This window comes from Sphingobacterium tabacisoli (genome assembly GCF_017908035.1).
Classification (GTDB): Bacteria; Bacteroidota; Bacteroidia; order Sphingobacteriales; family Sphingobacteriaceae; genus Sphingobacterium; species Sphingobacterium tabacisoli.
The window spans coordinates 288,357-403,699 of sequence record NZ_JAEQMU010000006.1; the positions used below are offsets into that span (position 1 = coordinate 288,357).

Consider the following 115,343-nt stretch of genomic DNA (forward strand, 5'->3'; position numbering starts at 1 on the left):
CGTGAGCAATGCTACCGTACGCATACGAAATGTGTCCACGGGATTCACCACCAGCACCCTCACCAACGAACGCGGGATGTACGACCTGAAGCAACTTCCGCTGGGCGGTCCATACACTGTAACCGTACAGTCTCTGGAAAAGGGCGAAGGATCGGCTGCAGGTGTACAGCTCAACCAGGGTGATGTCGCCTTGGTCAATATCGCTCTTATATCAAGCTCCCGACTCTTGGATGCGGTAGAAGTACGGGCCAATGCCTTACAGAATACTAAAGATTATCTGGGAGCCGCCACCGCGTTTTCCTCCAAAGATATACGTTCATTACCCGTCAACGGGCGTAATTTCACTTCGCTCACGGATCTATCCCCTTTGGCTCGAGGCGGAAGTATCTCCGGACAGCTAGGCTCTTCGACTAATTTTACCATTGATGGCATGAATGCCAAGAACCCTACATCTGCCGGAGCGACCACTAGCCGTAGCGGCGCTCCGTATTCTATCTCTATGGAAGCGGTACGCGAATTTAAGGTCGTGACCAACCAGTACGATGTCACCTTTGGCCGCAGTGGTGGCGGTACCATATCCGCAGCCACCAAAGCAGGTACCAATACTGTCACGGGGTCGGTTTTCGGGTTCGGGCGTGCGGACTGGCTCACCAGCAATTACGATATCCGTGGCAATAAACGCATTGGCGACTATTCTACCTACCAGTTCGGTTTCTCGCTGGGTGGCCCTATCATCAAGGACAAGCTGCACTATTTTGTCGTGTGGGACAGGCAACAGGACAACCGCTCCCTACTGATTGCCGATGTACGCTCTACCTCCAACGAAGAGCTCTATAAAATCAGTGCCACTACACTAGACCGCTACATGGGTATTGCCCGCAATAAATACGGCGTATCCGATCAGCCGCAGACCGGTGCTATTGCCAAAAAGAGAACTTCGGATGCAGTATTCCTACGCCTGGATTACCAGCTCAATGAGAAGAACCTATTGACCATCCGCAACAACCTCACATACGATTACAACCCTATGGGACTGGGAGACAATACCAATATCAATATTCTGGAATCCTGGGGGAATGACAAAAACTTTGACAACAGCCTATTGGCGACATTGCGTACCTCTATCTCTCCACGCATCACCAACGAGCTCAAGGCGCAATACCTCTACGTATATCAGAACAGCACACAGAGTGACCTCATCGGCAAAAATTATATTCCCCGTGCTATTGTAGAAAACGTATCATCGGATATAAACGGCAAGTCACTCGCCACCAACATACAGCTGGGCGGACACCGCTTTGCACAAGAAAGCTTCCGCAATCACGTATTTCAGGTATCCAACAACCTTTACTACGATACTGATTTTGCCAAATACACCTTCGGAGCAGATCTTATGGCCACACGCTCCAGCTCAATCTATGGATCGGAGGTCAATGGCCGCTTTCACTACACCACTACCGCCAAGACGGCTACCGCAGCTGAAATCCCGGCCTTGGACAACTTTGAAAACCTAAGACCTTACCGTTACTACCGTGAGGTACCCCTCAAGGATGATATCTCCGTAAAAGGTACCATCGCCAACATTGGTCTTTATGGTCAGATGAAAAAGAATCTGATGGCCGGTCTGGAGATGACAGCAGGTGTACGCCTAGACTACGCATCCTATCCCAAAGCCACCTTCAATCAGCTGGTATACGACGAGCTGGGCATACGTACCGACAATAAGATCAGTTCCTTTATCGTACAGCCTCGATTGCAGTTCTCCTGGGATATCAATGAAAATCAGACGGACTTTCTTCGCCTAGGTGCAGGTATCTTTGCTTCAGACCTCAATAACTATGTCATCATCAACAACCTGACATTCGATGGTTCAAATCTAGCTACCGTCGACGTACGTGGCAACGATGTACCTACGCCCGATTTCATCAACTACCGTAAGGACAAGAACAGCATCCCGTCTCTCGCACAGCATCAGCTGCCGACCATCAACTACACCGGCGACGATGTCAAAGTACCTACCGTTTACAAAGCCAATATCAACTACAGTAAGTTCATCACCGACAGGCTTAAAGTCGGTATCACTGGCTATATGACACTGGGCCGCAACAACTACACCTATATCGAACGCAACATGGTCGACCAACCGTACTTTCGTCTTGCCAACGAAGCCAACCGCGGGGTATTCGTGCCTGCTGACCGCATCGATAGCAAGACCGGACAACCTGACTGGAAAGATGGCCGCAAATCGGATAAACTAGGCCGCGTACTGGAGCTTACCAGCATAGGCAAGATCAACCAATACGCAGTTGTACTCGATGCGACTTACAACTATTTCAAGGACGGTACCATCACCGCTAGCTACACCTGGAACGACACTAAGGATAATACCTCTTTCAATGGTAATGTCGCCAATACGGCGACCCTCGTACAGCCTGTGGTCGATGATCCGCGCGACCTCAGCATGATCACCTATTCGGACAATCAGTTTCGTCACAAAGTGGTAGCCTACGGTACACTACCCACATTCTATGGTGTAGCTGTCGGTGTACGCTACACAGGCCTTGGAGGCACACGCTATACCATCCGCTCGGGCGCCAATACTAATGGTGATTTTGTAACTCCTGACAATGATTTGGCATATATCTTTGACTGGACCAATACAGCACTGCCGGAAGGCATTATCAAAGGATTTAACGGAATTCTAGACAATCCTGAGGCCAGCCAAAGTCTAAAAGATGTACTGACAAAATATAGAGGCCGCATTGCAGAGCGCAACGCCGGAGAGAACAGCTTCTTCGGGACTGTCGATATCCGTATCGCCCGCAACTTCAAATTTTACAAGACACATGGTATAGAGGTTTCTGCGGAGATCTTCAATTTTGGCAATCTGTTGAACAAAGAATGGGGAGTAAACCACTCTTTGGGCAACCAGACCCTATATAAAGTCAACTCCTTTGATGCTGCCAAACAAGAGTTTGTCTATAGCGTCAATTCAGTCGGAGCCAAAGGTTACACCGGCAGTCCTTACCAGATACAGCTGGGACTACGATACGCTTTTTAAATAAGGAGCAGTCCGCTTCAAACAAAAATCCCACTCCCTGATTATATAATCGGCGAGTGGGATTTTATCATCACAGCCCATCATTTTTTCATGCCACCAGAAAATTTTCTGAACAATACTATTCTACAAAAAAAACGCTAGATTAGTATATCGATAACCGACTTGTGCTATGTATCAGCACAGAGACCTATAACCACTATATATACAACAAAGAATAGTACCACCATTATGGAACCGACACCTCAAAAAAGCAAACGCCTTACATCGTTAGACGCACTCCGGGGATTTGACATGTTTTTTATCATGGGCCTAGCGGGAATAATAGTCGCCTTTACCGAGTTATTTCCCAACTCAACGGTCATGCAGTGGCTAGGTAGCCAGATGCACCACGTTGAGTGGCACGGTCTGACCCACCACGACACCATATTTCCGCTCTTCCTATTCATAGCGGGGATATCATTTCCCTTTTCCCTGGATGCCCAACGGCGTGTCGGCAGGAGCGACAGCGAAATCTATAAAAAAATCATCAAACGGGGCATCACCCTAGTGCTCTTGGGCATCGTGTACAATGGATTCTTCCGACTCGACTTCGAAAACCTGCGCTACGCCAGCGTATTGGGCCGCATAGGGCTAGCTTGGATGTTTTCCGCATTATTATTCGTGCGTTTTGGCACCAAGACCAACGCCCTCATCGCTCTATTTCTTCTGGTCGGATACTGGTTAGCCCTGTGGCTCATCCCCAATTCTTCCGATCCCTACTCCTTTGAGGACAATCTAGTCGGCACCGTAGACCGCTTACTGCTCCCGGGCAAACTCATTTATGGCTCCTTTGATCCGGAGGGACTATTGAGTACCATCCCCGCCATAGCCATGGCCATGTTTGGTATGTTTACCGGGCAGTGGATCCAGCTACCATCAGAAAAATACACCGATACAAAAAAAATAAACTACATGCTCGTTGCTGCCGTTTTATTGATCCTGATCGGTTATATCTGGAGCCTCCAGTTTCCCATCAACAAAAAACTATGGACCAGCTCCTTTGTCTGTGTGGTATCGGGCATATCCCTAATCCTATTCTCCCTGTTCTACTACATCATGGATGTCAAAGGATATAACAAGTATGCTCTGTTTTTTAGTGTCGTAGGGCTCAATTCCATCAGCATTTATCTAGCGCAGGAAATCGTCGGATTTTCCAAGATATCCAATTACTTTTTAGGAGGGATCGTCACACATCTGCCAGAAGCATATGGCAACCTACTCAGCAGCATCGGTTACTTTACGGTGTGCTGGCTATTTTTATATTTCTTGTATAAAAAGAAAATATTCCTCAAGGTCTAGTATCCTGACACAAAAGGCCCAGTTTCACTTCTGGGCCTTTTACTGTTATCCCCTCTCCGTTATCGCCTCGAGATTATGTAATTTGTCCTATGGAGACGGATTGTTATTGATATTTCACGAATTTAAAATTAAAGCTCATATATAGTTTTGTCTATTTTACATTTGGGCAATAGGTATGTTACCTCTATCAAAACGTTTTAAATGGATGAGAAGAGCTACAAAATTCGATTTTGTATTTCGATGCAATTACATTGCGTGCAAAGACGAATTTATGTAGGTTTGAGTGTTATCGCGCAAGGCGTGGCAAGCCTTTCATAAACGAAAAAAAACATAAAATGGAATTCGAACAAAAGACCAAAAAATCAAAAAGAAAGATAATAATCATTGTATTGGTTATTCTGGGACTACTTGTCTTTGCAGGAAATTATGCCTACAAAAGATATAAAGAAATTAATGATGAGACAACGGTACAAGTAACCATCAAATCTCCAATACAACTATATACGTATGATATAAATGTTAGAGAAAATAATGGCTTTACAAAGTATAAGCTAATCCCTGCCAACACAATAGTAGATATTGACCTGGAAAAATGGCATAATCTCGAAGGTGTAGGATATTTTTATAAAATCAAAAACTGGGAGGGCAGGGATGATATATTTGCAGAAGAAAAAATCCACCAATACATTCCGTCAAGTGCATTATCATACTATAGTTTTGATAACCTGAACTATTACGAAGTCTTTCCATCAGATGACTATAATGATATCCCTTCCCGGTTTCAATCCTGTATTGTCGATCTATTCTCCAAAAACCAATTTCACAGTAATAAAACCTGGAGATTTACCAGTATTCCTGACAGAGTAAAAGATGTTATCGCTTTCGGTGATTTTGTAGGCAGTAAGACTCCGGGTGTGGCTATTGTGCTAGAGGATTATTCCGCAGAAAACAGCCAGGTTTATATTCTTCATAAAAATGCTTCCAATGGTTGTGATATCGTCTATTCCGGGAATTGGGGTACAGCACCCACAATCAAAAGCTTCAAAAAAGGACAACTAATCTATATCAATGAATATTATGGAAATCTGGATAAAACGCAGGCTCCCAATGATGGTATTTTCATAAAAAACGCAACCGAGTACAAAGCCATTTTCTATAGTCCTAAAGAAAAACGCTTTGTACTATATGACCAATACACTCCGGAACAGGTACAAGAAATAGAAAAGAATATAAGAGAGAATCCCTATAATGAGCAGTCTGAAGAAGACACATCCGACGAAGAAACGAATTCTGAAACAAGAGAAACTACAAAAACAACAACGGAAAATGAGGTTAATTAACAATTTTTTGGTCAGCTGTTGACCGCCTAATAAAATCAAATCGGGACAACAATAGTAATCCCCCCTATAGGAATATATAAAGAAGACTAATCAAGTCTGAGATCATAAACAGCTATAAAACAGCAACAGTATCGTTATATTTCCTCAATAAAAACATCCAAATGGACAAAGAGAACTACAAAATTCGCTTTCATATTTCGACGCAATTGCATTGTGTAAAAGCGAATTTATGTAGGTTTATATAACAAATCATTTTCAACAATGAACAAGAATCTATTTTCAGGGATATCCAGTATGATTTTGGCAGCAATGATGCTGACATTTACGGCATGTAATAGCTCTAATGTAGACCGAGCGGAACGTCTCGACTGGGAGGGAAAAACCGAAGAAGCGATCAAGCTCTATCAAGAAGCTATCGACGAGGGAAACATTGAAGCAATCAGCAAGCTCGCGCTACTATACGCCAACACCCATAAGCCTGAAAAGGCTAAAGAATACTATAAAATGGCTGTCGATAAAGGGGATAAAGAGGCGGCAGGAATCCTTGCCAATTTTAGTCTAAGGGACGAGAATTACGAAGAGGTGATTACCTACCTGAAACCTATTGTAGATGCCGGAGATACGACGCAAGTCTATACCCTGGGAAGTGCCTACGTAAAATTGGGACAATACGACCAGGCAGTACAAGTACTGCTAAAAAATAAGAACAGTGTATACGTCAAAACGATATTGGGTACGGCTTACTACGAACTAGGTGATATGGAAAATGCGGAAAAATATTGGAAATCGGGTGTGTACGATCACAGATCTGGAGGAATCAACTCGTACAACAAACTCCTGGAACTGTACAAAGAGCAGGGACGAACCGCCGATTACGAGGCATTGGAGGGAGCATATTAATAAGAAATCACCATACAGCCTAATAGTAAGAAAACAATATTAGTGCTATCAGAAAAAAGAAGGCGCTGCCAATTAGAGCAGCGCCTTAATAAATTATAAGGACTAAATCGGAAGAGAACGAACCGAAATCCCCATAAAGTCCTATCGTATAAGCACGTTAGCCTTCGTATTGAATCGACCAGTCAAACGGTGTTGTGCAGGGGTCGCATTCAAATTTCAATACCTTACCTAAACATTTTGCCTTTTTGCCTTTCTTCACAAATACATAGGCAAGGTCCAAATATTGTTCAACTTCCTGACCACTTTCATCCCGACCTTTTAATATAACAGAGTAATATTTTCCTTCGTCATCTTTTTTGTAAAACACTTCGTTTACTGTGACCTTTTGAGGGAGATCATCATCGCAGCAGCTACACCATAAAATGACAATAGGTTCTTTTTTGAGATAGGCGACAGCAGCCTCTGCCTGTTGCTGTGTCAATGCCTGAAGCTGATCCGCACGGGACACAAAAGCGGTGCACAGTAACGCAAAAAGTAAAATAAAATTCTTCATATCAAAATATTTAAAAAAATAGGGTGAGCAAATATTATGCCCTTTGAGAACAAAAGCGGATGCTATGAGCATCCGCTTTTGTTAATAACCATAAAGCTCCCAAAAATTGAGCGCTTTCTATCCTGAAAATCGCTAACTAGTCGATAGCAACGACTTTACCTGATTCATCTATCTTGAAACTAAAAGGGTAATAATTCTGACTTACCATCCGACCAGTTTGCGTCTTTCCTTCTCCTTTCTTGGTTGTATTTATCGTAAAACGCTGTTTTATCTTTCCATTATCCTCCACAGTGAATCCATACTCTGCCAGCGCATAATTTTCGTACTCCTCTGGGATCAGCTCTACTGCTTCGCCGATTTTATAGGGTATCGGATCTACATCAAACTCCTTAACTGCGACCGTTTTTGTCTTGGCAAGGTGCTTCATTTTCTGCTTCGAACCAAAAGTTTCAGCGGGTTCTTTCATTCCATCAGTAGCACTGAACACATCTTCCATCTGCTTATCTCCATCCCAATATACCGCAGTGATAGTACCAAGCTCGCCATAAAGCTCATCCTTTGCTTTGATGACCAGTTCCTGAACCTGTTTATCCGCATCAAAATGTTTATCGATTAGCTGTTTTACAGCTTTACCACCACCTTCGTTTTGTGGATAAACACCTCCATCCCCACAAGAAGTCATTAAGAACACACCTGCTAAAGCTGCCAAAATTGTAGTTTTCATCTTTTTCATTTTCTGATTAATTATGCTCATTTAGTTTGTTACCATATTCTTTGAACTATCCAAAGCTACAGATATTAATCACAGTTATGCGGAAAACGACATGATGATTTACAATTCGCAGGCATCGCGTATAAAAGCGTTCGGATTTTAAATCAGAGCGCCCTATTGTACTGGATGGTGCTCAGTCTTTATCAAAGTCCCTCCTTCGTCATAAAACTTCCATTCGCCCCACTGTCTACCGTTTCTATAGCTCCCTGACTGACTCACCTGTCCATTCTCATAATATTCTTGCAGATCAACGCCCGTATTTCCGTCCTCGTCTTTGCTGTATAACAAAACCTGAGTCAACATCCCTGAGTTGTCATAATGCTTCCATTCGCCCGAAGGGTCACCATCCTTGTAGCGACCAGTTTTACTTAATTGACCATTCTCGTGATAAAACTTCGCCGAACTTATTTCCCCAGCCTTATCATAAATCAGGCTTTGACGTAAATCGCCCTTATCGCCAAACATTTTCCATTCGCCTATTTTCTTACCTCCCTCATAATAAGCACTATCAGATAATTGTCCATTCCAATGGTAATTTTTCCACTCACCGGTCTGCTTGCCACTCTCGTAGCGACCAACTTTTTCAAGTTGCCCGTTATCAAAATAATACTTCCATTCGCCATCTTCGACATAGCCAGCACGATTACCAATCCTTTTTAATTGGCCTTTATCATTATATTCTCTAAATTCCCCCTTTGGCTCTCCTTCCTCATAGCTCCACACTTCCCATAACTTGCCATTGAGGTGATAAGTGTTCCATTCGCCAGTGGCTTTGTCATTCTTATAAGTGCCTTCTTCACCAAGTTTTCCGTTTGATTGATAACTTTTAGAGACTCCGGTTCTATTTCCGTTTTCATAGTACACGGTCTCCCGTAGTTGCTCATTCTCATGATACGTCTTCCATTCGCCGGTCCTATTTCCTTCACCATCAAATTGTCCTACTGATTCTAATTTTCCGTTTTCAAAGTAAGACTTCCACTGTCCACTTTCCAGACCTTTAGCATCAAACTGCCCACTCACCTTTAGCTTACCACTAGGATAAAAGATTTCGTGCTTCTTTTGTCCGAAAACAAATACGTGTATCAAAAGTATAGACGTCAGTATGACCAGCTTTTTCATCGAATTTTGTACTATTTATAACACCTTATATTCACTTCTTATTGTTCCTACCCTGTTAACAAAAGGACTAAAAACTGGGATCGGTGATGGGATAATACTTGATCAAGACATCTTTTCTAATATTATCCTTGCCTAGCTTTTGGCGAACGACAGACGTGTTCACTACTGTGATGTATTTCACCGGATCACCATTGGATTCGAAAACAATGACTTCAGCGAAATTAGTCGAATCGATACTTTCCATCGGTTGCTTTAATAGGCTCAAATCACCTGAATCCAATGCCTCAATCAACTCATCCTTGCTTTCGATGTAAGGAATCTTCGCAAACGGTTTACGTCTGACCATCCAGGCATCGTTCTGTTCTGAAAAAGGCTCGGATGCCTTGCCAAACATCACAGCTAATACAACACTGATCAAAATCACAGCGAACTCACCAAACCACAATGCCCATAGGACAGCACCGCTTACCGTTGAACTACCCTCTACGCGGAATGTCCCCACTTCATTCAAAGCGACAATCTCTTCTACCAAGGCCTGAGGATGGGTAAACAAAAAGAATATATTGTCAAAGAGTGACGTAAACCCTTCCTGATCACGATTTAGAGAAAAGCCATTGGTATTGTACATAAACTCATCAAAAAATATCCATTGCATATAATACGCAAGCAACCCGTAGAATACTCCAATAACAGCTGCGACTTTGATATTCCTGATTTTTCCCAAACCAATGCCCAGGTCAATAAAAAAGCCTAGCCCTAAACCGAACATAACGGCTGATATCGCTGCAAACCAGATATTGGGAATCCAATGGTTGACGAGGACATATAGAAGAGGCAAAAGGATGCAGCCTAATATTCCAAAAAGAACGGTTTTCAATACTCCTGTAAAGGAGAAAGCCCCTGAGGGAATGTATTTTTTAGTCATGAAAGTTAATATTTGCGGGCAAAAGTAAATAAAATCGAAAATTGATAACAAACTTGATGCCGATTATCCGGGCTAAAAGATCATCTGATAAGATAAGCCTACTTTTTGTGACTGATAGTAAGGCATTAGCATGCTTTGTCTATTCCCCTTCTTTTTATGAAAAAGTGTACTGACTTTAGGATAAATCCAATACGCCAGCTCCGTCGAAAGGATTCCTACGCCCGCCCCGGCAACGATATCTGTCATCCAATGTTTATTATTCACCACCCTGTATACACCAGTAAAGACAGCAAATGGGTAACCCGCTAGGCTTAATAAGGTATTACTATGCCGGTATTCTCTATACATAAAATGGGCATTGGAGAATGCTGTCGCAGCATGGCCTGAAGGAAAAGATTTACGGTTCGATCCGTCAGGACGTTCTTCTCCGATCCAACTTTTGGCAGGGGTCACGATGGCGGCGGCAATCAGCTGCGAAGAGGCATAAATGATAGTCCGAGCACCTAAATCATGCCGACCTTTTACACCAAAAAGATTCAACCCATAAACCATTACGCCCGGAACATACTGTGTGTAGTCATCCAAAACGGTTCGACTTAGATTATGCTCGGCCACCTCTTGTCTAATCCCTAGATCCCACTTTTTCATGGCGGGGACGGCAAAGCTAACCGCACCTGCGGCGATCAGTCCGGATGGAAGAATGAGCTTCTTGGGACTTAGTTTATAAATATCAGCGTCAACGGTACTGGAATCCCTTAAAGATTCACGGCTAAGGCTGTCAAGCCCAAAGGAGAAATTATAATTCCCGATTATATAAACGAAAAAAAGTACTCTCAATATCATAGCTATAGTTTATTTAATATTAAATAGGAAGGCCAGAAGCCTATGTTGTGGCGTACGCTATTCCCTCACTGCTGTGAAACAAACTATAGGCAAATGCCTCGTCTGAATAACGGACAGGGAATAGAAAATGGGATGTAGACATCGAAAAGTCTACGAAAAACTAAGCTGTAATAGGTTTTGGGGGTTGCCAGACACTAGCACTACCCTGCGAAATAAAGTCAAAATCCGAGGGTGCCTGATGTTTGATTAAGAAAAAATGGATAGGGGCTGCCAAATCAAGGGAATGGAAATGAAAGGCAGTCATCGTAATCCCACAGCAAGAACATAGGCAAAAGGGTGAGCACGTGTCGTCCTGATCTTGACTATGACTATGGGAGCTTTCGGTTTTAATCTGTTGGGAATTATCACAGCTATTGGTCAAATCAGAACAGGGAACCATCAAAAGTCCCATCATAAAAACCAACAGTATCGCGGATAAAAGCCTCATTATGAAAACAAATATAAAAAAAACCGATCACAATTAGTGACCGGTTTTTTTTATAATAGGATTCTTTTTTTAATCTATTCTGATCGACCTTCCTATCGGGACAGCTGATTTAAAAGGCTTTTTGCCACGTTTAGATCCTCATTCCATGTAGCGGATGGCATATGGCTGCGAAATTTCGCAATCATACTATTTAATTGTGCTAGTGATTTTTCATCTTTTTTATCCGTCAGTTGCTTCTTCACGATTTGTACTTTCTCATAGTCCTGGATCCCCTCTCGCATACGCTCAAAACGAACAGAGCTACGTGCATCTGGATATACCACAAAAGTATCTCCAGCAGGCCATGTCCTGAAACGGGAGTCTAATAACGGATTTTCTACCCATGAATTGTACGCCCACCGCAATACACCATCATATCCAGTAGCCAATGTGTACCAACCTAAATAAGTCGACTCGGCAGGCGCAGAAAAGGTAAACTGATTCGGAAAACTATTGTTACAGTAAATATAAAATGTAGTATTCAGCCCCTTTGCCTTACGTGTAGCAATATCTATAGAGTCCAATGGGTGCTGTACAGCACTGGATATATCCTGACTGGTTGGATAGCGCTTAAAGGTCTGTTTATTATCGGCATAAGCAACCCCCAATCCAGGAGCCACACCTTCGATCAGCGAAAATGCAGCTGCCATCTCCTCACTATTACGTTCGTCCAGTGCAATATTGGTGATACCCAACCAACCTTTCTCTTTTAAATGTTTAGAGAAATCTTTTAAAAAGGGTTCCCAAATAGCTATAAAAGTATCAGTCCCAGGTTGAGCGACTACATTAACAACCTCTGCCGTAGCAGCATCCTTATAGTGGATTTCATTGTTCCATGGTACGATCGAATAGCAGTTGATGGATTTTTTGATCCCTAAATCCATCATAAAAGAGACCCATTTATCAAAAACTGAATAATCATAGGTCCAACTTCCGTCCTTTTCCTTGGTCCAAAGAATCATATCAGCGTAAGGATCCTGAGTCTGTACATTCCAAGGATCCTTATTTAAGGTCGCAGTAATGACCTTTTGTCCTGCACTGGCTAACAGCTCCATCTGAGGACGCAAGGCATTAAAATGCTCCTCGCTCCATAAAGGGACCTTATTCCAACGCGCCACCGCTGAAGGATGTTGCCACTGGTCTAAGTGAAAGGTCCAGGATGAAGCGGGCGGCAATTCTTGATTAATCACATCAATATCCAGTGATAATTCCTGTGCTCCTAGAGACTGCCCCTCCACAATGATCTTACCTGTATATTTACCCGGTTTTGCATCTCGAGGAATATGCAGTGTAATCCATACTGGACGAACAGTCTTTCCAGGTAAATTCATTTGATTAATATTGTCCAAGATATCGGGAGATAAACTAGCCGGATAATCCTCTGGCTTTCGCTCTCCACAACCTTTTCCAAACTCATCAGTCATCACATAACGTACAAAACGGGCCTGTGCGTTTTGCTTAGTTATGGTCCCTCCATCTCCCACAAAATCACTTAGCGTCACCATTATATCGTCATGTTTGGCATTGGACCATAATAATACCTGCGCCGATAGTATTTCTCCTCTCCAACCCGTCAATGTTTCCTTATTCTGGATCTTTATATCGGGCTGGGAAGATTTGGCAAATCGCTGATCAATTGTCACAAAGGAAACCTTAAGCCTATCATCACCATTATCCCAGCTCTGTACATGCTGTGCGGCCTGTGGATCAGCAAGCTCTTCAAATGTGCTCTTTATTGGTGCTTCTTTTTGCTTTGAAGACGGTCCACAAGCCCATACTGAAAAACAGATTACTCCTATACCCCATATTAAATTTCGTCTTTTCATATGTATATAATTTGTCTTTTATCTGTCATATGGAATATCCAAACTATATTCATTCGTGTTTGTGCAGTTGCTGCTACATGGATATTTCATATCTAAAAAATTATTAAACGTAACCAGTCTTAAAGCTTAATCTTGAGCAGCTCAGGACGCATCAACACTAACGATAGTGGAAGTTGCAATGTCCGTCCCTGTTGCTGAAATGCGATTGGCTTCCATGCCCCAGAGGCATCCATGAGTGCTACAGCTTTTACTTTTATACCTTGGGCTACATCCAGCTCTAACTCTTCCGTAGGATCCGAACTTAAATTGATCAGCGTCACAATAAGTTCACCGGTCTGCTTATCTTTATTACAGACACAGAACACATTGGGTTTGTTTTTTACAAAGACAGGCAACGATGTTCCGGCCGCCCATTCTATATTCTGCCGTATAATTTCCTTCTTCTTGTAGTTCAATGTCGTCGAAGAGTAATTGCCCCGCAAGTCGAATGCACTGATTACTATCCGTCCGCCGAGACTATTAACAAATCGTACCATACTTGGAATAAGTGGCTTTTCGTGCTCATCCAAAAAATCGGTGACTACTTCTACATCTCCTTTAGGTTCGAGACGAGAGAAACTTCCTCCTTCTGTACCTGCCGGTGCAAAGATCCAATTGTACTGCAGATCCCCTACGATATTATGATATTGCTCGGGATGACGAAGTCCTTCATAACAGGACTGTACATTTTCTTTGAAGGGCACGATATCAACCCCTAAATACTGTCCATATCCCATCTTCTGCAAACTTTCTGCTGCTACCGCATCAAGGAGCAAGCCTCCGCTAAGGAGCTGCTTTATACGTACATCGTCCATGGATTCAACTCCTCTTCCTGCCAGCAATTTGGCCGAGCCTCCTTTGGTTGTATACGGAATACCAAAACGTCCTAAAGAGATAATCCACGAATTGAGGCCCAGTTCTGGTCGGCTTCCTTTATAAGGGACTACAACATGGGAATCAGGCAGGTGAATCATTTCGCAGCCTATAACTTCTGCATTCTTAACCGCTTCCTTGATCGCAATAATCCGAGGTATCTCGCGTATGTACATCGCTGCGTAGCCCTTGTCTTCCAAAGGATTGTCCAGGTATTGGGTAACATAAAAAAGGCTTTGGTCAAAACCATAGGAAAAAGCAGTCACCATAAGACTTTTTATCTTGGCCGCAGACATAAAGAAGCGGGTATGTGGATAAGTGTCTGACTCATGAAAACATTCATATTCCTTTGGAATGTGCTGTATGCTGTGCAATGCATGAAAAATATCCCCTGGCAGCCCATGTGGAGAATCCGAAGAATAACTGCTGCCATACAATCTCACCGTAGGCGTCGTATTCCCGGCAAATGCAGCGGTCAACTCGTTGGTAAAGTCTCCGTCAAAATCAGCACTCCCTGATTGACATAAGGAGATGATAGTCTCGGGAGCAATCTGGTCTACTTTCTGCCGTATTTTTTTTGCCAAATAGATAAGTGAATCTTTACTGAGCCTCGCCCATGCCCGACGTAATCGGATGCTTTCGGCATTGCTCTCTTCAAAAATCTTCATCAGTTCCTCACGCGTATATTGACGCCCCTCACGCTTCGCAAACTCTTGCAGATGTAAAGGACAGAAACAGCCAAACTTAACGGCTGGAGGTTGGTGACTCAATTCATAATCATCCTCAAACTGCAACATGTAAGGTCTAGCAACACGCACCACCGTCGCTACATTGTCACTAAACTCTTCGCTGAATATGGGATCATACGGACACGGGCTCGTGTCACTTATAGCTCCACTTAAATCTGTTATATATTGGAAACGCCTGTCAAATCCTGAACGTAAAGATGGAGCACACCACCAGCCGATCTTAATATCGTGTTTGGCCAGATCTGCCTGTGCCATTTTTATATGTTGACCTATTTCTTCATAGACTTCTTTCTTAGGAAATCCCTTAAAACGTACCTCTTCCAAAGGTCCAACAAACAGAAAACGTCCTATTCCATATTGCTCTTTCATCTGGATCAACTGCCTATACATCTCCTCTTTGCGATTTGGATAGAACTTAAATGGCGCCGTTGTTTTCAACGAATTCGCAACATCTAAATGAAGTTCTCCTAGCTTACCTAAACCGTCTATCTCAGGCCGTAAAGATGTCTTTACACTCGCTATTTCACTGATAAAAAGTGACCCTAAAGCGGTATTTTTTATAAAATCTCTTCTTTGCATAATATTCTTTTCAACGGGTTTAGTAATTAGGTGTTGGCGTTAGCTTTTTGTTTCTATCCAAAGCATCCTGAGGAATAGGGAGAAAATAATTCTTAGTTTTATCAAACACACGCTTTCCATTAGGTGCTTCAAACACCTTATATACAGTCGTTCCAGCAATGTCCTCTATTAATATACCATGAGAATTTTGATTCAGTACAATTTCAGCCTGTTTTAACCTAATTATATCCAACCATCTTTTCTCTTCAAAAGCCAATTCTACCCGTCGCTCTTGCTGAATAAGCTTCCTCATATCGCTTTGGTTAAGCCCAGCAGGGAAATTAGGTAAGTCACTGCGATCACGCAACAATTTGATAACATCATACACCTCAGGTACAGCCCCTTTAGCTTCATTAAGCGCCTCGGCATAACTTAATAAGACCTCCGCATAGCGGAATATGGTATAACTGGCGCTACTCAAGCGGTTAGGGCCTAAAACATCATACTGTGGGTTCATTCCTTTTCTTAGGTAATATCCAGTATTGGTCGCCTCGTTGACATTACTAACATCTGTTGCATTTTTACTACCGACACCTTGCTTCATGACCATGATATCGCCCTTCCACTCTGCCCCATCATATACGATCGACTGATAAAACCTCTTTTCTCGGTTGGCGTAAGGTTTTTGAGGATCATAACCCGAATTAGGATCTGTAATAGGCAATCCGTTTTTCATAAAATAAGCATCGACCATCTCTTGTGTTGGATTGACTCCGCCATAGGATTTGGCGGCAGACCTGACAAAAGTGGGGCCCTGTAACCCTTCCCTACTCGATCCTAAAACAGTTCCTCCCAGATGCCTCCTTTGGAAGATCGATTCCTTGTTGTTATTATTCGCTTCAAAGAATTGCTCATTATAATCAGCGAATAGGCTATATACCTTTAAATCTATCACTCGCTTATTCGTCTCCGCAGCCGCCTCCCACCGTTTCAGATCATTACTGGTATTGTACAAAGGGCTGGCCCAAAATAACTGTGCCCAACCTTTTAAGGTCAAAGCCGCCCCTTGTGTAGCCCGTCCTAAATCAGCACTCTTCGGAAGATCCTGTGCTGCGGCTTCACATTCCTCTGTTATAAACTTAAAAACCTCTTCGGCTGTATTATTAGCCTGAAAAATCGCTTCGCCTTGTGTATTTTGATTCAACACCTTGGTCACGATAGGCACGGAACCGTGGCTAGTCCATAGTATATTGTAGAAATAAGCGCGAAGAAAACGCGCTTCAGCCAATCGAACTTTCTTCCAATTCTCATCCAAAGAACCTTCACTTACACGTTCTATAAAAAGATTAGCCTTTCGAATAGCAGCGTATAATCCCCAACGGTGTTCTGTACCCTCCACATTCTCCGCATTATAAGCTGAGATAGCATATATAGTATGTGATCTCTGCCCATTCACCCCATTAATGGAATTGTCTGACCAATTCTCTCCTGGATCGAAGGTTCCGAATGGCGAGGTAATACTGCTGTATACATTGTTCAAGAACAGGTCCGCATTATCTTTATTAACCCAAAGGGTGGCATCGGAAACCTGGTCGGCAGGTGTAACTTCTAAAAAAGAACTACAAGAAGGAAGGCTAAATAACAATACGCTTCCTGTTAATATTTTGATTAAGTTTTTACTTTTCATGTTAGGCAATATTTAGTTTAATCCCAATTTAAGACCGATTGAATAAACCTTCTGTTGTGGATAGTTGTTGCCTCGATCATAGGCCATCTCTGGATCTACATTCTTCGAATTGGTCCAGGTAAAAAGATTTTGTCCTGAAAAATACACTTGTGCAGAAGACAATTTTATCCGCTCGAGGAACTTAGTTGGGACATCATAACCCACTGTAAAATTCTTCATTCGGATATAGCTCACATCCTGCATCCAATGTGAGGAAACCTGTGTATTATTGGCAGTCGGTGCAGAGGTCAATCGAGGATGTCTCGCATCTAAGTTTTCTGGTGTCCAATAATCAAAATTATCTCTATTGGCAGTCATCCCATTCCAAAATGGCCAAGCCGCTTCACGGAAAAAATAATAATTGGCTTTAGAAGCCCCTTGTAGCAGAACCTGAAGACTTATTCCTTTGTAAGAAACGCTCGGAGCAATACCATACATGATACGAGGAGTACTCGGATCACCTATCCCCACTTCATCATTAAAGTCTATTTTCCCGTCTCCATTTACATCTCTGTAGCGGATATCGCCAGACTGTACCTTACCCCAAGGCTGCACAGCAATCCCTGATTTTAAATTGCCATTGGCATCAAAGTCTTCGGGAAGGAAATACCCTAACGACTCATACCCAAATTGCATTCCCAACGGTTTACCTGTCCGTCTCCTATTGGGGTTATTAAAGGTACTTTCGGTCTCAAAGATTTCGAGTACTTTGTTTTTAGCATAGGTTAGATTTCCGGTAAGCCCGATTCTCCAGTCTTCGTTTATAGGAATATTAAAAGTTCCTGTAAACTCAATTCCTTTATTCTCCATAACTCCTGAGTTCACCTGGCTAAGGCCAATACCATATTCAGATGGTACCAAAGCCGAAGGAGCAACCAGCATATTGGAACGCTTCTCATAGAAATAATCGATGTCCATATCAAATAGGCCACGGAATAAAGAAAACTCTAAACCAATGTCTGTTTTATTGGCGCGTTCCCAGGTGATATAAGGATTTGGTTCGGCACGCTCTGAAACAATCTGTACTGCATTATTTCCCATCACATAGCCCGGTCCACTGACCGAATAGGTTCCCAAGTACTGAAACGGATTACCGGCCAATGCACCTACCTGACCATATGAACCTCGTACTTTCAGATTGGTCAACCAATCTTTGGTAGACTCCATGAAGGATTCCTCTGAGATGCGCCATCCTGCAGAAAATGCGGGAAAGAAGCCCCAACGCTTATCCGGAGCAAAATAATAGTGTCCGTCGTAGCGTCCGCTGGCTTCGACCATATATTTACCCTGATAATCATAGGATGCTCTATACACTAGACCAACCTGTCTAGCCTCGCTGGAAGTACCTGAGTTTTTAAAGTCACTATTACTGGAGCTACCCATTGATATTTCATCCATCAAAAGATTGTAATTACGACGGTAGGCCCCTAAGTTGGAAGCACGATTATCTTTTGCCTCAAATACCCCCAAAAGACTGATACGGTGTGCGCCAAAAGCACGATCGTACTTTAGATTGGCCTGATAGGTAAATTGTGCCAATTGCTCAACGGACTGATCTAAGAAGGGTTTCGCTTCACCGAATATACCGTCTTTGATTACATAAGGTGTCTTGGTCACATCAATGGATGCCATATGTAGTGGTGTATTCCACACCTTATTGTTGACAATTGTTGGATCATACGCCACGAGTCCATTGAACTCTAGTCCTGGTACAGATGGTATAGTCTGCCGTATAGCTATCTGTGAAAAAAGTGTTGTTGTATTTTTCTTACGGTATCCTGATCCGAAAATCGCTGCAGAAGCGTAAGTACCATACATACCATTACTAAAGAAGTTTGGACCAGTACCGGCATGGCTATATTTGACTAACTCAAAAATACGCAAGGTACCCCAGTCAGATAAATCTGACGGCGGAGCTATTGTCGAAATCACATTACCATTTACATTAACACTCAATTGGGTGGTTGGTGTAAGTTTGGCATCAACATTCAAGGCTAGGTTATACCGCTTGGAATTTGCGGTCTCCCACATCCCTTTTTGATATTGGTAACCTAACGCGCTGAAAAAACGGACGTTTTCGTTACCACCTGAAAAATCTAAACTATGATTTTGTAAAAAAGCATTGTTACTAACTAATCCATCCCACGGTGTCCCTGTAGGGTAACGATCGGGATCTGAGCCATCTTTAAACTTTTGCAAGGCCTCGTCCGAATAAGGCTTTTTCCCACCTTCATTCTCCGCAGCCAGATTTTTTAACAAGGCATACTCATAGCCATTGACCAAATCTGGAATGATTGTAGGATTTTGGAACCCCAGATAACCATTATAATTCGTCGAAACCTTACTTTCTTTACCTCGTTTTGTCGTCACGATGATTACTCCATTGGCTCCCGCAACGCCATAAGGAGCTACTGCTGCTGCATCCTTAAGGACAGTAAAACTTTCGATTACATTGGGGTCTAATTTTTGAAAATTACGAGGAACACCATCTACAATCAATAAAGGTTCACTTGCACCCGTAGTAGAGATCCCGCGGATGTATATGTTGGAACCATCCGAACCTGGTTCTCCAGAAGTTTGTTTGGTAATGACCCCAGCTACACGACCTCCTAGATTATTGCTCAAATTGGTCGTAGGCAAGCTCGTAACCTCCTCTCCTTTCATAGTCGAAACAGCGGCTGTCATTGACGTTTTTTTCTGCGTACCATAACCGACCACGACCACTTCATCCATATCGCTAACAGCCACCTCCATACGAATGGTACTGCCCTGATAACTTGCTAAAGACAGATCAATAGGTTGATACCCCACCATACGGACAGTAAGCGTCCCGTTGGTGCTGCTTGTTTGTAGAGTAAACTGCCCTTCTGCATTCGTAGAGGTACTTTGATTTGTATTCTTAATTGTTATGGTCACACCTGGAAGTGGCTCGCCTTTTTCATTGACCACCGCCCCTTTAATGGTATGCTGAACTATCACAACTTCTGTTCTCTTTGCTTTATTTCCTTCGGAAGCAGGCAAAGCCGTAATCATAACCGTCTTATCCTCAATGACAAAACCAAGATTCTTACCCTTCAACACTTCTTTCATAAACTGATCTAAGGAGAGGTTATGAGCATGTACTGAAATAGGGCTATGTTGCTTTATATCGCTTTTTTTGTACATCACGACATAACTGCTCTCTTTCTCCAACCGCTTGAAGACCTCTTCAAGCCGAATTGAACTGGCTTTCATATTGACCATTTGCGGAAAAACCTCAGCATTGACCTGTATACAAAATATAACAAGAAATGCTAAAGTGATTTTTGTAACCATAATAAATCGAAATATAGTAGCGTATACAATTTCTCTGCTTTGCCTAAGCGCACGGCTAGGCAAATCCGATTTTTTTTTCATAACTTGGATTGAATTAGATTATATTTTAAATAATTGTTACCGACAATTTTAGGATAGGCTAATATCATTTGGAAAGGTGGTGGTGGTACACCTCCTTTCTTATTTTATTAACCTAATCTCCCCTAAGGAGACGATGCTCGTACAGTTTCTTTCTTCATGTTTTAGTTTTTTATGATTAATACTCGATTATTGTTTAGTTCGCAGTGCAGCCCAAAGTTTGTTTTTAGATAATTGACAAAAGTAGACAATCGCACACCTCGGCTCATACGTCCTCCTAATTCGACATCAGACACTCCCTTGTCACACTTTATATCAATATCATACCAACGGGCAATCTTTGCTAGATTCGCCTCAAAACTGTCTCCTTCAAAATCAAAAACCCCATTCTTCCATGCCAAGGCTCCCGACACATCCACCTGTTTTACATTAGTCTCCTGGGTTTTATGAAAAAAGGAGAGCTGCTGGTTGGGGGTCAGTTTCTCGGTTCCTGAAGAACTTGTAAACGCAATAACTCCCTCCGCTAGTGTGGCGACAGTCGCTACCGCATCTGAATAGTTTGACACATTAAATCTCGTCCCTAATACCGTGATTTTTTCCTTTCCAAGATGGACACTAAACGGCTTTGCATTAAGGTGTGCCACTTCAAAGTACCCTTCTCCTTTTAAGAAAACTTCACGACTTGACTTTCCCTCAAAAGGATAATAACTGAGCTCTGAGTCTGAGTTGAGCCACACCCGTGTACCATCTGAAAGAATCAAATGATATTGCCCCCCACGAGGAATCTGAATCGTTATCTTTTGTTCCTTGGATAACGTCCCTCCTTGAAGCAGAGAACCATCATCATACGCTAATCCGTTGCTCCCGATGGTTAATGCATTCTTATCGGAATCTAGGTTGAGCGTTTCATCTCCGATTTTTATGAATGCCTTATTGGATCCAGGCAGGATATGCTCTAGATCTGAGGTCAAAGTCTGCTGTTGGGGATTCATCTGCTGTAACAGGTAGTAACCTACTCCAAAAAAAAGGAGCAAAGCTGCAGCAATGGAACTCCAGGCAAAGGGATGCAACTTTATAAACGGTCTCTCATTTTTTATCTGTCGGCCATTTTCCTCTTCCCAAGCATCTACTTTCTTGTTTAGCTTGTCCTGGACATATTGCATCCTATGCGCTTGAAATTCTATTTCATATTTTAGTCTTGTTGATCGATTCTCTAGAAAATAACTTTGGAGCGTGTCGTCATCCAAATCAGCCACTAAATCGAGTAGACGATAAAAATCAGCCTCCGTTATGGTATTATTGGAAAAGGCCTGAACTAAGCTATGTATTTCGGATCTGCTATCCACGATAAAGGTGTCTTAAGTCTATTTTTGATTACAATTAATGACCTTATATACGAACGGAATCAAAAAACACACTAGTCAATTTTACATAGAATCAAATATTTTTAATAAACAACACGTTATCAATACCTTAATTTTATCATCTGAATAAAATCGATCAACATACTGTTTCACCTCTCTGACCGCTACAACAAGCTGATTGCTCACCGTAGACACAGAAATCCCCATGAGATCGGCGACTTCTTTATAACTCTTATCGTATAGTTTGCACTGTACAAATATTTCTTTCTGTCGAGGAGGTAGGGTTTCAATAGCTTGATCCAATATCTGTTGCTGTTCTAGATATTCGAAATTCTCTTGCATTGTTCTGGATTGCAGATTGAGATGATACCACATATCTTGTTTCATCTTGGTATCCCGAACTATTTTTCGAAATAGATCTATCGCTAGATTATCCGCGATCTTAAGCAAAAATGTAGTAAATCCCCGCTCTGGAACAATCTCTTCATGTAATACCCATAGCTTCATAAAGACGTCTTGCAGGAGTTCTTCTGCAAGTTCAGGATTTTTAAGAAACTGAAGGGATCTACTGTATATAAAAGCGGAATACCGCCTATATATGTCGTTGAAAGCCGCGCGATCTCCTTCCTTTAACTTTTGTAATACAGTCAATTCTTCTAAATCTGGCATGCGAGCTAATTGTGGTATATAATTTACGTGATTAAGTTAGGGTACTTTTTTTAATTATTAAAATTTATAAGAGTACACCAACAATTAATTGATAAAAGAACTTATACCAACTGACGGAAAGAGATCCTTTTTACTAAACCATATTTTTAAGATAGCTGAGCAGGTCGGTTTCTGCATCTAGATCAAATTTTTGTTTGAGACGATAGCGTGCCATACGCACACTTTTGGGTTCTACATGCAACAGTTGCGCAATTTGCTTGGTCTCCATCCCCAAATATAGATAGGCACAATATTTTTGATCCATGGCGGTCAACTTTTGTTTAGCATGTTCGCTTATAGTTTTAAAAAAATTGGGATGCAATTCTTGGATATGAAACTTGACCTTTTCAAAGTCGTTGTCCATTACAGATTCTTCTCTGAATAGCTGCCTAATAGTTGTAGGCTGTTCATTGATAAATTTTTCTTTAAGTTGATGCAGTACATTGCTCTTATGCTGTAACTGCAATTGACTGGCCATAATTTCGTCTTGTAGCTTCTGTTGCTGTAGAGCCAAAAGCTCCTGCTCGGCTTTCAAACGAGCCTTTTCTTCTTTTTCATACCGAATCAGTAGCGCCGCCTCATTGTTTTCCGCGGCCAACTGCTTTTCTCTCGCCAAAGAATACCTCAGATTAAAATGGTACGAACGAAACATAAAAAAAGCGCCCAAAAGACCAATCCCTATAAGCCCAATCAAAAGCATTTTATGCCTCTGGTGACTTTTGGCCTGATCAGTCAGGTTCTGTATCTCTTGCTCTTTTTTTTTGAAATCGAACTGTGCTTCCAATCTTTTGGCATTCGATGCCGACTCTTCATTGAAAAGAAGATTAGAGTAGTGTACAATCTCTTGTTGGTAATGTAGAGCCTGCTGATAATCGCCTTTATTAACATTTACCTTCACCAGAGAATTCAACACGTTGATCAGGGTATAATAATATGGCTTTTTCTTCTGGATCATCATTGTATACGCCAATAACAGATTCCGCTCTGCTGCCGGCAGATTATTTTCATATATATCGAGTTCGCTTAATATACCATACCCACTAGCCAGTACACTTTCATTCCCTTCCATACCCTTTGATGCCTGTAAAGCCTCAGCCACTTCGCCGCGTATCTGTTCCCTAATCCCATCACTCTTGATATCATAGTATTTGAGATAATAACTCGCTTTATTGACGCGGAGTAGCGAATAGGTATTCTGTAAAACCTGCCCCGGATATTTCCTGTGCAATGCAATAGCTTCATCCAATACATTCATTATGGTATCTAAGATCTGCTGCTCCTTACGTTCTTCATACCGATAGGTATACGCTACCGCTCGAGCGCTGTAAGCATTTGCCAGGAGATTCTTATTGCCCGAAAGTTTGGCATAGACTATCGCCTTATCCGCATAAGCCATAGCCTTATCCGCTTCGTTCCAGTCGACATACACCCCGTATAACAGATAATAGATACGCGTGACAAGGGCCGCTTCTTGTTCCGGATGTTCAATCTTTGCTAAGGCCTGATGCAATAGTTTTACAGATATATCGGTATTGAATATTGTATTCTGCAACATCGCCTCTGCATACAATGCGTAGGCGAAGGGCAAAGAGTCCGTCTGTGTCTCCGCCACGAAATAGGCTTTGTCGACATAAGCTCTAGCCATCTCAAAGTCCTCCATATTAGTGTAGATATTTGACAATATCCAATAGGCTTTGATGACCTCTACGTTATTTGACGAAATCTTGAGGGCGGTTTCTAAACTTTGCTTTGCTTTGGTAGTCGCTTCAGTATATTGCTCACTGGAGCGATACCAATCAGCCATCTGCTGTTGTACCAACACCTGTTCCTTTATATCCGTGGTCTGTCTTAAAACCTTACGTAAGCTATCGATGTAAGTGTTCTGTGCCTGTACAACAACAGAAAACAAAATCGCCACAAGCAAAGAAATACTTTTTCTCATATTGCAAATATAAGGAACCTCATAGACGCTCCGTATCTTTTAGCCTTTTTATACTCGCTCACACGAACAGCACACACCGCTGTAATACAAACAGATGCACTTTTACGTAGACGCTTTGTAGTCGCTCCCATCCAGACCAATAGTCCTTTGGTAGCAACCCCATGCTTTGCCTTTTAAAGAAGAAAATTCATTTTTGGACTTTATTACTAAACAACAAAAATCATGGACAACAAAACTTTATCAATCGTATCGTACATTACTTTAATCGGATGGTTAATCGCTTACTTCTCTGGCAAAGAAAAAGCAAATGACTTACTTAAGTATCATCTAAAACAAGCGTTCGGTCTATTCCTTGTCAGCATTATCGTCAATGTCATCCTTAGCGTAGTTTTAACATTCATTCCTGCACTTTCAGCCTTGAGTTATATCGGAATCCTGTTTTTCGTGCTGATGATTCTCGGCATCATCAATGCTGCAAATGAAGTAAAAAAACCACTGCCTATAATCGGTAAAGCATTCGAAAATCAATTTTCATTTATCGGATAATAAAAAATCTTAAGGGAACTGGATTTTCAGCACAGATGATTTACATTATGAAGAAACATTATTTATTTTATCTCTTTCTTGCTTTTGCATTCCTTCTAACTTCCTGTGGATTGGGCGAGAAAAGCTACCCCGAGCAGGTCTTTGACAAGGTGGCAGTAGCGGCCAATAAGGTCCCTAATGGTTTCAAAGTTCATTTTAGAGAAATACGAGGACAGCTAAAAGCGGGTAGTCTTGTTATAGTAACACCGGAAAATGAAGTCAAAAAGGTCAATGCCACAGAGTATGTTACCAATCACTACGTCACTATGTTTGAGAAAGACATGCAGGCAATAAGAGAAATGAAAACCGATGACGAGACAAAGCCCATTTTTGCGGCTACTCTGGATCTCTTCCAATACATAGATAATATCTACAAGACTGACATGCTACGGATTGCCAAAATGATAGATGATGGACAACCGGATGAAAACATCGATGCCGCCATCGAAGAACTCGAGGCCAGTAAAAGTAAACTGATCGACGAACGTTTCAATAAAGTCTATGATCTGATTATGCCCTATGCAGACAAGCATGGTGTAGATTATAAGATAATGGATACACCTAATTTCTCAAAATAGGTATACTACAGCGGTATGAAAAATTTTATAAAAGAGGAAAACCTATACACGCTAAAAAGACAATATGGTCTGATCCTCCCTTTATTGGGAACTTTCTTCGGGTTAGCACTTGTTGGCTTTTTAAAGATCCCTGCATCATCTTTTAAATGGTGGATGCTAGGAATTGGTATCTTGTTGGCTATCGCCTATGCAAGAAGGTCATTAGTCATCGATATGGACAAAAGAGAAGTCCGTGTGGTAATGGGGTTGTTTCACCCGGTCCGAACCATTCCCCTGAAGAATCTTCAGGGATTCACCGTACATCGTTTAAAATACATGGGATTCATCACTATTAACGTCTCTTTAATTGCTGATTATTACAACGAAGATGGTAAACCGAAGGAACTAGGGCTGGCCGAGAGCTTTTTTAAGAAACCAATCCAAAGTATACTGAATGATATCCATGAAGTCATATATGATGAGGATAAAGGATCAACTGAGGTTTGAAAATAGTCCCGAAGGCATCACATTGCAGCCCAACCGTAAATTAGTATACTGTGGGCTGTAATTGCTATTGTTTTAACAGGGAGTCTCCTCTTAATTTTCAACACACAGATCGGCATTGGTGGCAGAATCATATGTATCTCCATTATGGCGGTCTTTGCAATACAGGGATTGAACGATCTTTTATTCAGAATCCATGTACGCTACTTTTTTGATCTCAAAACCCGATCCATATACCGACAGAGTTTTTTGGGGGGCAAAAGGCGATTAATGCCACTAGACGAAGCCGTTATTTTTCGAAGTACAGTATGTGGGACCTGGCACTATCGGTTAGGAGAGAAGCGCAAGCAGTTTTTGAAAAATTACAGAATTAGTCCAGACTTTGGAACCGGTAAAGAACAGGAAAAATACCTCACTGCGTATGAAGAAGAAATATTATCCCCTATAGTTGCATTATTAGAAAATAGTCTCTAACACAATCTTCACAAGTAACCCTGATTGTATATATCTTACAAGACTAATATTTAAATAAAATTCGCAATCACTTTCCGATATTCACGTTTAATCGGTTCATTTTTGTTACAAACGAGTCCTGTTTTCCAACCAATGATAAGTTTGTTCGTTTTTATATGGACGATCACCCCATAATATTGCCTATCTCCTTCCAATCCGTGATTTTAGCTGTTTTTCATTTGTGGCATCTGATTACAAACAACTGAATAACCAGCTTAATACCCTCAAAATCAAACCTACCCCTAAATTATTTTTTGTATATTAGTTTGTTATGGAATTAGCAAACATTACAAAACAAAGGCTTTTGGATGCTCAGAACAAAGGATACACGGCTATCATAACGACGTACAACTCCAATCCACTGGACCCTATCTGGACCTTTGAAAAAGTAAAAAGAGAAAGATTAAAACAATTTTCAGAAGAACTTACAGACACCTTTCAGCTGTGCTACTCTATTTCTGAAGCAATAAAAACTATAGATGAATATGCCTTCATTGGGAAAGTAAAATTATTAGATTAAAAAAAGTGGGCTTTGCCCACTTTTTTTAATCAGACACTATACGGAATAACATAAAAACAACATAAAGATAATACCTGTTTTTCTTTGTGTCATCCGCATTGCTATATCTTTGCGTCAGATTTAAAACCAAACCATGTCAAATTTTTTAGCATCAAATTTAACATTGAAAAGATTGGTCTTTATTGCCTTAGTGATTGTGAGTGTAAGTATAACGATAGATCTTTTAAGCGCATGGGGTGACCAAAAACTTTTTAAAGACGTTCGAATCAATAGTACCCCAACTTTAAAAGCTTCTGGATATACAGACTCTATCCCTTCCAAATCTGAAAAAGCAACACACCTAAATAACGTTGATACAGTGGCCGTTTCACAGAACTATAAGTAGTCTTATCACTAAAAACACCATCCCATATCCCACTAGAGCAATCCTATAGGCCCGAGCGACAACGGCCCTTTGATAGTTTCAGAATCTTGAGGTCATTTTTCAATGCCTGGATCTATAAAAAAACAGGAGTCAGAAATATATTCCGACCCCTATCTTTGTTTTAAACTAGAATATGAACAAATAAATTACACCTAGTAATCCTGTCCTAAGCGTATGACTACGCGTTTGGACCTCTCCAACGATCAATAAGATCCTCAGCCATTGCAATTGTCGCATTAGCAGCTGTCTTGATTAGCCTTCCGATCACGCCGCCACCTTGGATTTCTAACATTTCTTTTTCCGACAAATCTTTCATATGTATTTGATTAGTCACGATCCTATGGAACATCCAGCATGGACATTCCGTAATCGTGTGTTTTGTATTATTAATAAAAAATAGGAATGGGGTGCCAGAGGCACCTCCGATTCACTTTAGTTAAAATGCCATTTGAAGCTTTCTTCCCAAAATCTTGTCAAATGGGTTAGGAATACAACCTCCTGGGCTGTTGATTCCATAGTCACCACCCTGTCCATCATTTGGATTCCAGACACCACCGTCCAGTTGGATTGTTTCTTCTAAATCTAACACTGTTAAGTTTTTGTTTTCTAAATTTTTCATAACGTTTATTTTTATTGTTTGTTTCTATTTTATATATCAAATATCCTTTAGTACAATGCATAAAAAAAGCATTCAGCATTTTTTACTCTTTTTATTAAGCCTTTAAAAATGCCACCCCATTCCCTCCTACAAATCCTAGCGCAGGCATCCCAAGAGGCATAGAAGAAAAGCTCCCAGCATCATATAATCTCGTATCGACATCAGATAGCGGTTGCATACTAACCTGAATAAAAATCCGATAATCAAACTCATAAAAATAAGTCTGCAGGGCGCGATCGTATTGGATCGGAGCACCTGTTTCTCTCAGGTATTCTATAATCCGGGCCAAGCGGGACACCGAAAGGTCTAATCTTCTGGCCAGGGATTCTGGCTTACCGGTTCTTTTTTGCGATATCAACTTATCTAAAAGATTAAGTCTATCAATTTGCTTAAATAGTTGCATAGGAATATTTTGTTTTTATAAGGTTTCTTCAATAAAAAATTTAATCATTTTTGACACGAAAAGGCAATTGTACTTGGCTTGTAGCATTTCACTCTCGGCTTTCAACATATTGCTTCTAGAGCTGTTCAAGTCATATATCGAGCTTTTACCGGCATCGTAACTCTTACTCGTAAATGCCAGCGCTATCCGTGCACTTTCGAGCATATCCTGGGCGGCTTCGTGCTGATCCTGATATCCCCAATAGTCGAAATAGAACTTTTCAATATCTTGCTTTATCGCCAGATACTGTTGTTTGGTCTGAATATCATTCTGCTGCAGATACAGTTTGTTCTTTGCTACCGCATTTTTCACGCGTCCTTTACTAAAGATGGGAATAGACAGACTGATGGCTACCTGCTGTGAGAAATTATCCCGCATCTGTGGAAAGAACCCTCTGTCTCCTGCCGTCACCAGACTATTAAAGTATAAACTTCCAAACAAGGCGCTTCCTCTAACTACAGGGTACAGGTCAGACTTGATAATATTATGCTCGACCTCGGCGGCAGACCGCAACAAGCTCAGTTTCTTCAGCTCTGGATGATTGGACGCCGCTTGCTCTATAGCCTCAGGCAAGGTGTAGGTCAAATGAGCATGAAGCGCTTCCTGTTTTTCTTCGACAATATCGAAGTTGCTATAATCCTCTAGTTGCATCAATTGTACCATAGCCAGTTTAGCACGATCTACATCCAGCTTGGCTTGCTTTAGCTTTTGCCGCTCTCTCGCGAGGTTAGCCTGGGCCTCATATTGTACCGTCAATGCCGTACTTCCAGCCTCGGTAGTCTTAACAGCTTTTTCATACTGTAGGTTTGCATAAAACACCGCGCTATCTATCGACCGGGCAATCTCTTTACTCAGTTGGATTGCCAGATAATATTCGATTGCTTTGATGGCAATATTCCGTTTGAATAGAGCCATTTCTTCTTCACCCACACTAACCAAAAGCGTAGATTTCTTAATCTCATTCGCCAGTTTACCATGATTGTATATCGTAACATTCGCATCTATCCCCACTTCACTATTGAGATTATCATTCCTACGTGTATTTCCAAACACATCTTGCCCCTGCCCAAACTTCGAGTACAGGTTTGTAAAACCTTTGACTTCCAATAGCCTTTCATTCTTCGCGATCCGCAGCTCCAGATGCTTCACGTCATTATTGACTTTACTATTTTGAATCTCAAGGTTATTCTCCTGTGCAAAAACAATACACTGCTGGAGATTCCATTTTTCTTGCGCCTGTACTTTTAGGCTAAAAAAATGACCCAATACAATAACTACCCATGCTATTATCCGTCCCATCTTAAACCTCCAGTGCTAAAGTCTGTTTATCCCACATACCACGATAGATTCCGTCAATCGTGATCAATGTCTCGTGATTTCCCTGTTCGACGACCTGTCCCGCTTTCAGCACTAAAATATTGTCGGCATGCGCGATAGTGCTCAATCTATGAGCGATCACCACCATCGTCTTACCAGCATCTTTAAAATCCTGTAGCGTTTTTTGGATGATCTGTTCGGATTCGGTATCCAATGCCGAAGTCGCCTCGTCCAGAATAAGTATCTCCGGATCTTTGTACAGGGCGCGTGCAATAGCAATACGCTGCTTTTGTCCTCCTGAAAGCATGGCGCCATTCTCTCCAAGATAGGTCTGGAAGCCGTTGGGCAATTTCTCGATAAAAGGTAAAATCCCAAGACGTTCCGTTATCTCCAATATCCGCTGCACATTGGGAAAATCCTCTCCCAACGCAATATTATCAATCACATTACCTGAGAAGAGATCAATCTGCTGTGGGACAACAGAAACAACCTGGCGGAGTGAATGATTGGAGATATAGCTAAGATCATATTGCCCAATCGTAATTTTACCTTGCTTCAAAGGATAAAGATTCTGCATCAATCCAGCTATAGTTGTTTTTCCAGATCCGCTCTCTCCCACTATCGCTGTAGTCTCCCCTTTTCTAAACACACAATTGAATCCTTTGAATACATCCACCCGCGAACCATAACTAAAAGCAACATCGCTAAAAGTGACATGCCCAACATGAGCTGGGGTAAGATCCAACTTGTCTGTCGACTCTTCGCGCTCCAAGTCCATAATTTCGAACAGACGGTCCGAAGCAATCATGGCATTCTGGATAGTCTTATTCATCCCGATCAACTGGGTAACAGGCCCTGTAAAATACCCCACCAACGCATAAAAAGAGAGGAGTTCCCCGGGAGTAATAATACGTTCAACTACGTATTTAGAACCCACCCAAAGTAAGATAATCGTGAATATACGGGAGAGAAACTCTGCAGAATTTGTCGAGAAAAGACTGTTCATAACCGACTTATAAACCGTTCTTAACAAGGTACTGAAACGGTTATCCGTTTTATTGTTGGCAAAGGTTTCCACTCCAAACTGTTTGATCGTACGGACGGAATTTAGAGATTCTACCAAATGGGACTCCAATTCGGCACCATCCTCCATCAGCTTTCGCTCCACTTTTTTATTCAATCTATTCGTCAGCCAATAAACAGCACAGTATAAAGGAATAACCAACGCCAGTATCAAGGCTAATTTCCAATAATAACTGAACATCAGCGCAAATGAGAAAATCACGATAAATACATTGACCACAATCTGTATGGACACGTCATTAATAAATGCTCTGATTTTGACCGCATCATTCACCCTTGAGATAATCTCGCCCACTTTCATGGTATCAAAAAAGCGCTGAGGCAGTGTCAAAATATGCTTATAATAGCCCAAGATCAGGTATTTGTCTATCCGCTGTCCTGTCTCCAATACCATAACACTCTTCATAGCTCCGATAAAAATCTGAAACAATAAAATCAGCACCATAGCGATAGACAACAGGTTCAATAGTCTTGTATTTCCATCAATGAGCACATAATCTGTTATCTTTTCAATATACAGCGACGTCGATAGTCCCAACACCGTATATACCACAGCACCGATCAACGCCTGGATAGCAACCGTCTTATGAGGCTTTACCAAATTCCAGAACCTTCCGTAGACACTGACCTTTTCATTGCGCTGCTCGAAGTACTCGTTTGGCTCTAAAAGAATCAATACACCCGTCCAAATCTTTTGAAAATCCGCCATACTATACTTTTCGATCTTGCCATATGCAGGATCCATAACCTCTACCTGATTCTTATCTATTTTATAAATGACAACAAAGTGATGCAATTGCTCCATAACTACCACATGGGCAATAGCAGGCAAAGGAATCTGGACTAAGGCATCCATATTTCCTTTGACTCCCTTGGCATTGAATCCCATATCATTCAACCCTTGTGTCATCCCCAGAATATTGGTACCTCGGGTATCTGTGTGACATAACTGCCTAATCTTGGCTATAGGGAGATTGAGCCCATAATATGCCGCAACCGAGGAGAGGCAGGCTGCGCCACAATCCTTGATATCCTGCTGTTTTACTAAAGTTCCTTTTTTCATATGTATATAATTGCTTCATGACCCCTATGTCGATGGATCGCATTGACTTTTAATCGTTTTTAACCGTTTCGGATTACCCGGTACTATTTATTTTTTGACATGACAATCCCCTTAGAGCAACTCCTTGTTCTTTACGATTAGCATATTTCAGTAGCTTACTTTTAAATCAGATTTGGATTAAACCAGTCATCAACCCGATCAAACAGCAGTTGCCATAGCGTTCGATCCAATAAATAAAACCGAGCCGTATAGGTACTTCCTTTTTGGATCTCTCCTTTATACCCGTTCTTTAACTCAAGATGATTTTTTTCCATAGAGCACCGGACTTTAAAAAAGCTCTGCCCTCCCTCCGTTGCCATGATATTTTGATCAATATCCTCAACCTTACCGTCGATCATTCCCCATTGGTTATAATTGTAGGTATCAATCTGAAAACGGACCTTTTGCCCTTTCTTTATTAATCCGATATCACTGGGAGACACCATACATTCGGCAACAAGGTCATTATCCACAGAAATTTCAACAATGGGCTGCCCTTGTATTAAGAAATTACCCTCATTGACCCCCGATAGGTTGACCAAACGGCCTGCTATCGGAGCACGGATAACATAGTTCTCGCCTTCAATTTCTATTTGCGAAATATCATTGGTTACTGTGGTCAGTTGACGCTGTATATCTCTTTTTTGCGCCTGCCACTGTGCCATTTGTTGCTCTTCTAAAGCTTTGACCTTACTTTTGATATTCTTGAAACTAAAGTAGGTTTTATCGTATTCGGCCTGTGGGATGACCCCCTGTTCAAACAGCACTTTTGCTCGAGCTAGTTCTTTTTGAGCCAATTCCAACTGTGCCCTCAGTTCTTCTGTTTTTTCCTGTAGCGTGCTTACTTCCTTCTGATACTGTCCTGTCAACAGATTGGAGAAATCACCTCTTACCAATTTGGACAAATCATGCAACTGCGCATTGTAATCACTACTCAACCCCACCTGAAGGTGTTTCTTAGACTCAAGGTGCTGGGATGTCACGACTAGCAGTGTATCCCCCGCCGCAACCAATTGGTTATTGAACTTGAGATTAGATTTGACAATCCTTCCACTAACGACCGAGGCTAACTTAGTATTCTCCGATACTGGACGGACAATTCCTCTTGAAGAAGTTGAAATAGGAATTTTAACAAGGGGCATAATTGCTATCACGCAGACAAGCATAACAAGTATGGAAATATAGATTGTGTTTCTTTTCATTTTTTATGTTCTTTAAGTCAGGCTTTATACCCCTTCCCGTGTTTCATCTTTTAGTTCAAGACAGGTATACATTTATCTTATACCTCCTTTGATGCCCTAAAAGTAAAAGCAGTTTTGAGCAAATAAATAATTCGTTTATGATTCGCTCCAGTGGCTTTACAATCCGTATTCTGACTGATTTAAGAACAAGTGTTACAGCAAGAAAAAGCGAAATAGCAACGTATAGCTGTAATAAGCAACGAGATACCGTCAAAAATAAATTACAAAAAAACAACATTTAAACACTTGTTTAATTTAAACAAGTGTTTAAATTTGCTTCGCTTTTTTTAAAAATAACAGCACCGCTCTTATTCTATTTGATAATTCAAGTGTATATAAATGAGTTTTAACGAAAAACAAACAGATATTCTTCTTGCAGCAGAAAAGCTTTTTTCTACCCAAGGATTCGACAGCACCTCTGTTCGTGATATTGCGACAGAGGCGAACGTCAATGTCGCCATGATCAACTACTATTTTGGTTCCAAAGACGGTCTTTTGGACAGCTTTTTTGAATGGCGGATTCCTGATTTTATGATTGATACCGAAGAACTTTCATTCATGGAATGTTCTTTAGAAAAAATCGATAAAATGATTGAAAAATACATTAAAGCGATGAATTCTCATCGGGAAATCTACCGTTTCATTGCTATCGAAAGTTCTTTAAAAAGGCGTATGCTGCTATCAGAACCTTTTAGTAAACTGAAGATTCATAATCTGAGCACAATCTCAACTATCATCAATGAAGGTATTGCCAAAGGGGTATTCAGTGCGAACAACAACCCCACCCTGATACACTCGATGATGATGGGAACATTTATGAACTTCCAGATGAATCAGGTTTTCCTACAGGAACAGCTCGGTATTGAAAGCGACGATGACTATGGCATCTATATCGAAACAACATTAACTCATTTTATACAAACAACAATTAAAGCTTTATTGACATATGAAATATCCATGTAGCACAGACTGCACAAAAACGAATGAACACAGTTTGGATATTCCATATGATAACTGGAAATCAAATTATATACATATGAAAACTAAGTTGGTCAATCTAGGATTTTTACTCTTACTCAGTCCTTTAGGATTATCTGCTCAGCACCAACAACATTTGACTTTGGATGAAGTAATCCACATGGCCGCTACGCAAAGTAGCGAAGCAAAATTCTCTGACACGAAGATACTGGGACGGCAGCTTGAAGTTGAACAGGCAAAATCAAAACAACTTCCAGATGCTCAGGTAAATGGACAGTACATGTTCATGACTACCCCAAATTTAGATTTAAAACTGGCACTGGGCACTGGAGGAAAGCCCGCAGATATTGCGGCGAATCAGCTCTGGATAGGCCAAGCCTCAGTCCGTATGCCTATCTATACCGGAGGGCAGATAAAAGGTGGAATCGATATCGCCAAAGATGCACAGCAGGCAGAAGAATGGAATGCGGTTGTAACCAAAGAGAAACTTGCTTCGCGCGCTATAAACATCTACTTGAACCTCTATAAGGCCCAACAGACGAATCTCCTGGTAACAGAAAACATCAAACAGTCAGAACAGCGTGTTTCTGACTTCAAAGCGATGCTGGATAATGGCCTGATTGCACGAAATGATCTGTTAAAGGCGGAGTTGCAGCTATCGAACTATCAAGTATCCCTTCAAGAGGCGCAAAAGAATATCAAGATATTAAATTATCAACTTGCCAACCTTTTAAAAATCGACGAAGAGGCCGCATTGGATCAGATTGATCTAACAGAAATCAAAGGTGTCACTCCCCTACAACAGGCTTCCTATACCGAGGCCACAGTCAATAGATCGGATATTAAATCTCTCGAATCCCAACATCGTATAGCCGAAGATCAATTAAAGGTAGCGAAGTCTTCCAATCTGCCTAAAATATTTGCTTCAGCAGGGTATAATGCATTTGGATTGCACAATATTGTCACCGTAACCAATGCCGCATCCCTGGGCATGGGTATCTCCTACGACATTGGATCGCTGTATAAAAGCAAACGAGAAATCAATGTCGCCAAAAACCGAATCAAGGAGATGGATGACCACCTCGAGGTTTTAAAGGATAGAGTCAAAATAGAGGTACAACAGGCAAATGAAAATTACACATTGGCACAGAAGCAAAATCTAGTCTATCGACAAGCCGTAGAACAGGCTTCTGAAAACTATAGAATCACCAAAGACAAATATGAGAATGGTATTGCGGATACGGACGACCTGTTGACTGCTGATGTGCAACAGCTACAAAGCAAAATCAATCTAGCCATTAGCCAAGCCAATACAATTGAAAAATACTATGACCTTATGTTATCAAACGGGGCACTAAACATTAAATAGCAATGCAACAAGACATGGAAAATACAACGGAAAACACAGCCGAAAAAAAAGGAACCAATAAAAAATTCATAATTATCCTATCCGCATTAATCATTTTTGGAGGTGGCTATGGTGGTTACAAATATGTACAAAGCCTATCTCACGAGACAACAGACGATGCACAGGTTGAAAAAAACATGAGCCCCATTATACCGCGTGTTGGTGGCTATATCGCTTCTGTATATGTCAAAGACAATGATTTTGTAAAAAAGGGAGACACCTTGTTTACTATTGAAAGTCAGGATTACCAGATCCGGGTAGAAGAGGCCGAAGCGGCAGTCGCTGCGGCAGAAAGTAGCTTTGATGTCTCCAAAGCGGATGTATCGGCCTCCTCTGCAAATGTCGCAATTTCTGATGCAACGATTCAATCCAACGCAGGGAGCATTGAAGCCGCAGTAATCCGTGCAAACCAGGCGAACAACGACTATATCCGCTACCAAAACCTGTACAACAATCAGTCTATCACAAAGCAACAATATGAGCAAGCGCTAACAGGCAAATTGGAAGCGGATAAGCAAGTTGAAATATTGCAGCAACAAAGAAATGCGAGTGCCTCTCAACGACACGCTATCGTAAGCAAGACTACTGTAGCCTCCAAACAAACCTCCGTCGCGGAGGCAAATGTAAAACGAGCCAAGGCCCAGTTGGATGCGGCCAAGTTGAACCTTTCTTATACGGCCGTATTAGCTTCTGTCGATGGACAGGTCTCGAATATTAAAGTGCAACCAGGTCAGATGATTAACCCCGGCCAATCTTTATTCTATATCGTTGACAATAAAGAGACATGGGTCGTCGCAAACTTTAAAGAGACCCAGCTTCAAAAAATGAAGCCGGGACAAAAGGTTGGAATTAAAGTAAGCGCTTATCCTAATGTTGAATTTGAAGGAGAAGTAAACTCTTTTTCTCCAGCGACCGGGTCAAGATTTTCCTTACTTCCTCCGGACAATGCTACGGGCAACTTTGTCAAAACTGTACAACGCCTGCCTGTTAAAATAAAACTGACGACTGAAAATACAGCGGAGCACATCGCCTTACTACGCCCTGGTATGAACGCAGATGTAGACGTATTTGTTCGATAATTATGGAAAATTCAAATCAACAAGATAGCCTCGTTGAATATGGGTTCCGAAGAGTCATTATCACAATTACGGCTGTGCTCTGTGCACTCCTCGAAATTGTTGATACTACAATAGTCAATGTTGCCCTCAATGAAATGAAGGGTTCATTAGGAGCAACACTGACCGATGTCGCTTGGGTCATTACAGCTTATGCCATCGCCAACGTCATCGTGATCCCTATGACAAGCTGGCTTTCGCAACAGTTTGGCCGGCGGAATTACTTTGCCGCATCGATTATTATCTTTACGATAGCCTCATTCTTATGTGGTAATGCAAACAACATATGGGAACTGGTAGCCTTCCGATTTATACAGGGAATGGGAGGTGGTGCCTTATTGGTAACAGCACAGACAATCATCACGGAGAGCTATCCCAAAGAAAAGCGAAGTATGGCACAGGCCATATATGGGATGGGAGTAATTATAGGTCCCACACTAGGACCTCCCTTAGGTGGATATATCATCGATAACTTTTCGTGGCCTTATATTTTTTATATCAATGTACCTCTAGGAATTATTGCCACTTTACTGACATTCTCTTTTGTCCGCAGTCCAAAATACAGCCAAAAACAGTCTGCAAAAGAGGTCGATTGGTTTGGAATGCTATTTCTTATTCTTTTTATCGGCTCTTTACAATTCGTTCTGGAACATGGACAACAAGATGATTGGTTTGATGACCCGCTGATACTAGGTTTATCCATTCTATCTGTATTTGGGCTTCTATTCTTTATCTGGCGCGAATTGGTCTACGAAAAACCCATTGTGAACCTTCGGGTGCTAAAAGACAAAAATCTGCAGGTCGGTGTCGTGATGAGCTTTATTCTGGGCTTCGGACTATTTGGCTCTACTTTTATCATTCCCATATATACCCAGTCCATACTGGGCTGGACAGCTACAGACGCAGGTCTATTATTGCTCCCTAGCTCTATCATGACAGGAATGATGATGCCTTTCATAGGCAAGATGATTCAGAATGGTGTCCCTCAAAAATACATGGTGGCAGTCGGTCTCAGCATTTTCTTTGGCTTCTGTCTCTGGATGTATAGCCTGATGACCAATGATACCGGAGCAGAACATATGTTTTGGCCATTAATCTTTCGAGGCATGGGCTTAGGTTTATTATTTGTACCGGTCATGACCCTTTCCTTGTCCACTCTACATGGTAAATCTATCGGAGAAGGAGCGGCATTTACGGGGATGATGCGACAACTGGGAGGCTCGTTCGGTATTGCTTTAATCACAACATTCATCGCTAGGGATTCCCAAAAACACCGGGTCGACCTGATATCCAATCTTGACCCTAGCAAGTTTGAAGTACAGCAGCGCCTACAACAAATGCAAGCGACTTTCCAGGCCAAAGGTTTCTCGCCGAATGAAGCCCTAGCCAAGGCGCATCAGCTATTAGATATGAGTGTTACCAAACAAGCAACAGTACTATCCTATATGGACGTCTTTTTATATCTGGGTTTAGCATTTTTAATATGTGTTCCCTTTGTACTGATGATAAAACAGGGAAATAACAAAGTCGACATGTCTAATGTCCATTAGAGGCATCTTTCGCACGGGATACCCCTACTAATACTAGAGGCGCGAAATAGCGCTTCTAGTATTTTAAAAAAGTCACTCCGGATTGGTAAGGATTTTGCATTAGATATTTTATAACAACAAATCGTTACTTTATGTCTGTATTAAATAATCTTATCCTAGCAACATTATCCTTACTTGTCATCACTAGTTGTAACCTCAAACCCACAGAAACAGTTACACAAAAAGAAGAAATCACAGACCGGTCAGTTAATGTAGAAGGGAATTATGTCGATACTACATATGAGAAAAGAGCCGAAGGTTTTGACTGGGTAGGGATATCCGTACAGCAACTATCCGATACCGTCATCAATATCAAAGTCCGTTCAAGAGCAGATCTAAAAGGACCTACCTGCACCCTGGATGCGCAGGCATCAAAAACACGGACCAATGTATACCGCACGATGCTCGAGGGGAAGCCTGTTCTTCTATCATTTGATGATGAGAGTGTCCATATAAAATCAGAACTCGTTAATGACTCTACCATACTCAACTTTTATTGCTCTGGAGGTGCATCTTTGGGAGGACGTTACAAAAAAATCAAGGAAGACCTAGATAGCACACAGGTAGACCGAACCTCATTCATCAAGAATCTCAAATTCAATGGTATTTCTTTTTCAATCCGTAGTAAGCACGATGGAGATAAAGAGCAGTTAACAATTACTCCCACAGGATTGTCCATAGACAACGACATACACAGTCATGATATCACCGGACAGACAGTACTAGACGCGCAGATTGGAGATATGAACAAAGACGGCTATCCGGAGGTACTGGTATATACACAATCTCATGGTAGTGGAAGCTATGGAAGCATCATTGGCTACTCTGTAAATAAAGGGAAGTCATTAAGTCAGATTTATTTCCCTCCCACTGCAGCAAATCCCAAGATCAACAAAGGGTATCTTGGGCATGATAGTTTTAGTTTAGTCGACGGCTATTTGATACAAAAATTTCCTGTGTACCAAGAGGGTGACACCAATGCAAACCCCACGGGCAAACACCGAGCAATAAAATACGAGTTAACAGATGGAGAAAGCACCCGGATATTAGTTGTCACTTCCGCAGAAGAACTATAGAATTTTAGTCGACAATCTTAACCGTAGCTTCAGACTTTAGGGCTTTTTCGGGATCATCGCCGATCAATTCCGCAATCGTCTCTTCAATCATGTTGCCCATACTGTTCAAGGCTAAATCATTGGGCTCTTGGCCAAATGGTTCCTCTATCTCATCTGCTATGGCTTCGAACGCCACGAAGGTATAAGCAATGAAAACCACAAGAAAGGGAGTAAACCAACTCAGGCTGTCTACTAAACCAAAAGGTAGCAATAAACAGTAAATATAAACGGTACGATGGAGCAACACCTGATAACTATACGGAATAGGTGTAGACAGAATACGCTCGCAACCTCCCAAAATATCAGAAAGCCGATCTAAATTCTCGTCAAACCGTGCCTGCTGAATCGAGTCTATGTTTCCCTGCTCTTTTGAGCGTTGCCCCCATTCTCCCAGTAGCCTTAGAATGACAGCAGGCTTATACTTTGATCTGGATATGATAGCACAATCGGACTCCGATAGTCGAGACCGCAAATCGGCAAGAGCATCCGTGGAGCGCAATTGATGTTTAAGAGCCACAATAAAGGCTCCTATAAGATTTATAAAATAACGTGTAGACTCTTTATCCAATCCTTTCCCTAAGGTCAGCGCTTGCCGTGTCAGAGAACGGGATACATTCAATAATGCTCCCCATAATTTCCGGCCTTCCCAAAAGCGTTCATAGCTCACATTATTTCTAAATCCCAGAAAAAGGGCCAACACAAACCCAAATAATGTAAAAGGCACTGGATTCAAAGGTACCTTATAAGAAAACAAGGTGCCGTGGAAATAAACAATCCCTATTGATAAAACAAAAAGTAGAGAAAGCCGCGGTAATAACCGAGGCAAAACTGATCCTTGCCAGATAAACAGCATCCTAAACCAATTTTCTTTCTTTCGTATGATCATTATAATGTAACGCGTTAATCCGCTACAAAAATACGTAGATATTTTAGCTTTAATAAACCGTAGCGATAGCTATATGAAATTTAGTCCCATATACCCCTATAGGCATGATGTCTATCAGGCGAGATACTTTTCTTCTTCGTTGTCCAGAATAGCGGGACGTTCGAAAACAATGAACTTCTGGTAGATAGCGTGCTTACTCAATTCAGGAGACAATAGATACCCTCCGATGTGCAGCTCGAGGCCATTAAGCCGAATCTCTGCCAATCGCGTGGCATCTACTACGATAAAAAGTTCACGGGTTCTTGCTTCGGTGGAAGCGCCAGTAAAAAACAATCGATTAAACTGTCTTAATCGGACTTCTTTCCGTCGAAGAAATCCAATCTCCTCTACACATATACCCTTATATTGAGGGGAGAGAAACAATAGTTCCAATCGTAGCTTCACCATGGCACTCCCGCTATCAGAATCCTCATTATCCGTAGCATAACATACGGAAAGACGTAAGTCCACAGCGTCCTGAAAGAGAAAAATCCTCCCCGTCCTATTGCTTTGTACATAGGCCAAAAAACCCAAAAGGATTATTATCAAGGTTAATAACACTTCATAAATCATAGATAGCTTTGGGTTTGCCTGGGAGCAAGCCCTACACGAATTTAAGAAACTTTCGACTGTAAAAGAAATTTCCTATAAAAAAAATTTATGTTTAATAGTTGCCAGCAGTAACTTTACCGGGAACAGACATCCGCAGATTGTTATTTTTTATGCCCAAAACGCTTGATATCAACCTCTTTACTCTTCACCGATAACCGAAAAGGTTGTAGTTTTAACTCTTTCCCTACAGCAACCGTTATCGTATATGCAGACTGATTCAGGTATACATTTTCAGGAAAACGATTGACATCCGGATATATAGTATACTCTCCCTCAGGAAGATGAAACTCAAACTGTCCATGTACATCCGTCTTCATCGTAAATTCCTTTCCCTCCTCGCTTCTCGCGATAATATGGTATACATCCAATCGGGTATTGGTGGCTAGACTAAGCGCAGGATCATAATCCAAAAATAACTGCCCTTTCACGACTCCGACCTTATGTAATGCGACCTCCAAACGGATGGTCTTCCTATCAATCTCCACAACACGGGAACTTCCCTGATATTGGCTCTTCAGTGGAAAAAACAACATATAACTACCATAGGACATTTTCTTAAAAGTCGATTCGCCTTTTTTGTCAGTGACAAAGAGAATGTTGCGTACCGTAAATTCATAGTCTACCGCCTTCTCATCACCCGCATCAAAAACAGAATTACCGTTATTGTCATAGTAACAGAATACCTGCATATCTCCCGTTTTAATTGCAGGTCGATCCAAATCTTGTCCTTTAAACTGCTGTCTTACACCTATCTGCAGGTTCGTATAATCATATTTATAGTTCGTTACCCCCACATTATATATATACTGGAATACAGCCTGTAACTGTGTCAATTTAGCAATACGGTACTGCCCCTGAATATTACTGTTAAAAGAATGTCCCCAACCCTGATTAACCTGCCCGCTGACACTTCCAGTCCAATTTATCCGCCGTTGTAATAAATCTCCCTGATAACGTGCCCCCAACAAATAACGCTTACCGATTTCCTGCCCCATCAGTTGGCTGCTCATCATATCATAAATCTGGAATGCTCCACTCTGATAATTTCCAAAAATCCCCAATCGGTCATAATTATACGAGAAATCTGTACGCACCACAAAGCGTGTGGCCGACACCCCTTTGAGCGATGTTCCTCCACCCTCGACCGTCAAAAAGAGACTATGCTTCAAATCCTTAGAACGGAGATTTGCACTAGCCAACAGTAGCGCATAACGGGCCGAAAGCTTAACAATATCCTGCTGTAACATATAATCAGCATATTCGTTGCTATAGCTTGGCACGATACTAAGCTGGCCTCGGGAAGATAGCGGTAACGAAAACTGCATATCCCATTTAGATGTACCGCTTTTGAAAGACTGGAAATAAGGATTGAGATGTAGCGGACTATAATCGATATAGGAATATCCAAGCCCTACACCTAGCTGTTTTAACCGACGGTTGACCCGCTGTACCAACTGTACTGTCCCACGCCGATTGCCGGGAAAATACCCGCTGCTGTAATAATTATCACTGCTCAGGTCCCAGCCACGCGCACGTTTATTCATTTTCACCCCCGCGGCAAAGGAGGACATACTCTGCTCCTTATAGTACACACCATGATATTGCTGCACGCCAGCCCCCAAAAAACCTTCTAGCCGGACCGATTCGGGATCCGTAGACCGAAGAATGTCAAACCGGTTAGTCCACAAGATGGCACTGACGCTATCCATTCGATTGTTATCGTATACGACCTGTCCTTCATATCGCTTTCCATCTGTACGTTCTTCTGCTAATTGTAGTCGAGCGAACGCAGTAAATCCGGGATTATCGTTTCCATAGCCTCCCAACAGATTAGGTGTCCGCTGTACAACCCCAAATGACACACGCTGATCTAGCGCAGTATCTCGGTAGGCATAGGTAGCGCCACGTCCATAGAAGGGTGCTTCTAAGCTCTCTTGTATATTTCCCACAGCAACACTATGTCCCCTTTTTTCATATTCCAAAAAGGTATTATTGACATTCCACCGTGCATCCCCGCCCCAACGATTTATAGCGGCTCCATAACGGATACGTCCTCCCATAAGTCGATATGCTCCCTCGGAGAATAGATTATAAGACTGTTGCTCATCTAGGATATTGGATACCCGGAACTCGACATAATTGGGCGTATATCCTGAAAAAGAACGGTCAGGGGCAAACATTTGCTGGAAATTACGGCTGGAAGTAATATTGGCATAAAGCACGCTAAGATTACCAAACACATCATTATTATCATAGATACCTGCTACCCGTACCGTATACTGAGATAGCGTCATCATATAGCGCTCTACCGGGAAGGTGTGTCTCAACAGGGTATCTTTTCCTGAGCGAATCGATACATCAAGCTGCTGAAAGACTACCTTTCCGACACGATCTGGGGAGGATAAGAGAATCTTTACTGCTTCATCCGTCGTCCCTGTATTGATCACGCGCAAAAGCATTTCAATAGAATCACCAACATTACGCAGATACTGAACGCTAGAATTATCCTGAAGTTGGACGGAGCGCTTATCGGCAACCTCTAGCTGTACTTTTTTTACTGCAACCTGTGTTCCCACCTGTTCGTGAAGTAATACGTTAAAGCTTTTACCCTTCAGTGCTCCTAGCGCTTGCGCACGCAGTTTGAGTGACAGAAAACGCTTCTTCCCCGGAGCAATACGCACAGCTATACGAGCTGTGCTCAGACTCACCAAATCAGGAGGCAGTTCTAAGGTTACGTAGCCTTCAAATGCAGTGGTGCTATTATTCTGCAATTCCACTTCAAGACTATTAACCCCCGTCTGTAACGACATACTTGTTGCAATCCCCCATTGTATGGGTGTATTTCCTTGAGCAAAGCCAGACAACGAAGTCAAGCAAATGAGCAGAAGCATCATTAGCCATTTCGGGAAACACCTATAAGCAAGCCTAAATCGGAGAAACATCTTCACTATTTGGGCATTAAGAGATAGAGCAGAGACACCGTATAATTACCCGGCCGGGCAGTGAGTGACTGTGAGCGTGTCAGATTGGCCTCATACTGTATATTAAAAGTACGAGTCACATTTTTATCCTTCGACTGCCCAGAATAAGCCACTTGCTCCGTAGTAGACAATTGTATCTTAGGATTAGAGGTCGTATTTCCCGCACCTGCATTCGGTATTACCTGCAATGACAGTAAAGACAGAGGAAGTCCCTCTCCTGATGACCTTCGTATTTCTGGATCCAAGGACTTAACACGTAATTCGTAATCGGTATTCGAGTTGACACGGATAGCGCTCTCTATCATCAGCTTAACACCATCAATGTAATGTTGTCGCGTAAAAAACTGCAGGGATGCATCTATCGCCCCTGCGTCGACCTGTAGACTATAATCGGGGACAACCTCGACGGCCCCTCCGTCTGTAAGCGTTGGAGGAATATGCAACTTATAATTAAGAACTTGCGTCCCTATAACTTTACCGTTCACCTCATACAGCGTAAACTTCAGGGGAATATCGTATTCAATATGGGTATTCGCGCTTACTCCACTCACAAAATCTTCAAGATATTTACCCTGTGCTATTTTGACCATCCCGAATAATAATGCAGAAGAATAAAAATTCTTCTCCGCCCGTAATGCTTGGTTTGACTTTTCGATTAAATAAATCTCACCACTATTTGCCAAGAAAATATCATTGCGGCTAGCTCCGATTTCGTTAAGATTCAAGACAGATTTATTATCATCCTCTGTCCAGCGCAAACTAATCTTGTCTGCCGGAAAGGGTTTACCACTTTTATTTGGCCCTCCGGAGCTGGGCTGTATCGGTCGCAGCAATTGTACAGACAAGGACCAATTGGGGTAATTGATATTGCTCTGGCTACCCATCTGAAACTGAAATGTATTAAACCTAGCATGGGTACTTTGTCCAAGATAGGAGGTAAGCTCGATATAATTATTAGACCAAACACCAAAAGTTATCTGTGCTGTACCGGACAAAGAAGCGGTAAGCAACACAAACAACAGGATATAAAATCTAAGTCTTTGGAACATAATCAAACTCAATCTCTGCTATCTTAACATCATTATCCTCTCCATAAAACAACATTGTTGTGGCCAGATAGTTTCCTGCTGTTAACTCTTTGGGAAGTAGTATATATTGCTTCCTTTGGTCTCCAGGCAAACTATAAAACTGAATATCATCAACCTTATAACGATTTCCGGTATCTTGATTTAAAAACTCTGTACGCAATTGCCCTTCCATCCATGTGTTGCCTTTTGTGTCAAAACTCAGCTCGAGGTACTTCCCAACACTATCGACCGAGTGGTATTCCAAGTTGCTGATTTCCAAATCTGCACGGGACCGTCCATTGAACCGCTGATAGACTTTTATACCCGACCGTACAGCTAAACGAATATTCGCTCCTTCACGCTCTTCACTAACACGGGGGTTAAGCTGCGTGACAAATAACATGGTCGTATGTACCGGCAAGGCATCAGTATAGCTTTTATTTGTAGGAACACTCATCTGCAACTGTAAGCGCTTGGTTTCTCCTGGCTTTAAAGAGAAGAACGGTTCTGACACCGTCAACCAATCCGCACAGCTTGTTTTTAAGCTGCCTTTTGGGCTGAGAACATTATCACCAATCGGAGAATAGGCCCAATCTTCAAATGACACCGCGAGATCTAATGGATAATCTTTACTCGGATTTGTAACGTCTACATACTGCGTCTGATTCTGACCGGCATCCGCCACGAAATATATACGGGGAGGCCCCACAGTAAGGCCTGTCTGTGCATAGCCAAGAGGAAATGTAAACAGACTCAACAAGAGAATAAACAGGTAGTGTCGCATAGAATGTAGATTTTGTATGGAAAATTAAGAAAAATTTTTCATAGCACTATAAAAAAAGGCAAGCGTTCTACACTTGCCTTTTCATCGACTATATGAGTTGTCCCAACTTAGTTGACAGCAATCGTGTATACCACATCGATTGAATATTTAACTTGTGTTTTTTGATTTCCAAAAAGAGCACTTACCGCTGCACCATCTAATTTTTTACCAAAGTACTTAACATCTAAGAACTCGTCCAATACAGAGGACTCTCCTGTACTCGTAGTTCCCATAGGACCGAAATCCATATTTCCTGAAGCTTGTTTACCTGCTGTCAATCCATTTAGAGTTCCTGTCTTACCAATTGCTACCTCCAATAGTTGAGAAGCATCTACAGTCTCTGCACCACCTCCTTGGATTTTCTTAAATGCTCCTGTGCTTCCTCCGTTAAAACCTAAAGCTGCACTAACTCTATAGCCAGACCCCACTGAAGAAACTTTTAATTGCTTATTAACTAATTGGCTTACACCATTTTTATAGTCATTAACCGTGTTATATGTCAATGTCACCTCATCACCATATCCTGCTCCAGGGCTAGTGGATCCCGGTGTACCAATTTCAATAGATTGAAACGGGTTAAGTACCACATTGACTTTTACTTTAGCTGATTTTGAAGCCTCTTGTGCATTTGCTCCTACTACTGTTGCGAAGACTACTGCTAACGCTAAAACTACTTTTTTCATATTTCTTTTAGATAAACTTTTCTTTTACTTTTTATGTTCTACATCATTGAGAACAGGACAAAAGTAGTCACGGAAAAAGGCCATAAAATATGATTTTAGGCGCAAAAGGTATGAAAAAATGCAGTAGTTGTTTTTTGTAGTTTTCGGTCTACAAGATGTAGTATTAACGCTACAGAAAATGGTTGAAAAGACCTATCTCGTCTCAATACTGTAGAGCACATCGTTTGTAAAAACGACCGTTTTATTTTTTTCGGCATAGCGAATCAGTTCTTCTCCGCCAGGCCCCTGGTAAGTCACGTCATAGATGGCGTCAAATGCAGGTCTGTCCGAGGAGATAATACGGCCCCCTGCAGCACTCAATTCACTCGTCGTCAATACGACTTGTTGATCCACAATAACAGGCCTCGCCTTTATTTTTATTTGTGGCATCAGCAGTCTATCAGTCGGCTGTCCGCCAAGCTTAACAAACTCTTCATTGGCAAGCTTGACCTTGACCTCATAAGCTCCCGTACTGAAGACCGTCAAATGTGAATTCTTGACGACCTCTACCCCTCTTCTATAGTCCTCCAAATCATTATAGGTCAATGTGACCGCATTCTGATCCGGATGTATAGTGAGATTCTGTACATGGTTAAGGACAATATTAAGACGTACATTGGTCTGTGCATTAACAGTCCAAGAGGCCATTATCAGAAGTAATAATGTGGTCAATAACGCTTTCATAGTATAGCTGTTTCTGTAAAAATAACGCTAAAATCAGATCAAAAAAAATTTTTAAACCATTATTTTACAGACTGTGACGCATATCATAAAATTAAATACGCTTCACTACTTTTTCCAGTTATTGCGGTACATTTTAGGGCTCTCGCCTGCTTCCTTAGAAAAAAAAGCACTGAAATTATTCTCGTCAGTATATCCCAACTGCCAGGCAATCTGTTTAATGCTAAGTTTCGAATTGGCAAGTAAGCGCTTTGCCACTCGAACCAACCCTTCAACAATCAGCTCTTTTGGAGTTTCTCCTGTTACCTCTTTGGTATATACCAACAACTTTCTAGGACTGACCTTAAGACGGTCAGCATAATAGGATACATGTTTTTCCTGAGAAACATGCTCCATAATAAGTTGCTGAAAACGATTCACCACTAAAGCGGATTCGCTCTCCTCCATAAATCTTGCACGATCCCGGTCTCCCAGATACACTTCTCCCAGCAACAAAATCTGTTTGATAATATTAAAGGCTAAAACATGCTGTATAGATTCGGGACTTTGCTTTCTCGCCATTTCCAAATGGGTACGTACGAACTCATAATAAAAGAGATACTCTTCGGGCACCGTTAATAAACGGTAGGTCGAACTATTTCCGGATGCACTGAAAAAGTTGTGCAGAAAAGTACAGTCCCAGTCACTGCGGCTAAAGAAAGACTCGGTAAAATAAATAAGCACAAATTCCCTAGTCTCTTCAGGATTACTTTTCAACGTTGTACCGAAAGGAACGAATATTAAGCTATTGGCTGGAAAATCCAAAAGGACCTGATTGAAATAAAGACTGCAACCTGCATCTTTGATAAACAATAACGTATAATGCTCTTTTTTTAACGCAAGATCATTAGCACTGGGGCTCAAATCTGCCCCAACAACATATCGTATGCCGTATTCCATTCAAAAATGCTTTTATAGGTAGTGTAAAGCAATTAATTACTTGGAATAAATGTAAAAAAGATATTTAAGCTTAACGAAAAAGAATTGCAAAATGACAAAAATAATACGAAAGAAAAGAGGTGTTCCACCCTAACACAAGATATAGGATTAGCTTAAAGACGAGCATCTACAATAGTACGATCAAGTACAGATTTGCAATCAAAAACCACTGCTTTGTCCGCAAGAAGCGACCGAATATCCAATTGCAAAAATTCAGTATGCGCAACTGCTAGAATAACCGCATCATAAGTCCCTTCAGGTTGCGTCTGAAGATCGATCAGATATTCGCGCCTTACTTCTTCTGGGTCAGCCCAGGGGTCGCACAGTACCGGTATAGCTCCGTACTCCTTTAGCTCCTCGTAGATGTCCAGCACTTTAGTATTACGTACATCAGGACAGTTCTCTTTAAACGTAAGTCCCAGAATCAATACCTTAGCGTCCTTTACCGCTATATGCTTTTGGGACATCAGCTTGACCACCTTCGAAGCCACAAACTCGGCCATGCGGTTATTGACCCGACGTCCCGAAAGAATAACCTCAGGATGGTATCCCAATTGCGAGGATTTGTGTGCCAAATAATAAGGATCAACGGAGATACAATGTCCTCCCACCAGACCTGGCTTATATTTAAGAAAATTGAACTTTGTGGCTGCGGCATCCAATACATCATGCGTATCAATTCCGATCCTGTCAAAAATCAGAGCAAGCTCGTTCACAAAGGAAATATTAACATCCCGCTGTGCATTCTCTATAGCTTTGGCAGCTTCTGCAACCTTGATCGATGGAGCCTTATAGGTACCTGCTTCAATAATTGTAGCGTAGAGTGCATCAATTTTTTCTGCACTTTCTGGAGTAGACCCTGAAGTCACTTTTACAATCTGTTCTAAGGTATTGACCTTATCTCCGGGATTAATTCGTTCTGGCGAGTAGCCTACAAAAAAATCGATATTAAAACGAAGGTTGGATGTTTGTGCGAGAATAGGCACACACTCTTCCTCTGTACATCCCGGATACACAGTAGACTCGTAGATAACGATATCGCCTGGTCTCAGTACCTGACCAATCTCAAACGACGCCTGCTGTAAAAAACTAAGATCTGGCGCGTTAAACTCATCTATAGGTGTGGGTACCGTTACAATATAAATTTGCGCATGAGCGATATCGCTCAGCTCGCTAGTAGCGCGATATCCCCGGCGCTGAGGTTGCTCGACAGCTAATGCCAACATCTGCTGTAACCGTCCCTCTTCAACCTCTAACGTCCGATCCCTCCCTTGATTGAGCGCCTCCACCCTACTGACAGAAATATCGTATCCCAATACGGAATAGTGGGCCGCAAAAGCCAACGCAAGCGGAAGTCCGACATATCCCTGGCCTATAACGGCTATTGTATCTGAATACGGCATCTAAACTATAACAATGGTGAGGCTCCGTGTTCCAACTCTTCGTACAAATGTTTGACATCCTGAGACGCCTGCTTTTTGACCACAAGAAGAGCATCTTCGGTATGAACCAGTATGGTATCCTGTACCCCCACAAACGAAACATACTTATCCGTCCCTATTACCATATTACCTGCAGGATCCACGGCATGACCTTTACCTTTCAGATAGTCGTACAGGGAATCATAAGATCCCATATCCGACCATATAAACTGCGAAGGGATAACCTTAATCCGCTCACTACGCTCCATCACGGCATAGTCTATACTTTTGGAAGGAATCTTAGCAGAAAGCTCCTCCGATAAGACCCCATGATGCGAGGCTTCAAACGCTTCTTTAGAGGCACGGAATACCTTTGGTTCGAAACGGAACAGTTCCTCCAGGTAAATGGAAGCCTTAAAGCAAAATATCCCTGAGTTCCACAGGAAATTCCCCCTTTTTAAAAACTCTTTTGCGGTTTCCAAATTAGGTTTCTCCCTAAAAGATAGCACGTAATTATCTTCGTACTCGATGTACCCATAACCAGTCTCTGGTCGATTTGGCTGTATACCAAATGTCACGAGATAGTCCTGTTCCGCCATTTCTATCCCTTGCTTCAACACGGACTCGTACTGTGTTTGATTTTCGATAAGGTGGTCAGACGGGGTTACAATCAATATATCGTCTGGATCGCAGGCAAAGGCTGCAAAAGCAATTGCCGCCGCCGTGTTACGAGGCGTTGCCTCTACGATAGTCTGACTTTTATGCTCCGCCAAGTACGGTTTGGCAAGGTCTACATTCTGTATACTACCAACCATTATTGTCCGATCTACAACACCTTGATTCCGGAAGACAGTCAGCTCAAACAAAGACTGCCCCTCAAATAGCGGAATATACTGTTTGGGCCGAGACTTACGAGACAGTGGCCATAATCGAGAACCGACTCCTCCTGATAATATAACGTTAATAATACTTGCCATAATAATTAATACATGCTAAACCCGCAACCTACTTTAGTAGTGCGGCAGGGATATAATCTTGTTTTAGATAAAGTAAAGCAGACGCCCGAGCATCGGAAAGTGCATCATGGTGTTCCAAAGGAATCCCCATCAATTCACAACAAATACTAAGTTTTGTTTTTATAAAACCTTTTTCACGGTATATATTGCTGGTACAGGCCCAAGTTTCCGGTAACTGAAGCACTTTATAATCTAGATCATAAAACTTCATCGTCCGCTGCAGGACTGCCCGATCGAAGGATTCGTTATGTGCTACCATAAATTGACCTGTCAATAGCGGTGCCAATACGGGGTACAATTCTTGAAATGTAGGAGCTCCTGCTGTATCTTTCGGTTTTATACCGTGCACACGTGTCGTTTGCCACATATACTTGTTCTGCGGAGGCCTGACGAGACTGTAAAACTCATTGCTAATCTGCCCATCAATCACATTGACAACACCTACAGCACACACACTTGTATAGTCGGATGTCGCTAACTCAAAATCTATCGCTGTAAATGTATCCATCTGTGACAAAAGTATGAAGTAATATGTTAAAATGAAACACCGGCCTATCCAAAAAAAAACCGACATTTCTACATTCAATATAAACCTAAACAGCGTTTAGCCTAACTACGAACCAACGAACACAGTGATAAAATTAGCCAAACAACTGAATATAAAACTAATACCCGTATTTTCCCTTCCATTTCTCCCGCAAGGAAAGCCGCAACTTATCTTCTGCGGCGTTACTTCCCGGCTCATACAGCTTACTCCCCTGTAGCTGCTCAGGCATAAATTCCTGCACTACAAAATTTCCGGGATAAGCGTGAGAATACTTATACTCGGTGCCATAATCCAGTTCTTTCATTAATTTAGTAGGCGCATTACGCAAATGTAATGGAACTGACAAATCACCCGTCTGCCGCACTAAAGCCTGTGCCTTATTGATTGCTTCATACGAAGCATTACTTTTAGCAGACGAAGCCAAATAAGTAACGGTCTGCCCCAATATGATACGCGACTCCGGCCAGCCAATTACATTCACTGCCTGAAAGCAGCTATTTGCCAGCAAGAGCGCATTGGGATTTGCATTTCCAATATCTTCTGAAGCCAAGATCAACAGCCGTCTCGCTATAAACGAAGGGTCTTCCCCTCCTTCTATCATACGTGCCAACCAATATATGGCGGCATTCGGATCGGAACCACGGATCGACTTGATGAATGCAGATATAATATCGTAATGCTGCTCGCCCGTTTTATCATAACGGGCCATATTCTGCTGCACCTGTTTAAGGACAAAATCATTGGTGATAGGTGTATTATAAGGCACAGCTGCATCTACGACCAATTCAAACACATTCAGCAACTTTCGGGCATCTCCACCCGACAAGCGTAATAAAGCATCGTATTCTTTGATAACAATCGTATCATTTTTTAGAAATTCATCTTCCTTGATTGCTTTCTGAAGCAACCCGATCAAATCCTCTGCCTCTAAATTTTCCAACACATAAACCTGACACCGACTCAATAGGGCAGAAATCACCTCAAACGAGGGGTTTTCTGTAGTAGCGCCAATCAACGTTACCAATCCACGCTCCACAGCCCCTAACAGGGAGTCCTGCTGGCTTTTCGAAAAGCGATGGATCTCATCAATAAATAAAATCGGTTGCTCTTGATTAAAATTCATCAACTGATCCGCCTTATCGATCACCTCACGAACTTCCTTTACGCCAGATTTGATCGCACTGAGGCTAAAGAAAGGTCGGTCCAACTCTTTTGCAATCAGATTAGCAAGACTGGTCTTTCCCACTCCAGGAGGCCCCCAGAGAATCATGGAGGGAATATTTTTACGCTGCAAGGCATGGTAAAGCACTGCATCTTCACCAATAATATGCTGCTGACCGACATAATCTTGTAATTTTCGGGGCCTAAGCCGTTCTGCTAGAGGTACTCGTGTTGCCATAATCACTCCATTTAATCCACAAAGGTACGGATTTTGTAGAAAGGCATAATCATTGCCCTGCTTTTAGGGGTTAACTGTTTTACAATTCGAAGAATTTAATTAGGTTTGAATAATGACAAAAACATATAACGCTATAAAACTGACTTTTCTGTCCATCTCCGTATTGGGGACTTTCATAGCGGCTCCAGTCTTGGCCCAACAAAAAACTCCAGATCCTTCTGGCTATATACTCAAATACGATACCGAATTTGAAGGGATTGGGCCAAAAGTATATCTCCTACCACCGCCTCGCAGTCGAGCAGAACAGCTACAGGACAGCTACATGGAGATTGTGGGATTTCAGGATTCTATTCAGCGCGCACTACAATACCTAAGATTGATTGAAGCATGGAAAAATACTTCCAATAATGCAAACGTCTTACAGCTCCTCACACCTGCTCCAAAAACCACTGCAGAATGGAACAGTCTAGTCGCCGACTACACCGATCAGAAAAACTACGCGATGACCACTGGAATTCTGAACGAATACGCCAAGATGAGGATACTCCATAAAGAAACCAGCCAGGCGGTAGGCATTCTGGAATCTGCTCTACAGCAGGCGATACTACAACAACATACACAAGACGTCGGAGTGATACAATCAAACCTATCTTCCCTACTGGTATACAACAAAAACTATATTGAAGCGGGAACATATGAAGAAGCCTACTACAATCAAGCCGTAACGAACAAGAGCATCGTAGATCAAGCGGGCTCGCTCGTCAAAATCGCTTTGATACAAGCTTACGACAAAGACTATAAGTCGGCCGAGAACACAATCATCCGGAAGGCTGTACCTCTTTTCAACAAGGCAAAATCATATGAAGGCAAAACCATCGCCTGGCTTATCCTGGCAGAGATTTATCAAATGCAGAACAAGCATACTGAAGCCCAATGGTTCTTAATCCAGGCCAGAGATTTAGCGATGGACAAAGACTTTAAAAACGACCTAGCGGAAATAGAGTATATGCTGGCCTCGTCAAAATACATCCAGAATAACCTGAGCATCTCTAAGAAAGAACTCAATACCGCTTTTGAACTTGCAAAAAAAGAAGACAACCGATACTTACAGTTAGCAATCGTAGAAAAATTAGGCCGAATCAACCTGCAGGAAAACAAAATTGACGAAGCGGAAAAGCAACTGACAACCTATTGGACAATCAGGAAAGAGTTGTTTTAGAAAAATTACACTCTTTTTGCGCTGTTTCTGAATTTATTACAGCAAAGGCATGTCTGCTTGTCTATTTTTTTAACTAATTTTAGCCTTCGCAAAACATTTAGCAATTTTTGCGTTATTTTTTGGACAATGAATATTAATAAAACAGTCTATATGTTTAGAAACTTAATAATTGGATTAGCATTGATTTCGGTCGTCGCCTGTGGCTCAAAACCACGCGTACAGCTCGAAGAGGGAGGAATCAAGATCAAACCGACCTTACAGCATGAGGTAATCGCAAAAGAGGTAGTCGGTATATTAGAAAACTTCAGTTATAAAAAAGTTGCGCCGAGTGATTCACTCTCTAACATCGTTTTTAACAACCTGATAAAAATGGTTGACCAGGGGAAAAACTACCTGCTCCAATCAGATATCGACGATATCAATAAATACAAGAGCAACATCAGCCAAGATATGAAAAACGGAGACCTTTCGGCACCTTTTTATATCTTCAACATTTACTCGCAACGCTATCTCGACGCTATGGAGTATGCACTTACACAGGTCGATGTTGCTCACGATTTCAATAAAGATGAGAACTACACCAACAATCGCGAAAAGCTGAATTGGTTTAAATCTGAAAATGAGCTTAAAGACCAATGGCGCAAAAGGGTGAAGCTCGATTTGCTGAACCTTAAAATGACAACTGCAGAAGGCAAAAACGAAGATGACAAACACAAAGAGACTCTTCGCAAACGCTATAACAATTTGATTTCGCAAGCTAAGAAAACAAATGCCAATGATGCATTTCAGCTGATCATGACTTCTTTTACGGACGCTATTGATCCCCATACAACGTATTACAACCCTTCATTTGCGCAAGCATTCAACGAAGGCATGTCCAATACTCTAGAGGGAATAGGTGCTCGTTTACAAATGGAGAACGAAATGGTCACGATCAAAGAGATCATCGCAGGAGGACCAGCCTTCAAAGAGAAAACCCTAAAGATGGACGACCGTATCATTGCAGTCGCACAAGGAAATGACGGTGAATTTGAAGACATCGTGGGCTGGAGACTGGATGCCGCAGTAGCCAAGATAAAAGGATCAAAAGGCACAATTGTCCGTTTAAAAATCCTACCTGCAGGACAAGACATCTCCGCTCAACCCACTATTGTGAAATTGACCAGAGAAAAAATTGTACTTGAAGAGGAATCGGCAAAAAAAGTGATTAAAACTGTAAAAGGAGATGATGGTAAAGATTATCGTATCGGTGTCATCAATCTACCAAAATTCTATATTGATTTTGAAGGCTATCGCAAAGGTGATCCGAACTACAAAAGTACCACACGTGATGTACGATTGATTTTAGACTCACTAAGCAAAGAAAATGTAGACGCAGTAGTCCTAGACTTACGCAACAACGGTGGTGGATCTCTACAGGAAGCGATTGAACTCACTGGGCTATTTATCGACAAAGGCCCTGTAGTACAGGTCCGTAGCACAAACAACCGTGTGGAGGTAGAGCAAGATAAAGACGCGGGAGCAATATGGACAGGTCCTTTTGGTGTTATCATCAATGGGTTCTCGGCCTCAGCCTCTGAAATTTTTGCAGGAGCAATCCAAGACTATGGACGCGGGGTAATATTAGGATCAAAATCGTATGGAAAAGGAACGGTACAGTCTGCAGTACAGATGTCACGCTTTATCAGTCCAACAAACAAACTGTTATTGAAAGCCGCTGGTGCAGACAAAGATGCTGATACGCCTACAGGAGCGCCTGAATTTGGACAGATCAATGTCACGATCGGTAAATTCTACCGTGTCACAGGAAGCAGTACGCAACATAAAGGAGTTGATGCCGACATTACCTTCCCTACACAGTATGTCTCTGAAAAATTCGGTGAAAGTTCTGAGCCTGCAGCTCTACCTTGGGATCAGATCAAAGGAACTGCTTTCAATAAAATTGCAGATCTTAAGACCACCACAAAACAGCTTCAGGATATCCACATGAAACGTATGGATAAATCTCCAGAATACAAGTTCTTACTGGAGGATATCGAAGAATTCAAGAAGTCTGACTCTATCGCTCAAATCAGCTTAAATCAGGATAAACTGAAAAAAGAACGCGATATCAATAAGGCTAAAAATCGAGCACGCATCAACAAGCTACTCGAATTGAACAACATGCCTCTTTGGAAAGAAGGACAACCGCAACCAAAAGTAGAGTTTGACTTCATCTTGGATGAGAGTATGAAAGTAATGAAAGACTACGTACAACTCGTAAAAAAATAAAGAATTGTTATAAACAGATTCGCTAAAAAGGCGGCATTTCAAAAAATGCCGCCTTTTTTTATTGACTATTTTATCGCGTGTTAACATGGTAAAATTGAACTTTACAGAAAAAAATACGCAAAAACTTGTAAAAACTACAATTCAATATTTTATTTCCTAAAGAATAATTAATATTTTTGATATGGAAATAAAACTCTAAAAGTAAAAGACGACTACATTTCCAACCTATTTGAAAAACGAATTTTAGATAATTAACTGCTTCATTTACTTTTTTGGAGAGCACTATGAAAAGAATGCTCACATATAATAGTTACATTATTATACTTGTCCTGCTTTTTTGCCTGACTCAAGTGGGGTATGGGCAGCGGGCACGGCTATATGCGGATGGGTATGGGGTTGCAACGGGTGGCATTCTAGGAAATTCTTCAGTACAGAATCCTCATCGAGCTATCGGGGCTAATGCTACTGATGAACCGGTCATATTAAGTGCAAGCGGACTTGGAGGTAGCGCGAAATTACAACTTAAATTTTTACATTTTGGAAAAAACCTTCCTACCGGAATAGCCGTCAAAATTAAAGCAGGAAACAATACAAACAACTTCAACGCTACATTTAGGAGAAACGCTACATCTTCCTTTGATGTAGATGGCAGCAACGAAAGCTCAACACTCCCTTCTATCGCAGGAAATACTATAACAATAACACCAAACGACCTATTTAATGCCGTTGCTTTAAGTATTAATACAGGCACATCGAATAGAGAAGTCTATCATGCCTACATAGAACCATATACACTACCCCTTAGCCTAAAGAACACCTCTTTTATCAGTTGCGGATCAATAGGCATCAACGAGATCCTAGATTACTCGACCCCAGATTTACTACGATATCAAATAATAAATACAGCAACAAACCAACCGATATCAAGTGGACATTTTATAACAGCATCGGGAACTTATACAATCAAGATGACCGATCCAAATACTAATGATCCAGCAAAAGTATCCCCAACATTTTCGGTCATTATCAATTCCATTCCAGAAATCGCACTGAGCCAAACCTATATCAGAATCCCTATTAACACTAGCCATGCTTTCCCCACGGCGACTTGCTCAAGCTGTGGCACTGCTTCTTGGACGGATGCTTTATTGAACCCACTGACTCAGATACCAGCCCGAAATAGTCCGGCAACATCAGTTTATACCGTAAGCATGAACAACGGACACTGTACTGCTCAAAAGCAAATCGTTGTTGACGTATATGACCCTCAGAATGAATGCGGACAAAAGGAGAGAAGATATGCAACAATAGACGGAGGTACTTCGAGTGTAACAAACAAAGGAGGTGCTTACGATGGTGATCCTAAAACCTATTCTACATTAACCTCTGTCTCTATTTTGGGACTTATTGGCGGAGCAGACCAAACCATTCGATGGAACCAAGCCATACCCGCTGGGACAACCGTTTATGTCAAAATGGGAGTAGGCAAAGGACTACTTGGCCTGGCCAGTACTGTATCTCTTCAACCGAAAAATGGAAATACGAATGTAGGTAGTAGTATGACAATCTCAAGTGGCCTTATTGATCTCCTTGTGGGAGATAATGAAATTATCTACTCGTTTACACCAGCGTCAACAATAAACGGAGTTACGCTATCGATGTCTGGACTACTATCCCTTGGCTTGACAATGAAATTATACGATGCTTGGTACGAGGCGCCAACAACAACTTGTCCATCTAACGATGTTATCGACGTTCTTTCTGGTTCCGCAGAAATCCTTAAAGGTGTTCTTAATGCTGCATCTGTGACGGTTAATGTACAAAACCCATATAATGCTATCGATAATGATGAAACGACCTATGCTGTGATGAACTCAGGAGTTGGTGTATTAGCCTACGCCAAGTTAGACGTACTTTTCAGCTCTATAAGTCAGCCAGGAGACTCTGTATTTATCAAAGTCCAGAGCGGCGTGGAAGTATTAAATCTTATCGGGGGCTTCGTCATACAGCGCTACTTGGGCTCGACACCTGTAGGTGCACCATTAGACTTTGGGGGCACGGTATTAACTCTTTTGAAGGGCTCAAACGGTGAAAATATAATCTTCACAGTAACTACGGAACCTTATGATCGCATTTCGATAAGATATGGGGGAACCGCTAATGTATTAGGACAGCTACTTATATACAACATAAAACGGAAACCATATTTATACACCTATCCAGACGCAAATTCTAAAATTACTATTTGTGAGGGAGAACAGTTGAATATCGGATTAAATCGCGCCTGTCTTACTTATGAATGGTATGAGCAAATATCCGGAGGCATTCCTATACATACCAGTAGCTATAGGCCAGGAATAGAAAATAACACACCATTTACTGCAACTAGTACAGGTAAAAGAACCTACTACATAGAACACAAACGAAATGGATGTCATTTTGGTCCATCGGAGAGAATACCGCTCACTGTCAATGTTATTCCAAATCCAGGCAAACCACACGTAACCATAACAAATGTAATAAACTAAAAATATTATCAAACTTCAAAAACAACCCCTATGAAAAAAACAATGAAAATAATTAAAACAGGGCTCGTAGCTGTGTTTTTATCTACAACAGGTATCGCCTTTGGGCAAACAACTCCCGGAACAATCGATAAAGGTCCATTAAAAGTTGGCCCTATATCTCCGCACGATGCTACCGAAAGGGGAACATTATTAGGGTTGAGTGCTACTGCTTCAAGCCCAAATTTCACAAATCAAACAAAAAAACAGTATGAAGAAGCGAATACTGTGCTTTTCTATAACCCAAATAATCCCGGTTCAGGATTAACTCTCGTCGCCAGCAGAAAGGAAGATTTTACTGGAATCACACCCTCTCCAGCGAGGTCAGAACAGGACTTCACCCATTATCGTTGGACCTATATGGGACAGGATAATAATGCGGCAACAGACGGAACTGCTTTTAACGCTGGTCTTGATGCTACAGATGGCTGGCTGAAAGAATACACAGCCGCCAACGACAATAAGCTCTCCGTTACAGGATTAACACAAGGCTATCATTATTTCAAAGTGCAGGGATATATTGTTCCAACCGGAACCACTCTAAATGAAACCTGTATCCAATACTCAGAAACATTTGTAGTGTTCGTTCTTCCGCAATTAACAGTTGATGCCAAGCGTGCAGATGCGGGGACAGGTCCCCTGCAATATTGTGAAATAAATGCGGCTAGCCAAACCAGTGTTGTACTAAAAGCGGATGTTAATTACACCAATTATGCTGGAACACCTGCACTAGGAAACTTCGAATTAAAATATAATTGGTATGCTGTCAAAGCAGGGACTGATGGTACTTTTCCCACAGAACCTACACTAGAAAATATAGGTAGCCTAACTCCCGTTACAACAAATCTAGTGACAAGCAACAGCAACAGCTTGACGCCCTCTATCGCAGAAGTTGGAAAGTATAAATTCTTTGTAGAAGTAGAATATACCGTAAAAGATCGTACATATGACGGGGCTGAGACAGCTGCGGCCCGTAAACGTACATACGCACTTTATCGCGGATGGGTCGGAGGTACTAATCAAGCAACAGCTAGCGAAATATTTGTCACCCCTGCTCCTGGTAAACCACATATCACTATTGAAGGAGTAACAGACTAATAACTCTATAATACGCAATATATGCATCGTCTGTCCTTAACCCTAAGCATTTTGGTACTGCTATTATTAGCGGCACCAAGATGCCTTATGGCCCAACAAGGACAGACCTTGCGTATTATCAAAGGTAAAAAGGTAACTCTGCGTGCAGATGCCACACATGCGGTCTCCTTCATCTGGTTCAAAAATGGTGAACCTATAAATGGTTCGCACGACCAGCGTATCATCGTAACTGATGCCGCTATATATACCGTTATTGCCCTTGGTGAAGACTGCAATTCTGATGTCTCTGATCCGGTTGAAATTATCTTCGACCCTACAGAGGAAGAAAAGCTAGTTGACATCGAGATCCGCAACCTTCCTGACAAGACAACTATATGGAAAGACCAACCCTTCAATCAACAGCTACTAGTACTTAACAATAGCGACAACACCGCCAATGAACTGATTGTTGAATTCGAAATACCCAAGCAGCTTGTCTATGTGGATGCCATCTCCGGACCTGGTACATCCATTTCTTTTGACAACCAAAGCGGTCGATTAATTTGGAAAATCGATGAGTTGAAAGCTCACGCAGCCCTTAGTCAATGGATACAACTAAAAGGCGTACAGACAGGCGAAGCTGTGACTATAACTAAGGTAAGCGCCAAGCAAAAGGAAAGCAACCTCGACAACAACCGATCACAAGCAACCATAAAAATAGTCAATTTCTTTATCCCCAATGTTTTCACGCCGAATGGTGATGGCAAAAATGACACCTTCGAGATTATAGGTCTTGAATTATTCAAAACAGCTGAATTACGCGTTTTCAACCGATCTGGGTTTGAAGTGTATCATGCTGAAAATTACCATAATAACTGGAACGGGCAGGGATTGAATGATGGAACCTATTTCTATTACCTCAAATTCGAAGATGAAACTGGTCAGACTCACGTTAATAAGGGATACGTAACTATACTTCGCAGTCAATACTACTAACCTTTAAAGATCATACTGATCTCACATAATCAGTACAGCCTCTTAATTAAGCAAATACCGCCGTAAAAAATCTTTATCTTACTATCCACTTAACAGCATCTGTCCAATCGGATACACCGTGCTTATTACGGGCACGAACTTTAAAATAGATCTGTTGTCCGGCTGTAAAACCTTTTATATAATTTTTAAATGACCGGGTCGTATACTGGATTTCTCCCCAAACCAAAGTCTTACTAAGATTATCCGTCGATTCGCAGATACAAAATTCATATTGCATATCACGTCCGACTGGACCAAAAGACAGACAAACCTCTCCACTGACTCTTCCGTCCTTTAATGATGGTAAACCTGGTGTGTCTGGGCTACTTCCTTTCTTCCGTCCTGTAAACACCGGAAAGCCGGAAAGGTACAACTGTGTTAGATTACCATCACAGACCTTATTGACATAATGTGCCAGCTGCTGTAAGGTATCTGCCAATGCCCTTTTACTAGCTCTTTTTAACTCACGCTGATATACACCTCCGCCCAAGGAATGATATAGTTTATCTTCGTAATCCGCTATTGCCACTTTCAACTCCGCTAAAGAGGGAGTGGGATCTGGAAATAGCGCGACATCACCTACTCCCCGTAAGATACCGCTTGCTAACACCAATAAGTGACTATCATTTGTTCTGTAGAAGCTTGTCTTTGCGCGTTGATATTTCATGTTTTTATTAGAAGCATTCAGGTAATACACAGTGGTAAATACTTCTAGCGGAAAGGTAAAAGGCTCCGCATCGGAAGCTTATTAAAATTAGCTAAAAGTATCTATTAAAGCAAGAGAAGCAGATCAAGAAAAGCCAGAACCATATCCATATCGTCTGATAGTGTTTACTTACGGCACAGGAGCAGGCACTTATAGCTAAAAGGGAAAACCAAGCATGCTATAGTTACGTAAACCTATTATAATGTTACGTTGCTCCCGCGAGAGCGATCAACAAAAGAAAGAAATGATTAAAGAACTGCATCAGAAGCATATGCCTTCTTACAGCAAGCATTTACGACAAGTAGAAATATACCTAGTTATAGCTCCCCAGCACATGCTTAAAGCGGAAAAGTGCATACTTTTCTGTTCTTAGGGTATACGAACACACCAATAGTATAGAGAAACCCAGCAATAGTATAAAGCAACACAGGAAAAGTACAACGAAGCAAAAGAAGAGAACCAGAGTCTGGAGAACTGGCATATTACAATAGGTTTAAAGCAGAATCTCTCCTTATACTAGCTTATACAATTGCCCTGCAAGATGATGTTATCCGACAACATGTAGTCCCATCCAGTTGAAAAGTAGAACCATTACACGCAGTCGTTCATCCCATTACGCTAAAATATGATGATAGTAGACAATATTCAATCCTATCCAACCGAAAAGGGGGAGCTTTCTCCCGACAATAAACCACATACGACATAAGCTTACGTAACATTACAGCAAGATTACGACGTAAAAAGCGCACCAGATACCTGTAGAGGTACTTTAATTTACAAAATCCGATAAAAAGTCTAGGTTATTAGAAAAAGAGGTCTCAGGATTTACTTCCTGAGACCTCTTTTTTCTATAACAGATTTATCACTACTTCTTATATGCTTTTATAATCTCGCTCATACTATCAAAAGAAGTCTCTCCTCCTCCTGTACTGCGGTAGACTATGTTTCCTTGAGGGTCAACTAGGATCTTGGTCGGGAACCCCGTAACATTCAGTCGCGTAACAAAATCCTGATCTCCCGTTGCACTTAAGATCTGAGTCCAATTCAATTCATGCTGCTCTATTGCTTTACGCCAGCCAGCCTCCTTGTCCGAAGCTATACCCAGCACCTCAAGTTGCTCTGGAAAAGCATCTCTCATCTTTTTTAATGCTGGCACATCTGCCATACAAGGACCACACCACGAACCCCAAAAATCAATAAGGTAAAACTTACCCTTCCACGCTTCCGAATCAAATCGTTTTCCATCGTAGGTATTCGAAGATTTTATTGTAAAAATAGATTTGCCCACCGCAAATTTATTACCCTCGATTCTTTGTACTAACGTATGATAAAATGCAGTCTCCTGATAAGGTTTCTTGATGGTCGGCAGAAGCGAATCCACCATTTCTACAGAAATGACTTTACGTAATAACATATCGTTCATATAATACAGCCCCGCAATCGAAGAAGCATTATTCTTCAAAAAATCCGTCATGCCCAACACAGCTTCCTGATCAACGGCTTCTTGCTCCTTCTTCAGTTGCTCCAACACAGCGACATCATCCTGTTCTTTTGCCAGGCGCATCGTCATATTTACAGATTTGTTAATCAGAGGGTGATAAACCTTGTTCAACCTGCTGATCGCCTCGTTTTCCTTATCTCCGCTTGGATAGACCTCTGCAAAATCTGAAAGGTGTCCTTTTAAATGAATCTTACTCCCGGGTGTAGCAACCAACCAAACCGATTGACTTTTTACAGGGTAATAGCCACGATCAGCTCTTTTATACAAACGCTCAGTAGGAAAAGTCATCCGGATCACTAACGGCACCGAAGTCGTGTCCTCATAAAATACCTGCCCTTTTTTTACTCCTCCCGTTTTGCTTACCGTATTAGATGTCCCATTCCAGATAGTGAGACTATAGGTAGTATCTGCAAAATCTTTAATAGACGATGTGATTGTATATTTCTTAGCTTGAGCGAATCCTTCTTGAACAAGGATTAAACACCCTAACAGAAGTCCTATTATTTTTAATTTACCTACCATTTGACGATTAGATTACGATTTTCAATTTCTCGGTTGCCGGAGGAAAGCAAATCTGCGAGTCACAGCACTGATAAGACAGTTCAATCTCGATTGCTCCACTTCCGCTTCCTTCTATTTCCTGTATAAACACTATTTCATTCTCATAGATGGTTGTTCCCTTGTTATTAAAATACTTAAAAGAGGGGAGCCGTAGCTCTCCCTTCTTTGTATAACTACCCGATACCTTCACATCTACTTCTGTCTGTACATAAGGATCCTGATCCGACACGAATGCATAAATATGGTATCCAGGGTGAATTTTCACCTTAACAACGACTTCCTTTTTACTGGGAGAGAGCTCGACAACACCTACGGCGGCATTTACAGCCCTATCATGATCGGTATCTCCAACCACCACTTTGTCGTAAGAAACGTCTTTCTTCTCTTCCTTTGCTTTATAATTATTAGCTGGCTCTGTTTTATCCTGTGTATCTACCATAAAGTAAAAACCGCCAGTCTGCGTAAAGAAGATTTTTGTCTTATTCTTCTCATACCAATTACGCCAGTCTTTTGAAGAATCAAACCGCAACAGCGTATAGCGCTCAAGAATACGTTTAGCTTTGTCAACGGCCATCCCTTTCTCCAGCATTGTTATACATTGCGCCAACAGCCGTGGATCGGTATTAGGAATACCAAGACTCTTGACATCTTCATCAACAGTAATCTTGTAAGAGGCATCTTCAGAATAAAAGAAGTCCAAATTTTCGTCATAGTACTTCGCATAGGCCTCGGAATCTGTACCGAACCGTCCGAAAAGATCCGTCTGATGTTTTTTCAGAAAATCCTCAAAACTCATTTTGGGTTGCACAGTGTAGCTTAGATAGCGTTTATCCTCCGCCGTTACCTCTTGACCGCTGGCCTGTTTCGCTTCTGCTTTAGCTTTTTCTGCCAACATTCTCTGATCAAAGTCTTCGTTCATCTTAACAGATCCTTCATAAGCTTCTCGGCTAGCATAATATTTCTTTTCCTTGATATACTCTTTGGTGGCCCGTCTGTCCAGGTATTTCCGTGCGATAACGTGCTTGCCTTTGAACGTAGCAATATAGGCCACGGCATTCGCTAATACCACCTGCGCTTCTTGGGTTAGATATTCAGGAGATGCGGCAAACCCCCAGTGAAAGAAATTACCATGTCGTCCGATTGCTACTGCATCCAAGGTCTTAGCACATACGCCACTAGAAATAGATTCGGCCTCTGGCGAATCCTCAAATCCCCAAGGACGTGCTACCATACCAATACGAAATCCCTTATCTGTCACATATCCTTTGGTTTGGACACGCCACATGTTCAGCTCTTTTGGTGTAGTTTTACCTAAAAAGTACTCATAATGAAACGCGTCCTCTGGCGTAGGCAACTTCTCTTCGGTTATTTTAACCTTAAAAGGTCCTTTAAAAATAGCGTGCTCTTTACGATAATGATGTGCATGCGCATCCAGACAAAGACAATACCAGTCCATTTTAAGCCCTATCGAACGCCCCATTTTTTCGCCCATCTCGCCAATGAACAGCATTGGGCTATCAAAATCCTCGGTCAGATAAGCTGCGGGAATATACTTTGTGACATTACCAGCGTCGTCCTTTATGACTTGACGGCTAGCAATAGGCTGGGGCGTACCATCCATCACTGTGACATCGTACTGCCGGGACAACTCCTGCGTATAATCTCCAGCATCAATGATATGCACATCTGTAAAATAGCGTTTCAACATCGTCTCGAAACTAGCTTTACGTCTTTGAACATCTTTATCCCGGTCAGCATCATTTGCAAATGCATCCTTCTCCCAATTGGCTGATCCGCCAACATATAATACGCGAAGGGAAAGGGGCGCTCCCCCTTTCTGCGCGAACGACAGCAGACTACATTGTAGTATGACAATAAGAACTATCCACTTTCTAATATTCATGAGAAATGATCTTTTAATACTTATTCTGTTCAATCTGCCCCTGACTTGCATCTAGCTCTACACCGTTGATAGGTGCCGCATAACGCTTTTTGTCCAACGTGTAAGTCACCGGCTTGTTTACATCCACCCCTGTAGCTGACACTTCAAAAAAGTCACGTTTGACGACAACATCATCACCAGGATAATCATTTACACTAAAACGGCGAATATCATTCCAACGCATGGCAAATGGAAGCTCACGACGCCTCTCCGCCAGCACTTTTTTGATAGCATCATCCTTATCCGATGCCGTCAAAGCGACATAAGTAGACATACGCTTTTGGCGCAATGTATTGATTGCAGCCATAGCCTCGTTCACTTCGCCCTTACGCGCGTGCACCTCCGCCTTGTTCAGCAGCACTTCAGCAACCGACGGTCCCGACGGGATATAACGTCCATCGCTAAATACGGTATAGCGATAGGTGGCAGGTGTTACGACAGAGAAACGCCGTCCTCCGTTTTCAATCATAAAATGCTTATATCGTAGGTCATTCGCCTTATCGTAAAGCGCAATCAGCTCTGTACTAGGCAAAAACCATTGGTTTCCTGTATATTGATACCGCGTATAATAGAATTCTTTCCAATACAGGAACTGAGACGCTACCCAATCATTCAATTCTGTAAAATTTAAAACCGCACTAGGGTTCGTGTAAGAGACGGACTTTCCTACTGCAATAGTCTTATAGTCAACCAATCCCGCCCGTGTCGATTGCAGTGCAAGGTTGGACTGAATTAAGCTGTTTTCGTTATCACCAATCATCAGGTAGTAACGGCTCATAAATGCGGCTATGGCTTTTTGACTGACACGCCACAAGCGGCGAGGATCCACATCATCTTCGGCTACCGCCTTTGCCGCTTCAATATCAGCAAGAATAAAATCATAGGTTTCTTTTAGTGTCGTCCGCTTCAAAGACTCTTCATAATCGACGGTCTTTTTCAAAGGTAGCCCAGGCTCGTCCATATTTTCAGACGAGTAGGGAGCACAGTAGGTATTGACCAAAATCCAATTGGACATCGCCCGGATGAAGTGTGCATCAGCTTTAACCCTCCTTCTTACCACTTCACTTCCTGACACCTTATCTATATTCTTCAAGATAACATTAGCGGTGAATATTTTCTTAAACTCACCGGACCACAAACCGTCCGTAGCTACGTTTTCAACCCCGGTTGTCTGGAACGTGTAATACTGCAGATTATCCACTGTAAAAGCGGTTGGATTTTTTTTATATAACTCTGCAGAAATTTCGGTATCGTCGGTCGAGTAGGTGGCTGTTATACTTGCTTCATAAGCAAAGGCCGTCGCATTGTCTACCAATGCTTCCAACTGCTCTACGGTCTTAATATCTTGCTGTTTTTGAGGCTCTTCAGACAAATAATCCTTACAACCCACAAACAGAAATACCCCGCTCATCAAACTTATTTTTAGTATCGTATTCATATCTCTACGCATTAAAATTGAAAATTAACACCCACTGTGTAGGTCTGTACAGGTCTGTAGCTTCCTGGCAACCAATCCGGGTTATATCCTCGTGAATTTGCCTGCCAGATTAATCCTAAGTCTCGGGTCTGAAGAAATACTTTGACCTGATCCATTTTGATATTCTCGGTCCATTTGTTGGCCAAAGTATACTCAACCGTCAATTCTTTAGCCTCTAGATAGGAAGAACTTTCCACACGACTGCTCAGTGCGTTGGCATAACGATCCCACAGATACAATTTTGTCTCATTTGGCGCCGCAAACCCTGGAACATCTGGATCGCCGGCCAGTACCTCAGAGACATATTGATTGACAAAAGTTTTCTGGTTTCCTCCCACAGTGGAAGCGTAATTGAATACCGGATTACGGTATACGCCACCAAACTTACCAACTAGCACCAACATCACATTAAAATCACCGATACTCACATTATTGATCCAGCCTAGTGTATGTGGCGCAACGGAGGTCCCCATGTAGGATAGAAAGGGCATTCCCAATCCTCTATTATACAAACTAACATCATTGAACGATTGCTCAGAACCATTCGGTCCAGCAACACGTGGCACCCCATTCTTCATTCCAAGATATTCAAAGGCATATACCGATCCAACAGGAACATTCTCTACAAAAGAAGGATCGGTAGGATTCTCTTCAATCATTTGGTAAACATATAACGAAGGATTATACAGCTTATCAACATTGTTCTTATTATAAGCATAGTTGAAGCTCGTGTTGTAGCGCACTAACCTCGACACCTGTAGGTCCGTTCCTAACACCACTTCGATTCCTTTATTACTGATCTCAGCATTATTAAACTTTTGGGAAGATGTACCTGTTGCCGTCGGCAAAGCTATTTTTCCTATAATTCCCGTTCCTTTTTTACGATAGAAATCGACAGACCCAAATAACCTGCTTTTGAAAAATGAAAAATCAACCCCAAAGTTCGTCGTCGTAGTCTCCTCCCAGCGCAAACTAGGATTACCATTATCCCGAATAGTTGCAGTAATAGTTCCTGTACTCGGATTCAAACTTCCACCGACATTTAATAAAGTAGCGGTAGAAGTGGAATTTTCCATATTACCGTTTTTACCGTAGGTGAGCCTTGCTTCTAAGCGGTCAATATTGGACTTCCCTGTTAAGAAATCTTCCTTCATCAGATTCCATTTACCACCTACGGACCATAATGGCGACCAGCGCAACTTGGGGTCATCCGTTATAAAATTGGAACCATCACTTCGAATACTTCCAGATAATGTATACCGCCCCTTATAGGTATAAGCCGCGTTACCATAAAAAGAAGCGAACTTATTACGGCGCCATTTAAATACTGTATTTGCACCAGGTACCGTAGCTGTATTATTTTCAAAGTTTTTAAACTGGTCTACCGAACTGCCATAACCATAAGGAGGTGTCGTAGCCTGAAGTTTATCTCCATAGTAACCATATACTGTAGGATACACTTTGCCCAAAGTCGTATACTGCGAAATCTCCATACCCGCAATAGCCGTAATATGGTGATCAGCACCGATCACACGATCAAAATTTAGCTGGTTGCGGAATACGTAATTTTCAATATCCTCTGCTCCATTCTCTTCTAGACCATCTTCAACACTACTAAGTCCCTTTTTGAGAATACCTCCCTTAGGGATATAGGATTTACCAACGGTCTTTGTCGCATCGTTGTATTCTGTCATTCTATTTACCAAACCACGCACATAAAATGTACTCTCATCATAGATACGCTCTCGGTCTGTTTTAATACGTTCATATTGAAATTTAGTATCAAAGGTCAACCCTTCAATAATCCGTGCATTAAGCCCCGTCTGTATACGGGCATTCAGTCCCTGCTCGGTAAAACTTCGACCACGAACTTCCTGCAACAGGTTGTATGACCAGTCAGCATAGGGGAATTTTTCCGAAGGAATAAGTCCAAGTTGTTCTCGATTATATACCTTCAAGTTCGTACCATAAGTCCCATCAGGATTGAGCAAAAGCTCGTAGGGCGACAACTCTTGTATTTCCTTAATATTCGTCCCCCCGTATTCCTGTTTTTTATATTGTAGATTAGCCCCTAGATTAAAAGTCAGAAAGGACGCAATCTTAAAGTCATTGTTAAAATTTAAGTTAAATCGATCGTAGCTGTTGTTCTTAAAGCTGCCTTTATTATTTTCATATAATACCGAAGCGTAAGTACGCGACCGATCGCTTCCCGACTGCACATTCGCATTGAACTGATTGAGAAGTCCTCTCTGTAAAAGATGCTCCTTGATCTGCCCGCGATTATCGACTTTGCTTAACCGATCTAGTTCGGCGTTCATGACTTCTGTTGTTATCTGTCCGTTTTGGTTAGCATATAACAACTCCTGTGCTAACGTTAGCGATTTAGAAACATCTCCGAAGGATCCTGCATAGGGGCTCAATACCCAATTGTTTTCAAACGCTTTTCGCTCATAAGCAATATGATCTGCCGAATTAGCCTGTGTCATGACCTGATTCAGGTCAAGCATATTAGATATTCTCGAAAAAGCACTCCCTTGCACCTTCAACCGGCTACCCAATTTCCCCTTTTTTGTCATAATAACAATCACTCCATTGGCAGCCCTCGCCCCCCAAATTGAGGCAGCGGCAGCATCTTTCAATACAGTGACCGATTCTACATCGTTGGGATTGATATCTGAAAAATTACTACTTGCCACAGGAAACCCGTCAATCACGACTAAAGGTTTACTATCAGCATGCAGTGTACTATTACCACGGATCAAGAAATCAACGCTCCCATCTGCGTTTTCTTTGGCTTGCATCCCTGCCACCGCTCCTTGTAGCGCGCTAGAAAGATTTGAAGTGGGTCTTTTGGACAAGACCTCCTGTCCCACCTGGCTGAAAGAGCCGGTAGCCCGCTCTTTGGACATCGTCTGATAACCTGTATTTACCGTTACCACCACGTCTTCTAGATCTGAAACAATAGGGCTCAGTTTTATAATCCCCATATTCTCCTTAGCTTTTAGCTCTAAAGGTTGGTATCCGAGGTAGGAAATCACCAGGGTAGCTGAACGAGATGGTGAGACAAGTGTAAACTCTCCTAAACTATTCGTGCTGGTACTCGTTTGCGTGTCTGCAATACGAACCGATGCCCCAGCAAGGCCTTCCCCTTTTTCATTTACAATGCGCCCTATAAAGCGCACCTGTTGAATAAGTGGTATCAACATCGGGGAGCTCTTCTTTTTTAATGCTATGATATTTCTATCAATACTATATTCTATCGGTATGGTTGCAAAAACAGCATCCAATGCTTGATTAATACTTGCATCCTTTACATTTACAGAGATTGCAGGAATGCTTTTGATAAATTTGGCGTCACCAATAAAATCGTATCCGCTCTGTACACGGATTTTTCGAATGATGGTTTCCAACGAAACGTTACGCTCATTTAAATTTATTTTTTGCGCAAAGCCCTCTGCTTGGACGTTGCATAAACTTATCGTAAGGAATAAAACGATTAATTTCATGACAGCTAATATTTTATTAGGCAAATAGGGTAGCTGTTTACTCTGATTTTCAAAGTAAAAATTCATACATTTGAGTTAATTTGGGTTATACTAAAAAGTCAGTTAACGTAGTCTTTATTAGGGCCTAAAATACCGGATGTGTTCGCTGCACATCCGGTTCTTTTTTCCCTAGAATCATTAGGGTGGTCTTTTCATCTTTTTATAGTTTTTATATCAATCACTAAAATCGCTTATCCAAAAACGGTTATCTTCTTTCCATCTATCTTAAATCGAATATTTCCAACTTTCTCTAGCGCACTAAGAACTGCAGAAATATTACGGGAACGGGATACCATACCAAGAAATGTTTTACCAGTGGGTTTTGAGGCGTAAATAACTTCTACATCATACCAGCGCTCCACTTGTTTCATTATACTCTCCAGATCGGCATCGTCAAACAAGAAATACCCCTTCTGCCATGCCAATACCGACTCCTTATCCGCTTTATTAACAGTAATACCTTTCTCTCCGGCCTGGATGATACTCTGCTGTCCGGGTCTCAATACCACATGTTCCTTCGAATACTCGGAAGAAACCTTTACGGCCCCCTCCAAGAGAGCTGTCCGTACCGACCGTTCCTCTCCATATGCCGTGACATTGAAATGTGTCCCCAACACCTCTAAGATCTGCCCTTTGCTCTTTACCTTAAAGGGTTTCGATTTATCCGATGCCACTTCAAAATAAGCTTCTCCCACAAGCTCTACCTCACGCTCATGTCCCAAAAACCGTTGCGGGAACCGAAGTGACGAAGCGGCGTTGAGCCACACCTTCGTCCCATCTCCCAGCACAATCTGGTATTCACCTCCATTGGGTGTAACCAATGTATTATAGCGCAAAACAGCACTCGATTCATCCGCCACAGGTTCTCCAATGACAGATCCGTCGGCATAGGTGATAGCACTGCCCTTCACCGCAACCAAATCCGCTCCCTCTTCCAACTCAACCACCGTACCATCGTCTACGGTCAAGGTTGCCTTCTTGCTTCCGGGACTAATATCCATTGCCATCACCTCTACGGTACTTTCTTCAGTCACTGGTAATCTATTCCAATACACAACCGAAAATAGAAATATAGAAGTGATCAATACAGCGGCAGCCCACCAGACCTTAACGAGTCGTCTTGAGACTACGGGAGTGCTAGTCTTCTCCCGTAATATACTTTGCAACAGCATATGCTGCGTTTCTTCGAGATTCTCGGTGCTGATCGCATTGCTCTGTTTAGACAATTCCATTAAATGCCAACTCTCCACCCAAGCCGTTTCTTCCGGAGAGCATTCTCCCCGTCTATATCGAGCTATAATATCTTCTGCGTGATGGTTTTTTGACATAGCAAGTTCAGCTGTTTTATATTATGTAGGTTATGAAAAGAAAAAGTAGTAGAAGAAAAGTAAAAAAAATATAACTGCGTAGAAATAGGCAGAGAATCCGTTAGAAAAAGAACATATTAAACTTCGAGCGTATAATTTTCAACGCATTACTGATCTGCTTTCTCACGGTATTATGAGAGATATCAAGTTGATTAGCAATCTCTTCATACGATTGATTCGCCTCCCGGCTGAGCACAAACACCTCCCGCATCTTAGGAGGGAGATTATTGATTTCCTGTTCTATCTGTTTTCTCAACTCATTCTCCAGAATCTGATTATCCGTTACACACTCCCCTTCTTCCATAAATTGCTGCAAAGAGGCGGCATATCCGTTCCGGATTTTTTTCTTGTCTATATAATCGAAAAGCTTATAACGCACCGAGGTATAGATGTAGGCAGAAAATGACGTGTTTATTCGGAGATTTCGCTTACTCCAGATTGAAGTAAAAACTTCCTGTAGAATATCTTTCACCTCGTCTGTGTCGGGCACAATTTTACAGCCATAGATGTATAACAATGGCATATACCGTTGATAAATAACATTAAAAGCAGCCTCATCTCCTTCAGAGACAAGCCGCAACAATTCATCATCTGATAACCGTAAATATCCCTGCATAGACTAGGTTATTGGCAAAGCACAATCACTCCTTCCTGAATCAAAACAAAGCTTCACCAAAAATTGTTTTTCTTCATTGTGCCTTACTTTATAGTAATAATCTTCCAAATACAATAAATGGAACAACAAATATAAACAACCCACAAAAGACTACCAAAAAAGTAGTCTTTATTTTAAAAGGAGCTTATCGCCAACTCTTATACTGGTTGATCAGCCCATTAGTCGAACTATCGTGACTGCTGATTGTCTCTTCTGATTTGAGCTCAGGCAAGATAGTACTGGCAAGTTGTTTACCCAATTCTACCCCCCACTGATCAAAACTATAGATATTCCAAATAATACCCTGCACAAAAATCTTGTGCTCATAGAGCGCAATGAGGGTCCCTAACGAACGTGGGGTAATTTTTTTCAACAGAAAGGAATTGGTTGGTCTATTTCCTTCGAAAACTTTATAGTTTTTCAGCGCATCTATATCCGATTTGCTTTTCCCGGATTTTTCAAGCTCCGCGACGACCTCAGCCTCTGACTTGCCATTCATTAATGCCTCTGTCTGTGCAAAAAAGTTAGACAATAACAACTGATGATGATTACCGATCGGATTATGTGATGTTGCCGGAGCGATAAAATCACAAGGTATCAGCTTCGTACCCTGATGAATCAATTGATAAAAAGCGTGCTGTCCATTTGTCCCTGGCTCTCCCCAGATAATAGGTCCCGTTTGATATTCAACACGGTCTCCATTACGGTCGACATATTTACCATTGCTCTCCATATCGCCTTGCTGAAAATAAGCCGCAAAACGGTGTAGGTATTGATCATAGGGAAGTATTGCGTGACTCTCGGCATCAAAGAAATTATTGTACCATACCCCCAGCAGCCCTAATACGACAGGAATATTCTGTTCAAACTCTGTATTTTTAAAGTGCTCGTCGGCAATATATGCGCCTTCCAAAAGCTGTTCAAAATTATCGTAACCTATGCCCAACGCAATCGACAGCCCGATTGCAGACCACAACGAGTAACGTCCTCCAACCCAATCCCAAAACTCGAACATATTGGCGGTATCGATACCAAAAGCGGTCACCCCTTCTCCATTGGTACTCAAAGCGGCAAAATGTTTTGCCACATCAGCCTGTAATGCTCCCGACTGCAAGAACCAGTCTTTAGCTGATGTTGCATTTGCCATCGTCTCCTGCGTGGTGAAGGTCTTGGAGGCAATAAGAAACAATGTTGTTTCCGGGTCTAAGTCCTTTAAGGTTTCGGCGATATGTGTTCCATCAACATTAGACACAAAATGTAAATTAAGCCTTGTTTTATAAGCCTTCAGTGCTTCAGTGACCATAACCGGACCTAAATCCGAGCCTCCGATACCAATATTGACCACATCTGTAATCTCACGTCCGGTATAGCCTTTCCATTCGCCAGAAAGAATCCGATTGGTAAAATCTTTCATATGTGCCAAAACCGCCTTCACCTTCGGCATTACATCTTCACCACCGACCAAAACAGGCGCTCCGGATTGACTCCGTAATGCGGTATGCAGTACTTCACGGCCTTCGGTCACATTTATCTTCTCTCCCCCAAACATGGCTTTTATAGCATCGTCCAACTTGCATTCCCTAGCCAATTGCATTAACAGCGCTATCGTCTGCTCATCGATCCTATTCTTTGAATAGTCTAAAAGAATGTCCTCTAAACGAACAGAAAACTTCTCAAATCGCGAAGGGTCTGAAGCAAAAAGGTCTTTTAGCGTATGAGCATTAATAGAGATATAATGATCCGCTAGGTATTTGTATGCTTGTGTCTGGGTAAAGTTGATATGTGGCAACATAAGTCTGTTTTTTTTGTTACTTCCAAACTTAGATAAAATGGCTCAAATTCTCGAATACAGAATCGTTTTTTTTAATCAGCGACACCGTATTAATCCTCAACCATTAACAATTAATCCTTACCTTTGAAACCATGACCAGAGAACAAATTCAGGACTTGAGGGATAGAGTAACTTCCCTGAGGAGGCATCTTTGACATCGATGCAAAAAAAGCAGAGATAGCAAACGATACCGAAATCACATTACAGCCCACATTTTGGGATAGACCGAAAGACGCAGAGAAAGTACTTCACGGCATTAAAAACCTAAAAGTATGGACTGACCATTTTGATCAGGTTGCGGCTTCTGTAGAAGACCTAGGCATTATGTTTGAGTTTTTTCAGGCAGGTGATGCCAGCGAACAGGATGTCGAAGAACAATATCAGATCGCACAGACCAATGTCGAAGAGCTTGAGTTCAAAAATATGCTCAGCGCTGAGGAAGACCAACTGGATGCAATCCTACAAATAACCGCCGGGGCGGGAGGAACAGAATCCTGTGACTGGGCTGCCATGCTCATGCGAATGTATATCATGTGGGGTGAGAAACACGGCTACAAAGTGTCCGAACAAGATTATCAAGAAGGTGAAGTCGCGGGAATAAAAACCGTCACCTTACAGTTTTCAGGTAATTTTGGTTATGGCTACCTAAAAGGGGAAAATGGTGTACACCGTCTGGTCCGTATCTCACCTTTCGACTCCAATGCAAAACGCCACACTTCTTTTGCTTCTGTATATGTGTATCCTCTTGTAGACGATAACATTGAAATCGACATAAAAGATGCCGAGATAGAATGGGATACGTTCCGAGCCGGTGGTGCTGGAGGGCAAAACGTGAATAAAGTAGAAACAGCAGTGCGCTTACATCACAAACCAACGGGTATTATTATCAAAAACCAGGAGTCTAGATCGCAGCTGCAGAATAAAGAAAACGCATTCCGTTTGTTAAAGTCTCAGCTCTATGAAATCGAAATGCGCAAGCGTCAAGAGGCAACCGCTGCGATAGAAGGATCTAAGAAAAAGATAGAATGGGGCTCGCAAATCCGTAACTACGTCCTGCACCCCTATAAACTAATTAAAGATTTACGAACAAATATGGAAACTTCCAATACACAGGCAGTGTTGGACGGAGACCTAGATGAATTCCTAAAAGCTTACTTAATGGAATTTGGAGGATAGGGAAGAATGCTAAAAAGCATTCTTCCACATCATACTCTCGACAGGACGAATCGTCTTGTTATTATATTTTGCATTGCCTTTACTGTTGTAGAATGTCTCAATATCCCCCTCTACGACAAAATAGATCAGCTGTCCAATAGGCATGCCCGCATACACTCTCACTGGCTGAGCAACAGAAATCTCCAACGTCCAGGTATTACAAAACCCGACATCCCCTTTGCCCGCTGTGGCATGTATATCAATACCTAAACGTCCAGTGCTGGATTTTCCCTCCAAAAAAGGAACATGTCCATGAGTTTCTGTATACTCCAGGGTAACTCCGAGATATAAAGTTCCTGGTTCCAGGACATATCCTTCCTCCGGGATTTCGAAATGAACAATTTCGTTGTGTTTCTTCGCATCCAGCAACGCATCTTTATACGTAGCTAAATACTTGCCTAAGTGTACGTCGTAAGAGTTTGTCCCTAAACATTTACGATCAAACGGTTCGATAACAATCGATCCGTTTTCGATTTCCTCTAATATTCTTGTATCCGATAATATCATATAGAATTGTCAAACCGCTGGTGCTACCAGCCGGACGTCAAAAATACGGTATTGCCTGACATCTAGCAAGTTTTTTGCAAAGTTAGCCCAATCCCTGAGCAAATATGGTATACAGCAGATTTGTATTCAGGCTCAGCACCTTAACAGGTATATCTTTTTTTCCGTTTTTGGATTTTACTTTTTACTTTTGACTCATGGCCTTAGTATACCTCCGAGAATTAGACAGCACCACAAAATTTGCAATCTGGAAGATTGAAGAATCCGCAGAAGAGCTATTGAGCAAATTGCAGCTAGATGAAGCGGAGCAAGACCGTCTACGGAACCTCAGCAAAGGTAAACGAACATTACACTGGCTAGCAACGCGTGTGTTATTACGCTACCTCCTACAGACAGAAGAATATATACATTGTCCTTCGGATAGCAACGGCAAGCCCTATCTTCCAGACTACCCCTACAAAATTTCGCTCACACACTCGTTTGACTATGCTGGAGTTATGTTGAGCACAAAGGGAGAATGTGGTATGGATCTCGAAATTGTCAAAGACAAAGTACGCCGGATCAAAGAAAAGTTTTTGAAACCAGAGGAACTCGCCTTCATTAATCCTGAACACGAAATCCTACAATTATATGCGTGCTGGTGCGCCAAAGAAGCGGTTTACAAATTGCAGGGCAATAAAGGGGTGTCTTTTCTGCATGACATGACGATACGCCAGTTCAATTATAAGCCCCAAGGCGTGATGACTCTCGACCTACAGAAAGACGGAAAAGATCTATCCTTTCAGGTATACTATGAGCAATTTCAGGACTACATGCTAGGCTATGCCGTAGGGTAGGTTTATTCTAGCCTGCCTTCTAACAGCTTTTTTTGAAGTGATAGCCGCTTATTCGCCTTATAGATCTTTACGGCAATCAGAAAGTACGCAAGCAACAAAGGTCCGTACACTAAACCCATGATTCCGAATAAAGGGATACCGATAATAACTCCGACTATAGTAATGATCGGATGAATATCTCCGACTTTCTTAGCAATAATCAGGCGCAGTACATTATCGATATTGATAACCAGGCCAAAGCCCCAGATCAACATTCCTACCCCTTGCCATGTTGCTCCCTGAGATAAGAGAATTGCGGCAGCGGGAACAAAGATCAGCGGGGGCCCCAACAGGGGAATAAAGGATAAGATAGCACAGATAACACCCCAAAACAATCCGTCCTTAACTCCAAAAATATAAAAACCAATAGCCAGACAAATCCCCTGTACAATAGCAATAAACGTCTGTCCGATAATATTCGAATAGGTAATATTCTTCAATTCTTCGCCAAACACAGTCGCATTCTCATCATCGAATGGCAGGTAGTGTATCAGACTACTCTCAAATCCTTTGTAATTTACAAACAGAAAATAGAGCAAGAAATACATGACCGAAATCTCCAAGAATGCATTTGCCGCACCTCCAATAATAACGGTCAGCATACCTCCAAAATAAGCGGCACTAGCCTGAATTTGTTCTTTGAGAAAATCAGGCTTACCAAATTTATCTCCCGCAAATGTATTGATGGCATTGATGATATCATTGATCCATGCCGGATTTCGCTGTAATTCTAATGCCTTATTGACTAGCATAGTCCCGATTCCGACGAAGGGCAACACAATGATAAAGATGGAAATAATGATAACTACTACAGAAGACAGCGCTTTGGGCCACTTCCATCGTTCAATCAAAAAGATATTGAGATTACGGAACAGTGTATACATCACCATTGTCCCCAGTATCGCTCCAAAAATACCTTTCATCGCATACAGAATAATCGCACCCAATACGAGTATGATTATTAAAATAATAATATTCCTTTCCTTCTGCGAAAAAACGTCTTTACCAATCATAAATCATCATTTAAACCTCTAATAAATGGGGGCACGTTAAAAATTAGGCTTCCTTTTTTCTAAAAATGCTTCAATCCCTTCCTTTGCCTCATCTGTATCGAAAGAAGCTCCAAAAAGTGATATCTCCTGCTGAAAACCAGCTTTCGAGTCTACGAAGCCGGCGTTTACAGCGTTTATTACTTTGGATATCGCTTGGGGTGACCGCAAATAAATGCGTTCTAACAGTTCTGTACATTTACGCAGAAGCCCTGCCCCATCGACCACATGATTGACTAAGCCGTAGTTTAACGCTTCGTCTGCACCAATCATATCACCTGTCATGATCATTTCAAAAGCCTTGCCTTTGCCCACAAGCTGTGGTAGGCGTTGCGTCCCTCCATACCCGGGGATTAACCCCAAAGAGACCTCTGGGAGACCTAGCTTGGCTGTCGAACTTGCAACCCGTATATGGGCCGATAGCGCCAATTCAAGCCCTCCTCCCAGCGCAAAACCATTTATCGCAGCGATGATTGGCTTCGAATAGTTCTCTATTTTATCCATCACATCGCGTTGTCCCTTAGCGGCCAGTTGAGCGGCCGCCTCACCGTTCATCCCTACAAATTCCTGAATATCCGCCCCCGCAATAAAGGCCTTGTTCCCGGTTCCTGTAATGATGATCCCACGTACGGAAGAGTCCTTTGCCAAGACATCTAATGCATTACTTAATTCTGAAAGAGTCGTTGCATTTAATGCATTCAACTTGGACTCTCTGTTTATTTTTAAAATTGCTGTACTTCCTTCCCGATCTACTAAAATTGTACGATATGCTTCCATAATATTAAAAATCAAAGTTTAAGGATAGTTTAAATCGTTCGTTACTTATATTGGGGTGATCCCGATAGTTAAATCGATAATAATATTGCACCCGAAATATACTTAAAATATTGTCTAGTCCTACATATCCTTCCCAATAAGGGTGTTTTTGTAGCGCATGCGTAATAGTATATCCCTCTTTATGTTTGTCAAAATACACCACTTTATCGCTGAACATAGGGTCATTATTAGCGCTTAGCCTACCATAAAACATACGTGCTCCGAATATCTCCCGAAAACGCAGTTTTTTAATCAACGGAAGTTTATTTAAAATAAAACCGTTCAGCTCATGATCATAGGAGAGCTTCACAAACTTATCCGCCACGAATTCCATCGAATTGGTCATATCGTAAGAGATCGTATGCCTATCTTTTGTTTCCTGTATATTCGGCATCTCCAATAATGGATAAGGTAATGTACCCCATATACGGCCAGCAGTAACCTTCATATCACCAAAACCAAGCTGATTCATAAAAAAACGCTTAGACACCGAAAAACGCAGAGCATCATAATTATATTGGGCATCCAATATCCCGCTTATCCCTTTATTATATTGCAAGCTAAACACAGGATAGCTTTCTATAATCGTACGCCGCTGTAAATTACGGTAGTAGAACTTTTCAAAAGGCGCCCAGCGCAATGTGACCTCTACGTCATTGGTATTGATACTGGACAATGACTGTGTACTGTCTGCTGTTAACGCAAACCGAAGATCTCCTATCGCATTACGACGCTGATGGGTGATGCTACTGGATACACTGAGATGATTGCCAAACTCGTACACATGCCTTAACCGATAGGCTTCCGTATCTAACCATTTGGTGGGCTTGTTGGAAATAAAACTTCGAAAGAAGCTATCCCCTTTTAGATACCCAATGGCTTTTCCTGGTTCGAATATATCCCGCTGTACGGAGGCCTCCATGTAATGGGCGGGAAATGTAGCAACAGATTTTCCATTCAATGCGACAGCTGTTTTCATATAGTACTTAAACCGCTCATCCCTAAAACCATAAGCAAGATACCCTTCCACATATACTTTCTCGGACAAGGCAGAGGTAGTCCTCCCTCCGAACCGGAGGCGCTGTCCTTCCATTTCATTCATGTGATACAGGTACTCCAGTGGTCCAAACTCAAGCTTGCCCACAGGAAAATAACCCTGAGCCACAAGGTAGCCCACCGCTAATAATGATTTAAAAGACTTTAACTCGTTAAGGCTATCTACATTGGTATATATTCGCTGTTCATAGGCACTTAACGGTACAGGCCGCACATTGTCAAGTTGCTCTTCGGCAGAGAGACGGACCTCTACAGGTGCTCCCGAAAAAACGTCATCGGCAATTGCATGATGTGTATCATATCGATACTGCACACTGCGGCGTTCGCCGAAAAGTGCATCCACTTTACCACGGCCGAAAACGACAAAAATATGGGAACTATCCTGCAGCATGACTCCTTCCGAATTCTTAAAATAAGAAAGAGACATTTTAAAGTCATTTACCCAGGAGATATTTGTTCTTTTGTCGACCTTCAATTCGGCGCTTTTTACCGCATAACGCCCATCTAAGGACACGAGTAGCTGACCATGAAACAGTAGGTCACTGCTATTACGAGGCTCGAACCGCAACCGCACAAAGATGTCCTTGCCGGTCCTTAAACTGTCTACTAGAAAATACTTGTAATAAAGCTTGGCATTATCCGCTATAGGGCTCAAGAACAATTTATTGAGAAAGAACACACTCTCGTCATATATATCCACTGGTTGAAAAAGATAGTTTAGATAAGAGCTAATATTAGGATTATTTACATACCGGGGATCAAACTCTGTTTTGCTTTGATTACGGATGATTCTCTTGTTCCGCGCCGGTTGTTGCCTAATATAGTTGTCTGAGATATCCTCCTGCAGATAGAGGGTCAACAACTCATGCTCCGGCAAAGAAGTGGTGTCCACGTCCTTAAAGAAAAAACTCATATCCCCTAGCCTCGACTTAAATCCTGGCTTAGGGTCGACCATTCCGAATTTAATCTTATCGTACTGTTGAAAATACAGGCTATCCTTTTGGGCAAGTCGATTTTTACGCTTATTCTGTATGACAAGGTCAATAAGCTCCGTCGCAGGGTTATTATTTTTATAGCGCCCCTTTTTGACGATATCGACGGCCTCTATCACTTGGTCTTGCTTCTCTAAGTATACAAGCAGTGTACTATCTTTTGCAGTCACGATGTAACTCTTACTTTCATATCCCACAGCAGAGAATACAAGCTCCTTGACCGTAGAGTCCAGCTTAATGTAAAAGCTTCCGTTTGTACTCGTCGAGGTACCTTCGGTATGCTGTACACACTGTATACTTGCTCCGGCAATCGCACGTTTATTACCTGCGTCACGCACCTCTCCCCGTAATGAGGTCTGTGCCAGAGTCGGTACAATCGACAGCAGCATTACAATATAAAGCGCAACATGTCTGCTAATTAGCATTACCGCTCTTCTCATAAACATCTATGGTCCTTTATAAAGATACAACTTGTGTCCAAAGTTCAAAGCACATAGCACGAAAAAATAGGTCCTACGCAATACCGATTCGCTAGAAAAACAAAAAGCCCTTAAAAAAGGGCTTTTATGATAAATTTATAAAACAACTATAACAGTCCAATAATACAATCGGGATAAAGACCGATCAACAGGGTAAGTGCTACTGTTGTAGCCAACACAACCTTGAAGCTTAACGGGAGCACGATAGCACCTCCTTCATCTTCCGCTGTTTTGAAGTACATATGCACCACTACACGAAGATAATAGAAAACACCGATTGCGGCGTTTACCACCGCCAAAAGAAGTAAAACAATATGGTAATCTTGCATTACCGTATTGAACATCATAAACTTACCGATAAATCCTGCGGTCAGGGGAATCCCGGCCAAAGACAGCATAGCAACGGTAATCACAAAAGCCAGAAATGGATTCGTTTTTCCCAGCCCATTAAATGCAACAAACTGATCTGAACCTTTAGCCCGCTTTACAAGAATAAGCCCCGCAAAGGCTGCAACAGAGGATAAAGAGTATGCTATGGCATAAGTGAAAATACTGGACGTAGACGTCGCTCCCAATGCAACAATTGCGAAAAGCATATAACCTGCATGTGAAATACTAGAGTAAGCTAACATACGCTTAAAACTAGCCTGCATCATCGCCGTGATATTACCAATAAACAAGGTAATAATAATAACAATCAACAGAACGGGGGGCCAAAAATCATGCAACGGCACAAATACATAGCCAAACAAACGTAAGAATCCTGCAAAGGAAGCTACCTTGACTACTGTACTCATATAGCTCGTAATCAATATTGGCGCTCCCTCGTAAACGTCAGGTGTCCAAAAATGGAATGGAGCTGCACCAACTTTAAAACAAAGTCCGATCAGTAACAATAAAACTCCCCCATAAAAATAAGGAGAAATCTGTTGAGGATTGGCTATTAGATACTCCCGTACCCCTGTAATATCAAAAGTACCTGTAGCACCGTAAAGCAAAGTGATGCCAAATAATAAAAATCCTGTGGAAAATGCGCCCATCAAGAAGTATTTCAACGCAGCTTCGTTGGATCCAAAATCAGTTTTTCGAATTCCAACCAAAATATACAATGCCACCGACATCACTTCAATACCGATAAAAAGCATCGCAAAATTATGATAAGCACTCACCATCAATGCTCCCGTCAAAGAGAAGAGGATCAGACAGTAGTACTCGGCAACATTGTTACTAATGGAACTGAAGTAGGCCTTGGAGAGCAACAATATCAAACCTGTCGTGACGATACACAATATCGAAAATGCAAGCGCAAAATTGTCAAAGACAACCATTCCACTATATATAGGTTTTGCATCTCCACCCCATAAAGCAAGCTCACATCCTAATGCGACCAGCAAACCGATAAGTGTAACAGGCAATAAAGCTGATTTAGCTTTGAACAACCCCAAATACAATACTAAAATCCCTAATAACGAAAGCGTAATAATCGCAGCCATAATCTATTAACTTATACTTGCTTTAAAATTTAACTTGCTCTAACAGTTGTGTCACAGACGCCTCTGATAAATGTAATAACCCATTCGGGAACACCCCTAAATACAATACAACCACAGCCACAATAAACAGCACCACAATTTCATGCCCTTTGATATCGGTAACAGCATTATTCGACTTAGAGCCGGTCCCCAGCATTGTACGCTGAAATAGTCGAAGCATGTACACCGCTCCAAAAATCAACGTCAACCCACCAAACACGGCATAGAGTAACCCTACACCATAAACACCTTTAAGGAGCAAGAACTCTCCAATAAAACCGTTCGTCAATGGTAATCCCACGGCCCCCATAATAATGATCAAGAAGAATATAGCCAGCTTAGGCATACGTTCAGCCAGACCACCGAGCTCTTTCAGTGTGCGGGTACCCGTCCGTTGCGCTATAATATCCAACACAAAAAACAAACCTATCACACTGATACCATGATTGACCATCTGCATCAATGCGCCCTGCAAACCTTCTTGATTCCAAGCAAAAATACCGGCACCAATCAATCCCACGTGCGCAATTGAAGAGTAAGCAATAAGACGTTTTGTATCCTGCTGTTTAAAAGCAATAAGAGAAGCGTAAACAACGCCTATAATACATAATATCAACGCCATCTGCCCATAAGCGGCAACCCCCAGTGGGGCAATCGGAATCAACCAACGAACCAGACCAAATGTTCCCATCTTGAGCATAATCCCTGCAAGCAACATTGTACCTGCTGTCGGCGCATTGGTATAGGTATCTGGTTGCCATGTATGAAAAGGAAAAATAGGAATCTTAACTGCAAAAGCAATAAAGAAAGCCCAAAAAATCCAACGTTGTGTGCTATCGTGCAGATCGAGTGCAGCAAAAGAACTCCATTCGAAATCTTTTGTTGCTGTCTGTTGGTACAGATAAAGGATTGCAACAAGCATCAACAGCGACCCGAAAAAAGTGTAGATAAAGAATTTTAGATTCACTCGGATTCGATCCCCCTCACCCCAAAGTGCGCAGATAAAATAAATTGGAATCAATGCAACTTCCCATCCGACATAGAAAGAAAATGCGTCTAGCGCAACAAAGACCAAAAGTAAACCCGCCTGCATAAAAGACACCAAGGCATAAAAGTTTCCTTTAAGCGTTTTACCAAAGGTCGAGAGGATAATCAATGGTATCAATCCATTGGTCAGGAGAACCAAGGGGAGACTAATACCATCCAAACCAATATGGAATTTTATCCCTAACCGTGGTATCCAATCATACGATTGTTCAAATTGAATACTGGCATCAGGAACGAATTGACATAAAAAAGGAACAGTCAATACCAATTGGAGCACAGACAATCCCAAAGCAGCCCACTTGGCAGAAGACGAAGACTTCACAAATGCTAAAACAAGAGCACTTACAAGAGGGAGTAACAGCAGTATAAATAGGTTATTCATGGATTACTTCGATTACAAATAGCTATACATTTAAAAAACCGTACAAAAGGATAGCGATAACCCCAATGACCATCATAAAGATATAAAAACCAACATGTCCTGTCTGCAGCTGACGAATGCCTCGACCGGAAGACATAAAAAAGCTTCCGATACCGTTTACAAAACCGTCTATTCCTGCTCTATCAACAATATGGTATAAAAACTTCGAAAATGCATTCAAGGGGCGAACAATCACCGCATCATATAGTTCATCTACATAAAGCTTATGATAGGATAATTTGTACAAAAGCCCTTGTTCTTGTCCGTCTGGACCAGGGATCCTTTTCTTCTTAACATAAGTTGAATAAGCTATAACAGCCATTATCAAAGCTGCAATAGCAGATGCCCCCATCAAGATATACTCGGTATTATGGTCAATATGGATGGCTTCCACTCGACTGTTACTGTAAGCAAATATCGGACTCAGGAAGTTAGCAAGCCAATGACTGCCTCCTAACGCCTCTGGCACATTCAACAATCCTCCGCCAGCAGCAAGCACCGCTAATACAAGCAAAGGAAGCAACATCGTAGCAGGAGACTCATGCAAATGACTCTTTTGATCCTCCGTTCCTCTAAATTCTCCGAAAAATGTCAGATACAACAGCCTGAACATATAGAAAGCGGTAAATAAAGCTCCTATAAAACCAAGCCCCCATAGTAAAGGGTTAGCTAGGAAAGCATGCGCCAAGATCTCATCCTTTGAGAAAAACCCCGACAATGGCGGTATTCCCGAAATAGCAATAGTACCGATCAGCATAGTCAAATAAGTTATAGGAAGCCCCTTTTTAAGCCCCCCCATCTGACGCATGTCCTGCTCATCACTCATCGCATGGATGACAGATCCTGCTCCCAAGAAAAGCAATGCCTTAAAGAAAGCATGCGTCAGTACATGGAAAAAAGCACCTGTAAACGCACCAACGCCCAATCCCAAAAACATATACCCCAATTGAGAAACCGTCGAATAAGCCAACACTTTCTTAATATCATTCTGCGTAATTGCAATAAAGGCGGCAACCAATGCGGTACACACACCTATCGCGGCAATAATCTGCATTGTGACGGGAGATAGCGTAAACAAAATATTGGATCTTACGATCATATAGATACCTGCCGTAACCATCGTTGCCGCGTGAATCAATGCAGAAACCGGAGTAGGTCCCGCCATCGCATCAGGTAACCATGTAAATAAAGGAATCTGTGCCGATTTTCCGGTTGCTGCAACAAACAATAATAAAGTAATCAGCAGTAAGGTGGCATCACCGACCGGGAAACTGGATGCTTGCTGGAATACGGCATCAAATTCTAAAGAGCCAAATGTAGCGATGATAGCAAAAACAGCAATCAAAAATCCCAAATCGCCGATTCTATTCATTACAAACGCCTTCTTAGCTGCGCTTGCATAACTTGAATTTTTATACCAGAAACCGATCAGTAAATAAGAGCATAGGCCGACTCCTTCCCATCCGATAAACATAATCAAATAGTTAGAGCCTAAAACCAACAGCAACATAAAGAATATAAATAGATTCAGGTATGCAAAGAATTTACCGAACCCCGCATCATGGCTCATATATCCAATGGAGTACAGGTGGATCAAGAAACCTATACCTGTAATAATAAGCAACATTAATGCGCTCAAAGGATCTACCAAGAAAGAGAAACTAATATCCAAATTACCCAATCGAATCCAATCGAATAAGTGATAAGCAAAAGCCGAATCTTGTCCTGCACTGCGAGCGGCCAGCACTTCACCAAATACAAGGCAACTCAATATAAAAGACCCCAGCACTACGCCACTACCAAGAGTTCCGACAGCACTTTTAGGGAGAAAATTTCGCCCTATTCCATTGATTACAAATCCAATCAGGGGTAGTAAAGGTATTAACCAAATTAGTTCGATCATATAGCTAGTTCTACTTAATTTTTACCAACGCAACTTACTTAACGACTCAATATCTACTGATTTTGTATTCCTATAGACCATAATAACAATAGCCAGTCCCACAGCCACCTCTGCGGCTGCTAATGCCATGATAAAGAACACAAACACCTGTCCACTGGCATCTCCCCGATACGCTGAGAATGCAGCCAACAACAGGTTAACGGAATTGAGCATAAGCTCTATCGACATCATAATGATAATCACATTACGACGGATCAACACACCAATGACACCGATTGAAAAAATGATACTACAGAAAATCAGGTAGTGATTTAACGGTATCCCTTGTATATTTTGAATAATATTGTCCATTACGCTTCTTTTGTTTCTTTTTTAGCCAATAATATTGCACCAACCATCGCAGTCAATAACAAGATTGAGGATAGCTCAAAAGGCAAAAGGAATTCATCAAATAAAACTTTACCTAGATTTTTCACTAGTCCGACATCGCTATTGCCCGTCACAAACTCGTTATTGCTCTCTATAACCTTAAAAGCTCCTAAAAATGTAACCAGCATACACATTCCAGCTACAGCGCCCATAATCTTCACCAGATTGGACCTCATTGGCTCGATATCCTTATTGAGATTGAGCAACATCAGGACAAATAAAAATAAGACCATGATTGCTCCCATATAGACGATGAAATTGACAACGGCCAAAAATTGGGCATTTAGCAAGATATAGTGCACCGTAAAGGTGAAAAAGGTAATAACCAAATAAAGCACACTATGCACAGGGTTCTTTGTGAAGATGGTCATCAGCGCAAAGAAAATAGACAAAAAGGCAACAAAATAGAATATAGTCATCTGCTTAAGCGTTTTCTCTGTTTAGTTTTGTAATATCAAATTTAGGTTCCACCAATTTATCCTTGCCATAAATAAAATCGCGACGCAGATATTCTGCAGTAACATGCGGCCCATCAAGATAGATCGCCTCCTTAGGGCAGGCTTCCTCGCAAAGTCCACAAAAAATACAACGGAGCATATTGATTTCATAAACAGCAGCGTACTTCTCTTCCCGATATAGGTTCTCCTCTCCTTTTTGACGCTCTGCGGCAGTCATCGTAATAGCTTCAGCAGGACAAGATAAAGCGCAAAGTCCACATGCTGTACAGCGCTCCCGCCCTTGCTCATCACGTTTCAAAGAATGCTGCCCTCTAAAGTTTTTTGAGTAAGGCCGTATTTCCTCCGGATATTTAATCGTTGGTATTTTTTTGAAAAAGTGTCTTAGGGTGATAGACAACCCCTTAGCAATAGCCGGTAGATACATGCGCTCCCATATATTCATTGGCTTCTGCTCAATAACTTTCTTTCTATTACTTAATGATTGCATAACTGTTATTTAAAAGTTATAATGGTTACAAAAGTGATGGAGGTGATGTTCTTTCCTTCCTAACCTCTATCACTAGGATCACCAACTTCACTATTTTAAAAATAAGTATCCTTTACTAGTGTGATTACTCCTGTCAGCACGATATTAGCAATGGCTAAAGGAATTAATATCTTCCAGCCAAGATTCATCAACTGATCATAGCGGAACCGTGGCAAAGTCCAACGTATCCACATAAAGAAAAAGATGAAACCGAATATCTTTAAAAAGAAAACTACTACGCCAATAATGGTTATCCAATTTTGCGATAGCCCAAGCTCATACATAAACGGGAAATTATAACCGCCAAAGTAGAGTGCTGCCATCAACGCCGAAGAAACAAACATATTAATGTACTCCGAGAACATATAGAGCCCGAGTTTCATCGAAGAATATTCGGTATGGTAGCCTCCGACCAGTTCGGTCTCACACTCCGGTAAATCAAACGGTACCCGGTTACACTCTGCAAAAGCACAGGTGATAAAAATCAAAAAGCCGAGCGGCTGTCCCCATATGTTCCAATTGACAAACCCCGATTGTTGTGCTACAATATCTTCTAGCTGTAAGGTACCCGTCACCATCAATAACGCGATAAGCGACAACCCCATTCCGATTTCATAACTAATACTCTGAGAAGCTGCACGGATAGCACCCATCAACGAAAACTTGTTGTTGGAAGCCCAGCCACCAAGCATAATTCCGTATACCCCTAAAGCAATAACACCGAACATATAGAGTACACCTATGTTAATTCCTGAAGCCACCTGCAACGAGATCTGCTTGCCATTAATAGTAAGCTCCTGCCCCCAGGGGATGACAGCCGAACTGATACAGGCAGTGATAATAGCTATAACCGGCCCCAAAATAAAAAGAGGCTTGTGTGCTCCCGAAGGAATAATCTCCTCTTTAAAAAAGAACTTTCCACCATCGCACAGAGGCTGTAAAAGTCCGAAAATACCAGCTCTATCTGGTCCATGCCTATCTTGCATAAAACCAGCAATCTTACGCTCTGCAAGGGTAGAATACATTGCGATTACCAAGGTAATGGTAAACACAATAACTACTAAAATCAATTTTTCTAAAATAAAAGCTGTTTCCATCGCTGATTTACTTTAATCGTTCTGTTCTGGCCAACTGCTCCTCATTAGCCAATTGCAATTTTTTATCTTCATGAATCACCGAAGGAGGATTAAAATTCAAGTAGTGATTTGCTCCAATAACAGATTCATGATCTACCGGAGTAGGCTCCTCGAGTGTCCAATCGGAAGTATGCTTCGTCTCAAACCGACAAGTGTTACAGATAAATTCTTCTACCTCTCCATACTCATCTTTTCTGCCTGTAACCCGTAATACTTCGTCTCCTTTGTACCAAAGCGTGACTTTTCCAGCACAAGTAGGGCAATCCCTATGTGCATCCACGGGCTTGGTAAACCACACACGGTTCTTAAAACGGAAAGTCTTATCCGTCAAAGCCCCCACCGGACATACATCAATTACATTTCCTACAAAATCATGATTCAATGCTTTATGTATGAATGTGGATATCTCGGAATGATCCCCTCTATTCAAGACCCCATGCTCGCGCTCGTCAGTAAGCTGATTGGCAACAAAAACACAACGATAACACAGAATACAACGATTCATATGCAGCTGAATTTTATCTCCGATATCAATACGTTCGAATGTACGGCGTTCAAATTCATACCGCGTCCCTTCATCGCCGTGCTCATAGCCCAGATCCTGCAATTTGCACTCACCGGCTTGATCACATACTGGACAGTCCAAAGGGTGGTTGATCAAAAGCATCTCCACAACTCCTTTTCGAGCTTCAACAACATCAGGAGACGTAATATTCTGTACCTCCATACCATCCATAACAGTCGTGCGGCAAGATGCCACAAGCTTAGGCATTGGTCTAGGGTCTTTCTCGGACCCCTTAGATACTTTGACCAAACAGGTACGGCATTTACCCCCGGTTCCCTCTAACTTAGAATAGTAGCACATCGCTGGCGGGACAATATCTCCACCTATCTGACGTGCTGCATTTAGAATAGTAGTTCCTGGTTTTACCTCTACAGGTATACCATCGATCGTTACTTTAAATTTTACAACTTCTTCAGCCATCGTTTCTGCTTTCTACTAGATTATTACCCTCGTTTACTGTGCTACCGGTTTTATAGGATCGGCATAATGTGCTAACCCATAATTCTTCGATTGCGACTCCTCTGGATGAAGTACATGCCACTCAAACTCGTCTCTAAAGTGCCGAATCGCTGCCGCTACAGGCCACGCCGCAGCGTCGCCTAACGGACAAATTGTATTACCTTCTATTTTTCGCTGAATATCCCATAGTAAATCGATATCCGCGATACTGCCTTGACCGTGTTCTATTTTATATAATACCTTCTCCATCCAGCCCGTTCCTTCACGACAAGGGGAACACTGTCCACAGCTTTCGTGATGATAGAAGCGTGTAAAATTCCAGGTGTTACGGACAATACATTGATCCTCATCAAAAACGATAAATCCACCAGACCCCATCATAGTACCTGTCTGGAAACCACCGTCTGCCAGAGATTCATAGGTCATCAAACGAGCATCCCCATTGATGGTCTTACAAATTAGATTGGCGGGCAGAATCGGCACAGACGAACCACCTGCAACCAAAGCCTTTAGCCGCTTTCCATTAGCTATACCACCACAGTATTCGTCAGAATAGATAAATTCTTCTACAGGTACTCCCAACTCAATCTCATATACTCCTGGGTTCTTCACATTTCCTCCAGCAGAAATCAGCTTCGTTCCTGTGCTACGCTCTATACCGATTTTAGCATACTCTTCGCCTCCATCATTGATAATAGGCACAACAGATGCAATAGATTCAACATTATTTACAACTGTAGGACAGCCATATAATCCTGCAACTGCAGGGAATGGTGGCTTAATACGCGGATTACCACGCTTGCCTTCCAGCGATTCCAAGAGCGCGGTCTCTTCTCCACAGATGTATGCACCACCGCCCGGTTGTACATAGATCTCTAAGTCATAGCCTGTACCCAGTATATTCTTGCCTAGAAGTCCCGCTGCTTTTGTTTCAGCAATAGCACGCTCTAATATTCGGATCTGTGGCATCATCTCGCCACGGACATAGATATAGGACGTATTTGCTCCTAATGCATAACTCGACACGATCATTCCTTCAATTAATGCATGAGGGATATGAGTCATCAAATAACGATCTTTAAAAGTCCCTGGTTCAGACTCATCGCCATTACATACCAAATAACGGGGAACCCCCTCTGGCTTTGCCAAAAAGCTCCACTTCATCCCCGTAGGGAATCCCGCTCCTCCTCTTCCTCGTAGTCCAGATTTCTTCACCTCCTCGACAACGTCATCAGGAGACATGCTCTTTAATGCCTTCTCTACAGCACGATATCCTCCTTTTTGACGATAAACATCAAAAGTCTGAATACCTGGCTCATTGATATGCTCTAATAATAATTTACGTCCCATATGTTTTAAGCTTGCTGTTTCGCTTTATCCCGCAAAGTGTCAATCAATTCATCCACACTTTTTTCAGTCAAATTCTCATAAAAAGTATACTCCGGGCCAATCTGTAATACAGGTCCATAACCACAAGCGGCGATACATTCTACACCCCGCCAAGAGAATAAACCGTCGGCCGTAATCTCTCCTTCCTTTACACCTAAGCGGTTTTCAATATGCTGCATGATTTTTTCCGCACCGACCAAGCAACACGGCCCGGTACGGCACACTTCCAACATGTACTTCCCTTGAGGCTTTAAAAAATACATGGTATAAAATGTAGCCACCTCATATACTTCAATAGCTTGTATATGAAGATATGCCGCCACTTTATCCATACTATCTGTACTTAACCACCCATACTCCGCTTGCACGAGGTGAAGGATAGGTAATAACGCTGACTTTTGCTGGTTCTCGGGGTAACGAGCGACAATCTCGCCGAACTGTTCCAAAAGTGCCGCAGAAAATTCTACCGGTTGGTTCTCTTGTATACTAAGCATCTAACTCTCCTGCTATTACATTTAAACTACTCATGTTGATAATCGCATCAGATATCAACATACCTCTACTCATTGGCGCAAACATCTGATAGTTGATAAAAGATGGTCTTCTGAAATGAAGTCGGTAAGGTGTACGCCCACCATCATGTATCAGGTAAAAACCGAGCTCGCCATTGGCCCCCTCCACAGCATGGTACACCTCTGATTTCGGTGTTTCCCATTCCCCCATCACTATTTTAAAGTGATAAATCAACGCTTCCATATTATTATAAACCTGCTCTTTCGGTGGTAAATAAAACTCTGGAACATCAGCGTGAAACACCCCTTTTGGTTCTTTTTCTATTTTCTCTAGCGCCTGCTGAATGATACGCATAGACTGCCGCATCTCTTCATTACGCACCATAAATCGATCGTAAACATCTCCATTTGTACCTACTGGTACATCAAACTCAAACTCTTCATACGAACAGTAGGGAGCTGTAACACGGACATCATAATCGACTCCGGTAGCACGTAGAATAGGTCCGGACCAGCTGTAATCCAACGCTTGCTCTGGCGTCACTGCCGCAACACCTGAAGTACGCTCAATAAATATGCGGTTACGAACAAAAAGTTCCTCAAACTCGCTCAAAACAGGCGGATAACGTTTAAGAAACTCTCTAATCTTATCAAAAGCGATAGCATTAAAATCACGCTCGAATCCTCCAATACGACCGATATTGGTCGTCAAGCGGGCACCGCAGATTTCTTCAAAGATCTCATAGATAAACTCCCGCTCCTGCATCACATAGAGGAAGCCTGAAAAGGCACCTGTATCCACCCCCAAGATACCATTACAGATAATATGGTCGGCGATGCGCGCAAGTTCCATCACGATCACACGCATATACTGCACCCGCTTTGGAATCTCGATATCTAAAAGCTTCTCGACAGTCATATGCCATCCCATATTATTGATTGGAGACGAACAATAGTTCAAACGGTCGGTCAGCGGTGTAATCTGATAAAAGGGACGATGTTCTGCAATCTTCTCGAAAGCTCGGTGTATATAGCCAATCGTCGAAACCCCACTCACTATCCGCTCCCCATCGATCTGCAGCACATTCTGAAACACACCATGCGTAGCGGGATGTGTAGGCCCAAGATTGAGCGTTATTAACTCATCTTGAGGGTCATTGTCATAAAAAACGGGGTTATTAGGGGTTATCTTGGTTATTCGGTTACTCATCTTATCTACACTTGAAGTTAACGGCCAAAATAAAAATCTTTCTTATCTATTCGGTTAGGATCTTCTAGCGGATACTCTTTTCGCATTGGAAAGACATCTAGATCATCCATATTCAAAATTCTTCTTAGGTCTGGATGTCCTTCGAAATGAATTCCAAAGAAATCGTAAGTCTCTCGTTCCATCCAGTTTGCCCCCTGCCATACACTTGTCGCAGAAGGTATAGTCGGTTGCTCGCCTCCAATAAATACTTTAACGCGGACACGTATATTTTGAAAAAGGTTATGAAGATGATACACCACTGCATATTGCTTCTCCTGTAGCGGGTAATGCACAGCAGTAATATCCGTCAAATAATTTAAACGCAACAGTTCATCGTTCTTGACAAATGCCAATAACTCCAAAATATAAGCGGACTCCGTTTGAATCGCCAATAAACCATGAGGTTCTCCTAAAACGTGAACCTTATCGCCTAAGACAGCCTGTAGACGATCAATTATAACCTGATTATCCAACTTATTCATTATTTGCTTCTATACCGTACTTCTCTAATAACGCTTTATATTCCGGGGTATTTCTCCTATTCAAAGACTCATTCTTCACAATCTCCTGCAACTTGAGCACACCATCTAGAATTGCTTCAGGGCGAGGTGGGCATCCTGGCACATATACATCCACAGGAATAATTTCGTCAATCCCTTGTAGAACAGAATACGTATCAAAGATACCTCCACTAGAAGCACAGGCTCCCACAGCAATAACCCAACGAGGCTCAGCCATTTGAACATACACTTGCCTTAAGACTGGAGCCATTTTTTTTGCAATGGTCCCCATCACCAACAACATATCAGCTTGGCGTGGCGAAAAACTAGGGCGCTCTGCACCAAAACGAGCCAGGTCGTAGGTAGACCCCATAGTCGCCATAAATTCTATCCCGCAACAAGATGTAGCAAAAGGGAGAGGCCACAGGGAGTTGGCTCGGGCCAGCCCAATGGCTTTATCTAACGAAGTGGCAAAAAATCCAGCTCCTTCTACACCCGGAGGCGCTTCGGCTAAGGTAACTTTGCTCATAATTAGTTTTTTCTTCTTTTCGTAGTTTATTTCTCGGTTCAATATAATATTTTTAATCTTGTATTGGAACCGAGGATTGCTATTTAGAACTGTTCTAATCCCAGTTCAGCGCCTTCTTCTTTATCACATAGATAAAGCCCAGAAGCAACATACCCATAAAGACAAACATCTCTATAAGCCCCTGCATTCCAAACTCTCTAAAATTGACCGCCCAAGGATACATAAAGATAACCTCGATATCAAAAATGACAAATAAGATAGCGACAAGGAAGTATTTGATGGAGAAAGGCTGCCTTGCATTACCGATGACCTCAACTCCGGATTCAAAAGAAGAAAGCTTCTTTTCCGAACGGACTTTAGGCCCTAAAAGATGAGTTCCCACGATGGTAAGCACTCCGAAACCGGTTGCAACAGCCAATTGAATCAGAATAGGTAAATAATCTACCGGCATATTCTCTAGTTGTACGTTTTCCATGATAAGTTTAAGTCTCAGTTATATACACAAAAATAGGAATTTTATCCCAAATAAAAAGGGGAACTGCATGACAGTTCCCCTTTTCTTATTAATTTTTAGAGGTTTAACTCTTTAAGTAGTCAATATAAGCCTTAGCGGTTTCGTCTTCAGGATTAATCTTGATTGTATTCTCAAAATACTCTAATGCCTTCTTGTTATCTCCTTTTAATAAATAGAAGTATCCAACATTATTGTAAGAATCTACCAATTTAGAAGTTGCATCTTCATCCAACGTCTCCCCTGCAGCTTGTTTATCCTTCAATACCTTAATTAATTGGTCAAAAGCAGGAACAAACAAACCTTTAGTCAATTCAGGAGTTTCAGGATTGATAACGTCCAATTGCATATTAGCATATCCTGTCATATACAACGCTTGTACAAGGTATTCATCATACACTTTCTGGTCGTTTGATTTTACGATAACATCAAATGCTTTGATTGCATCATTTAATTCCTTCGTTGCATCTTCTTCCTTCTCTTTTTTAGCTGCTCCGGCACGGAAGTTAGCCATTCCTAAGAAATAATTCGCCTCGTAATAGAAATCAGTACCAGTTTTCTGCGCAGGAATATTGAAAATAGCTGCAGCTACATCATATTTACCTTGTCCAAATGCTACCATACCTGCCGAACCGATTTCAGGCATCATTTCAGGGTTCATCTCTAACGCTTTTTGCAAATTAGGAAGACCCTTAGCGACATTGCCCGCTTCGATATTTGCCAAACCGGAGAAAAGATAATCGATATCGATCAAACGGCTTTCTTCAGCACCTGCAAACAATTTATCAAAATACTCGACACCTTTCGCATAATCTTTGTCTTGGTTGACCGCAATCAAACCTAAATAACGGAATACTTTTGCATCAACTCCCGGTACATTAGCCAACTTCTCTGCAACAGTCTTCAACTCGTCATATTTCTGACCATATACTAAGAAATCCGCATAGCGTACGTTCGCCTCTGGTGACATATCACCCGTAACCTGCAAATACTTTTTATAGCTATCTACCGCTTTTGAAACCTGAGCTTCGTAAGCTGCTTTTTCTTCATCTGTATTATCTGGCATACGCTTTGCCATCTGCAATTGCGTCTCAGCGATTTCGCGGTACACTGGACCATAGTTAGGATATTCAGAGGCGATATTGTTATATTGCTCTAATGCTTCGTCAAATGCAAATGCGCGACGTGTGATCAATGCTTGCTGCACTTTTGCTTTTACCAAGTTAGGATCCACATTCAATGCATCACGGTAACTAACATAAGCTTGACTATTATCTTTCAATCCTAAGAAAGCATCACCTAAAGCTACAGGGACCATAGCGTCCTTCGCATTTTTAGCTTTTGCTTGTGTCAAATAATCTACTGCTTTTGCAAAATCAGGCTTAGGTGCATCGATATAAGCACGACCGATATAATACAAAGGCAAATAATCTTTCTTTCCTAGAGAAGCAGTCGCTGTAGCAAATTTAGATTCTGCCGCAGAAGTGTTGTTCTTCATCAAATCTACGATACCCAAACCGACATTATTCAATTGCTCTTTTGGCGCATTTGTCAAACCATTATTAAAAATAATTGCCGCAGAATCAGCCTTCTCGTTGATCAAATAAATCTGTCCAAGGTAAAAGTAATTCTCGCCATCTTTAGCCTTCTTCTCGACCAAATTTTGCAAAATACCTTTAGCCTTATCGTACTGCTCTGCATCCATAGCTGCCTGAGCGTCCTTCAAACTTTGAGCACTTGCTGTACCAACCACAGCCCCAGCTAGTAATAAACTCAAAAATAATTTGCTTTTTGTCATAATTCTATCTTGTATTCTTATAGTTGTTTACTAATTTATTTTATCTCTAATTATTATCTCGCGACCTGGCATTGTGTAGGGCAGTAATCCCGATTTCAAAACAATACGCTGCCCCCTATCTCCGGTCATAAACGCTGAAAAGCCGATCCCTAACCCCAAATTAGGCTGGTAGTTCAGTACAAAAATCTCACGCTTTAAAGGATACTCTCCTGTCGCAAAACTTGTCTGAGAAGGCTTCACGTATTTCTTAGCCCCATCTTTCTCACTAACTACGCTCAAGATACGAATTTTATCTTTTTCTGAAAAAGAACTTTCTAAAGATAAAAATTGATTGTAACTAATCAAGCCTACTTTCCCTCTTTTTTCTGCCACTTCCTTTAAAACAGCTTCAGCACCATCCTTTGCCTCGACAAAAGTGTTAGCAACCTTTTCTATCTTCCCTAGCTCTCTAAAGTAACGAAAGACACTCGAATTCAGATTATCAAAAACCAAGGAATAATCCGTGACTTTATTACCCTTCATCAGCTCCGGAATATCGGATACATTAACGCTCGTATCCGCATCCCCAATATTCCCTACCAAAATAATGCCATCATAAGCGACACTATAAATTCTAGGCGTAACAGATCTCGCCTTAAACCCTTTCTGTTCCTCCTCTGTCAACTGCCTGGTCAAAACTGCAAACGCCACATCTCCGTTCAAAAGACTGTTAACCACTTGCACTTCAGAATTAGCATGCTCCTCGATTTTAGCATTATAGTAAGAGCTTTCAAAAACTTCTTTCTGTTCCAAAAACAGAGGTAAGACAGTTTCGTCTACAGCAACCGGCAAAACTCCAGCCAAGATATCATCTTTCTTCTCCTTTTTAGTACTATTGGAACAACCTGTAAAACCAAGAGTTACCACGCTGATCAACACGGAACAAAAAAACAGTTTCATACTCAGTAAGATTTAAAGATTAATAGAAGGATTAATCGTACATGATTTTTTAACGTAAAAAATTATTCTGCCAAAGTCTTGCAAATCGCATAAACGAGTACACAATCAGCAATCCTCCAAACATATTCTTATACGTTTTGTCAATTTCTAAAGGAAACGATTTCCAAAAGATAATCAATAGGCCCAAAATGAAATAAAAAAGAAACATACATAGGCCTAAAATGGACAGAAATCGCTGTGTCGGCGATTTCTGTCTAAATTTATTGTTTCTTGAGTTGTTATTCACACTCATTACATATTTGTTAAGTCCAAACGGATAGGCAAAGTATAAGCAACACGCACCGGACGTCCGTTTTGAATACCTGGGCTCCATTTCTTCGCTTTCTTCAACAAGTTGACAGCAGCTTGTCCCGTACCGTAAGAAAGGTCACGAACCACTTTAACATCTGTTAACTCTCCGTTTTTCTCTACAACGAACGATACCTGAACAGTTCCTTTCACTCCTGCATCGATAGCGCCTGATGGATACTGGTAGTTGTCGCCAATCCATTTACGGAATGCAGCCATACCACCTGGTGGCTCCGGTTGAATCTCTACGGACTCGAAGATTTCCTCTCCAGAACCGGTTCCGCCTTCTACACCTTTAGTACTACCTGTTGCTGACCCAGCAACATCTTTTGTACCCCATTTACCTTCAGTTGTGATACTACCACCTTTCATACCTTTCATCGCAACAGGACCGATAAGTTTTTTCTTATCTGTAGCCTCTTCGACAGTAGCAACTTCCTGCTCTACCGCCTTTTCCTTAGGAACAGGCTTAATCTCAGGTAAAGCAACTACATCTAGTGCAGGTTTAGATTCAGCAATCTTAGGTGCCTCTTCTTGTACAGGTGGCTTTTCTTCTTCTTCAGGAAGTTTCTCCGCCAAATCCTCTAAAGTAACTTCTTCTGTAAAAGCGATCTCCTCTTTCGGAGCTTCTTTTCCTGAAAAAAGCTTTAGATTAAGCGCCGAAGGAACACTGAAAACCGCAACAACAGCCGTTACAATAAGTAACGCAGTGTTGGTTGCTTTCGGTCCCAACTTACGAAGCTCGTACGCTCCATAAGACTTGTTCCTGTTTTCGAAGACAACATCAAGCCACTCTTTCTTAAATATATTTAATTTTCCAAACATATTATTTCTGTTTTATGATAACTGTACACTATGATTAATCATTGTACAGATTATCCTTTTTCAATAGCTCAATTTCTTCGGCCATGATACGGTTAGATATCATATAACGCTTAACATCTACGATTTTCATCTCGTCCAGTGCATCTACGATATTTCTAGTTACCGATTTTTCACTCGGGCGTATCACTACGATCATATCTTTGCCTCCTGCCTGTTGAGGAACTACCTGTTTCATCTTCATAAGTACAGCACGTAGACCGTCCTTACTGTAATCGATTACAGCCGGTTCCTGGATAGGCTTTTTAACATCACCTTGATACCAGATAAGCTTGTCGTCAGAACCCAACACCAAAGTCACACTACGATGCTCGTCCACATCAACATCAGTTTGTTTATCTGTCTCGACGTTTTTATCAGGCATAGCGACATCCATCGCTTGAGGCTTATTCAAGGAAGTGGTCAACATAAAGAACGTAATCAATAAGAACGCCAAGTCAACCATGGCTGTAAGATCGACCTTACCCCCAGATTTTTTTGACCTTACCTTTCCGCCTTTACCGCCCTTACCAGAGTCTTGATTTAATTCTGCCATTTGCTTCTATTCTAATTAATCAGCTTTAAGGCCAGTTACGAAACTGAACTTGTTTTGCTTCTGATTACGTAATGTTTCAATTATTAAATTCAAACTAGGGAACTTCTCATTGGCATCTGCCTTGATTGCTACCGTCATTAGCTCGATATCATCTGGATCAGTACCATCTGCGACAGCTTTATCTCTCAAGATCTTTGCGGAAGCTAACCTAGCCTGCTTTACCCATGAAGACAATTCATTCGACGCGTTCATAGTTGAATCTACAGGAATTCCCTTTTGCTTATCTTCTGTTCTATCGCCTGCTTCAGCTGCCAACAATGTTTTCATTGTTTTCATTGAGACTCCAAAATCTTCCATCGCTTTGAACTTACCATATTCTTCTGGCGTAAATTCAATGCCATACAATGCACCCATTTGCTGTAAAGCTTGTACGCGTACATTTTGGTCTGACATATGAAAGAAGACTTTTCCTTCATTACCAACAGTAATCATCGCTACGTTTCCATCAGGCAATTTTGCTTCTGAATAGGAATGTGGCGCGTCAACTATCAGTGACTCTTGTTGTCTTGCGGTTGCTGTAAGAACGAAGAACGTAAGAAGCAAGAAAGATACGTCACACATCGCTGTCATATCGATCGATGTACTGGCTCTTTTTACTTTTGCTTTACCCATTTCTTTAATCTTTTTTAATTAACAACTCTTCTTTTTCTTAATGATGCATGTTCATTTCAGTTTCCATAAAAAAAACTAAAATTTATTTTTAAGCATCTTACTTGTGGTTAGCCGCGTACGTTTGTACGATAGAGAAACCAGCTTCGTCGATAGAGTAAGTTAATTTGTCGATTTTTGCAGTCAAGATGTTGTACATTACAATAGCAAATGTAGATGTAGCAATACCTGTTGCTGTATTGATAAGAGCCTCGGAAATACCGTTTGCTAATTTAGCTGAATCTGGAGCACCACCTGTTGCCAATGCCGAGAAGGCCTTGATCATACCTGTTACTGTTCCTAATAGACCAGTCAACGTACCGATAGAAACCAAAGTAGCCAATACGTTTAAGTTTTTCTCTAACATAGGCATTTCTAATGCTGTAGTCTCTTCGATTTCTTTTTGGATAGCTAATGCTGATTTTTCTGCATCTAATCCTGGGTTAGCTTCAACATCTTTGTATTTCAACAAACCTGCTTTGATTACGTTAGCAACAGAACCTTTTTGTTTGTCACACTCAGCGATAGCTGTATCAATACTACCAGTTTTTAATAATGATTGTACTTTTCTTACGAAGTTACCTACATTACCTGTACCTGAAGCTTTTCCGATAACGATAAAACGCTCGATAGCGAATACCCATACCATCAAGAATAGACCGATTAAGATAGGAACGACTACCCCTGCGTGATAAACCATACCACCATAGTTACCTGGAAGAGGCTGGTTTTCAGGATTATTATCGATAAAGTTAGAAGGGTTACCCATCACATATTTCCAAATCAAATAACCGATGATAAAACAAATAACGATAGATAAGCTCGCAAATAAGTTACCTGAATTGCCACTCTCTTGTTTTGCTGGGCTAGTAGTTTTTGGTGCGTTTGCCATTTTTACTAAATTTTAGATTTTTACTGTTGTTTAATTATTTATGTTTAATTCAATTTAATGCAATACTTTTTACATCATTTTGACGTCTGTCAAAACAAATATACTATTTTGTTACAAAAGTCAAATTTTTTAGCATTTAATTTTATACTCTTTATAAAATGTGCTTGACAGATGAGCATCAGCGGCAATCATATCCTCAATACACACATAAATTAAATGTTTCCATCTTGTGAATATTATGCAATAAAAACTATTTTTTTTTTGATATGCAAATTAATAAATAGTTAACTCACAAAAATAAGTAAGCTATCACTTACTTTGCTTGTTACAACATATTTGCAGGTTAGTGCACTTTAAGCCTCTAATCTCCTTGTACTAACGCATTTATAAAGCAAAAATTGCCTTAACCACCAACTTGTTTCACACTATACCCCGCGGTCGTTAAAATTTCAAAAACTTTCTGCTTAAAATCCCCTTGTATCAAAATCTCTCCGTCTTTTGCTGTTCCCCCCACGCCGCATTTCTGCTTTAACAATTTAGCGAGATCCTGAAAATCGGATTCTTTCCCTATAAATCCCTCAACCACTGTTACAACTTTGCCTTTCCGAGATTTACGATCTAAAAGAACTTTCAATTTTTGCTTCTCTTTCGGCAATGTCTCCATTTCCGTCTCTAATTCTTCATCGTAGGCAAACGAGCTATCTGTTGAGTAAACGATACCTTCGTACCGTTGCTTTTTTTGCTTTGACATTGTCTTATAGTATTAAGTAACGAGTGACGAGTGATTAGAATCTCTAACTCTCTAACCCCTCAACCCTTCTAACATATTATCTTCAATGAACTTGGTTTTACCTCTATTTTAAGATTTCCGGTTAAGGCCAATGGCTCGCCATCGACATGCACAGGACCGGTATCATCCCGCTCGATCAATATATTGCGCCCCGGAATAATCTCAACATACTCGGACTGATCTGCAGATCGATTAAAAAGGTGATACACCATCATCGGCAGGATATACAAGGGAAATTTATGCACGATACACACATCTAACACCCCGTCACTTACAGATGCATTGGGTGCTATATAAGCGTTATTACCGTATTGTGGCGAGTTGGCAACAGAGATCATAAAAGCTTCCCTTTCATATTTCTTACCATCTATGGTTAAGGTATAGTGACAGGGCTTGTATTTTCCTAAGACATTGATCACAGATCTTAAATAACCGATGGGTCCCCGGATGGAGTCATTTGCAAATCGGTCACTCACTGATGCATCAAAACCCAGCCCCGCAATATTAAAAAAAGGCTTATCATTGATTGTCCCACAATCCACGTCAACCGTTTCAAACCGATTTAAACGACGAATAGCAGCAGTTTCATTCATAGGAATCCCTAAATAGAGTGCCAGCCCATTACCCGATCCCTCGGGAATAATCCCCAGAGGAACTCCCGACCCTATCAGTGCCGACCCCAACTCGTTGATCGTACCGTCTCCACCTACAGCTATAACCGCATCGTATTTTTCTTCAATAGCTTTCTTCCCCAGTTCATAGGCGTGATTAGGCTTGGTTGTCTGCTGAAAAGTAGGATTAAACCTCTTTAAATCAAGAACTTCTAGAACCTTCTTATTGAAAGCCGTTTTCTTCTTTCCTCCCGAAATGGGATTTATCACAAAAAGTATCTTTTTTTGATCTTCCATAAATGCATACTGTCACGCTTGTAAAGATAAGAATACATTGCAATTAATAACCGTTCAAATTTTGGAATAACTAAAATTAGCTTTTAATAGTTATAAAAGAGTTGTAGCTTTGTGGCGTCAAAAAAAGGTGGACTGATTTGCATTTTACACATACAGAGGTAAAAAGGGAGATTGCAACCACAGAAAAAAAGTGCTAAAACCGTTCATTCATTCGATTTTTCACTACTACCTGTATTGCCCTTCCCCTAAGATACAACGCGGTCCGCAGAAGTAATACTATACAAAAACAAATATTGTAATATGGCATATCTATTTACATCCGAATCGGTATCGGAAGGCCATCCCGACAAAATTGCTGATCAAATATCTGACGCATTAATTGATAACTTCTTAGCCTGGGATGAAGACGCCCGCGTAGCTATAGAAACATTGGTCACAACCGGACAAGTTGTACTGGCTGGTGAGGTCAAGTCTAAAATATACTTAGATGTACAGAAAATAACCCGGTCGGTTATTGAGAAGATAGGCTACACCAAATCGGCCTATATGTTTGAAGCCAATTCCTGTGGCGTATTATCGGCAATACACGAGCAGTCTGCTGACATTAACCAAGGGGTAGACCGCAAAACGAGACAAGACCAGGGCGCTGGTGATCAAGGCATCATGTTTGGGTACGCCAACAATGAAACCGACAACTATATGCCTTTAGCATTAGATTTATCCCACCGCTTACTCTATGAACTAGCAGCATTGCGCCGTGAAAATAAGGAAATCACTTATTTACGCCCAGACGCTAAATCTCAGGTTACACTAGAATATAGTGACGACCATAAACCTTTGCGCATCGACACTATCGTAATCTCTACACAACACGACGATTTCGACAAAGAGGATATTATGCTCGCAAAAATCACAGAAGACATCAAAAACGTTTTGATTCCTCGTGTCAAAGCACAGTTGAAGCCCGAACTACAAGCATTATTCAACGATGATATAAAATTCCATGTCAACCCTACCGGCAAGTTTGTAATCGGTGGTCCTCATGGAGATACCGGATTGACTGGACGTAAAATCATTGTCGATACTTATGGAGGGAAAGGTGCGCACGGAGGTGGGGCTTTCTCTGGAAAAGACCCTTCAAAAGTAGACCGTTCGGCTGCTTATGCGACGAGACATATCGCTAAAAATCTAGTCGCGGCTGGTATTGCGGACGAGATTCTAGTACAAATCTCATACGCCATTGGTGTAAAAGATCCTATGGGAATCTATGTAAACACCTATGGCACGAGCAAAGTAAATTGCTCTGATTCCGAAATTGCAACCAAAATAACGGAACTGTTTGACTTGACTCCGTATGGCATAGAAACAAGACTAGGCTTACGGAATCCAATGTATGCAGAAACCGCGGCATACGGACACATGGGAAGAACACCGAAAACAGTTACTAAAACTTTCGAGAACTCAAACGGTGAGACCAAAACAATGCAAGTTGAGTTATTCACTTGGGAAAAACTCGACTATATTGATAAAGTAAAAGCGGCTTTTGGCGTTTAAGCAAACAGCAACGAAAATAAAAAACAGCACTCCAAAAATTGGAGTGCTGTTTTTTATGCAAAAATGTGTAATCAAATCTCTAATCCGTACACTTATGAAAGGGACACCCTTACCGGACAACCCTATAATAATACACACAAAAAGCCTTTGAGTCCGTGTTAAGTCCATGTTGACAGCATGTAAATTCGGAAACAATTCGCTATACTGTTGGAAGCATCTCGTAGACAGCTGCCTTCTTAATAGATTTTTGATACTATCTATAGTATATTTATACTTAAGGTAACATACGCATAGGTTAGAAAAGCATACCTTATATCAGCCCCCTCGCCTTGATCTCTAAATACTTATTTATGGCATTTATACTCAGGTCCTCCGGTGCCGTATAGATAGTCTGCAAGCCGTTGCGGGTGAGTTCTTGGATAATCAGGTTTTTCTCGTACACAAATTTTTCCGCAATAATCTTATTATAGATATCGATTGTTTTTATAGCCTGCTCTCGGGCCAAATCGAACAGTTCTGTATTTTTGAAGACGATCACAACCACGATATGGCTCTTATTCAGCATCCGTAAATAAGGGAGTTGCCTATCCATTGCTTCCAAGGTCTCAAAGTTCGTATAAATAAATATTAACGAGCGCTTATTGATATACTTCCGAGCAAAAGCATATAGTCCTCCAAACTCAGACTCTTCGAATTTTGTTGTAATGCCATAAAGTTTGTCGGAGATCAGCTTCATCTGCTTATTGTTCCGTTCGGCGACAATATGATTATCGACTTCTTTGGAGAAGGTCAACATACCTGCCCTATCCTGTTTAAGTATCGCGGCGTTCGAAAGGACCAAGGTCGCATTTATAGCATAATCCAACAGAGTCATCTCTTGAAAAGGCATCCGCATCACGCGCCCCAAATCAATAAAGGAGTAAATTGGCTGGGATTTCTCTTCCTGATATTGGTTTATCATCAGCTTATTATGCTTGGCGGAGGCTTTCCAATTCATATGTCGATACTCATCGCCTTTGACATACTCACGTATATGGTCAAACTCCATCGTAGTGCCTATACGGCGGATGCGTTTAATACCTAACTCAACTAGTCTATCCGTCGTTGCCAGGAGCTGATATTTACGCATCTGTATAAAGGAAGGGTAGCAAGGGATATCAAGACTGCCCTCAAGCACAAACTTCCTTTCAAAAAGTCCAAGGTGACTGACCAAAACGTTGCACCTTCCAAAAGAATATACGCCTCGGCTTTTGGGAGACAGTTCGAATTCGATTTCATGGGCGTTATCTGGAGACAACCGTAAAAAAAACTCATTCTGCCGCATCTGTAATTGTAGAGGCATCTCTTCCAGTACACGTGCTTTTACTCTAATAGGATAACTACTCGAAACCAGCAACGAGAACGGATTAATATCTCCGTTTGACATTTTTTCAGGATACCTACGCTGAATCACAATGGGCTTTTTTGGAAGAAACAGAAAAAATAAATCCCAAACACAAACCAATAGTACCCCCCATAGTACAACGGTGCATAAGATACGTAGAGGTTCCACGTAAAACGACAGGGCAAAACCTCCCGCCAATCCTAAAAGCAGAAAGAAAAAGAGATTCTTGACATACAGCTGCCTTATCCACTTCATTATCGAGGAATTTCTACAGATTCTACCAATTGGCGAATAATATAATCGGCCGAAAAGCCTTCCATTTCTTTCTCCGGGGTAAGCTGCACACGGTGTCCTAAAACGGAGGGTGCCACATACTTCGCATCCTCTGGGGTCACAAAGTCTCTCCCCTGAAGAGCAGCAAAGGCCTTGGACGCTTCCAATAGCGCAATGGATGCCCGCGGAGATGCTCCAAGGCTTAAATTTGGATTACTACGCGTCTGCACAACAATCTGCGCAATATAATGCAACACATCCTCATGTACAAAAACTAGTTTTGTCAATTGCTGGAAGTGAACAAGTTCTTCTTTGCTCATGACCGTTTGGACAAGCTCTTCTTTATTACCAGCACGTTGCAAATGATGCTCTTTCAAAATATTCAGCTCTTGCTCAAACTCAGGGTAATGAACATCCACCTTAAATAAGAAGCGGTCTAACTGAGCTTCAGGCAGTCGATAGGTTCCTTCGTGCTCAATGGGGTTCTGCGTCGCAAATACAATAAATGGGCTCGTCATCTTGTAGGTATGTCCATCGACGGTGACCTGCTCCTCACTCATACATTCAAACAGTGATGCCTGTGTCTTCGCTGGAGCCCTATTAATCTCGTCTATCAAAATAATATTCCCAAATATCGGCCCCTTTCTAAACTCGAACTCATTGGTCTTCAAATCTAAGATAGACGAACCTGTCACATCGGAAGGCATTAGATCTGGCGTAAACTGAATCCGCTTGAAATCGCTACTTATGGTCTTCGCGATAAGTTTCGCCGTTAATGTCTTCGCTACTCCAGGTAGCCCCTCGATCAGCGAATGTCCTCCTGCAAGAATCGATATCAACAGCATATTGATTACACGATCCTGTCCTACAATCACCTTTTTGATCTCCTGCCTTACAGCCTCTAACTTCTCTTGTAAAACGGTCAAATCAATTCTGTTTTCAAAATCGGGCAAATAACGATCTGTTACATTATCTTGTTCGCTCATATCAAATTAGCTTTACTTTTAAATTCTTCTATTTTTCTATTAATATCTTTTACATCCGCTATGGAAAAACTATTCCGCGTGCGGCACCCGTGGAGAAAAGAGAAAAGTGCCGTCGTTTCTTCTAGACCTACTGCTGATTTCAGAGAGAGCTGCCGTAAGAATTTATCGTCTATGAGATCCAGCGTTTCTAAGTGATAGTGATGCCGTATAGCATAGAGGAAATAATCGATTTTTTTATGGGCAATATTTCCGGGATCCCCATTCTCATAATATAATGTACCAATGGTCTTCGCAAATTCTTTGGAAAGGTTGGACTCTGGTCTCACAATTTTTACCGCGCGCTGCTCACGCTTGCTTTTAAACAATAGCAGTACAAAAAGACCAAACAACAATAAATACCAGGCCTGGCTAAAACCCGGGCTGGTTAAAATAACCCGCAAAGGCGTAGCAGACTCTCCGGAATTAAAGTAATAATCGGAAAACAACACCTTCTTATTCTTAATTACGCTCAAGGCCCGTGAGACGTACTCGTACCCTTCTTCCTGCAATAGGTGATAGTTGGTAAATACCTCTGGAACTAAATGTAAATAAATGGCACCCTTACCGTGAGACACGCGAACAAAATTGGGGATAGCTCTTCCTCGGGAATGTAGTTGTCCCAAAATCGTACAGGTTTTTGCATTAAGCTTAGAGAAAACATTGAAATCTGAAACTCTATCCAAATAAAGCCGACCTGTGTCCTGTCCCAGCGAGTAGCTGACATTCTTGTCCGTAGGCACAAACAACTTATACTGCAATGCCTCAACTTTAATGCCTAACGTATCCAGCAGCTCATCGCCGATATAAGTCGAGGCTACAAAAATCTCTCCTCCAGCATCAGCATAATCCAATATCTTCTTTGCATCTAGATTATCATAACTGACATATTGGTATACATCAACCAATACGGCATTATAATCCAGAACACTATCCAGACGATCTACCAATTCATATAGCGTCTCTCCAAAATCTTCATACACGTGATCGGGGCCTAAGATACGAGGCGCCTCATTCCTAAAAACGAAAAGACCATAGGGTATTTTATCCTTGAAATTATAGGTTTTTGACCAATTTATGGGGCGCTTTGCTCCAGCATCAATCAGTGCAATACCTATTGCAACAATCAATACCAATAACAGCCCTATCCATATGCTTTTTTTCAAGACCACCTCCTTTGAAATTGGACAAACTGTTCTTCATATTTCGTGTAAGATGTTGCCGTAATAGCAAACCCTCCAAACCATACGTAATCAAACAGCGCGGCACATGCTAAAAATTCATTCTTCAAGGCAACATTATCCACCTCTTCCATCAGCTCACTATTGGTTTTTGACTGGTTCCATTTTACAATTCCTTTTCTACCTAGAAGCTGTATATTCATCAGGTGCAGGTAACGAATAGCCAAAGCATAGTTTTTCTGTTGCAACGCTTCTGACAAGTAGGCATCGACATCAACCCGTAGCAAGTTCTTCTCCACAAAGTCTATCTGCTGCTGCTCTTCCTCTTCATGCTCGTGATGTATATATACGCGCTTGCGCGAGATAAAAAACCTATATGCTAAAAACACAAAAATAACACCACCAACAACCGCTAATATATTAAAGATTCCTTCATTAAAATTAGTGGTCGGGGCAGGAAATAGACTTGAAAAGAAAGCCTCAATACGGTCGAATAGCTTATCAAAAAAGCTCAACTTATCTGAAATACTCTCTATATACTCAAATTCTTTGCTCTGATACCGGGACAGCATAGTATCATAAGAAGGTAAGGTGTCCGCTATTATCATCTTACTCTTAGGAATAGAATCATAATAACCGGGCTTCCAATAGGTGTATGTTGGCATGCTGTCTGTAACACTGAGGGTATCCACAGCAACCGCCTGTAAAGCACTAAGCATCGCCCCTCCTTCCTATCTTATGAATCTTTTCAAAAACATCTTCTCCAAAACGGAGTTCTTTGGCCGTTTCATAGATAATACCATAGCTGATTACGGATAGCATGTAATAGATGATAAAAAAAACGGACAGCATCGTACTTCCAAAAGTAACAAGCATTTTCCCAACATATGTTTCAAAAAAATCATTGTTGAAGCCAACATAATTATATGCTAACAAACCTATTATAACCAGCGGAACTATACTCATTAGTGTCATTAAAGACCGAAATAGAAAGGTGACTACATAAGAAGCTAAACCATATTCACCGATTTTGTCTTTTAACATCGAAAAAGCAGAGGTATAAGTATCAAACAGGTCGTAGTAATTCTCTCTATATAGCATAAAAGCAGTAAAGAACCATAACCCTAATATGGCAAAAACAACCCCGATGGCAAGACTTCCTACAAGGGGAATCAATGCTGAAATAAATAACGTAAAACTAATTGGAATAAATAGAATAATGCCAACGATGATACTTCCCAATAAAAAACGGAAGTACTTATCCATGTGATTTTTAAACGACCTCCAGATATCTTTATAAGAAAACAAAAGGTCCCTCCTATCCCTTAACAGGATAAAGTACTCTATGGTAAATCCAAACGCCAGTACCCCAATAATCAGCATAAAAACCGCCGCAACCCCAAAAATGATCAGCATATCGACAATCTCACCTGAGCTGTAATCAGCGTTTAAATTGAGCTGGGTGGAAATGTAGTACCCGACAAGCAACATCACACACAACGGACCGATCAATAGCCGCAGCAACTCTCGTGATAGGTGTCCCCAAATAATTTTCAGTAGGTTGATAAAGTCCTGTACAAACTCCCCTACTTTACGCTCGCGCTTAAACTCGAATTCGCTTAACTCCATTTATACTTTTTTGCTAACTGCCGAGGTCTAATGATGTAACAATAAATAATAGCTACCATAGACATCACAATAATACATGCACACAACCATACAGATACCTGATAGTACCGTGTGACAAACCCTTCCAGGGTACCTGCTATGATAAAAAAGGGAACAGTACTAATCAACACTTTTGCAGCTTGTTTGATTGCAGCTTTAAAGGACTCCAACCGACTATAAGATTTTGGAAAGAGAATGCTATTCCCCATCGCAAGACCGCATCCGCCGGCAATGACGATAACGGAAAGCTCAATCGTACCATGTATCCATATCGCAGACATGGCCTCCTGCAATACATCATACTTATAAAATAGATAGTGGAACGTCCCCACCATAATACCATTGCTGAACAGGATATAGCCCGTACCAAGGCTAAAAAAAACACCAAAAATAAAGGCATAAAAGGCGACTTTCACATTGTTAATGGTTATAGCAAGCGCTCCACCCCAGTTACTTCCATCTTGGTACACTCCGGCAGGATTTCCGGCTTTGATGTTTTCGATCGTCATATTGACGTAGCCATCACCGAGAATAAGTCGTACGAATCCTTCGTCATGCTGAGCCGAAACAAAGCCGATCAAACTAGCAAACACGAAAATCAAAAAGGAGTACATCAGGGGACGCCGGATAGACCAAATAGCCTCGAAGACCTCCAGCTGAAAAAAATGGGCTATCTTATTATTTGACGATTTTTGATCTTTATAAATTAGCTGATGGGCACGGATAGAAAGTTCATTGAGATATTGCTTCGTTTTACTTTTAGGATAAAAGGTCTGTGCGTAGGCCAAATCATTCGTCAACTCAATGTAATTAGAAGCCAAAGTGTCTGGATTGACATCTCCTTTATTTGTCAAGTTATTTTCTATTGACAACCATTTTTCTTTATTACGTTCGATAAAGGATGCTTCTCGCATAAACTTAAGATTACAGCTTGCTATAAACTTAGATAAAAAGCACGGGATTCTCGAAAACTAATAAAAATTAATCCATGAAAATTAATTTAAAAACACATAATCTATCTTTTTTATAACCGAAGTCCGTAACTTCACATCAAGATGAACAAGTTACTGATCAATACCCCACAAAACGTAAACTTCGAATATAAGCTCGCATCTGTAGGTTCGCGCTGTATCGCTTTTGGGTTGGATTATGGTATTATGATATTGTATGCCATCTTTACATTTACCCTTCTTTCCAAGATGGGTCTGTTTAATTCTTCTGACCCTTGGCTCAGTTGGGGAATTGCTTCTTTCGCTACCTTACCTATTTTTCTGTATCCTCTTCTTTTTGAGACCCTGATGGAAGGTCAGACTATCGGAAAGCGAATTATGAAAATAAAAGTCGTTAAGATAGACGGCACCCGAGCCACATTCTATCAATATTTTATACGCTGGGTGTGTAATGCAGTGGACATATTCATGAGCATGGGAGGACTGGGGCTCACAAGTATTATATTATCCAAAAAAAGTCAACGTATTGGAGATATTGCCGCAGAAACGGCCGTTATCAATATCAAAGAAAACATAGGTTTAAAAGAAACACTATTTGAGGAAATTACGGCAACGCACAACATTATATATCCGGAGGTCATTAGGCTTGCTGACCGGGATCTCAACGAGATCAAAGAAATATATCACACCGGATACCGCAGAAAAAACTATACAATTATCCAGGCCTTGGCGGCCAAAGTAGAAATCCTACTGGGTGTAAAAGCAAACATACACCCAGAGGACTTTATAAGTCAAGTCATAAAGGACCACTATTACATGTTCAAAGAACAATAATAGCACTATTCACCCTATGCTATTGTCGCTGAAGATGTCTGTGCCTGTCTATCGACTTTTTTAACCAATCCTTGCAACACATTCCCAGGTCCTACTTCAACAAATGATTCTGCCCCATCGACAAGCATGTGCTGAACAGTCTGTGTCCATCTTACGGCACCTGTCAACTGAGCTATAAGATTTTCTTTGATCTTAGCTGGATCTGTATAAGGTTTGGCGTCCACATTCTGGTAAATTGGACAAGTTGGAGCCGTGATAACAGTGGCTTCAATAGCGGCCTGTAACTCAACCTTTGCTGGCTCCATCAGTGGGGAGTGAAAAGCTCCTCCAACATTCAGTTTCAACGCACGCTTTGCGCCTGCCTCAGTCAACAATGCACATGCTTTGTCTATTCCTGCGATAGAACCCGAAATAACTAGCTGACCTGGGCAGTTATAGTTTGCTGGAACCACAACATCCTCTACCTGTGCACAAATCCGCTCAACGGTTTCGTCATCCAATCCAAGAATTGCCGCCATCGTAGAAGGTTCCACTTCACAGGCTTTTTGCATCGCATTTGCACGTTGTGCGACAAGCTTCAACCCGTCTTCAAATGACAAAGCTCCAGCGGCAACCAAAGCAGAGAACTCGCCTAATGAGTGTCCTGCAACCATCGTAGGATTAAAACTATCGCCCAGCGCCTTTGCAAGAATAACAGAATGCAAAAATATAGCCGGTTGTGTTACTTTCGTCTGTTTAAGATCTTCATCCGTACCTGCAAACATGATATCAGTGATACGAAATCCTAAAATGTCGTTCGCTTGTTCAAATAGTGCTTTTGTTTCTGCATTCAGGTTATAAAGATCTTGTCCCATTCCCACGAATTGGGCTCCCTGACCAGGAAAAATGTAAGCTGTTTTCATTTGTAAATTATTAGTTTTTTAATAGCCGTCCGCCAGCTGGCGGATCCAGATTTCATCCATTCCTGTTCATGTCATCGCTACTACAGTGATATTTCAGGTGTGAATGATTTATGTTTTAAAGATAATTACTTTTCGGGCATAAATCTTAAAGATACTAAGCGTTTCTCGTCAAAGAAGATATTCGACAGTTCGAAAAGATCTTGCACACTGACCTTATCGATGCTACCCAGTACATCTTCCAAAGAAATAACCCGTCCGTAATCTATAATATTCTTTGCCTCGGCAATAACCATACTCATTCTGTTTTCTTCAGCTAAGGCAATCTGTCCTTTAAATTTCTGTTTTGCTCTAGTCAACTGATATTCAGAAACAGGCGTGTTTTTAAGTTTATTTAATTCCTTAAAAACCAGCGAAACGGCCTTATTTAGCTTCTCTTCATCTGTACCCAGGTAAATACTGATACTCCCGGTATCTTTATACATGGTAAAATTAGACTCGATCGTATAAGCAATACCATATTTTTCACGAATACCGAGATTAAGGATCGAACTCATCCCATACCCTCCGAGCATATTATTAAGTAAAAGCAGTCCGGTTTTCCGCTCATCGTAGACTCCAAAAGTCTGCCCACCCAACATATAATGTGCTTGATTGATTGGTTTTTCAACAATCTGATTAATGTTGTTTACAACGGGGACAACTTGTGTCGGGGTATCTAAGAGATTAGGCTTAATTTTTCCAAAAATACGCTCTGCTAATCGTTTTACTTGGGTCAATGAATAATCCCCCGAAATAGCGATAACGATTTCCGAGGTGCTGTAGGTATCCTGCATAAAACGAAGAATGTCCGACTTCGTAATAGACTTTAGATCGTCTTCTAAACCTAATATATTATGTCCCAACCCAGATCCCTGAAATAAAAGGTCTTCAAAATCATCCATTATTGACTCTTCAGGGCTATCTAGATAGGAGGCGATTTCGTCTAAAACGACGCCCCGCTCTTTCTCTATCTCTGTATCAGGAAAGGTAGAGTGAAATAAGACGTCTTCAAAAAGATCTAATGCCCGCTCCAAATAGGGATTCAGGAACGAAGCGTGCAAACAGGTGTATTCTTTTGTGGTATAGGCATTCAAATCACCTCCTACGTGCTCCAACCGATTCAAAATCTGATTGGTCGACCGCTTTTCAGTACGCTTAAAAACAAGGTGTTCAATAAAATGAGCCATCCCAAACTTACCCTCTTGCTCATTCCTAGATCCGGTATTTACGAGAATACAGCTATGGGTGATAACTGATTTTTGAAAATGCAATAATACGCGTATACCGTTATCCAATTGGATAAGATTGTACTCCTTCATTCAGATGGATTTTTTAATAATGAATGCAAAGTTACGTAATTAAAAACACAAAAGGCGCTCCTTAATACTTGAACGCCTTTTGTGTATATATGGATTACAGAAGCCCCTACATTCGTGGTCTCATGCTTCGCCATGGACTATTGTCTTCCATCGGATTCACTCCGGAAAATTTTTGTAGCTTGAATGTAAATGTCAACATAAAGTAACGGGCCAAGCGGTTGGTACGACTGTCTGTCAGTTCCTGAGCAACAGTCCGATTGATATTCACCTGCTCATTTAATAAGTCAAACGCCTGTAAGCGAATGGTTCCGCGCTGACCTTTCAGCAATTTCTGCTCGACATAAGTATTGATAATAAATGGATTCACATTACTCGCATACCCACGGTTAAATTCTTTCGAGACGTCCGCTCCGAAAATAGTGGTCGGAGTAATATTTACAGACCCAATAATAGATGGAGCAACCTTTGACGTATTAGGTGACTCCAATTTTGCAAGCGAAGTCCTTGTCATATTATAAGAATACCTTACACCTGGATTAATCTCTAAATTTTCAGAAGGATTATAACGGAAAAACAACATCTGACTAATAACAGTATTGTTTGTAACAACCTTATCAAACGTGCCACCGGTCTCATTCTGATTCAAATAGGAAATACCGTGGTTATAATTCACACCACCCCCATACATAATATTATAGGTTTTTTCTTTCAACGATCTTCCCCAGTGATAAAATGTACTTAAAGAGTATACCGGATCAGATTCATTCTGATAACCCGTCTCTTGAAAAATACCATCGCCTTCTTTAGCATAGCGTCTGCTCATAGTTACTATTTTATCCTGTGTATATTCTCCACGAAGCATAGCGAAAAATGTTTTCCCTTTCTGAAAATCACCACTTCTGAAACGCATTCTTAAAGAATGGTTAAATTCTGGATCAAGATCCGAATTACCCAAAGTAAGGTTTGTTCTATTGGTGCTCACCTCAAATGGGAGAATCTGAGAAAGTGTCGGTTCTACCGATTTCCCGCTATAATTAATGGTAATATTAGACTGTTTTGAGAACTTGTATTCAAACCTCGCAATAGGCATAATATTGAAGTTAGACCGGTCGATTGTAGCAGAGGCATCTGCACTACTCGCATTACCCTTTAATAGTGACGGTTGCACAGCAGCTCCTATGGAGTATTTAATCTTATCATTATCATACATAAAGCTAGCGCCCACCCGATGTGTAGTAAATGCATAATCGTAATTATATACGTAATTCTTCACCCCGGATAGTTCTGGATCGGTTATCAACTGATTGTTGATATCATAAGCATTCTGCTTGTCCTTATTGTCGTAATCATTATTATTAAAGTCATAGGTGACTTCTAGCTTGCTCTTTTCCGACAGTGGCTCCGTATAAGAAACTGAAGCTCCCGCATTCCAACTTTTGTTCTGGGCATCACGCAGTGTCTGTACATAAACATCCTTTATCGATTCGTTCTGATTTGCCGGATCGTAAATTTTCTGATTTAATATTTCATTAAACTCATTCTCAGTGACCGCATTATCGTAATTCAGGTTAAAGAACAAATTCCGGCCTTTGTCATTCAGCTTTCGGTTATATAATCCCGAAAAATTATATCGAGG

98 protein-coding genes (2 of these 98 cut by a window edge) are annotated in these 115,343 nt (G+C 41.5%); 24 read left to right on the forward strand and 74 right to left on the reverse strand.

The features are described from left to right. From JKG64_RS19950 to JKG64_RS19965, 4 genes are all read left to right on the forward strand, one after another. A protein-coding gene (locus JKG64_RS19950; protein WP_210356033.1) for a TonB-dependent receptor crosses the window boundary here: on the forward strand, positions 1-3,061 show its 3' portion. Its footprint begins 143 nt before the window's first position; only the last 3,061 of its 3,204 coding nucleotides appear in the window; its start codon lies off the left edge, out of view; it ends in the stop codon at positions 3,059-3,061. Positions 3,062-3,223: 162 nt separating this feature from the next. Continuing rightward, the gene (locus tag JKG64_RS19955) at positions 3,224-4,399 is read left to right on the forward strand and encodes an acyltransferase family protein (protein WP_210356034.1); all 1,176 of its coding nucleotides are present in this window, start codon (positions 3,224-3,226) and stop codon (positions 4,397-4,399) included. Between the two features lie 335 nt (positions 4,400-4,734). Then, complete coding sequence (locus JKG64_RS19960; RefSeq protein WP_210356035.1) at positions 4,735-5,739, forward strand: hypothetical protein; 1,005 nt, start codon at positions 4,735-4,737, stop codon at positions 5,737-5,739. 261 nt (positions 5,740-6,000) lie between these two features. After that, complete coding sequence (locus JKG64_RS19965) at positions 6,001-6,639, forward strand: tetratricopeptide repeat protein (protein ID WP_210356036.1); 639 nt, start codon at positions 6,001-6,003, stop codon at positions 6,637-6,639. 157 nt (positions 6,640-6,796) lie between these two features. On the opposite strand, the gene JKG64_RS19970 is transcribed toward JKG64_RS19965, so the two are convergent. The 13 genes from JKG64_RS19970 to JKG64_RS20025 all read right to left on the reverse strand — a co-directional run bounded on the left by JKG64_RS19970 (position 6,797) and on the right by JKG64_RS20025 (position 24,555). Then, positions 6,797-7,192, reverse strand: coding sequence for a hypothetical protein (locus tag JKG64_RS19970; RefSeq protein WP_210356037.1), 396 nt, complete (start codon positions 7,190-7,192; stop codon positions 6,797-6,799). 136 nt (positions 7,193-7,328) lie between these two features. Beyond that, on the reverse strand, positions 7,329-7,916 hold the full coding sequence (locus tag JKG64_RS19975; protein WP_210356038.1) for a hypothetical protein: 588 nt from the start codon (positions 7,914-7,916) through the stop codon (positions 7,329-7,331). A 162-nt stretch (positions 7,917-8,078) separates the two neighbouring features. Beyond that, positions 8,079-9,083, reverse strand: a complete 1,005-nt coding sequence (locus JKG64_RS19980; protein ID WP_210356039.1) for a toxin-antitoxin system YwqK family antitoxin — start codon at positions 9,081-9,083, stop codon at positions 8,079-8,081. A gap of 67 nt (positions 9,084-9,150) precedes the next feature. Beyond that, entirely contained in the window at positions 9,151-10,008 is an 858-nt protein-coding gene (locus tag JKG64_RS19985) for a hypothetical protein (protein ID WP_210356040.1), read from the reverse strand. A 72-nt stretch (positions 10,009-10,080) separates the two neighbouring features. Continuing rightward, a complete protein-coding gene (locus tag JKG64_RS19990) occupies positions 10,081-10,851 on the reverse strand; it encodes a phosphatase PAP2 family protein (protein WP_210356041.1) in 771 nt (256 codons plus the stop codon). 160 nt (positions 10,852-11,011) lie between these two features. Continuing rightward, entirely contained in the window at positions 11,012-11,338 is a 327-nt protein-coding gene (locus JKG64_RS23350; RefSeq protein ID WP_380892540.1) for a DUF6660 family protein, read from the reverse strand. 92 nt (positions 11,339-11,430) lie between these two features. Next, entirely contained in the window at positions 11,431-13,203 is a 1,773-nt protein-coding gene (locus tag JKG64_RS19995; RefSeq protein WP_210356042.1) for a DUF4091 domain-containing protein, read from the reverse strand. A gap of 119 nt (positions 13,204-13,322) precedes the next feature. Further along, a complete protein-coding gene (locus tag JKG64_RS20000) occupies positions 13,323-15,443 on the reverse strand; it encodes a hypothetical protein (protein ID WP_210356043.1) in 2,121 nt (706 codons plus the stop codon). Positions 15,444-15,462: 19 nt separating this feature from the next. Beyond that, on the reverse strand, positions 15,463-17,109 hold the full coding sequence (locus tag JKG64_RS20005) for a RagB/SusD family nutrient uptake outer membrane protein (RefSeq protein WP_210356044.1): 1,647 nt from the start codon (positions 17,107-17,109) through the stop codon (positions 15,463-15,465). Between the two features lie 12 nt (positions 17,110-17,121). Next, positions 17,122-20,544 carry a TonB-dependent receptor gene (locus tag JKG64_RS20010; RefSeq protein ID WP_210356045.1) on the reverse strand — a complete coding sequence of 1,141 codons (3,423 nt, stop codon included), beginning with the start codon at positions 20,542-20,544 and terminating at the stop codon, positions 17,122-17,124. 161 nt (positions 20,545-20,705) lie between these two features. Beyond that, positions 20,706-21,887: a FecR family protein gene (locus JKG64_RS20015; RefSeq protein ID WP_210356046.1), complete on the reverse strand. Its 1,182-nt coding sequence runs from the start codon at positions 21,885-21,887 to the stop codon at positions 20,706-20,708. An 81-nt stretch (positions 21,888-21,968) separates the two neighbouring features. Further along, positions 21,969-22,574 (reverse strand): RNA polymerase sigma factor, encoded by a 606-nt coding sequence (locus JKG64_RS20020; RefSeq protein ID WP_210356047.1) that lies wholly within the window; start codon positions 22,572-22,574, stop codon positions 21,969-21,971. A 133-nt stretch (positions 22,575-22,707) separates the two neighbouring features. After that, entirely contained in the window at positions 22,708-24,555 is a 1,848-nt protein-coding gene (locus JKG64_RS20025) for a hypothetical protein (RefSeq protein ID WP_246512705.1), read from the reverse strand. A 222-nt stretch (positions 24,556-24,777) separates the two neighbouring features. On the opposite strand from JKG64_RS20025, the gene JKG64_RS20030 reads away from it, so the two are divergent. From JKG64_RS20030 to JKG64_RS20055, 6 genes are all read left to right on the forward strand, one after another. Beyond that, complete coding sequence (locus tag JKG64_RS20030) at positions 24,778-25,101, forward strand: DUF4870 domain-containing protein (protein ID WP_210356048.1); 324 nt, start codon at positions 24,778-24,780, stop codon at positions 25,099-25,101. Between the two features lie 47 nt (positions 25,102-25,148). Next, a complete protein-coding gene (locus JKG64_RS20035; protein WP_210356049.1) occupies positions 25,149-25,718 on the forward strand; it encodes a hypothetical protein in 570 nt (189 codons plus the stop codon). Positions 25,719-25,733: 15 nt separating this feature from the next. Beyond that, the gene (locus JKG64_RS20040; protein ID WP_210356050.1) at positions 25,734-26,204 is read left to right on the forward strand and encodes a hypothetical protein; all 471 of its coding nucleotides are present in this window, start codon (positions 25,734-25,736) and stop codon (positions 26,202-26,204) included. Between the two features lie 144 nt (positions 26,205-26,348). Further along, positions 26,349-26,675 (forward strand): hypothetical protein, encoded by a 327-nt coding sequence (locus JKG64_RS20045; RefSeq protein WP_246512707.1) that lies wholly within the window; start codon positions 26,349-26,351, stop codon positions 26,673-26,675. A gap of 310 nt (positions 26,676-26,985) precedes the next feature. Continuing rightward, a complete protein-coding gene (locus JKG64_RS20050; protein ID WP_021068247.1) occupies positions 26,986-27,234 on the forward strand; it encodes a hypothetical protein in 249 nt (82 codons plus the stop codon). Positions 27,235-27,367: 133 nt separating this feature from the next. Next, positions 27,368-27,619: a hypothetical protein gene (locus JKG64_RS20055; RefSeq protein ID WP_210356051.1), complete on the forward strand. Its 252-nt coding sequence runs from the start codon at positions 27,368-27,370 to the stop codon at positions 27,617-27,619. Positions 27,620-27,836: 217 nt separating this feature from the next. On the opposite strand, the gene JKG64_RS20060 is transcribed toward JKG64_RS20055, so the two are convergent. The 6 genes from JKG64_RS20060 to JKG64_RS20085 form a co-directional block, all read right to left on the reverse strand. Further along, the gene (locus JKG64_RS20060) at positions 27,837-28,007 is read right to left on the reverse strand and encodes a hypothetical protein (RefSeq protein ID WP_210356052.1); all 171 of its coding nucleotides are present in this window, start codon (positions 28,005-28,007) and stop codon (positions 27,837-27,839) included. A gap of 87 nt (positions 28,008-28,094) precedes the next feature. After that, entirely contained in the window at positions 28,095-28,277 is a 183-nt protein-coding gene (locus JKG64_RS20065; RefSeq protein ID WP_021068250.1) for a hypothetical protein, read from the reverse strand. 94 nt (positions 28,278-28,371) lie between these two features. Further along, positions 28,372-28,719: a hypothetical protein gene (locus tag JKG64_RS20070; protein ID WP_210356053.1), complete on the reverse strand. Its 348-nt coding sequence runs from the start codon at positions 28,717-28,719 to the stop codon at positions 28,372-28,374. Positions 28,720-28,734: 15 nt separating this feature from the next. Continuing rightward, the gene (locus JKG64_RS20075; protein WP_210356054.1) at positions 28,735-30,057 is read right to left on the reverse strand and encodes a TolC family protein; all 1,323 of its coding nucleotides are present in this window, start codon (positions 30,055-30,057) and stop codon (positions 28,735-28,737) included. A gap of 1 nt (position 30,058) precedes the next feature. Further along, a complete protein-coding gene (locus tag JKG64_RS20080) occupies positions 30,059-32,221 on the reverse strand; it encodes a peptidase domain-containing ABC transporter (protein ID WP_210356055.1) in 2,163 nt (720 codons plus the stop codon). A gap of 161 nt (positions 32,222-32,382) precedes the next feature. After that, a complete protein-coding gene (locus JKG64_RS20085) occupies positions 32,383-33,462 on the reverse strand; it encodes an HlyD family secretion protein (RefSeq protein WP_022829227.1) in 1,080 nt (359 codons plus the stop codon). A gap of 378 nt (positions 33,463-33,840) precedes the next feature. On the opposite strand from JKG64_RS20085, the gene JKG64_RS20090 reads away from it, so the two are divergent. The 5 genes from JKG64_RS20090 (at position 33,841) to JKG64_RS20110 (ending at position 39,667) form a co-directional block, all read left to right on the forward strand. Then, entirely contained in the window at positions 33,841-34,464 is a 624-nt protein-coding gene (locus tag JKG64_RS20090) for a TetR family transcriptional regulator (RefSeq protein WP_210356056.1), read from the forward strand. Positions 34,465-34,537: 73 nt separating this feature from the next. Beyond that, the gene (locus JKG64_RS20095) at positions 34,538-35,848 is read left to right on the forward strand and encodes a TolC family protein (RefSeq protein WP_210356057.1); all 1,311 of its coding nucleotides are present in this window, start codon (positions 34,538-34,540) and stop codon (positions 35,846-35,848) included. Positions 35,849-35,850: 2 nt separating this feature from the next. After that, complete coding sequence (locus JKG64_RS20100; protein ID WP_246512708.1) at positions 35,851-36,966, forward strand: HlyD family secretion protein; 1,116 nt, start codon at positions 35,851-35,853, stop codon at positions 36,964-36,966. A 2-nt stretch (positions 36,967-36,968) separates the two neighbouring features. After that, entirely contained in the window at positions 36,969-38,552 is a 1,584-nt protein-coding gene (locus JKG64_RS20105) for a DHA2 family efflux MFS transporter permease subunit (protein WP_210356058.1), read from the forward strand. Positions 38,553-38,683: 131 nt separating this feature from the next. Beyond that, complete coding sequence (locus JKG64_RS20110; protein ID WP_210356059.1) at positions 38,684-39,667, forward strand: PliI family lysozyme inhibitor of I-type lysozyme; 984 nt, start codon at positions 38,684-38,686, stop codon at positions 39,665-39,667. 4 nt (positions 39,668-39,671) lie between these two features. Here the strand turns inward: JKG64_RS20110 and JKG64_RS20115 are convergent, their stop codons facing one another. From JKG64_RS20115 to JKG64_RS20170, 12 genes are all read right to left on the reverse strand, one after another. Further along, complete coding sequence (locus JKG64_RS20115; RefSeq protein ID WP_210356060.1) at positions 39,672-40,592, reverse strand: bestrophin family protein; 921 nt, start codon at positions 40,590-40,592, stop codon at positions 39,672-39,674. Positions 40,593-40,706: 114 nt separating this feature from the next. Continuing rightward, positions 40,707-41,204, reverse strand: coding sequence for a hypothetical protein (locus JKG64_RS20120; protein WP_210356061.1), 498 nt, complete (start codon positions 41,202-41,204; stop codon positions 40,707-40,709). 140 nt (positions 41,205-41,344) lie between these two features. After that, positions 41,345-44,137: a COG1470 family protein gene (locus tag JKG64_RS20125; RefSeq protein ID WP_210356062.1), complete on the reverse strand. Its 2,793-nt coding sequence runs from the start codon at positions 44,135-44,137 to the stop codon at positions 41,345-41,347. Positions 44,138-44,190: 53 nt separating this feature from the next. Further along, positions 44,191-45,273: a hypothetical protein gene (locus tag JKG64_RS20130; RefSeq protein ID WP_210356063.1), complete on the reverse strand. Its 1,083-nt coding sequence runs from the start codon at positions 45,271-45,273 to the stop codon at positions 44,191-44,193. Then, on the reverse strand, positions 45,257-46,075 hold the full coding sequence (locus JKG64_RS20135) for a fimbrial biogenesis chaperone (protein ID WP_210356064.1): 819 nt from the start codon (positions 46,073-46,075) through the stop codon (positions 45,257-45,259). The genes JKG64_RS20130 and JKG64_RS20135 overlap by 17 nt, the downstream gene beginning before the upstream one ends. 107 nt (positions 46,076-46,182) lie before the next feature. Next, positions 46,183-46,797, reverse strand: coding sequence for a hypothetical protein (locus JKG64_RS20140; RefSeq protein WP_210356065.1), 615 nt, complete (start codon positions 46,795-46,797; stop codon positions 46,183-46,185). A gap of 192 nt (positions 46,798-46,989) precedes the next feature. Then, positions 46,990-47,520, reverse strand: a complete 531-nt coding sequence (locus JKG64_RS20145) for a hypothetical protein (protein WP_210356066.1) — start codon at positions 47,518-47,520, stop codon at positions 46,990-46,992. Between the two features lie 105 nt (positions 47,521-47,625). Continuing rightward, positions 47,626-48,456 (reverse strand): helix-turn-helix domain-containing protein, encoded by an 831-nt coding sequence (locus JKG64_RS20150; RefSeq protein WP_210356067.1) that lies wholly within the window; start codon positions 48,454-48,456, stop codon positions 47,626-47,628. A 152-nt stretch (positions 48,457-48,608) separates the two neighbouring features. Next, on the reverse strand, positions 48,609-49,898 hold the full coding sequence (locus JKG64_RS20155) for a nucleotide sugar dehydrogenase (protein WP_210356068.1): 1,290 nt from the start codon (positions 49,896-49,898) through the stop codon (positions 48,609-48,611). Positions 49,899-49,903: 5 nt separating this feature from the next. Continuing rightward, on the reverse strand, positions 49,904-50,893 hold the full coding sequence (locus JKG64_RS20160) for a mannose-1-phosphate guanylyltransferase (protein ID WP_210356069.1): 990 nt from the start codon (positions 50,891-50,893) through the stop codon (positions 49,904-49,906). A gap of 28 nt (positions 50,894-50,921) precedes the next feature. Continuing rightward, complete coding sequence (locus JKG64_RS20165) at positions 50,922-51,440, reverse strand: 3'-5' exonuclease (protein ID WP_210356070.1); 519 nt, start codon at positions 51,438-51,440, stop codon at positions 50,922-50,924. A 157-nt stretch (positions 51,441-51,597) separates the two neighbouring features. Beyond that, positions 51,598-52,878 carry a replication-associated recombination protein A gene (locus JKG64_RS20170; protein WP_210356071.1) on the reverse strand — a complete coding sequence of 427 codons (1,281 nt, stop codon included), beginning with the start codon at positions 52,876-52,878 and terminating at the stop codon, positions 51,598-51,600. Positions 52,879-52,990: 112 nt separating this feature from the next. On the opposite strand from JKG64_RS20170, the gene JKG64_RS20175 reads away from it, so the two are divergent. The 5 genes from JKG64_RS20175 (at position 52,991) to JKG64_RS20195 (ending at position 61,005) form a co-directional block, all read left to right on the forward strand. Further along, positions 52,991-54,097 (forward strand): tetratricopeptide repeat protein, encoded by a 1,107-nt coding sequence (locus JKG64_RS20175; RefSeq protein ID WP_210356072.1) that lies wholly within the window; start codon positions 52,991-52,993, stop codon positions 54,095-54,097. Between the two features lie 150 nt (positions 54,098-54,247). Beyond that, the gene (locus JKG64_RS20180) at positions 54,248-56,368 is read left to right on the forward strand and encodes a carboxy terminal-processing peptidase (protein ID WP_210356073.1); all 2,121 of its coding nucleotides are present in this window, start codon (positions 54,248-54,250) and stop codon (positions 56,366-56,368) included. Between the two features lie 284 nt (positions 56,369-56,652). After that, positions 56,653-58,896, forward strand: coding sequence for an immunoglobulin domain-containing protein (locus tag JKG64_RS20185; RefSeq protein ID WP_210356074.1), 2,244 nt, complete (start codon positions 56,653-56,655; stop codon positions 58,894-58,896). A gap of 42 nt (positions 58,897-58,938) precedes the next feature. Continuing rightward, entirely contained in the window at positions 58,939-60,030 is a 1,092-nt protein-coding gene (locus JKG64_RS20190; RefSeq protein ID WP_210356075.1) for a hypothetical protein, read from the forward strand. 21 nt (positions 60,031-60,051) lie between these two features. Beyond that, positions 60,052-61,005: a T9SS type B sorting domain-containing protein gene (locus tag JKG64_RS20195; RefSeq protein WP_210356076.1), complete on the forward strand. Its 954-nt coding sequence runs from the start codon at positions 60,052-60,054 to the stop codon at positions 61,003-61,005. A gap of 73 nt (positions 61,006-61,078) precedes the next feature. Here the strand turns inward: JKG64_RS20195 and JKG64_RS20200 are convergent, their stop codons facing one another. From JKG64_RS20200 to pgi, 8 genes are all read right to left on the reverse strand, one after another. After that, positions 61,079-61,711, reverse strand: a complete 633-nt coding sequence (locus tag JKG64_RS20200) for a hypothetical protein (protein WP_210356077.1) — start codon at positions 61,709-61,711, stop codon at positions 61,079-61,081. A 904-nt stretch (positions 61,712-62,615) separates the two neighbouring features. Beyond that, entirely contained in the window at positions 62,616-63,773 is a 1,158-nt protein-coding gene (locus tag JKG64_RS20205) for a TlpA family protein disulfide reductase (protein WP_210356078.1), read from the reverse strand. Positions 63,774-63,780: 7 nt separating this feature from the next. Continuing rightward, positions 63,781-65,715 (reverse strand): protein-disulfide reductase DsbD domain-containing protein, encoded by a 1,935-nt coding sequence (locus tag JKG64_RS20210; RefSeq protein ID WP_210356079.1) that lies wholly within the window; start codon positions 65,713-65,715, stop codon positions 63,781-63,783. 13 nt (positions 65,716-65,728) lie between these two features. Then, the gene (locus tag JKG64_RS20215) at positions 65,729-67,192 is read right to left on the reverse strand and encodes a RagB/SusD family nutrient uptake outer membrane protein (RefSeq protein WP_210356080.1); all 1,464 of its coding nucleotides are present in this window, start codon (positions 67,190-67,192) and stop codon (positions 65,729-65,731) included. Positions 67,193-67,203: 11 nt separating this feature from the next. Continuing rightward, the gene (locus JKG64_RS20220; protein ID WP_210356081.1) at positions 67,204-70,737 is read right to left on the reverse strand and encodes a SusC/RagA family TonB-linked outer membrane protein; all 3,534 of its coding nucleotides are present in this window, start codon (positions 70,735-70,737) and stop codon (positions 67,204-67,206) included. Positions 70,738-70,967: 230 nt separating this feature from the next. Continuing rightward, entirely contained in the window at positions 70,968-72,104 is a 1,137-nt protein-coding gene (locus JKG64_RS20225; RefSeq protein ID WP_210356082.1) for a FecR family protein, read from the reverse strand. Between the two features lie 100 nt (positions 72,105-72,204). Next, a complete protein-coding gene (locus JKG64_RS20230) occupies positions 72,205-72,759 on the reverse strand; it encodes an RNA polymerase sigma-70 factor (protein ID WP_210356083.1) in 555 nt (184 codons plus the stop codon). A 184-nt stretch (positions 72,760-72,943) separates the two neighbouring features. After that, the gene (gene pgi, locus JKG64_RS20235) at positions 72,944-74,590 is read right to left on the reverse strand and encodes a glucose-6-phosphate isomerase (protein WP_210356084.1); all 1,647 of its coding nucleotides are present in this window, start codon (positions 74,588-74,590) and stop codon (positions 72,944-72,946) included. Positions 74,591-74,721: 131 nt separating this feature from the next. On the opposite strand from pgi, the gene prfB reads away from it, so the two are divergent. Continuing rightward, positions 74,722-75,805, forward strand: a protein-coding gene (gene prfB, locus JKG64_RS20240; RefSeq protein WP_210356085.1) for a peptide chain release factor 2 whose coding sequence is annotated in 2 segments (ribosomal slippage) — positions 74,722-74,781 and positions 74,783-75,805 — 1,083 coding nt in all. Because the reading frame shifts where the segments join, the coding sequence is not laid out codon by codon here. Positions 75,806-75,814: 9 nt separating this feature from the next. Here the strand turns inward: prfB and dcd are convergent. Beyond that, entirely contained in the window at positions 75,815-76,351 is a 537-nt protein-coding gene (dcd, locus tag JKG64_RS20245) for a dCTP deaminase (RefSeq protein WP_210356086.1), read from the reverse strand. A 194-nt stretch (positions 76,352-76,545) separates the two neighbouring features. Between dcd and JKG64_RS20250 the strand changes: the two genes are divergently transcribed. Continuing rightward, complete coding sequence (locus JKG64_RS20250) at positions 76,546-77,184, forward strand: 4'-phosphopantetheinyl transferase family protein (protein WP_210356087.1); 639 nt, start codon at positions 76,546-76,548, stop codon at positions 77,182-77,184. A 2-nt stretch (positions 77,185-77,186) separates the two neighbouring features. Here JKG64_RS20250 and JKG64_RS20255 read toward each other — a convergent pair whose 3' ends face one another. The 25 genes from JKG64_RS20255 to JKG64_RS20375 all read right to left on the reverse strand — a co-directional run bounded on the left by JKG64_RS20255 (position 77,187) and on the right by JKG64_RS20375 (position 102,581). Next, complete coding sequence (locus tag JKG64_RS20255; RefSeq protein ID WP_246512711.1) at positions 77,187-78,236, reverse strand: AI-2E family transporter; 1,050 nt, start codon at positions 78,234-78,236, stop codon at positions 77,187-77,189. A 36-nt stretch (positions 78,237-78,272) separates the two neighbouring features. Beyond that, the gene (locus JKG64_RS20260; RefSeq protein ID WP_210356088.1) at positions 78,273-79,049 is read right to left on the reverse strand and encodes an enoyl-CoA hydratase-related protein; all 777 of its coding nucleotides are present in this window, start codon (positions 79,047-79,049) and stop codon (positions 78,273-78,275) included. 4 nt (positions 79,050-79,053) lie between these two features. After that, complete coding sequence (locus JKG64_RS20265) at positions 79,054-81,582, reverse strand: DUF5686 family protein (protein WP_210356089.1); 2,529 nt, start codon at positions 81,580-81,582, stop codon at positions 79,054-79,056. A 140-nt stretch (positions 81,583-81,722) separates the two neighbouring features. Next, positions 81,723-83,108, reverse strand: coding sequence for an NADH-quinone oxidoreductase subunit N (locus tag JKG64_RS20270; RefSeq protein ID WP_210356090.1), 1,386 nt, complete (start codon positions 83,106-83,108; stop codon positions 81,723-81,725). 22 nt (positions 83,109-83,130) lie between these two features. Next, the gene (locus JKG64_RS20275; RefSeq protein ID WP_210356091.1) at positions 83,131-84,576 is read right to left on the reverse strand and encodes a complex I subunit 4 family protein; all 1,446 of its coding nucleotides are present in this window, start codon (positions 84,574-84,576) and stop codon (positions 83,131-83,133) included. Positions 84,577-84,598: 22 nt separating this feature from the next. Further along, the gene (nuoL, locus tag JKG64_RS20280; protein WP_210356092.1) at positions 84,599-86,518 is read right to left on the reverse strand and encodes an NADH-quinone oxidoreductase subunit L; all 1,920 of its coding nucleotides are present in this window, start codon (positions 86,516-86,518) and stop codon (positions 84,599-84,601) included. 21 nt (positions 86,519-86,539) lie between these two features. Then, positions 86,540-86,869 carry an NADH-quinone oxidoreductase subunit NuoK gene (gene nuoK / locus JKG64_RS20285; protein WP_210356093.1) on the reverse strand — a complete coding sequence of 110 codons (330 nt, stop codon included), beginning with the start codon at positions 86,867-86,869 and terminating at the stop codon, positions 86,540-86,542. Then, a complete protein-coding gene (locus tag JKG64_RS20290) occupies positions 86,869-87,366 on the reverse strand; it encodes an NADH-quinone oxidoreductase subunit J family protein (RefSeq protein ID WP_210356094.1) in 498 nt (165 codons plus the stop codon). Before JKG64_RS20290 ends, nuoK begins: the two co-directional genes overlap by 1 nt. 4 nt (positions 87,367-87,370) lie before the next feature. Next, positions 87,371-87,892, reverse strand: a complete 522-nt coding sequence (locus JKG64_RS20295; RefSeq protein ID WP_210356095.1) for a NuoI/complex I 23 kDa subunit family protein — start codon at positions 87,890-87,892, stop codon at positions 87,371-87,373. Positions 87,893-87,987: 95 nt separating this feature from the next. Continuing rightward, entirely contained in the window at positions 87,988-89,028 is a 1,041-nt protein-coding gene (gene nuoH, locus JKG64_RS20300) for an NADH-quinone oxidoreductase subunit NuoH (RefSeq protein WP_210356096.1), read from the reverse strand. A gap of 7 nt (positions 89,029-89,035) precedes the next feature. After that, on the reverse strand, positions 89,036-90,052 hold the full coding sequence (locus JKG64_RS20305) for a 2Fe-2S iron-sulfur cluster-binding protein (RefSeq protein ID WP_210356097.1): 1,017 nt from the start codon (positions 90,050-90,052) through the stop codon (positions 89,036-89,038). 33 nt (positions 90,053-90,085) lie between these two features. Further along, a complete protein-coding gene (gene nuoF, locus JKG64_RS20310; RefSeq protein ID WP_210356098.1) occupies positions 90,086-91,441 on the reverse strand; it encodes an NADH-quinone oxidoreductase subunit NuoF in 1,356 nt (451 codons plus the stop codon). A 5-nt stretch (positions 91,442-91,446) separates the two neighbouring features. Continuing rightward, positions 91,447-91,974, reverse strand: coding sequence for an NADH-quinone oxidoreductase subunit NuoE family protein (locus tag JKG64_RS20315; RefSeq protein WP_210356099.1), 528 nt, complete (start codon positions 91,972-91,974; stop codon positions 91,447-91,449). Beyond that, entirely contained in the window at positions 91,967-93,202 is a 1,236-nt protein-coding gene (locus tag JKG64_RS20320) for an NADH-quinone oxidoreductase subunit D (protein ID WP_210356100.1), read from the reverse strand. Before JKG64_RS20320 ends, JKG64_RS20315 begins: the two co-directional genes overlap by 8 nt. Positions 93,203-93,219: 17 nt before the next feature. Beyond that, positions 93,220-93,723, reverse strand: a complete 504-nt coding sequence (locus JKG64_RS20325; protein WP_210356101.1) for an NADH-quinone oxidoreductase subunit C — start codon at positions 93,721-93,723, stop codon at positions 93,220-93,222. Next, on the reverse strand, positions 93,716-94,270 hold the full coding sequence (locus JKG64_RS20330) for an NADH-quinone oxidoreductase subunit B (protein ID WP_210356102.1): 555 nt from the start codon (positions 94,268-94,270) through the stop codon (positions 93,716-93,718). The genes JKG64_RS20325 and JKG64_RS20330 overlap by 8 nt, the downstream gene beginning before the upstream one ends. 94 nt (positions 94,271-94,364) lie before the next feature. After that, a complete protein-coding gene (locus JKG64_RS20335; RefSeq protein ID WP_210356103.1) occupies positions 94,365-94,745 on the reverse strand; it encodes an NADH-quinone oxidoreductase subunit A in 381 nt (126 codons plus the stop codon). A gap of 103 nt (positions 94,746-94,848) precedes the next feature. Next, the gene (locus JKG64_RS20340; protein WP_210356104.1) at positions 94,849-96,579 is read right to left on the reverse strand and encodes a tetratricopeptide repeat protein; all 1,731 of its coding nucleotides are present in this window, start codon (positions 96,577-96,579) and stop codon (positions 94,849-94,851) included. 30 nt (positions 96,580-96,609) lie between these two features. Next, entirely contained in the window at positions 96,610-97,518 is a 909-nt protein-coding gene (locus tag JKG64_RS20345) for a PstS family phosphate ABC transporter substrate-binding protein (RefSeq protein ID WP_210356105.1), read from the reverse strand. Positions 97,519-97,809: 291 nt separating this feature from the next. Next, positions 97,810-98,691, reverse strand: coding sequence for an energy transducer TonB (locus tag JKG64_RS20350; protein ID WP_210356106.1), 882 nt, complete (start codon positions 98,689-98,691; stop codon positions 97,810-97,812). Between the two features lie 34 nt (positions 98,692-98,725). Next, a complete protein-coding gene (locus JKG64_RS20355; RefSeq protein WP_133586549.1) occupies positions 98,726-99,283 on the reverse strand; it encodes an ExbD/TolR family protein in 558 nt (185 codons plus the stop codon). 15 nt (positions 99,284-99,298) lie between these two features. Then, positions 99,299-99,955, reverse strand: a complete 657-nt coding sequence (locus JKG64_RS20360; RefSeq protein ID WP_210356107.1) for an ExbD/TolR family protein — start codon at positions 99,953-99,955, stop codon at positions 99,299-99,301. Positions 99,956-100,052: 97 nt separating this feature from the next. Beyond that, positions 100,053-100,883, reverse strand: a complete 831-nt coding sequence (locus JKG64_RS20365) for a MotA/TolQ/ExbB proton channel family protein (RefSeq protein ID WP_133586547.1) — start codon at positions 100,881-100,883, stop codon at positions 100,053-100,055. Between the two features lie 403 nt (positions 100,884-101,286). After that, positions 101,287-101,634 (reverse strand): translation initiation factor, encoded by a 348-nt coding sequence (locus tag JKG64_RS20370; RefSeq protein WP_210356108.1) that lies wholly within the window; start codon positions 101,632-101,634, stop codon positions 101,287-101,289. A gap of 68 nt (positions 101,635-101,702) precedes the next feature. Continuing rightward, positions 101,703-102,581, reverse strand: a complete 879-nt coding sequence (locus JKG64_RS20375) for a diacylglycerol/lipid kinase family protein (RefSeq protein WP_210356109.1) — start codon at positions 102,579-102,581, stop codon at positions 101,703-101,705. A 300-nt stretch (positions 102,582-102,881) separates the two neighbouring features. On the opposite strand from JKG64_RS20375, the gene metK reads away from it, so the two are divergent. Next, positions 102,882-104,135: a methionine adenosyltransferase gene (gene metK, locus JKG64_RS20380; RefSeq protein WP_210356110.1), complete on the forward strand. Its 1,254-nt coding sequence runs from the start codon at positions 102,882-102,884 to the stop codon at positions 104,133-104,135. A 310-nt stretch (positions 104,136-104,445) separates the two neighbouring features. On the opposite strand, the gene JKG64_RS20385 is transcribed toward metK, so the two are convergent. The 6 genes from JKG64_RS20385 to JKG64_RS20410 are packed head-to-tail and all read right to left on the reverse strand — an operon-like array spanning position 104,446 to position 110,577. Beyond that, a complete protein-coding gene (locus tag JKG64_RS20385; RefSeq protein WP_210356111.1) occupies positions 104,446-105,774 on the reverse strand; it encodes a DUF58 domain-containing protein in 1,329 nt (442 codons plus the stop codon). Further along, the gene (locus tag JKG64_RS20390) at positions 105,774-106,778 is read right to left on the reverse strand and encodes an AAA family ATPase (RefSeq protein WP_210356112.1); all 1,005 of its coding nucleotides are present in this window, start codon (positions 106,776-106,778) and stop codon (positions 105,774-105,776) included. Before JKG64_RS20390 ends, JKG64_RS20385 begins: the two co-directional genes overlap by 1 nt. After that, positions 106,775-107,980, reverse strand: coding sequence for a DUF4350 domain-containing protein (locus tag JKG64_RS20395; RefSeq protein ID WP_210356113.1), 1,206 nt, complete (start codon positions 107,978-107,980; stop codon positions 106,775-106,777). Before JKG64_RS20395 ends, JKG64_RS20390 begins: the two co-directional genes overlap by 4 nt. Further along, positions 107,977-108,714 carry a DUF4129 domain-containing protein gene (locus JKG64_RS20400; protein WP_210356114.1) on the reverse strand — a complete coding sequence of 246 codons (738 nt, stop codon included), beginning with the start codon at positions 108,712-108,714 and terminating at the stop codon, positions 107,977-107,979. The genes JKG64_RS20395 and JKG64_RS20400 overlap by 4 nt, the downstream gene beginning before the upstream one ends. After that, positions 108,707-109,624 (reverse strand): ABC transporter permease, encoded by a 918-nt coding sequence (locus tag JKG64_RS20405; protein ID WP_210356115.1) that lies wholly within the window; start codon positions 109,622-109,624, stop codon positions 108,707-108,709. The genes JKG64_RS20400 and JKG64_RS20405 overlap by 8 nt, the downstream gene beginning before the upstream one ends. After that, the gene (locus JKG64_RS20410; RefSeq protein WP_210356116.1) at positions 109,615-110,577 is read right to left on the reverse strand and encodes a stage II sporulation protein M; all 963 of its coding nucleotides are present in this window, start codon (positions 110,575-110,577) and stop codon (positions 109,615-109,617) included. Before JKG64_RS20410 ends, JKG64_RS20405 begins: the two co-directional genes overlap by 10 nt. Positions 110,578-110,718: 141 nt before the next feature. On the opposite strand from JKG64_RS20410, the gene JKG64_RS20415 reads away from it, so the two are divergent. After that, positions 110,719-111,447, forward strand: coding sequence for an RDD family protein (locus JKG64_RS20415; RefSeq protein ID WP_210356117.1), 729 nt, complete (start codon positions 110,719-110,721; stop codon positions 111,445-111,447). Between the two features lie 14 nt (positions 111,448-111,461). On the opposite strand, the gene fabD is transcribed toward JKG64_RS20415, so the two are convergent. The 3 genes from fabD to JKG64_RS20430 all read right to left on the reverse strand — a co-directional run. Further along, positions 111,462-112,349: an ACP S-malonyltransferase gene (fabD, locus tag JKG64_RS20420; protein WP_210356118.1), complete on the reverse strand. Its 888-nt coding sequence runs from the start codon at positions 112,347-112,349 to the stop codon at positions 111,462-111,464. Between the two features lie 125 nt (positions 112,350-112,474). Next, positions 112,475-113,707, reverse strand: coding sequence for a M16 family metallopeptidase (locus JKG64_RS20425; RefSeq protein WP_210356119.1), 1,233 nt, complete (start codon positions 113,705-113,707; stop codon positions 112,475-112,477). A gap of 106 nt (positions 113,708-113,813) precedes the next feature. After that, positions 113,814-115,343, reverse strand: the 3' portion of a protein-coding gene (locus JKG64_RS20430) for an outer membrane beta-barrel protein (protein WP_210356120.1). The gene runs 1,293 nt beyond the window's last position; the window shows 1,530 of its 2,823 coding nt (coding positions 1,294-2,823); the start codon falls outside the window, past its right edge; the stop codon is at positions 113,814-113,816.

Excerpts from the sequence above, each read along its gene's own strand:
- nuoK (WP_210356093.1), bottom strand. The coding sequence starts at position 86,869 with ATGGACAATATTATTCAAAATATACAAGGGATACCGTTAAATCACTAC.
- JKG64_RS20335 (WP_210356103.1), bottom strand. The coding sequence starts at position 94,745 with ATGGAAAACGTACAACTAGAGAATATGCCGGTAGATTATTTACCTATT.
- JKG64_RS20210 (WP_210356079.1), bottom strand. The coding sequence starts at position 65,715 with ATGAATATTAGAAAGTGGATAGTTCTTATTGTCATACTACAATGTAGT.
- JKG64_RS19970 (WP_210356037.1), bottom strand. The coding sequence starts at position 7,192 with ATGAAGAATTTTATTTTACTTTTTGCGTTACTGTGCACCGCTTTTGTG.
- JKG64_RS20385 (WP_210356111.1), bottom strand. The coding sequence starts at position 105,774 with ATGAAGTGGATAAGGCAGCTGTATGTCAAGAATCTCTTTTTCTTTCTG.
- JKG64_RS20135 (WP_210356064.1), bottom strand. The coding sequence starts at position 46,075 with ATGCGACACTACCTGTTTATTCTCTTGTTGAGTCTGTTTACATTTCCT.
- JKG64_RS20415 (WP_210356117.1), top strand. The coding sequence starts at position 110,719 with ATGAACAAGTTACTGATCAATACCCCACAAAACGTAAACTTCGAATAT.
- JKG64_RS20225 (WP_210356082.1), bottom strand. The coding sequence starts at position 72,104 with ATGTCAAAAAACCATCACGCAGAAGATATTATAGCTCGATATAGACGG.
- JKG64_RS20220 (WP_210356081.1), bottom strand. The coding sequence starts at position 70,737 with ATGAAATTAATCGTTTTATTCCTTACGATAAGTTTATGCAACGTCCAA.
- JKG64_RS20315 (WP_210356099.1), bottom strand. The coding sequence starts at position 91,974 with ATGCTTAGTATACAAGAGAACCAACCGGTAGAATTTTCTGCGGCACTT.
- JKG64_RS19990 (WP_210356041.1), bottom strand. The coding sequence starts at position 10,851 with ATGATATTGAGAGTACTTTTTTTCGTTTATATAATCGGGAATTATAAT.
- JKG64_RS20305 (WP_210356097.1), bottom strand. The coding sequence starts at position 90,052 with ATGGCTGAAGAAGTTGTAAAATTTAAAGTAACGATCGATGGTATACCT.
- JKG64_RS20215 (WP_210356080.1), bottom strand. The coding sequence starts at position 67,192 with ATGAATACGATACTAAAAATAAGTTTGATGAGCGGGGTATTTCTGTTT.
- JKG64_RS20260 (WP_210356088.1), bottom strand. The coding sequence starts at position 79,049 with ATGGAAGCATATCGTACAATTTTAGTAGATCGGGAAGGAAGTACAGCA.
- JKG64_RS20145 (WP_210356066.1), bottom strand. The coding sequence starts at position 47,520 with ATGAAAGCGTTATTGACCACATTATTACTTCTGATAATGGCCTCTTGG.
- JKG64_RS20200 (WP_210356077.1), bottom strand. The coding sequence starts at position 61,711 with ATGAAATATCAACGCGCAAAGACAAGCTTCTACAGAACAAATGATAGT.
- JKG64_RS20190 (WP_210356075.1), top strand. The coding sequence starts at position 58,939 with ATGAAAATAATTAAAACAGGGCTCGTAGCTGTGTTTTTATCTACAACA.
- JKG64_RS20055 (WP_210356051.1), top strand. The coding sequence starts at position 27,368 with ATGTCAAATTTTTTAGCATCAAATTTAACATTGAAAAGATTGGTCTTT.
- JKG64_RS20125 (WP_210356062.1), bottom strand. The coding sequence starts at position 44,137 with ATGATGCTTCTGCTCATTTGCTTGACTTCGTTGTCTGGCTTTGCTCAA.
- JKG64_RS20040 (WP_210356050.1), top strand. The coding sequence starts at position 25,734 with ATGAAAAATTTTATAAAAGAGGAAAACCTATACACGCTAAAAAGACAA.
- JKG64_RS20090 (WP_210356056.1), top strand. The coding sequence starts at position 33,841 with ATGAGTTTTAACGAAAAACAAACAGATATTCTTCTTGCAGCAGAAAAG.
- JKG64_RS20065 (WP_021068250.1), bottom strand. The coding sequence starts at position 28,277 with ATGAAAAATTTAGAAAACAAAAACTTAACAGTGTTAGATTTAGAAGAA.
- JKG64_RS20020 (WP_210356047.1), bottom strand. The coding sequence starts at position 22,574 with ATGCCAGATTTAGAAGAATTGACTGTATTACAAAAGTTAAAGGAAGGA.
- JKG64_RS20340 (WP_210356104.1), bottom strand. The coding sequence starts at position 96,579 with ATGACAAAAAGCAAATTATTTTTGAGTTTATTACTAGCTGGGGCTGTG.
- nuoL (WP_210356092.1), bottom strand. The coding sequence starts at position 86,518 with ATGATCGAACTAATTTGGTTAATACCTTTACTACCCCTGATTGGATTT.
- JKG64_RS20075 (WP_210356054.1), bottom strand. The coding sequence starts at position 30,057 with ATGGGACGGATAATAGCATGGGTAGTTATTGTATTGGGTCATTTTTTT.
- JKG64_RS20050 (WP_021068247.1), top strand. The coding sequence starts at position 26,986 with ATGGAATTAGCAAACATTACAAAACAAAGGCTTTTGGATGCTCAGAAC.
- JKG64_RS19995 (WP_210356042.1), bottom strand. The coding sequence starts at position 13,203 with ATGAAAAGACGAAATTTAATATGGGGTATAGGAGTAATCTGTTTTTCA.
- JKG64_RS20005 (WP_210356044.1), bottom strand. The coding sequence starts at position 17,109 with ATGAAAAGTAAAAACTTAATCAAAATATTAACAGGAAGCGTATTGTTA.
- pgi (WP_210356084.1), bottom strand. The coding sequence starts at position 74,590 with ATGTTGCCACATATCAACTTTACCCAGACACAAGCATACAAATACCTA.
- JKG64_RS20170 (WP_210356071.1), bottom strand. The coding sequence starts at position 52,878 with ATGGCAACACGAGTACCTCTAGCAGAACGGCTTAGGCCCCGAAAATTA.
- JKG64_RS20140 (WP_210356065.1), bottom strand. The coding sequence starts at position 46,797 with ATGAAAAAAGTAGTTTTAGCGTTAGCAGTAGTCTTCGCAACAGTAGTA.
- JKG64_RS20205 (WP_210356078.1), bottom strand. The coding sequence starts at position 63,773 with ATGGTAGGTAAATTAAAAATAATAGGACTTCTGTTAGGGTGTTTAATC.
- JKG64_RS20195 (WP_210356076.1), top strand. The coding sequence starts at position 60,052 with ATGCATCGTCTGTCCTTAACCCTAAGCATTTTGGTACTGCTATTATTA.
- JKG64_RS20185 (WP_210356074.1), top strand. The coding sequence starts at position 56,653 with ATGAAAAGAATGCTCACATATAATAGTTACATTATTATACTTGTCCTG.
- metK (WP_210356110.1), top strand. The coding sequence starts at position 102,882 with ATGGCATATCTATTTACATCCGAATCGGTATCGGAAGGCCATCCCGAC.
- JKG64_RS20360 (WP_210356107.1), bottom strand. The coding sequence starts at position 99,955 with ATGGGTAAAGCAAAAGTAAAAAGAGCCAGTACATCGATCGATATGACA.
- JKG64_RS20325 (WP_210356101.1), bottom strand. The coding sequence starts at position 93,723 with ATGAATAAGTTGGATAATCAGGTTATAATTGATCGTCTACAGGCTGTC.
- JKG64_RS20060 (WP_210356052.1), bottom strand. The coding sequence starts at position 28,007 with ATGTTCCATAGGATCGTGACTAATCAAATACATATGAAAGATTTGTCG.
- JKG64_RS20410 (WP_210356116.1), bottom strand. The coding sequence starts at position 110,577 with ATGCGAGAAGCATCCTTTATCGAACGTAATAAAGAAAAATGGTTGTCA.
- JKG64_RS20030 (WP_210356048.1), top strand. The coding sequence starts at position 24,778 with ATGGACAACAAAACTTTATCAATCGTATCGTACATTACTTTAATCGGA.
- JKG64_RS20330 (WP_210356102.1), bottom strand. The coding sequence starts at position 94,270 with ATGAGCAAAGTTACCTTAGCCGAAGCGCCTCCGGGTGTAGAAGGAGCT.
- JKG64_RS20355 (WP_133586549.1), bottom strand. The coding sequence starts at position 99,283 with ATGGCAGAATTAAATCAAGACTCTGGTAAGGGCGGTAAAGGCGGAAAG.
- JKG64_RS20180 (WP_210356073.1), top strand. The coding sequence starts at position 54,248 with ATGTTTAGAAACTTAATAATTGGATTAGCATTGATTTCGGTCGTCGCC.
- JKG64_RS20320 (WP_210356100.1), bottom strand. The coding sequence starts at position 93,202 with ATGAGTAACCGAATAACCAAGATAACCCCTAATAACCCCGTTTTTTAT.
- JKG64_RS20175 (WP_210356072.1), top strand. The coding sequence starts at position 52,991 with ATGACAAAAACATATAACGCTATAAAACTGACTTTTCTGTCCATCTCC.
- JKG64_RS20290 (WP_210356094.1), bottom strand. The coding sequence starts at position 87,366 with ATGACTATATTCTATTTTGTTGCCTTTTTGTCTATTTTCTTTGCGCTG.
- JKG64_RS20160 (WP_210356069.1), bottom strand. The coding sequence starts at position 50,893 with ATGGCAAGTATTATTAACGTTATATTATCAGGAGGAGTCGGTTCTCGA.
- JKG64_RS20370 (WP_210356108.1), bottom strand. The coding sequence starts at position 101,634 with ATGTCAAAGCAAAAAAAGCAACGGTACGAAGGTATCGTTTACTCAACA.
- nuoH (WP_210356096.1), bottom strand. The coding sequence starts at position 89,028 with ATGGAAACAGCTTTTATTTTAGAAAAATTGATTTTAGTAGTTATTGTG.
- JKG64_RS20025 (WP_246512705.1), bottom strand. The coding sequence starts at position 24,555 with ATGAGAAAAAGTATTTCTTTGCTTGTGGCGATTTTGTTTTCTGTTGTT.
- JKG64_RS20250 (WP_210356087.1), top strand. The coding sequence starts at position 76,546 with ATGGCCTTAGTATACCTCCGAGAATTAGACAGCACCACAAAATTTGCA.
- JKG64_RS20120 (WP_210356061.1), bottom strand. The coding sequence starts at position 41,204 with ATGATTTATGAAGTGTTATTAACCTTGATAATAATCCTTTTGGGTTTT.
- JKG64_RS20275 (WP_210356091.1), bottom strand. The coding sequence starts at position 84,576 with ATGAATAACCTATTTATACTGCTGTTACTCCCTCTTGTAAGTGCTCTT.
- JKG64_RS20295 (WP_210356095.1), bottom strand. The coding sequence starts at position 87,892 with ATGCAATCATTAAGTAATAGAAAGAAAGTTATTGAGCAGAAGCCAATG.
- JKG64_RS20105 (WP_210356058.1), top strand. The coding sequence starts at position 36,969 with ATGGAAAATTCAAATCAACAAGATAGCCTCGTTGAATATGGGTTCCGA.
- JKG64_RS20100 (WP_246512708.1), top strand. The coding sequence starts at position 35,851 with ATGCAACAAGACATGGAAAATACAACGGAAAACACAGCCGAAAAAAAA.
- JKG64_RS19975 (WP_210356038.1), bottom strand. The coding sequence starts at position 7,916 with ATGAAAACTACAATTTTGGCAGCTTTAGCAGGTGTGTTCTTAATGACT.
- JKG64_RS20095 (WP_210356057.1), top strand. The coding sequence starts at position 34,538 with ATGAAAACTAAGTTGGTCAATCTAGGATTTTTACTCTTACTCAGTCCT.
- JKG64_RS20010 (WP_210356045.1), bottom strand. The coding sequence starts at position 20,544 with ATGAAAAAAAAATCGGATTTGCCTAGCCGTGCGCTTAGGCAAAGCAGA.
- JKG64_RS20110 (WP_210356059.1), top strand. The coding sequence starts at position 38,684 with ATGTCTGTATTAAATAATCTTATCCTAGCAACATTATCCTTACTTGTC.
- JKG64_RS20115 (WP_210356060.1), bottom strand. The coding sequence starts at position 40,592 with ATGATCATACGAAAGAAAGAAAATTGGTTTAGGATGCTGTTTATCTGG.
- JKG64_RS19985 (WP_210356040.1), bottom strand. The coding sequence starts at position 10,008 with ATGACTAAAAAATACATTCCCTCAGGGGCTTTCTCCTTTACAGGAGTA.
- JKG64_RS20035 (WP_210356049.1), top strand. The coding sequence starts at position 25,149 with ATGAAGAAACATTATTTATTTTATCTCTTTCTTGCTTTTGCATTCCTT.
- JKG64_RS20230 (WP_210356083.1), bottom strand. The coding sequence starts at position 72,759 with ATGCAGGGATATTTACGGTTATCAGATGATGAATTGTTGCGGCTTGTC.
- JKG64_RS20365 (WP_133586547.1), bottom strand. The coding sequence starts at position 100,883 with ATGGCAAACGCACCAAAAACTACTAGCCCAGCAAAACAAGAGAGTGGC.
- JKG64_RS20045 (WP_246512707.1), top strand. The coding sequence starts at position 26,349 with ATGGCGGTCTTTGCAATACAGGGATTGAACGATCTTTTATTCAGAATC.
- JKG64_RS20085 (WP_022829227.1), bottom strand. The coding sequence starts at position 33,462 with ATGAAAAGAAACACAATCTATATTTCCATACTTGTTATGCTTGTCTGC.
- dcd (WP_210356086.1), bottom strand. The coding sequence starts at position 76,351 with ATGATATTATCGGATACAAGAATATTAGAGGAAATCGAAAACGGATCG.
- JKG64_RS20375 (WP_210356109.1), bottom strand. The coding sequence starts at position 102,581 with ATGGAAGATCAAAAAAAGATACTTTTTGTGATAAATCCCATTTCGGGA.
- JKG64_RS20350 (WP_210356106.1), bottom strand. The coding sequence starts at position 98,691 with ATGTTTGGAAAATTAAATATATTTAAGAAAGAGTGGCTTGATGTTGTC.
- JKG64_RS20265 (WP_210356089.1), bottom strand. The coding sequence starts at position 81,582 with ATGTTTATGAGAAGAGCGGTAATGCTAATTAGCAGACATGTTGCGCTT.
- JKG64_RS20425 (WP_210356119.1), bottom strand. The coding sequence starts at position 113,707 with ATGAAGGAGTACAATCTTATCCAATTGGATAACGGTATACGCGTATTA.
- JKG64_RS20270 (WP_210356090.1), bottom strand. The coding sequence starts at position 83,108 with ATGGCTGCGATTATTACGCTTTCGTTATTAGGGATTTTAGTATTGTAT.
- JKG64_RS20345 (WP_210356105.1), bottom strand. The coding sequence starts at position 97,518 with ATGAAACTGTTTTTTTGTTCCGTGTTGATCAGCGTGGTAACTCTTGGT.
- nuoF (WP_210356098.1), bottom strand. The coding sequence starts at position 91,441 with ATGGGACGTAAATTATTATTAGAGCATATCAATGAGCCAGGTATTCAG.
- JKG64_RS19960 (WP_210356035.1), top strand. The coding sequence starts at position 4,735 with ATGGAATTCGAACAAAAGACCAAAAAATCAAAAAGAAAGATAATAATC.
- JKG64_RS23350 (WP_380892540.1), bottom strand. The coding sequence starts at position 11,338 with ATGAGGCTTTTATCCGCGATACTGTTGGTTTTTATGATGGGACTTTTG.
- JKG64_RS19965 (WP_210356036.1), top strand. The coding sequence starts at position 6,001 with ATGAACAAGAATCTATTTTCAGGGATATCCAGTATGATTTTGGCAGCA.
- JKG64_RS20165 (WP_210356070.1), bottom strand. The coding sequence starts at position 51,440 with ATGGATACATTTACAGCGATAGATTTTGAGTTAGCGACATCCGACTAT.
- JKG64_RS20405 (WP_210356115.1), bottom strand. The coding sequence starts at position 109,624 with ATGGAGTTAAGCGAATTCGAGTTTAAGCGCGAGCGTAAAGTAGGGGAG.
- JKG64_RS20390 (WP_210356112.1), bottom strand. The coding sequence starts at position 106,778 with ATGAGCGAACAAGATAATGTAACAGATCGTTATTTGCCCGATTTTGAA.
- fabD (WP_210356118.1), bottom strand. The coding sequence starts at position 112,349 with ATGAAAACAGCTTACATTTTTCCTGGTCAGGGAGCCCAATTCGTGGGA.
- JKG64_RS20080 (WP_210356055.1), bottom strand. The coding sequence starts at position 32,221 with ATGAAAAAAGGAACTTTAGTAAAACAGCAGGATATCAAGGATTGTGGC.
- JKG64_RS20400 (WP_210356114.1), bottom strand. The coding sequence starts at position 108,714 with ATGCTTAGTGCTTTACAGGCGGTTGCTGTGGATACCCTCAGTGTTACA.
- JKG64_RS20000 (WP_210356043.1), bottom strand. The coding sequence starts at position 15,443 with ATGCAAAGAAGAGATTTTATAAAAAATACCGCTTTAGGGTCACTTTTT.
- JKG64_RS20255 (WP_246512711.1), bottom strand. The coding sequence starts at position 78,236 with ATGATTGGTAAAGACGTTTTTTCGCAGAAGGAAAGGAATATTATTATT.
- JKG64_RS20155 (WP_210356068.1), bottom strand. The coding sequence starts at position 49,898 with ATGCCGTATTCAGATACAATAGCCGTTATAGGCCAGGGATATGTCGGA.
- JKG64_RS20070 (WP_210356053.1), bottom strand. The coding sequence starts at position 28,719 with ATGCAACTATTTAAGCAAATTGATAGACTTAATCTTTTAGATAAGTTG.
- JKG64_RS19980 (WP_210356039.1), bottom strand. The coding sequence starts at position 9,083 with ATGAAAAAGCTGGTCATACTGACGTCTATACTTTTGATACACGTATTT.
- JKG64_RS20130 (WP_210356063.1), bottom strand. The coding sequence starts at position 45,273 with ATGTTCCAAAGACTTAGATTTTATATCCTGTTGTTTGTGTTGCTTACC.
- JKG64_RS20150 (WP_210356067.1), bottom strand. The coding sequence starts at position 48,456 with ATGGAATACGGCATACGATATGTTGTTGGGGCAGATTTGAGCCCCAGT.